This window comes from Streptomyces sp. NPDC002032, from assembly GCF_042890765.1.
In the GTDB taxonomy this organism is placed as follows: domain Bacteria; phylum Actinomycetota; class Actinomycetes; order Streptomycetales; family Streptomycetaceae; genus Streptomyces.
In genome coordinates this window covers 147617-228491 of record NZ_JBIASM010000011.1, presented here as the reverse complement: position 1 = coordinate 228491, position 80875 = coordinate 147617, and the positions used below count along the sequence as shown (strand labels likewise).

Below are 80875 nucleotides of genomic sequence, written 5' to 3'. Positions count from 1 at the left end.
CCCCTCAACTCCCTCTTGTCGCCCCCCCCCGCCGGCTTTATACCTATGTCCGGCGCCCCCGCTCTGGCTCCGCCGGGGGGGCCGGGGGGGGCGCCGGCCCCCCCCCGGCCCCCCCCCGGCCCCCTGGAGCTACTTGTCCTCGTCCTCCATCTCCTCCGTGGAGCGGAAGTAGATGACGACGCCGACGCCCGGCTTGCGGCTCTCCTCGTCGCCCTCGAGCGGGTCGCCGTGGATGATGTCCTTCTGCATGATGTTCACCTCCCCTCCGGGTGTGAGGACGGCTCGGCCCGCGCGGGCGCCGCAGGCAGCCCGCGACCGAGAAATCTGAGGGACCGCCGGATCACGGCCAGGTGGTCGGCCCCGTCGTAGCCGTCGTGGCCCGAGTCCAGCCACATCAGCTCGTGGGCCACACCTCCGGCGCGCAGCACGTCCAGGTACGCCTCGACCTGTTCCGGCGGGCACTTGGCGTCCCGCCGGGCGGCGATCACCAGCAGCGGGGAGCGGATGGCGGCCGCGTACGAGGACGGGGAGGCGTGGGCGTAGGCCTCGGGCACCTCGTCGGGAGTGCCGCCGAACAGGGCGGTGTCCAGCGCCTGGAGGGCGGGCGTGGAGTGGCGGAAGGCCGTGACGCAGTCGGCGAGCGGCTTGACGGCGACCCCGGCGTTCCACAGCCCGGGGTGGGTGCCCATGGCCAGCAGCGTCAGGTAACCGCCCCACGAGGTACCGCACAGGCCGACGGCGCCCTCGCAGCCGATGCCCCGGTCGAGCAGTTCGGCCCGGGCCCGCACCAGGTCGGCGACCTGGGTGTGGCCGACGCCCTCGGAGTAGGCGGAGCGCCAGCGCGGCCCGTAGCCGGTGGAGCCCCGGTAGTTGACGCGGGCCACGGCGTAGCCCGAGCCGACGAGGGCCTGCACCATCGGGTCGTAGGCGTCGCGGTCGTGGTCGGCCGGGCCGCCGTGGACGAGGAAGACCAGCGGGTACGGGGCGGGGCGGTCGGCGGGTGTGGTGACGAGGGTGTGCACCGGGCCGTCGGGGCCGGGCGTCCACAGGTCCCGGCGGCGGCCGAAGCGGGGAAGGCGCCACCGGCTCTGCCCGGGCAGCGGTGCCCCCGACAGGGACAGCGCGCGCGGTACGTTCACCGCGTCGGTCCAGATGAAGTACACGTCACCGTCGGCGGCCGGGGAGGCGTCCAGGATGCTGCCCTCGGGGGTGGGCACCGGGGTCAGCTCGTGGCGGTCCAGGTCGGCGGTGAACAGCCGGCTGCGGCCGTGCCGGTCCTGCCGCAGGAGGACCCGCGCTCCCCCGGGGCCCGGGTACCAGCGGGCGGTCGTCTCGGTGTCGAACGAGCACCAGGGCAGCAGCTCCAGGCCGCGGCCCGGGGCCCAGGTCCCGAGGTGGTAGCGGCCGGCCCGCTCCCGCATGACCAGCAGCAGGGGGTGCGCGGACGCCGCCGCCGGGCCAGGTGACGGTGTCGACGTCGGCGGCGGTGTCGGCAGCGGCAGCGGCAGCGGCAGCGGCAGCGGCAGCGGCAGCGGGGCGAAGCCGAGCGCCCAGGTGGGTTCCGCGGTGCCGGAGAGCACCGCGACGGTGGTCCCGTCCGGGCTCAGCAGCGTGACGGCGCGGGCGGAGTGCGCAGGTCCGGACACCGCCAGCAGGCTGCCGTCCGGCGCCAGGCCGCACAGCGTGCCGGAGTCCTTCGTGCGCAGGACGGGCGTGGCCGTGCCGCCGCGCCGCCCCGTGTGGACGCTGAGCCCCCCGGGGCCGCGGATGCCGACGGCCACCTCGCCCCCCGCCGCCAGCGCCAGCCCGGCGGGCCGCCCGTACGGCACCCCGGACAGCGCCGGGCGGTCGGGGCCGCCGTCGAAGTCCTGGGTGCGCCAGCCGCCGCTGCCGCCGCGGTCCTCGTCGAACCACCAGACGGCCTCGTCCTCGTCGATGGCGCAGAGCAGGGTGCCGTGCGGACGGTCCGTCAGCTGCCGTCCGGCGCCGGTGGAGCGGTCCCAGGTGAAGATCTCGCAGCGGCCGTCGGCGTCGCCTGTGTACACCATCCGGTCGGGGCTGCGGGGGCTGGTCACCGGCAGCACCGGCCGGTAGACGCCGTAGGTGCGCACGGCCGCCTTCGGCGGGGCCGGCGTCACGGCGTCTCCCCCGCCAGCAGCCGCGCCCTCGCGGTCGCGTACAGCGCCAGCCCGGCGAACGCGCCCGCGCAGCCCAGTGCCACCGCGCGGCCCCCGTACGCCGCCACCAGGACTCCCGCCGTCACGGGCGCGAGTACCGCGATGCCCTGTCCGGCGGTGCCGAGCACCGTCCCCATGCGGGCCAGCAGCCGGTCGGGGGTGACCAGCATCGCCCGGGTCTGCAGCACGACGACCACGGACGGCACGATCAGCGACACCCCGCCGAGCAGCAGCCCGTAGGCCCAGGTCCGGGACGCGAACGCGAGTCCGGCCGCCGTCGCCGCCATGGCCCACGACGCGGCCGTGACGATCCGCGCCCCCGGAACCCGCCGCACCAGCCACGGTGCGCCGAGTGCGCCGAGCAGGCCGCCGACGCCGGCCAGGGTGAGGACGAGCCCGATCGAGGAGGGGCTGGCACCGCGGTCGTGGGAGGTGACCACCGCGTGGAAGTAGAGGGCGCCGAGCAGCGCGTTGATCCCGGCGGTCCACACCATCACGAAGCGGAGGAAGGGATCCGCGCACACGAAGCGCAGTCCTTCGGCGAGTTCGCGGGTGAACGAGGGGGCGGGACCTTCGCGTTCGGGCGTCAGGTCGGTGCGGATCGCCCTGGTCAGCACCGCCACCAGCAGGAACGACAGTGCGTCCGCGAGCAGCGGGACCCAGCGCGCCAGCTGGTACAGCACGCCGCCGAGCATCGGCCCGACGATCTGTACGGCCTGGTCCCGCGCCTGGAGGTGTCCGATCGCCCGGGTGTACTCCCGGGGCGGCACCAGGCGGCGGATCGTCCCGGAGGCCGCGGCCCCGTACGTGGCGCCGGCCGCCTGCTCGACGACGGCGGCGACGAGGACGTGGACGAGGACGACGTGGCCGAGGGCCACGGTCACGAACACCGATCCCATGGCGGCGGCCGCGAGCAGGGCCGCCCCGTACATCATGGGCTTGCGCGGCCACCGGTCGGCGTACACGCCCGCCACCGGCGAGACCACCAGACCGCTGACCAGGCCCACCGAGGCGACGAGTCCGGTGAGGCCGGCCGGGTACCCGGCGCCCAGCAGGATCAGCGGGAGGAAGAGGGCGGAGGCGCAGGTCCCGAGACCGTCGACGGCGCCCGCGGTCCAGAAGAGCGTGAAATCCCGTCTTCGGAACGGAGCGGAGGACGAGGACGAGGGCGGATCTTCGGGTAATAAAGGGCCGGAGTGTTTTAATTTCTCATCGGCCTCACCCATCAGGAATTCCGCCCGGGGATTGTGGCCGATGCCGACGGTAAGGCTGACGCACCCACAATGCCCCCTTTGACAAGTGGACTTACGGCCGCTGAGGGAGCGATCGTATCGAACGGAGACACCCCTCACAACACCCGCGTTCGAGCGGAATTCTCGATCAAGGAATGGGTTTTTCCGGCACGCCGGAGAAGTGGATGAAGTCGAGGGCCCGCGGCCCTGATGCCCGGACGACCGCCCGGACGCCCGTCCGGACGCCCGGTAAAAGGTGACGTGTTCTGTCACCTTTGGCGTGCACCCTGGATGACATGACCAACGAGGACATGACCACCGCACCCGTCCGGCCCGAGAACCCGGAGCGTCCGCTCGCCGGACGGATCGCGCTCGTGGCCGGGGCCACCCGCGGCGCCGGGCGCGCCCAGGCCGTCGAGCTCGGCAGGGCCGGGGCCACCGTGTACGTCACCGGGCGCACGACCCGTACCCGGGTCAGCGAGGTGGGCCGGACCACCGAGACCATCGAGGAGAGCGCCGAACTCGTCACCGCGGCGGGCGGAACCGGCATCGCCGTGCCCACGGACCACCTCGACGAGTCCCAGGTGCGCGCGCTCGTCGAGCGCGTCGACCGGGACCACGGGCGGCTCGACATCCTCGTCAACGACCTGTGGGGCGGCGAACACCTGCTGGCACGCTCGGTGTTCGGGAAGAAGAGCTGGGAGACGCCGCTCGCCGACGGCCTGCGCATCCTGGAACTCGGCGCCCGCTCCCACGTGATCACCGCGGCACTGCTGCTGCCGCTGCTGATCCGCTCGGACGCGCCGCTGTACGTGGAGGTCACGGACGGCACCGCGCACTCCAACCGCCGTTACCGGGAGAACATGTACTACGACCTCGCGAAGAACGCCCCGATCCGGCTGGCGTTCGGGCTGGGCCAGGAGCTGGCCGAGTACGGGGGCACGGCGGTCGCGGTGTCGCCGGGCTTCCTGCGCTCGGAGCAGATGCTCGCCCACTTCGGAGTCACGGAGGACAACTGGCGCGACGCGATCGCCCGGGAGCCGTCCTTCGCGATCGCCGAGTCCCCGTGGTTCCTGGCCCGCACGGTCGCGGCGCTGGCGGCCGACCCCGACCGCGCCGGGCGCTGGAACGGCAGGTCCACCTCCAGTGCGGAGCTCGCCCGGGCGTACGGGGTGCGGGACGTGGACGGCAGCCTGCCCGATGCCTGGGCGTACTTCGAGGACGTCGTGTACGGCGGACGGGAAGGATCCCCCGAGGACTACCGCTGACGCGCGGGAGAAGCTCCGGCGGGGACGGCCCACGGCCTACCGCGGGACCGCGCCGTAGAGGGCGGCCAGCTCCGCCGCGCGCTCGCGGAAGCGGGCGCGCAGCGGAGCCGGGGCCAGTACCTCGACGTCCGCACCGAGCGCGGCGAGCTGCTCGAAGGCGACCTCTTCGGATTCCGCGGGCAGGTCGAGGGTGACCAGGCCGGCGGCGTCCGGAGCGCTGGCGGAGGCCAGGGCGTCCGGGACGGCCGCCCCGTCGAGGACGGCGGGCAGCCTGCTCAGTCCGCGTGCGCTCACGCGGACCGTGACGGTGGTGCGCAGCAGCGCACGGGCGAAGGCGGCCGAACGGGTCTCCCAGTGCCGGGCCAGGTCGAAGACCGGGTCGCGTACGAACGGCCGCGCCGCGCCGGGCGCGGGGGCCAGGGCGGTGACGCGGTCGACGCGGTAGGTGCGCCAGCCGCCGTCGGGGTCCCGGCCGTCGGGGTCCCGGCCGTCGGGCGTGCGGGTGACGGCGTACCAGGTGCCGGCCTTCAGGACGAGCCCGTACGGTTCCACCACCCGGGTCACCGTGGCGGGCGGTGCGCCCGCACGGCCCGGGCGGGCGTAGGACAGCTCGACGGCCCGGTCGGCCCACACCGCGCGGGCCAGTTCCGGCAGGAGCGGCGGGGAGGGGGGTTCGCTGAACCAGGACGGCGCGTCGAGGTGGAAGCGGCGCGCCGAGGATTCGGCGGCCTCGCGCACGGAGGGAAGCAGGGTGGCGGCCAGCTTCAGCCGGGCCGTTCCGGCCGCGTCCGACAGCCCCAGGTCCCGCAGGGCCGTCGGCAGCCCCGACAGGAACAGGGTCTCCGCCTCGCTCGGGTGCAGGGTGGTCAGCCGGGTCCGGTGGCCGGGGGCCAGGAAGTAGCCGCCGGCCCGGCCGCGCTCGGAGCGGACCGGGACCCCCGCCTCTTGCAGGGCCTGGGCGTCGCGGATGACCGTCCGCTCGGAAACCTCCAGCTCACGGGCGAGGGCGGCGGCGGTCAGACCGGGGGCCGACTGGAGCAGGAGGGCCATACGGATGAGGCGGGCGGCACGCATGGACCAAGGATCACCGATCCGGCGGACGCCCCGGTCCGCCGGGGCCGCCGGGTCCGATGGGGCCGCGGGCGGCGGGGGCGGCGGAGCGCCGAGGGGCCCCGGCCGGGCGGCCGGGACCCCTCGCTCGGCCAGGTGACGTCCAGAGCGCCTGGGGCACCTGTCCTCGTCCGCACACTCCTGTCGGCACGGCGTGATCATGAGCGTAGTGGTCCGGCGCGCAGAACACCCGCGATCGGCGGCCACGGGGGGAACCGGGGTGCGGGCGAGGTGGAGTCGCTGACCGGGCCGGATGCCGGTTACCTGGATGACGTGAGGCTCCTCCCCGGGCCGCGACGGCGGCCGGGGAGGGCTGCGTCCGGCCACGGGCGGCGGATCGTCGCCGGTGACCGGTCCGCCTCCGCACCCGGCGCCGGCCGGCCGCCCCCGGCAGCGTCTCCCCCGGTACGAAAGGGAACCCCTCATGCGCGGAGCAGTGATCCACGCCCCCGGCGACGTGCGCTTCCAGACCCTGGACGATCCGAAGATCCTCCGGCCGACCGACGCGATCATCCGGACGGCCGTCACCTGTGTGTGCGGCTCCGACCTGTGGCCGTACCGCGGCGCCGAGCCGATCGGGAATCCCCGCCCGATCGGGCACGAGTACGTCGGCTTCGTGGAGGAGGTCGGCAGCGACGTCACCTCCGTCCGGCCGGGCCAGTTCGTGGTCGGCTCCTTCGCCACCTCCGACAACACCTGCGCGAACTGCAAAAACGGCTTCCAGTCCAACTGCCTGCACCGCGAGTTCATGAGCACCTGCCAGGCCGACTACGTGCGCATCCCCAACGCCCAGGGCACCCTCGTCGCCACCGACGAGGTGCCGGACGAGGAGCTGTGGCCCGGTCTGCTGGCCGTCTCCGACGTGATGGGGACCGGCTGGTGGGCCGCCGAAGCGGCCGAGGTGAGGCCCGGCTCGACCGCCGTGGTCGTCGGCGACGGCGCCGTGGGCCTGTGCGCCGTGATCGCGGCGAAGGAAAGCGGGGCGGAGCGGATCATCGCGATGAGCCGCCACGAGCCCCGGCAGAACCTCGCGCGGGAGTTCGGTGCCACCGACGTCATCGCCGAGCGCGGTGCGGAGGGCGTGGCCCGGATCAAGGAGCTGACCGGCGGCATCGGCGCCGACAGCGTGCTGGAGTGCGTCGGCACCGGCGAGGCCATGGCGCAGGCCCTGCACTCGGCGCGGCCCGGCGGCAGCGTCGGCTTCGTCGGGGTCCCGCACGGGGTCGCCATCGACGGGCAGGAGCTGTTCTTCTCCCACGTCGGGCTGCGCGGCGGCCCCGCGCCGGTACGCCGGTACCTGCCCGACCTGATCGAGCTGGTCCTGTCGGGCCGGATCGACCCGGGCAAGGTCTTCGACCTCACCCTGCCCCTGGACCAAGTCGCCGAGGGCTACCGGGCCATGGACGAACGCCGCGCCATCAAGGCCCTGTTGCGGCCCTGACACGGCCCGCCGGCCGGGCAGGGAACGGGAGGGCGCGCGCTCCCCGCGTACGCGGGGGGCATCCGAAAAAGTCGGGGCGCATGTTCGGAGGAACCGGGGGCAGACAGATTTCCGGAGGTAATAACTATGGTTCCCCTGCTTCTCGTTCTTCTGCTGGTACTGCTTCTGTTCGGTGCCGGATTCGCCCTCAAGATTCTCTGGTGGGTGGCGATCGCGGTACTGGTGCTGTGGCTCGTCGGGTTCGTGGCCCGGCCGAAGGGGGGCAGCGGCCGCTGGTATCGCTGGTAGCCCCACCAGGGCAGAAAAGGCAGTTCAGGGGCCCGCACCCGGTCAGGGTGCGGGCCCCGGCCGCTGCCCGCGCTCCCCTCCCCCGGCGCCCCGACGGCTTCACCCGATGGTGACCGTGTACGCCGGGATTTACGGGGCATGCGAGTTTCCGGCGGGGCCGCGACCGGCCCCGCATCGGTTCCGAAAGCAAAGGATCCGTACCCTCAATCAAAGGAGTGGTTCTCATGTCCGCGAACATCTGGGGCTATCACGAGACGTCCGGCCGACTGGCCGGTACCGATCTGACGGGCTACAAGGTCGAGGCCACGGACGGCTCCATCGGCAAGGTCGACAAGCACTCCGACGAGGTCGGCTCCGCCTACATCGTCGTGGACACCGGTGTGTGGATCTTCGGCAAGGAGGTCCTCCTTCCCGCCGGGACGGTCAAGCACATCGACCCCGCCGAGGAGAAGATCTACGTCGACCGCACCAAGGAGCAGATCAAGAACGCTCCCGAGTTCCACCGGGACAAGCACCTCGGCGACGCCGGGTACAACGAGGAACTGGGCACGTACTACGGCACGGGCGCCCCGTTCGGCGGCCGTCCCGCCTGAGGGCCTGCCGCCCCGCACACGCCCGAGGGGGTGGAACCGGATTTTCCGGGTCCACCCCCTCGGGCGTGCCGCCGTGTCCGCCGGCCTCGCGGTCGTTCGTCAGTACGCACCGAACGACCAGAAGACGCCCACTTCGTCGTCGGTGACGGCGATCAGGCCCAGGTCGCCGAAGAGGTCGAGGCCGTTGACGTACGCGGAGGTGAGGAATCCACGGGACTCGGTCCCCTGGAGCCCCGCCGCGAGGAAGTCCGGGGCCGGATCGTGGGCGGCGGCGAGCGTGTTGGTCCAGTAGCGGGCGGTGGGGCCGTACCGGTCGAGGAGGGTGCGGGCGTCCGCCAGCACGGCGTCGCGGTCGGGGCGGGAGCGCACGGGGGCGGGCTCCGATTGCCATTCCTCGGCCATGACGGCGAGCGCGGCCGCCGCCGCCCGCTCCTCCAGGAGGTGGAGCCGGTCGGCGAGCTCCGGAGCGTCCGGTGGGTCGAAGGGGTACGCGGGCCACGTGCGGCGGACCGGATCGGTGCGGTCCGCGTCCAGCCCGAGCCAGCCCCGCGGGTCGGGGACCGACCGGTGCAGCACCGCGAGGACGTCGTGCGCCCAGTCGCGGTGCCGCCGGGGGCCGGTGGCCGCGAAGGTGTACGTATCGCCGAGCAGCCGCAGCGCCGCCGCCTCCCAGCGGCTGCGGCCGTACGCGTCCGGCAGGTCGGGGCCGGGCAGGTGGGCGGGCTGGGGCATGGCGCCACTGTAGGCCGTCTCCCCCGCCGGCCGCCGTCCTGCGGGACGCCGGGCGATGTGCGGCATGTCCTGGTTTCAGGTCCGGGGGGTTGGCGGGCGTTCCTCGGGACAGACGCACGACGTGCTGAAGATTCGTATCACCCTCCTCGTGGGTTATCTGGCCGCGGGCCTGCTCGTCCTCGCCGCCGTGACGGTCTCGCCCTGGTGGTGGGCGGCGGCCGCGCCGCTGGCGCTGCTGGCCGCCGTGGCCACGTACGACCTCGTACAGCGACGGCATTCCGTCCTGCGCAACTACCCGCTGCTCGGGCACCTGCGGTTCGCGCTGGAGGGGCTGCGGCCGGAGCTCCAGCAGTACTTCATCGAGCGGAACTTCGACGGCCGCCCCTTCGACCGCGACACCCGCAGCATCGTCTACGAGCGGGCCAAGGGGACCGACGCGGAGGAGCCCTTCGGCACCGAGCGTGACCTGTACCTGTCCGGCAGCGAGTACCTCGTGCCCTCCATGGCGCCCCGGCCGGTGCCCACCGACCCTCCGCGGGTCAGGATCGGCGGCCCGGACTGCACGCAGCCCTACGACATGGCCCTGCTGAACGTCTCCGCCATGAGCTTCGGCTCGCTGTCGGCCAATGCCGTGCTCGCCCTCAACACCGGAGCCGAGAGGGGCGGCTTCGCCCACGACACGGGCGAGGGCGGGCTCTCCGAGTACCACCTGCGGCCCGGCGGGGACCTGGTCTGGGAGATCGGCACCGGCTACTTCGGCTGCCGTACGAAGGACGGCGACTTCGACCCCGCCCAGTTCGCCGAGAAGGCCGCCCACGAGCAGGTCAAGTGCGTCTCCCTCAAGCTCAGCCAGGGGGCCAAGCCCGGTATCGGCGGGGTGCTGCCCGGCGCCAAGGTGACGGCCGAGATCGCGAAGGTCCGCGGGGTGCCCGAGGGCCGGACCGTCCTGTCACCGCCCTACCACACCGCGTTCACGACACCGCGCGAGCTGGTCCGCTTCCTGGCGCGGCTGCGCGAGCTGGCGGGCGGCAAGCCCGTCGGCTTCAAGCTGTGCGTCGGCTCCCGCCGCGAGTTCCTCGCCGTCTGCAAGGCCATGCTGGAGGAGGGCACCACACCCGACTTCATCATCGTCGACGGCGCGGAGGGCGGGACCGGGGCCGCGCCCCTGGAATTCGCCGACAACGTCGGGATGCCGCTCACCGAAGGCCTGATGACCGTCCACAACGCCCTCGTCGGAGCGGGTCTGCGCGAGCGCATCCGGATCGGCGCGAGCGGAAAGGTCGCCACCGGCGGGGACCTCGTGAAGCGGCTGCTCCAGGGAGCCGACTACACCAATGCCGCCCGGGCGATGATGTTCGCGGTCGGGTGCATCCAGGCCCAGCGCTGCCACACGAACACCTGCCCGGTCGGTGTCGCCACCCAGGACCCGCGGCGCGCCCGCGCCCTGGACGTCGGGGACAAGGCGCAGCGCGTCCAGCGGTTCCAGGCGGCCACCGTCAAGAGCGCCCTGCAGATCATGGCGGCCATGGGCGTCGAGGACCAGGCCCAGCTGCGCCCGGAGATGCTGCTCCAGCGCGTCGACCCGCACACCGTGCGCTCGTACGCGCAGTTGTACGCGTGGCTCGGGCCCGGGGAGCTCCTCGACGGGGACGCGCCCGCGGACTGGGCCGCCGACTGGCGGGCCGCCGACCCGGACGGCTTCGCCCGCTCCCGCACGAACCGCGTCGTGAGCCCCGCGGGCCCTGTGAACGCCGCGACTCCCCCGAGCCCCGTGAGCGCCACCCGATCTGCCCGCCCCATCAGCTCCACCAGCCCCATAACCCCCACCCCGGAACCGGAGGACACCCCGTGACGCGCACCGTCGCCCGCGTGATCGTCGACGCCCTGAAGGACCTGGGCGTCCAGCAAGTGTTCGGAGTCGTCGGAGACGCGCTCAATCCGCTCACCGACGCCATCCGCACCACCGACGGCCTGGACTGGATCGGCTGCCGCCACGAGGAGGTGGCCGCCTTCGCGGCGGGGGCGCAGTCCCAGCTGTCCGGAACGCTCGGCGTGTGCATGGGCACGGTCGGGCCGGGCTCCGTCCACCTCCTCAACGGCCTGTACGACGCGGCGAAGAGCCACGCCCCGGTCCTCGCCATCTGTGGCCAGGTGCCCCTGGCCGAAGTGGGCAGCGACTACTTCCAGGAGGTCGACAACGATCTGCTGTTCCGGGACGTGGCCGTCTACCGTGCCACGGTCACCTCCCCCGAGCAGATGCCCCGGATGCTGGAATCCGCCGTGCGCGCGGCGATCAGCCAGGGCGGCGTCGCCGTGCTGACCGTGCCCGGCGACCTCGGTGACCAGGAGCTCAGCGAGGACCGGCCCGTCCGGTTCGGGCTCGGGCACCACGCGGTCACCCGGCCGGACGACCCCGCCATCGCCGAGGCCGCGGCCCTCCTGGACTCCGCGTCCAAGTGCACGCTGCTGGTGGGGTGCGGGGCCCGCGAGGCGAAGGCCGAGGTGTTCCGGCTCGCCGAAGTGCTCGCCGCGCCGATGGTGCTGACGCTCAAGGCGAAGGAGGGCTTCGAGGGGGACAACCCCTTCGAGGTCGGCCAGACCGGCCTGATCGGCAACCCGGCCGCCGCCCACGCGCTCGACGCCTGCGACACGCTGGTGATGCTGGGCACCGACTTTCCGTACCGCGAGTGGTATCCGTCCGGCTGCAAGGTGATCCAGATCGACGCGCGGGAGGAGCACCTGGGCCGGCGGGTACCGGTGGACGTGGGTCTGACCGGGGACGTCGGGGCCACCCTGCGGGCGCTGCTCCCCCGGCTGGAGGCGGCCACCGACCGCGCGCACCTGGATGACGCCCGCAAGCGGTTCGAGCGCTGGCAGGCCGGTCAGCAGCGGCTGGCCGACCCGGCTCACGACCGCCGCCCGGCCGGGAAGCTGCGGGCGGCCCTGGACAACCGGGACCACGACATCCGTCCGGAGGCGCTCGCCGCGGCCGTGGACGCGCTCGCCGCGGACGACGCGGTCTTCACCTCGGACACCGGCATGGCCACCGTCTGGCTGTCCCGCTTCGTTTCCATGCGCGGTAGCCGGAGGCTGATCGGCTCCTACAACCTCGGTTCGATGGCCAGTGCCATGCCGCAGGCGATCGGGGCGCAGCTCTGGGCGCCGGACCGCCAGACGATCGCCTTCTGCGGGGACGGCGGCCTGAGCATGCTGCTCGGGGACCTGATGACCATCAAGACGTACCGGCTGCCCGTGAAGCTGGTGGTCTTCGACAACCGTCGGCTGGGCATGGTCAAGCTCGAACAGGAGCAGGCCGGCCTGGAGGAGTTCGGGACGGAGCTCGACAACCCGGACTTCGCCGCCGTGGCGCGCGCACTGGGTATCACCGGCATCCGCGTCACCGACCCGGCCGAGCTGCACGCCGGGGTGCGGCAGGCCCTGGAGACGCCGGGGCCGGTCGTGCTGGACGTCCTGACGAACCCCGAGGAGGTGGCGGTGCCGGGCAAGCCGACGGTGGCCCAGGGCTGGGGGTACGCGATGGCCAAGGTCAAGGAGCTCCTGCCGGGCCACGAGGGCTGAGCCCGCGCGGGGGTGTTCGGGGCGCCGTCAACACCGCGCCCCGGCGGTGACCTGTCGAACACCCGCCCCCGGCGGGCGGCCCGCCGCAGGCTGCGCCAGGTACGGCCCCGCGCGTCTGACCGCGTCGGCGGCGGTCCCCTCCCCGGCACACCCCGGAGGCATCCGCGTCGGTCCTGCGGGCGGACCGCGCGGCAGGCCCGGATCCGGATCGGGAGGAGGGCGGCTCCGGTTCCCGCCGGGGGTCCGCCACCCGCTCGGCCACGCCGGCGCCGACCCGGACGCCAGCCCCGTCAGCGGGCACCTATCCTCGTCCTCGGAAGAGGCGGGCAGGTGCCCGCTGGAGGGGCCCTGACCAGGCCCGGATCAGAGGGGGCGGCAGTGGGGCAGGCTGACGAGCGGGGGGAGCGCATCGACGTCGAGGGCAGCGACCGGATCACCGTCGTCCGCCCGTACGGAGAGATGGACATCTCCCGCGCCCCGAGCCTCCAGCAGGCCCTCCGCCGGGCCCTCGGACGGGGCGTCGACGTCGTCGTGGACCTCCAGCACCTGACCTTCTGCGACTCCTCCGGCCTGAGCGCCCTCCTGACCGCCCGCACCGAAGCCGCCGCCGAAGGCCGCACCCTCTACCTCGCGGCCCCCACCCACCAGGTCGTCCAACTGCTGAAGGTCACCGGCGCCGACACGGTCTTCAGCATCGACCCCGCCCCGCCCATCCCCTGACACCGAAGCCCCCGCGCCCCCCTGCTGCCGCCGGGAAAGGCGGAGGCCGGGCCCGGGGTGGCGGGCCCGGCCGGGGGGGGCGCGGGGGCATCGGTCAGACGCGGTCGGCGGCGATCAGGACGTACTGGAACGAGCCGTCCTTGTAGGAGTTGATGAACGCCTCTTCGATGCCGGTGACCAGGGAGGACGTGGCGCGGAGCTCCCAGTACGGGAGGGTCTCGGGGGTCAGGTCGATGACCGCCTGCGGGACGAGGCGGTTGTCGGCCATCGCCCGCATGTACTCCCGGCGGGAGTGGATGTTGCACTCGAAGTGCGCGTTGATCTGCGAGACCCACTTCGAGGGCTGGCCGTAGCGGGGGTTCCAGCAGCCGGTGATGGTCACGTAGCGGCCGCCGACCTCCAGGACGCGGGAGTGCTCGGCGAAGAGGTCGTGCAGGTCGACGTACATGCTCGACTCGTTGTTCCACGAGGCGGCGGCCGAGCCCGTTTCGAAGGGGGTGCTCAGCATGTTGCAGACGCGGGCGCGGACCGAGTCCCCGATGCCCAGTTCGCCGGCGCGCCCGTTCGCGAACTCGGCCTGCTTGGCCGAGAGGGTGACGCCCTCCACCTTGCAGCCGAAGCGCTGGTGCGCCATCACCATCGAGCCGCCGCGGCCGCAGCCGGCGTCCACGAGGGTGTCGCCCGGGCCGATGTCGCCGAGGTGGTTCAGGAGGACCTCGGCCTGCGCCGACTCCAGGCGGTGGAGCTCGGCGATCAGCCGCTCCGGGTAGCCGCTGTCGGCGGGGTTCCCGAGGGCCGCGTGGTCGACGTCGCCGATCCCGTAGTGGTGGTGGTAGAGGCCGTCCACATCGCCGAGGCGCAGGTTCACCGGCCGGGCCTCGTGGTCCCAGTACCGGGCGATGTCGCCCTGGTAGGGAGTGGCCGGGGCGGGGATGAACGCGGAGGCCGCGTGGTTCATGGTCAGTTCGGTGCTGGTCACAGATGGATCCGTCCTTACCAGAAGTCGGGCAGGCTATAGCGGTAGGTGTTGGTCTGGTGCCAGTAGTGGTTGCCGTCGACCCACACGGCCACGCCCCGCAGGAAGCGCAGCACGTTCGGGACGGGGCAGGCGGCGGCGAGTTCGGCGGCCGCGGCCTCGAAGGCGTGCATGAGGTCGTTGTGGACCTCGACCGCCTTCAGGTAGGCGTCGCGAACGGAGCGGTTCTCGCGTTCGGCGATCACCACGGGGAGGTTCAGGTGACGGCCGGGGCTGTCGAGCTCCTTGGTGTAGGAGTACAGGTCGTTGACGATGGTGGTGGCGTTCCCGGCGAGCGCGATGACCCGCTGCATGGCGGGCTGGGCGTGCAGGTCCGCCGGGAGTTCGTAGCCGCCGACCGTGTCGGTGATGGTGGGGCAGGGGCGGAAGTTGTTGAACTGCCGCATCGCCAGGTACTCCCACACCTCCGGGACGTGGTCCGTCTCGGCCCAGGCCGCCTCGGCGAGGTACCCCAGGTGCAGCCGGGCCATGTCGTGCCGGTAGCGGTCGGCCTGGGAGGGGGTGGCCTCCTGGAGGAAGTACTCCATGGCCGAGCGGTAGGCGCGCCGGGGGGCGTCCGCGTGCAGGGACCGTTCCCAGAGCGGGTGGTACTCCGCCGTCGTGTGGAGGGGGTCGAGGGCGGTGTGGGCCAGCAGCAGCCGTCCGCCGAGTCCGGCCGGCGATCCGCCGTGGTCCTCGCAGTAGACGTCGTCGAGGGCGTTCTCGGCGGCCATCAACCGGGTGGCGATCATCAGGTGGTCGACGGTGGGGGCGTCCGGATGGCAGGCGACCATGTAGCGGCCCAGGGAGAACCCGTCGAACTGGTCCTCCCAGTCCGGAGGGAACAGCTCGACCTCGTCCACCGCCCACGCCTTGATCCGGTGGCTGATCTCCTCCACCCGTACGGGATCCGGCTCCGGCACGGGGTGGTGGTAGAGCCCGGGGACGGGGTTGCCCGGCGTCGCGGCGGGCGGCGCGGCGGCGGGCCGCGACGGCGGCTGCGCGCCCCGGGCGAACCGCAGCCCGGCCGTGCCCAGGCCGCTGGGGCCGCTCAGGAGCCGCTCCAGGGCAGGAGCGGAGGTTCGCGCCGGGCCGGCGCCCTCGTGGACGGCTCCCTCCGCGACCGGGCCGGCGTCCGGGGGCGGTGCGGGCCGGGCGGTGGGGACGGTTCCCGTGGACGGGAGGGTGTACGTGTAGGCGGGTGCGGCGGGGGTGGCGGGTGCCGGTGGGAGGTCGTCCGGGGCGCTGCGGACGGCGTCGAGGGCCTCGGTGCCGCGGCCGTGACCGTGGGCCCCGAAGCGCGCCGCGGCGGCGGGCAGGCTCGATTGCAGGGGGGAAGGCCCGGGGTCGGGCATCCGTTGCTCCTTGGTGGGGTGGTGGGACGGTCCGGTCCTCGTGTCGCGCCCCGGTGGCCGGTCGCGTCGGGGCCGCCGGGTCGTTTCTTCCGGTGCGTACCGGCCGGGCCCGCGTCGTACGGCGCCGTGCGGGGGACGGCGGAGGGGCTCCCGGTCACCCTCGGACGCCCCCGGCTGTCTCGATGACGCCGGGCGGCGCGGGCCGGGCACGGTGCGGAAGGGGCACCCCCCAGGGGGTGTCCCGGGCACGCCCTAGTCGCGCCTGCGGGCGATCTGTACGTTCTCCAGCACGCCGAGCGCGTCGGGCACGAGGACGGCGGCGGAGAAGTAGGTGGTGACCAGGTAGGAGATGATCGACCGCTCGTCGATGCCCATGAAGCGCACCGACAGGCCCGGCTCGTACTCCTCCGGCAGGCCGGTCTGGCGCAGGCCGATGACCCCCTGGTTGTCCTCGCCGGTGCGCATCACGAGGATGGAGGTGGTGTTCTCCTTGGTGATGGGGATCTTGCCGCACGGCAGGATCGGCACCCCGCGCCAGGCCGGGACCTGCTGTCCGCCGAGGTCGACGTGGTCCGGGTAGAGGCCCCGGGCGTTGAACTCGCGCCCCATGGCCGCGATCGCCTTCGGGTGGGCGAGGAAGAACTTGGATCCGCGGCGGCGGCAGAGCAGTTCGTCGAGGTCGTCCGGGGTGGGCGGGCCGGAGTGGGTCTGGATGCGCTGCTTGAAGGCGGCGTTGTGAAGCAGGCCGAACTCGCGGTTGTTGATGAGCTCGTACTCCTGGCGCTCCCGCAACGCCTCGATGGTCAGCCGGAGTTGCTCCTCGGTCTGGTTCATCGGGTCGTTGTAGAGGTCGCCGACGCGCGAGTGCACGCGCAGTACGGTCTGGGCGAGGGAGAGTTCGTACTCGCGCGGGTTGGCCTCGTAGTCGACGAAGGTGCCGGGCAGCTCCGCCTCCCCGGTGTGGCCGGCCGACATGGCGATCTCGGCCTCGCCGTGACGGTTCTGCCGTTGCAGCGGGAGCGTGCTGAAGTGGCGGACGTGGGCCTGGAGCCCCGGCGCGGAGGACAGCACGGATTCGAAGTCGGCGCGGGAGAGGGTGAGCAGGGTGCCCGAGGTCTCGGAGGTGGCGGTGAACTCCCAGGTGGAGCCCGCGTCCAGGAGGGCGCCCTCCCCGAAGTGGTCCCCGTCGGCGAGTACGGCGAGGGCGATCTCGTCGCCGTAGTTGCCGACGGAGGTCTGGCTGATCCGGCCGTGGGCGATCAGGTGGATGCGGTCGGCGGGAGCGCCGCGCTGGACCAGGACCTCGCCGGCACGGAAGTCGTGCTGGACGCACCGGCCGGCGAGGGCGGCGAGGACGTCCACGTCGTCGAAGTCGCGGAGCAGGGCGAGTTCGCCGAGCTCGCGGGGGATCACCCGGACCTGGGCGCCGTCCTGGACGAATTCGATGCGGCCGTCGCCGACGGTGTAGGTCAGCCGCCGGTTCACCCGGTAGGTACCGCCCTTGGTCTCCACCCACGGGAGCACCCGCAGCAGCCACCGGGAGGTGATCTCCTGCATCTGCGGGGCGGACTTGGTCGTCGTGGCGAGGTTGCGGGCCGCCGCCGTGCCCAGGCTGGTCTGCCGGGCCTGGTCCGTCGGCTCCAACTGCGCCCCGGGGCTGGTGTCCACGGTCATCGGGCGGGCTCTCCTTCGTACGGGCGGTGGCCGGCGCGTGCGCTCGTCACCGGGAAAGAAGAAAACAAAGAGGTCGGATAATCCGGGCAATCCCTCCAGATCCAGGAGCACAGTACGGCCGGCGCGGACGATCTTCTCCGGAGATCAGGTGTCATTACCTCGATGCGGTGACCTTGTCCCGCACGGTGTTTGCTTCTTGATCCAGCGACATTTCAGCCAGCTCGAACACCCTGTCCCGTCGGCCGGGGCTGCCGCGTCACACGGCCGGGGCGCCTGGTGTGCGCAGGGTCCGCCGGACGGCGTCGCGGAGCCAGTGGTGTCCCGCGTCGGCGGCGTGGCGGGGGTGCCACGCCATGCCGATGGTCAGCGGCGGCAGCGGCAGCGGGATGTCGAGGAGGCGCAGGCCGAGCTGGGTGGCGACTTCGGTCAGCGGGGAGGGGCCGCCGGCGCCGGGCCCGGTGGGGATGAGGCAGACGACGTCGCTGCGGGCGGCGAGGGCCAGTGCCGCCAGGTAGCCGGGAAGGACGACCGCGACCCTCCTGACGAGGCCGTGCTCGGCGAGGGCGGTGTCCAGCGGGCCGGTGAAGCGGCCGCGGCGGCTCACCACGACGTGTTCGGCGGCGGCGAGCCGGCCGGGGGTCAGCGTCCCTTCCGCGAGGGGGTGGCCGGACCGGACCGCAGCCGCCATCCGCAGGGTGAGCAGTTCCTCGACCCGGGTCTCGGGGTCGACGTGGTCGATGGACCCGACCTCCAGGTCGACGCGGCCGTCGCGCAGGGCCGGTCCCGCTTCCAGCTCCTCGGCCCGGAACCGCAGCGACACCCCCGGCGCCTCCCTGCGGGCCAGCTCCAGCAGCCCGGGGGCCAGCGCCGCGCCCACCAGGTCGGCCGTCTGGAGGGCGAAGGTGGCGCGCAGCGTGGCCGGATCCACACCGGTGCCGGGAGAGAGCAGCGTCCCGAGGCTGCGCACCACCGCGGCGGCTTCCTCGCGCAGGCTCTGGGCCCGGGGGGTCGGGACCATCGCCTGGCCGGCACGCACCAGCAAGGGGTCCTGGAGGACACGGCGCAGCCGGGCGAGGGTCCGGCTCATGGCGGCGGGGGACGTGCGCAGGCGGGCGGCGGCGCGGGTGACGCTCTGCTCGGCCAGCAGGGCGTCCAACGCGACGGCGAGATTGGCGTCGATGACCGGCTCTGAACTGCTGCTCACAGGGGTTATTCCATTTCAGGCAAGGATCCAGTGCTGAAGTTCCCATTGTGGCAATAACGGGAGTTCCACAGGATGAGGGGCGTACCGATCCACCAGAACACACGAGGTTTTCATGATCGTCATCACTGCTCCCACCGGGAACATCGGCAGTCGGCTCCTGCCCCTGCTCCTGGAGTCCGCCCACGGCGAGGCACTGCGCGTGGTCGTCCGCGACCCGGCCCGGCTCCCGGCCCCGGTGCGCGAGCGCGTCGAGGTCGTCCTCGGCTCGCACGGCGACCCGGAGGTCGTCGACCGGGCCTTCGAGGGCGCCGACGCCGTCTTCTGGCTCGTCCCCCCGGACTCCTCCCGGCCCCCGGAGGAGGGCTACCGCGGCTTCACCCGGCCCGCCGCCGAGGCGCTCGGCGCGCACCGCGTCGGCCATGTCGTCGGCGTCTCCGCGCTCGGCCGCGGCACCGCGCTCGCCGACCGGGCGGGTGTCGTCACCGCGTCCCTCGCCATGGACGACCTCATCGCCGGCACCGGCGTCGCCTACCGGGCCCTGGCCAGCGGGTCGTTCTTCGAGAACCTCCTGGACGAGGCCGGCTCGATCCGCGAGCACGGCGTCTTCACCGACGTCGTCGACGCGGGCCGCAAGGCCCCCTTCGTCGCCGCCGCCGACATCGCGGCCGTCGCCGCCGGTCTGCTGCTGGAGCGCTCCTGGACCGGCGTCGGCAGTGTGCCGGTCCTCGGGCCCCGGGACCTCTCCCCCGACGACGTGGCCCGCATCATCGGCGAGCAGCTCGGCCGCCCGGTCCGCTACGAGCGTCAGCCGCTCGACGCGCTGTACACCACCCTCGTCGGATACGGCCTCGACGAAGCCTTCGTCCAGGGCGTCGTCGACATGAAGCGGGCCAAGGACGAGGGCCTGGACGCGGGCGTCGTCCGCTCCCCCGGCCACCCCTGCCCCACCACCTTCGAGCAGTGGTGCGCCCAGACCCTCAAGGCCGCGGTCCTCTCCTGACCGCCGGCTCCCGCCCGCCCCCTCACCACCACCACCACCACCACCCGAAAGGCTCCCGTCATGCCCGACGAGAAGACCACACCGCCGGTCACCGCTTTCATGCTCATCAAGACCACTCCCGAATGGCTGGCCATGAGCCCGCACGAGCGGGTCGACGCCTTCGCCACCCAGGTCGTTCCCGCGATCAAGGCCAGGACCACCGGCGTCCGGTCCCGCTTCTTCGACACCGAGTTCTACTCGACCCGCGTCACCGACGTCTGGATGTGGGAGGCGGACGACCACGGCGCCTACCAGCTCCTCATCGACGTGCTGCGCGAAACCCCCTTCTGGGACCGCTACTTCGAGATCGTCGACCTTCTCGTCGGCACCGAAAACGGCTACGCCCGCACCTACGGCCTCGACCCCGTGACCACCCTCTCCACCTGACACCCCGGGCAGGTGTCCGCGCCGCGCCGGACCGCCGCCGGGAGGGTCAAGATCCGCCGCGTCACGGGTCTGTCCCAGAGCGGCCCCGCGTGTCACAGGAACGTACGAGGGGGCGGCCGGGCGGAACGGTTCACCGGGCCGCAGGGCTCTCGGTGATCAGAAGCGCCCGCCCGGACCGGCCCCGTACCGGGCACCCGGCGCTGCCGACCGATCGTGAGGAAGAAATCGATGCGCGTGCACAAGCTGTCCTTCGCCGCCCTGGCCGTTGCCGCGGGCCTGTCGTTGACGGCCTGTCAGAACGGCGCTGACGGTGCGGCGCCGAGCGCTCCGTCGGCCGCGGCCACCGCCTCGTCCCCGTCCGCCCCGGCGCCGTCCGCCCCGGCCTCCTCCGGCGGCGGTTCCGGTTCCGCCGGTACGGACCAGGGCGGTGGCAAGGCCACCGGCGGTGCGGGATCCGGCGGGAAGGGCACGGCCGCCGGTACGGGCGGCGGCAGCGGCAAGGCCGACAAGTGCCGCACCGACGACCTGACGATCACGGCAATGGACGGCACCGTCGGCGGCGACGCCGAGGGAACCGTCGCGGTGACGCTGAAGAACCACGGCAGCGGGGACTGCGTGCTCGCCGAGTACGCGGGCGTCGACCTGAAGACCGCCTCCGGTTCGCTGTCCGCGCAGCGCACCGGCGAGAAGGCCGGTTCCAGCACGCTGAAGAAGGCCACGTCGGTGTCCTTCGGCATCACCTATCCGCTCAACACCTCCGGCGGCTCCGGCGTCCGCGTCACGGGTCTGGTCGTGACGCCGCCCGGCGAGACGAAGTCCGTCACCCTCGCCTGGCCGGGCGCCGCCACGCTGCCCGTCACGGAGGGCTCCGGCTCCCCGGTGAAGGTCGGCCCGATCGGCAGCGCCGGCCAGGGCGGCTGACCCGCCCGCACGCCGCCCGGTGCCCGACGGGATCACCGGGAACCGCCGTGCACCCGGGCACGTGAGGCGCGGCCGCGCCTCGGGCCGATGACGACAACGACGGCGACGGCGACGGCCACGACGCGTCAGCCGCCTTCCCCGGCCGCCGCCCGTACGGAGGTGAGCCCGCGCACCCCGGGCACGGCGAGCAGGACCACCGTCGCGACCAGGATCCCCAGGCAGCAGGTCCACATCATGGCGGTCGAGCCCGCCCGGTCCGCCGTACCGCCCGCCAGTACGTAGGCGAGGGGGACCAGGGCCGTCTCGCCGAGCATCGTCAGTGAGGTCACCCGCCCGATGAGGGCCTGCGGTACGTGCTGCTGCTTGGCGGTCTCGAAGAAAACCACGGCCAGTTCCAGGCTGGCGCCGCTGACCAGCATCGCGGCGAGCAGGCTGATCAGGTCGGCGCCGTAGGCGAGGGCAGCCAGCGGCAGCGGCCAGACCAGCTGGACGAGCACGCAGGCGAGCATCACCCGGCGCGGTTTCCACTGGAGGGCGATCAGGGAGCCCAGCACCATGCCGGCGGAGAACGCCGAGACCGCCCAGCCCCAGTGCTGCGCCCCGTCCGGGCGGCCGGACAGGACGAGGGGGCCGAGCAGTTGGTATCCGGCCATCCACAGCGGCACCGCGAGCGCCCCGGAGAGGGCGTAGCCCCACATCCACGGCCGGCTGCGGAAGGCGGTCCAGCCCTCGCGGGCGCCCGCGTAGAAGCCGCCCGTCCGCCCGGGCCCCCCGGGCCCCCCGGGCCCCCCGGTGCGCAGGCCTGCCAGGACGAGGGCGCAGACGACGAAGGCGCCCGCGGCGGTGAGCAGGACGGGGCCGAAGCCGAAGGCGGCGCCGAGCAGGGATCCGAGGCCGGGCACGGCGATCCGGGCGAGGTTGAGCACGAGGCGCAGCGCGGCGTTGGCGCTCTGCAGGGCCGGGGCGGGTACGAGCTGGACGATGAGTCCCTGGAAGGCGGGCTGTACGGCGGCGGCCGTGGCGCCGGTGACGGCGGCGGCCGACAGGAACATCCACAGGGCGGGATCCGGCGGGCCGGCCAGGAGGACGGCGCCCATCAGCCCCTGGACCACGGCGAGCAGCGCGTTCCCGGCGACGACGAGGGTGCGCCGCGAGAGCCGGTCGGCGAGGACGCCGCCCAGGGGCAGGAGCAGGGTCTGAGTGGTCACGGTGCAGCCGAGGACCAGGCCGACGGAGAAGCCGTCGCCGCCGGCGCTCAGCACGGCGAAGGCGAGCACCACGTTGACCAGGCTGGTTCCGGCGGTGGAGATGCCGCGGCCGGTCACGTAGCGGATGTAGGGCGTGCGCCAGGCCGTGCCGGTTGCCTCGGCGGTTTCGGCGGTCGTCATCGGGCTCCTGCGGTGCGGGTACGGGGGCTGGGGGCGGGGCGGCGCGGCGGGCCGTGGCCGGGTGTTACCCGGCGGCCGGGCCGGGGTGGTCGGGGCGGGGGACGGCGTGGCGGGTGCCGTTGTGCAGGCCGGGGGCGATCAGTTTGACGACGGAGAAGTCCTCGCTGGTGGTGAGGTCCACGGCCAGGGGTTCGTGTCCCCCGGCCTCGGCCAGCCGGGCGCAGGCCCAGCGCAGTTCGACGCCGACGTCGTCGAACTGCGGCGCCGACGCGGCGGGCAGTTCGTGGTGGGCGCGGGCCGCGGGGTCGCGCCGGGGCCGTGCGGTGGCACCGCGCCGTACGTGCGCGTAGACGGCGGTGACGTCGTCGCGGGTCCCGTTGATGAGGGTGAGGCGGCTCTGCACCGCCTCCGTGATGGCCCGGGCCAGGGCGACGCCGGGTGAGGAGTGGGCGCCGGATCCGGCGGTGAGCAGGGCGAAGTCCTCGCTCCAGACGAAGGCCGCGAAACACGGGAGCCCCCAGCGGTTGGGGACGTACGCCAGGTCCAGGAAGGCCCCGCAGCGGCTGATGCGTTCGATCAGGCCGGTGCACAGGGGGTCGTCGACGGTCTCGGCGCGGAAGGTGACCCGGGGGTCCCCGGGGGCGGCGGTCAGGGAGCTGAGGGCGTCGCGTTCCATCACCTCGTACGCGGCGTGCAGCGCGGCTTCCTCGAAGGTGTTGCCCGAGGCCAGGCCGTTGCTGGTGACCCTGAGCCCCGGGGGCTGCCAGCGGCCCGGCAGCGAGCTGCGCAGCCGGACGGCGTCGCGCGGGACGGGCACGGGGGCGCCGCTGAGGGTGCCGGTGGCGGTGACCCAGTCCAGCGGGGTTCCGTCGTGCAGCAGGCTGCCCTCGTGCTGGTCCAGCAGGCCCAGTGCGTAGGGCGGCCGCAGGGCGCGGGCGGGGGTCCGGCGGTGGACCGGGGGCGGCCCGGCGAACTCGGCGTGCCACATCTCGATCGCCTCCATGGCGGCCGAGACGCGGGCCAGGAGCGGGGTGTGTCCCTTGCCCTGGGCCACGGACAGGCTGCGCGAGAGGGGGCGGACCGCGACGGCGACGGGGATGCCGATGACGTCCAGGCCGGTGACGTCGGCGATCCGGGTGATCCCGTACTCGGGCAGGCGGCGGCGGATCAGGTCCCAGGTGTCGGCGGGCGGGCGGACCCGGTGGGTGCCGGCGGTGAAGACCTTGCGCCCCGTCGGGGCGGTCGGGGGAAGGGCGTTCACGAGGCCGCTCCCTTCGGCGGGAGGCTCTGCCGGCTTTCCTGGTGCCGCCTCAGGAAGAACGGCCGCAAAGCTTCCTCAGCCTCGTGTGCGGACGTGAATCCGCGGTCCCGGGCCGCCGCGTCGAGTACTTCCGTACTGCAATCCGCCTGCAAGTGCCAGGTATGCGCGAGCTGGGCGCGGAGTACCGCATTCTTCAGCTGGTCGGTGTTCTTGGAATATCCCGAACCGGCAACTGCCTGGTTCGTCGCGAGACTTGCGGCGATTTCGGCGTGATGGACCGCCGGGTCCGGAAGGAGCAGGCGCGCGGTGACGGGGTTCTGGAGGTCGGCCGTCAGACGGGCCGAGCGAATGAGCAGGGTCAGGGCGGTTTCCCGTTCGCCGAGTGCTTCCCGTTCCCGTTCCGGAACCCACGCGTGGATCCGGTCCGCCGTCAGGGACCGGGCGTCCAGGCCCTGTCCGGCGGCGGCGCGCAGGGCCTCGTCCTCCAGCAGGCGCGCGGGCGTACCCGGCGGGCGGCCGGAGACGGTGGCCAGTACATGAGTGCGCCAGCGCGTGCGCTGGTCCGTGCCGAAGAGCCGCTGGTAGTCGAAGCGGGCGGCGACGCTCACCAGACCTCCGGCCGTGCGCTCGCCGGTGAAGCGGTTCTGCCAGCGGTGCAGGTAGGCGGTTTCCCAGTCGCCGGTCCAGATGCCCGCCGTGGCCGCCGGCCGCGGGTGGGATCCGCGCAGCTCACGTACGCGGCTCAGCGCTTCGCGGGCGTCCTGCCGTTTGAGCGAGACCTCCTCGGGGCGCTCGCGGGCCAGCCGGCCGACCCGTTCGGCCGCCGCCGCCAGGCCGCCGTCCTCCAGGGGGGAGCCGCCCGGCGCACCCAGTTCGCGCCCGACGGCCCGCCAGGACCGCCGCGGGTAGGGGAGCGCGCGCGCCGTCTCCAGGAGCGCCGTCGCCTGCGGGGCGTCGACCAGTCCCTCCCGGACGGCCAGGCGCAGGGCGTGCCGCATGTTGACGAGGGCCTCGCTGAGCGCGCTGCCGTCCGGGCGCTCGGTGTGGGAGACGGCCACCTCGTCGTCGGCGTCGATCTCACCGGTGCGGTACATCTCGAATACGCAGCCCACTCCGCGCATTCCGTAGGAATGCAGTTCGGCCGCCCGCAAAGCGCCCATACTCGCCGCGCCGACCACGACCGTGCCGTTCTTCATGGCGTGCAGTATTTCCTTGTGCCGAATCGGTTCATACCCATGGAAGAGCCCGTCGATAATGAGGACGAAATCTTCCGGCCGCACACCACAGGAAAACAGATCGCCATGGCGAATCGGTGGGTGCACAATACAGTCATCAATTTCCCTCAGGATTTCCTTTGTTTCGAGGGTGGGCCCAGCGAAAACGTGAATGGTCATCCGGGTGTCCCGCCTCCGCTCCTCCGGTGGGTTGGCCGCCCGGCCGGGCGACAGCGACCGGGGCAGCCTAGCCGGGGGAGGCAGCGGAAAGATACGGGCAAAATATCAGGACAAGCATGTCATTTTGTATGAAACAGTACATGTGTGGCATGGCACTTCAGACCGGCGATCCGGACATACGGAGGAGCCCGCGAGGGGAACATGTGAAGAGCGCGAACCGCCTTTGTTCCATTCTCTTGCACCCGCCTCACACCAGGGTTCGACCGATCATCTCCGCGGATGTCCGAAAGGAGCTCCCAAAAGATTTGGCCATTGACCGCGCGGACATCCCGTTGTTACGTTCGAAGCGTCGAGCCACCCGGCGGGCGCGCTCAACCGCGGCCCGGGAGGGGGCATCCCGATGCGAAGTGACACGTTATACCGATCTGCTTCGCGACATATATCGAGGGAGGAAACGTCATGAACACCGAGAACGCCATCGAGGCGTCGGAAGACCTGTTCGACGAGGCCGTACCGACGACGATCGCGCACGAGTCGGCGTCCTACACCGACGAGTGACGGACGGTGCGGTGGCCCCCCGGGACCACCGCACCCCTGCGCGTGCCCGGCCCGCAGCGGCGCGCCGGGCACGCCCCCGCAGTCCTTCCGGAACCGGGCCGACCGTCGGAGAAGTGGAAGAAGGGGCCGTGCAGCAGCCACTCGCAGAGACAGACTTCGAAACCGTCGACGCGCCGTCGGACGACGCGGTCCTGGGCCCGCTGGGCTACCCGCCCGGCACCGGCGTCGCCGCGGAACTGGTCCGTACGATCGGCGACTCCTGGGGCCGGCGGCCCCTCCACCGGACCGGCGTGGCCGACATCTCCGGCCTGCTGGGCATCGAGGACATCGACGAGCTCATCGACTCGCGCACCCTGCGCGTCTCCCAGCTCTGGGTGTGCAGCATGGGCCGCAACCTGCCCCCCTCCACGTACATGAGCGTGGGCGAGCAGCCCAGGACGCGCAGCGTCGGCAGCACCGCCGACGTACGGCGGATCATGACGCTCGCCTCCGAGGGCTCCCCCGACCCCGTCAAGGTCGCCCAGCACCTGGCCGCCGGGGCTTCCCTGACGCTCAATCAGGTGGACCAGTACGTCCCCGCGCTGCGCGCGATGTGCCGGCGGTTCGAGGACGAGACGCACCTGCGCTGCGGGGTGATCCTCTTCGTGACCCCGCCGAGCTCCCAGGCCTTCTCGCTGCACGCGGACCCGCACGACATCATCGTCATGCAGACGCACGGCACCAAGCACTGGGAGATCCACCCCTCCCTGTGGGAGCGGGAGAACGACCCCGACGCGGGCGTGCGCACCCTCACCATGCGCCCCGGTGACATGCTCTACGTGCCCGAAGGCACCCCGCACATGGCCAGGACCTCCGGGGACGGCGGCCTCTCCATCCACCAGACCGTCCAGTTCAACGTCCCGCGGTACGACGCCGTCGCCCGCCGCCTGCTGGAGCGGAGCTTCGAGCGGTTCTGCGAGGAAACCGGCCTGACGGGCCCGATCCCCCTGCCCCGGGACGGCGCCGCGGAGATGGCGGAGCGGATCGGGCCCGCCCTCGCGCGGTTCGCGGCCGCCCTCGCGGACACCGACGTACGGGACCTGCTCGACCGGCACCTGGAATCCGCCCGGCCGCCGGCCCGTACCCTCGCGACCGGCCGGTTCTCGGCCATCGCCGCCGCCGACGGCATCACCGCGGCCAGCGAGCTGCGCCGCACCACGCCGCTGCGGGTGCGCGGCGGGGAACAGCGGGTGCACACCGTCTTCGGGCGCCGCGAACTGCGGACCCCGCTCCACACCGAGAAGGCCCTCATGGCACTGGCGTCGACGGAGGGGGCCTTCACCCCCGGCACGCTCGGGGCGGCCGGCCTGGACACGGCCTCGCTGGTCCTGCTGTGCCGGCGCCTCGCGCGCGAGGGCGCCCTCACCTTCGCCTGATCCCCTCCCGTCCCGTTCCCTTCCGTTCCGTCCGCGGAGGACCGCCATGGAAGCCCCCCTCGCACACGCGGAACCCGTCGCGGGCGATGCCATCGGCCACCTGCTGCGCCGCTGCTGGGCCGCCCGCGCGGAGCCCGGCGCGGTCTTCGAGGTCATCGAGCGCTCCGACGGCTTCGTCGGGGTCTGCGACGCCGCCGAATACTTCGCCCCCTTCGAGGACTGGCCCGAACGGGAGCGCCTGCTGACCGCCCGCGCGCGGGGAGCCGTACTGGACATCGGCTGCGGGGCCGGCCGGCACGCCCTGCACCTGCTCAAGGAGGGCCTGGACGTCACCGCCGTCGACTCCTCCCCCGGCGCGGTGGCGGTGTGCCGGGAACGGGCGCTGCCGGCCCTGCTCGGCTCGGCCGAGCACCTCCCCTGCGCCGAGGGCGCGTTCGACACCCTGCTCGCGCTCGGGGCCAACCTCGGCCTGCTCGGCGGCCGGGCCCGGGCGGCGAGCACCCTCGCCGAGTTCGCCCGGGTGGCGGCCCCCGGGGCGCGGCTCCTGGCCACCGGGCGCGACCCGTACGCCTCCACGGACCGGGTGCACACCGACTACCACGAGGCGAACCGGCGGGCCGGACGGATGGCCGGCCAGCTGCGCATCCGCATCCGCTCGGGCGCCCTCGCCGGCCCCTACTTCGACTACCTCTACTGCTCCCTGCCCGAACTCGAAGAACTCCTCGCGCCCTCCGGCTGGGCCCTGAGCGAGGCCTTCGAAAGCCCCGGCGGCGGCTACGGCGTGGTCCTCGCCCTCACGCGCCGACCCGGCCGGCGGCCCCCGCCCATCCCGATGGAGAGGCCATGAAGGACGGCTACTACCTGTCTGCCTACCTCAACCCGGTCGGCCTGCAACGCGTACTGAACGTGACCTACCGCCACGATGCGAACCTCTCCCTCTGGCAGAAGGAGGGCACGCGGGTGAGTCTGCTGGCGCACTGGGAGGTCGAGCGGATCAGCGGCCAGAAGCAGCACCGCACCCCCTTCCTCGACCAGGACCACCTCGAAGGGTTCGTGGACGCCCGGCTCGCCGAACACGGTCTGTCCCGGGCCGACATGGTGGAGATCTGGGGCACGCCCGGTCTGGACACCGTCGACGACTACCACCTCGGCGCCGAGCATCCCGCGCTCGCCTACCACAGCCTCGCGCACCTCTACAGCGCCGTCCTCCTGGACAGCGATGTCTTCCACGAGGAGACCGTCCTCGGGTTCGCCGTCGACCGAGGCCCCGACTTCGTCGTCGAGCGCGCGATCACGGACAAGTGGTTCACCGGCTGCGTCGTGCGAGGCGGGGAGATGAGCGTCTTCCCGGTCCAGTCGCCGGGCCCCCTCTACGGGGCCGCCAAGGACCGCTTCCACCTGCGCGAGGGCACGCTCATGGCGCTGGCCGGGGCGACCAAGGCCCACGGCAGCTGCGACCGGGAGGCCGTCCTCGGGCAGTACGCCTTCGACGACATCACCTCCATGACGGTCCCGGCCGCCGCGCTCGACGACATCGCCCGCCAGGTCGCCGACACCCTCGTGCGCGATCCGCGGTTCACGGACGAGGAGTCCTTCGCCGGGGCCGTGATGAAGGAGGTCCAGGCGATCTCCGTGCGGATCATGGAGCGCAACGTCGAGGAGGCGCTGGCCCGTTATGGGCTCACCCCGGCCGACACGATCCTGGCCCTGGCCGGGGGGTACGCGCTCAACTGCCCCACCAACAGCCACCTGATGGACAGGTACGGCTTCCGGCGTCTCCTGGCCCCGCCCTGCGTCGGGGACGACGGGCAGTCCATCGGCATGGCCCTGGCCGCGTTCCACAAGAAGAGCCCGGGCGGGCGCTTCGACTTCCGCTTCCCCACCCCCTACCTCGGCGGGGCGGACACCGCCCTGGACGAGGTCCTGGCCGCGCACGCCCCGTTCGTGGCCTCGGCCGGTGAAGCCGGCCCGGCCACGGCCGTACGGGACCTGCGCGCGGGTCCCGTGGTCTGGTTCCACGGCCGCTCCGAGATCGGCCCGCGCGCGCTCGGCAACCGCAGCCTGCTGGCCGATCCCACCACGTACGCGGCCAAGGAGGAGCTCAACCGGCTCAAGGAGCGGCAGTGGTGGCGCCCGGTCGCCCCGGTGGTGCTGGAGGAGCACCTGGCGGACTGGTTCGAGAACAGCCGGCCGTCCCCGTACATGCTGGAGACCTTCACCATCCGCGGGGCCGTGCGGGACCGGATCCCGGCCGTCGCCCACCTCGACCACTCGGCCCGCGTCCAGTCGGTGACGGCGGAGCAGAATCCGCCCCTCCACGCCCTGCTGACCGCCTTCCACGAGGCCACCGGGGTGCCGATGCTGTGCAACACCTCGCTGAACGACCGGGGGGAGCCGATCGTCGAGAAGCTCGCGGAGGCCTTCAACTTCTGTCTGCGCAAGGGCGTCCGGGTCGGCTGGTTCAACGGGGTCCGCGTCGAGTTCACCGGATTCGCCGGCTACGGCGTCCCGGGCCCCCTCCCCCGTGATCACGAGCGCTTCACCGCCGTGCCGGCCCGGCGGGAGCGGGCCATCCGCGCCGACCTCAACCCGCACGGGCTGTCCGACCTGGTCCTGTACCGCTATCTGCACGACAACCTGATGATGGACCGCCTGGACATCCGGGAGGCGGAGGGGGCCCGGGCGGTGGCCGAGGAGGTGGCGGCCCAACTGGCCGAGAAGCCGTGGCTGGTGGAGTACTCGGAGCGGCGGATGCGCGAGCGCGGCGAGAAGTTCGCCTCCCTGGGGGCCGCCTACAGCTTCTGACGGGACGGGTCGGGGCGGCCGCTGCGGGCGTAGCGGGCCGGGCTGGTGCCGAGTACGCGCGTGAAGTGGCGGGTGAGGTGGGACTGGTCGTAGAAGCCCGCCGCGCCGGCCACGGTGCGCGCCGGCATGCCCGTCAGCAGGAGCTTGCGGGCCAGGTCGACGCGGCGGCTGGTCAGGTACTGGTGGGGGGCCATGCCGAACGCGCCGCTGAAGACCCGGACCAGGTGCGCCGGGTGCGCGTGCAGTGCCGACGAGGCCTCCTGGAGGCTCACGCCGTCGACGTACCTCTCGTCGAGGAGGTCGCGCAGGCGGTGGGCCGTGCCCGTGTCGCGGACCCGGCCGCGTTCCCCGACGCTTCGCCGGAGGTGGTCGCGCAGGCGTTCCGACACCAGTGCCAGCCTGCTCTCCGCTTCGAGCTCGTCACCCGGTTGTTCGAGGGCGCCGTGCAGCTGGTGGATCCGTTGGCGCAGTCCCATGTCGTCCAGGACGGGGTTGTCCACCGCCAGGCCGACGAGATCGGACCCCAACTGCGTCGCGTCCAGGTAGACGACCCTTTTGCGGAAGCCTCCGTCGGTGACGGAGCGTCCGTTGTGCGGGACGTGCGGGGGGAGGAGGGTGACCGTCCGGTCCAGGGCTCCGTGCTCGTGCCGGTCCAGTTCGTACCGGACCATGCCGTCGTCGACGATCAGCAGGGTCCAGGAGTCGTGCGCGTGCATGGGGTAGACGTGGTCGGTCATGCGCGCGTGGAAGACCTCGTCGACTCCGGCCAGGGACGGACGCCAGGCGCGGATCTGCGGCGGATCAGCCATGCAAAGATCGTACAAGACTCGCTGCGGGTCACCGGTGTTGAATCCGGTATATGGAATCCGTGACTGAATTCGTGCGTTTCGAGACGAAGATCGCCGTCGTATTGCGCGACGACCTCGAAACCTGGCAGCGCCTCAACATGACCGCTTTTCTGGTGAGTGGAATCGGCCGCAAGGTCCCGGAGGTCATCGGTGAGCCCTACGCGGACGCCGACGGCACCGACTACCTGCCCATGTTCCGCCAGCCCGTCCTGGTCTTCGAGGCGGGCGGGCAGGCCCTGACCGCCTCCCACCAGCGGGCCGTCGCCCGGGGGCTGCCCCTGTCGGTCTTCACCGCCGACCTCTTCGCGACCGGCAACGACCGGGACAACCGCGCCGCCGTCCGGGCCGTGCCCCGGGACCGGCTGGACCTCGTCGGGATGGCCGTGTACGGGCCGCGCAATGTGGTGGACAAAATCGTCAAGGGTTCCCGCATGCACCCGTGACGCCGGTCCGGGAGCGTGCGACGGACAAAAGAATTCCGGTTCTCCGGCGGCTTCCCGGTCCTTTCTCAGGCGGTTGTCGCGGGGGGTGCCAGCGGGGCGCCGCAGCGGCTGCAGTAGCGGGCGTCGACCTCTATCGCGTGCCGTCGGCACTGGCCGCACACCTGGTGGATCCGGCACTGCTGCGTGTCGGGTTCTGAGCCGGGAGGACGGCCGATGCTCATCCCGGCGCGCCTGCGGTGCGCGGTGAGGTAGACCAGGCCGTCGGGGCCGGCCCGGAGCGCGCGGGTGGCTCCGCGCGGCAGGAGCGTGAGCGAGCCGGGCACCAGGTCCCACGCCGTGCCGTCGAGGGTGAGGAATCCGCCGCCCTCGATCACGAGGAGCAGTACGTCGAGATCCGGCTCGGTGTGCGCGGCGACCTCCGCGGCGGGCGGGAGCCGCACCAGGTTGGCGTCCAGTTGGCGCCCGGCCGCGCGCAGCCGCCACAGGGCGCCGGTCTGCTCCTCCGGCGCGGCCGCGATCAGCCCCGCGAGGGTGGCATTCACGGTGTCCTGCATGCCCGCCACGCGCTCTCCCCTGCCGACCGGTCCGACCGTCCACCCGCAATGATCGCGCACCCGCGCGCGGGCACTCCCCCCGAGCCACGGACGGGCGTGTGGTCGGACAGGGGTTCGACCCGGGCCCACGGACATGCCGGGGCCGTACCGGGGACTGCTCCCCGGTACGGATGGTAGCCTCGCGGCAGGAAATGGGGAGCCCTCCCCGTTTGAGCTCCCAGGGGTGTGGCATGAACGACGACCCGACTCTCGTACTCGGCGGCGGCGGCCCCGTCGGCGGCGCCTGGATGACCGGAGTCCTGGCCGGCCTCTCCGACGTCGGACTCGACCTCACCCGGACCGGCACCGTCATCGGAACCTCCGGGGGCGCCATCTTCGGCGCCCGGCTGGCCTCGGGCGAACCCGCCGGAGAGCTCTACGCGCGCCAGCTGGCCGGTGACGACCGGGTGGAGCTGAACGTCACCCTCGCCCAGACCCTCCGGTACCTGTGGGCCGCGCGCGGGTCGCGGGACCCGGAGCGTTCCGTACGCCGACTGGGGCGAGCGGCCCTGGCCGCCCGTACCGGGCCCGAGTCCGACCTCTTCGGCCTCGTCACCAGGATGCTGCGCGGCGTCCGGGCGTGGCCCGACCGCACGCTGCGGATCACCGCCGTCGACGCCCGCGTCGGGCACCTGCACGTCTTCGACGCGTCCTCGCCCCTCACCCTCCCGCAGGCGGTCGCCGCGAGCTGCGCCGTCCCCCTCGTCCTGCCGCCCGTTCACGCCGCCGGAACCCGGTGGATCGACGGTGGTTCCCGCAGCACCGCCAACATCCACCTGGCGCGCGGCCACCGCCGGGTGCTGGCCGTGGCCCCTGTCCCGGCGGCGGTCGGGCCGCACCCCCACGCGGGGCGGCAGGCCGCCCAGCTCGTCGCCGAGGGGAGCAGCGTCACCCTCATCACCCCGGACCGGGCTTCCCGGCGCGCCATGGGCCGCGACCTGACGGCCGTGGCCCGTTGCCCCGACGCGGCCCGGGCCGGCCACGCCCAGGCCGCGTCCCTCGCCCAGACGGTGCTGGACTGGTAGCGCCCTCGGGGCCGGCGGCGCGGCCCGCGCCGCCGGGGCGGCCGGGCCGGGCCGGTCAGGGGCGGTCAGGGGCGCAGGGTCGTGTCGAGCCAGTCGAAGATGCGGCCCATGGCCAGCCGCTGGGCTCCGGTGTGGCAGTGGGCGCCCGCGCCCTCCTCGACGGTGAAGCGGGCGAGGGTCTTGGGGCAGGTGAGGTGCTCGTAGAGCCGTTCGGCCTGGCCGGCGAAGAAGAGGTCGTCCTCGGCGTCGCACACGAGGGTCGGGCAGGTGATCCGCTCGGCCACGCCGTCGGCCAGGGTGTAGTCGAGGTAGGAGGCGAGGAACTGGCGCGGGGTCCGGACGTCCATGACGTACGTACCGTGGGTCATGGCCCAGCGCATCGTCGGATTGGTCTTCATCAGTGCCTCGAAGGCGGCGTCGGCCTCCGGGGCGTGCTCGGCGCGCAGCAGGGCCTCGGCCTCGGCGCGCGGCATCCGCAGCTGCTGGGTGCTGATGTCACCGAGATCGTAGACGCCGTCGACGGCGACGACGGCGGCCAGGCGGTGTTCGAACGCGGCGGCGCGGGGCGCGAGCACGCCGCCCATGCTGAGGCCGAGCAGGGCGATGCGCTCGGGGTCGGCTTCGGGGCGTTCGGCGATCAGCCAGTCGACGACCGGCGTCACGACGGTCTCCCAGTTCGGGCGGAAGGGCAGGCCGTCGCGGAAGCGGGCGGCGGGCTGACCGGGGCCGTCGAAGGTGAGGACGTGGTAGCCGCGTTCCACTCCCGCCGCTCCGCCGAAGAAGTGCATCTCCTCGGCCGAGCCGTCGAAGCCGTTGTGCATGATGACCGTCGGGGCGGGGGCGTCACCGGGGGCCCGGTAGAAGTAGCCGTGCAGGACGGTGCCCTCGAAGGGGATCTCGACGGGCTCGACGCGCGGCTCGAACAGGCGGGCCGCCTCGCGGAAGGCGCCGACCGCGCGTTCGTACGCCGCCCCGATCCGGGGGTCGTCGGGGTTGCCGTGCAGGAAGAACTCCGCGGACCGGAAGTAGTTGCTCGCCCGCAGGTACGCGTCGCGGGCGCTGATCCGGTGACCGCCCGCCAGTGCGGTGTCGGCCTGGGCGGCGGTGCGCTCGGCGGTGGCGGACCACTGCTCGTACCAGCTGTCGTAGTCGCCCGCGGTGATCTTCTGGGCGGTGGCGATCACCTCGCCGAAGTCGGAGCCCCCGTAGGCGGCGTGGCCGATGGCCCGCAGGGTCTCGTACCAGAACTGCGGGTCGTCTTCGAAGAGCAGGGGCTTCATGGCGGGTCTCCAGGGTGAAGTGTGCTGCGTGGAACGGGCGTTGCCGGTCATCCGGCGGCACGCACAGACTCGCCCCCGGGGCTGTCCACTTTCCAGGGCCGGCCGGGGCGGGAGCTGTTCACGGCTGTCCGCAGGTGCCCATCCCTCCCCGCGCCGCGCCCGATTGTCAGTGGTGGGTGGGAGGATCGGAGCATCCAGTTCGGGAAAACGAGGGGGAGCCGTCATGGCCGGAAACCAGAACTACATCAATCACGTCGCCCTGGTATTGGACGCCAGTTCTTCCATGTCACACCTGAGCGACAAGGTCATCGAAGTCGCCGATCAGCAAATCTCCTATCTGGCGCGCCGGTCGCAGGAACTGGACCAGGAAACCCGCGTGACGGTGTACGCCTTCGCGAACAAGGTCGAGTGCGTCATCTACGACAAGGACGTGCTGCGCATGCCGTCCCTGAAGCAGATGTACCGCGCCGGCGGAAGCACGGCCCTGCTGGCCGCCACCCTGAAGTCCCAGCGCGAACTCGCGCAGACGGCCCAGCTCTACGGCGACCACAGCTTCCTGACCTTCGTGCTGACCGACGGTCAGGAGAACACGAGCCACCACTGCCCCGACGCCCCGAGCAGCAACCCCGCCGAGCTGGTGCAGGCGGTGGCCACGATGATCGAGACGCAGGCGGACAACTGGACGCTGGCCGTGCTCGTGCCGGACCAGATGGGCAAGCGCGAGGCCATGCGGTACGGCTTCCCGAAGGACAACATCGCCATCTGGGACGCCACGAGCACCCAGGGGCTGGAAGAGGCCGGGCAGGTCATCCTGAAGGCCACCGAAAACTTCATGGTCGGCCGTACCAAGGGAATCCGGGGATCGCGGAAGGTGTTCTCCGCGGGTGCGGAGGCGGTCAACGCGAAGTCCATCCAGGCGGCCGGTCTCGCTCCGGTGGATCCGTCGGAATACCAGCTCGTTCCCGTGGCCCGCGAAGCGGCCATCAAGGAATGGGTCGTCGAATCCGGGCACACCTATCGCACCGGTTGCGCGTTCTATCAGCTGAGCAAGTCGGAAAAGGTCCAGGCGCGCAAGCAGATCGCGGTACTGGAGAAGAAGACGGACCGGGTGTATTCCGGGCCCGAGGCGCGCGCCCTGCTCGGCCTGCCGGACAGCGAGGTCCGTCTCAAGCCGGACCACAACGACGACTTCACCATCTTCGTGCAGAGCACCAGCGTGAACCGCAAGCTCGTACCGAACACGCGGGTCCTGGTCATGAACTGATCCCGGGGGCCGGCCCTGCCCGCCGATCCGGTGGCGGAGGTCATCGGCGACGGCGTGGCGCCCGCGACCGCGGACCGCGTGCCGACGAAGCGGAAGTACAGTGCGTTCCTCCGCAGCGCAGAGGAGTTCCCCGTGACCGAGCGCTTTTCGTCCGCCCAGCCGTACGCCGTGGGGCTGTTCCGGATCGTCACCGGCCTGCTGTTCGCCTGCCACGGCGCCGCCTCGCTGTTCGGGGTGCTGGGCGGGGCCCGTGGCGGCGGCGCCGTGGCCGCCGGGGCCTGGCCGGGGTGGTACGCGGCGGTGATCCAGCTCGTGTGCGGCGTCCTGGTGCTGCTCGGCGCGGGCACCCGCAGCGCCGCGTTCGTCGCGTCGGGGTCGATGGCGTACGCCTACTTCTCGGTGCACCAGGGCAGGGCCCTGTGGCCGATCCAGAACGACGGCGAGGCCGCGGCGATGTACTGCTGGGCCTTCCTCCTGCTGGTGTTCACCGGTCCGGGCGCCTTCGCCCTGGACCGGGTCGTGAGCCCGGCCGCGCGCCGTCGCCGCACCGCCGCCGCCTGACGGAGCGTACGTACGTCCGCGCGCCCCGGGCCCCGACCGCGAACGCGGCGGATCACGGGGTGCGCCGGCCGGTGCGGGGGGCTTCGGGGTCCGGGGCGGTGAGCTCCGGTTCCAGGCCCTCGGTGACCGGCGTGCGGGAGCGGCCCGTGTCCGCCCGCCAGACCTCGAAGACCAGGGCCGTCGCGGTCACCAGCGCGAGGCCGAGCAGCCAGCCGCCCACGACGTCGCTGACCCAGTGGACCCCGAGCGCGACCCGGGTGTAGCCGACGCCCACCACGGAGATCAGGGCCAGGGCCCACGGCAGCGGCCGCCAGGCGCGCGGCACGAGGGGCAGCAGGACCAGCAGGAAGACGGCGCACGAGGTGGTCGCCGTCATGGCGTGGCCCGAGGGGAAGGAGAAGCCGGGCGCGTGGGCGACGGGGTCCGGCAGGCTGGGGCGGGCCCGTTCGACCATGGTCTTGACCAGCAGCCCGATCAGCCCGCTCGCCACCGCGGTCACGGCGGCCCAGGCCGCCAGCCGCCAGGCCCGGCGGGCGGCGAGCCAGATCACCAGGGCGGCCACGAGCAGCCGCATGGTCACCGGGTCCCACACGACGCCGGTCAGGAACTGCAGGACGCGCACCCAGCCGGGATGCCCCAGCGCGGTGGCGTGCAGCCGCTCGGCCGTGGCCTGGTCCAGGCGGTACAGCGGGGCCCACCTGGACACCACCAGGACCAGGGCGAGGGCGAACGGCACGGCCGCCATGGCGGTCGCGGCGACGACGAGCACCAGGCGCGCCCCGAACGCGGCGTCGGCTCCGGCGTACGCTCCCGGGAAGCGGCGGGGCGGGCGGCCGGTGCGGCCGGCGGCCTCGGTGGGTCGTGACATGGGGACGGCTCCTTTGGTCGTGCGGTCAGACTCCGGGATCGGCCGTGACCGGCTCCCGCACTCCCGCGCGTACGGCTTCCAGCTGGGCGGCGAAGGCGAGTCCGAGGAACAGCGCCATCGAGGTGAGATAGGACCAGATCAGCAACGACACGATCGCACTGAGCGGCCCGTAGACGCTGGTGAACGAGCCGCTCGCGCCGACGTACAGGCTCAGGCCCCAGGTGGCCAGGATCCAGAGCACCAGATAGACGACGGCGCCGAACGCCAGCCAGGTGTAGCCGGGCTGGCTGCGGCGCGGGGAGAGACGGAATATGGCGCTGGTGGCGAGGACGACGAGCAGGACGCCGACCGGCCAGCGCAGCAGGTCCCAGGCCCGCACGGTGCTCGGAGCGAGCGCGTAGACCTCGGCCAGGGCCCGGGTCAGGTGGCTGCCGAGCACGGTGACGATGAAGCCGAGGCCCAGCGGGAATCCGGCGAGGAACGCCATCACCAGGCCGCGGGTGTACTTGGCGAGGAACGGCCGGTCGCGTTCGTTGCCGTAGATGCGGTTCGCGCCCCGTTCGACCTGGCAGAGTCCCGTGGTGACGTTGACCAGCGAGAACGCCAGCCCCAGCCACAGGGCGGTCTGGCCCCCGGTGCCCGCGTGGCGCCGGCTCTCGCTGAGGGCGTCGTCCACCACGGGCAGGCTGGGGCCGCTGCTGAGCCCGCGGATCGTCAGTTCGGCGATGCGGCCGATGTCCTCGGTGTGCAGGACGCCGGACAGGCCGACGGCCGCGATGGCCAGCGGGACGAGGGACAGCACCGTCTGGAGGCCGAGGGCGCGGGCGTGGCTGAAGCCGTCCGCGTAGCGGAAGCGGACGAAGGAGTCGCGCGCCAGGCTCCAGCCGCCGTAGCGGCGCAGTGCGGTCCAGGCCTCGTCGGCGGACAGTTCCTCACCGTCCACGTCGTGCTGTTGCGGTACCCGCTTCGCGGTGCCCATCCCCACTCCCCTCCTCTTCGGTCCGCCCGGTCCGCAGGGTCTGCCCGGTCCGCCCGGTCCGCCCCGCCTGCTCGCGCCGTCCCCGCGGAACCGCCGGACGGGCCGGGGCGCCGGGGGCCCCCGGGAGGTACATCCGCAGGGCCCCCGGTTCGATCTCGGCGGTGAACCCGGCGCCGTCGGCCACGGCGTCCCCGTCGAGCTCGCGCGGCTGCGGCACGGCGCACCGCACGTCGACGCGGGTGGCGCTGAAGTACTCCAGTGCTCCCCCGGCCGCGGTGCGTCCCGGGGGCGTGGGGGCGCCGGGACGCAGGAGGCGCAGGGCCAGGTGTCCGGCGGTCGTGAACCAGCCGAAGGGGCCTCGGGGGTCGAACAGCACCACCTCCAGGCGTCCGCTGTCCGGCCGGGCCCCCGGCAGCAGCGGCAGGCCGCCCTGGAGGGCGCCGACGTTCCCGATGACCACCATGCGGGCCCGGCGCCGGCGCGGGCGTCCTCCGTCGATCCGGAGCGTCAGCCGCACGCCCGGGTCGCCGAGGTGGCGCACGGCGGACAGGACGTACGCGGCCCAGCCCATGCGGGATTTCAGCCGCGGCGAGGCGTCGCGGACCATGGCGGCGTCGAAACCGGCCCCGGCCATGACGGTGAACCGCGTCGGCGGGAGGCCGTCGCCCCGGATCCGGCCGACGTCGATCCCGAAGCTGTCGCCGGCCAGGGACTCGGTGAGGGCGCCGACCGGGTCCAGGGGGAGGCCGAGGTTCCGGGCCAGCAGGTTCCCGGTGCCGCAGGGGGCGAGCACCATCGCGATCCCGGTACCGGCCAGGACGTCGGCGCAGGCGCGCACCGTGCCGTCGCCTCCGCAGACCACCACGAGGGCGGGGTCACCGGCGGCGGCCCGCTCGGCCAGGTCCGCGCTGGGGCGTTCGGCGGAGGTCAGGAGCCACTGCTGATCCCGGTGGCCCCGGGCGTGCAGGGCAGCGCGCACCCGGTCGGCGAGCCGGTCCGGGCAGTTCAGGGGATGGCGCACGACGAGGACGGTGCCACCGGCGAGGGCGGGCGGAGCTTCCGGCGCGGATCGCGGCCCGGGCGCGGACCCGGACTCCGGCTCCGACCCCGGCTCCGGCTCCGTTCCGGTCCGGCGCCCGGTCAGGAAGGCCCATCCCACGATGAGCAGGGTCAGGGCGCCGTTGAGCAGCCCGCCCGCGACGTCGCTGGGGTGGTGCATGCCGCGGTACATCCGGGACATGCCGACGGCCAGCGGGATCAGCAGCAGCACTCCGGCGACGGCGTGCCTCCAGGGGCCGCGCATCCGCAGGAAGGCCAGTACGGCCAGGCCGCCGTAGAGGGCGAGCGAGGCGCCGACGTGCCCGGAGGGGAAGCTCGATGTCGGAGGCGCCCCGTCCAGCCGGGGCACGGCGGGGCGGGGACGGGCCACCAGCGCGGTCACGACCAGGAACACCGCCGACTGGGCGGCCACCGAAGCCCCCAGGAACAGCGCGTCCGCGCGGCGGGCGGCCCCGGGCAGCAGGACCAGGGCGACGACGCAGAGGAGCGCCACCCCGATGACGGCCTCGGTCCCGGCGAGTACGGAGAACCAGCCCGAGATCCCGGTCGCCGGGGCGGAGCGGTGGTCCGCCAGTGCCCGTTCCGCGCCCGGCTCCCCCGACAGCGGCCAGTGGTGGGCTGCGGGTCCGGTGACCAGCCATCCCAGGCCGGCCATCAGGGCCGCCTGTACCGGCAGGAGCAGGAGCGGCAGGGGCCGCGCGCCGCGTGCGGCTGAACCGCATCGTCTCTTCATGATGGACGTTTGGCCCGTCACGGCCGGATGATGCGCGCGCCGCCCCCTCCGGGCCGGTCAGCCGCCCGCTCCGGGCCGGTCAAAGGGGTACGGCGTCCGCTCCGACGGCCTGCCGGTACGCGACGTGACCGCCGAGGGCGCCCGACACGGCGACCGCCGTCAGGCCCGCCGCCGACCACAGGCGGCCCCGTACGGACCGGCCGCACAGACGCGCCCCCAGGGACATCGCGTAGCAGGTCACCGCCACGGCGTTGGTGGCCGCGTGGGCCAGTCCGACCCGGGCCTGCTCGGGCGGGAGGTCCGCCCAGTCGGCCCAGCCCGCGACCGCGGCCGGGGCGACGCCCACCAGTCCGACGGCCGTGAGGGTGGTGGCCGCGTGCTGCGCCCCCGGTACGGCGTCCAGCACCGCGGCCGACAGCCAGCAGCCGATCGGCACCTGGACGAGTACGGGGTGGACCGGATGGCCGAGCGGCCTGCCGCGCAGCAGTTCGCGTGCCCGGCCCAGCGGAAGGGCGCGGATCGTCCGCTGCAGGACCCGGATGGCCGGATCGGCCGCCGTGGTCCGTTCGAGACGGTCGAGGGAGGTCAGCCACCAGGACGCCGCCGTGTCCAGTGCCGACGTCTTCCGGGCCTGCGGCGAGGGGTCGAAGGCATGTGTGTTCATGCACGACGCCTACCCCGCCTCGGGCCGGTATCCCACCAGGGTGACGGCATTCGGGGGCCGTGCGCCGGCCGGCTCCGCTCGCCCACAGCTGATCCGGCCCACGGGCGGGCGGGGCCCGTTTATCATGCATTTTCACCCGATAGCTAAGGAGCCATAAGAGTGGTCAGCAGTGTCGAGACGCTGGAATTTCAGGCCGAGACCCGTCAGTTGCTCCGGTTGGTGATCCACTCGATCTACTCGAACAAGGACATCTTCCTCCGCGAGCTGATCTCGAACGCCTCCGACGCCCTGGACAAGCTGCGGCTGGAGTCGCTCACCGACCCGGACCTCGGAGCCGACACCTCGGACCTGCACATCGTGCTGGAGGCCGACAGGGACGCCCGTACGCTGACCGTCCGCGACAACGGCATCGGCATGAGCCGGGACGAGCTCGTGGAGCTGATCGGCACGATCGCCAAGTCCGGGACCGCCGGCCTGCTGCAGAAGATCAAGGAGGCCGAGGACGCCGCCGCGGCGCAGCACCTGATCGGGCAGTTCGGCGTCGGCTTCTACTCGGCGTTCATGGTGGCCGACAAGGTCACGCTGCGCACCCGGCGGGCCGGCACCGCCTCGGGAACGCAGTGGGAGTCGGACGGCGAGGGCACCTACGAGATCCAGGCCGTCGACGGCCTGCCCGTGGGAACCTCGGTGACCCTGCACCTCAAGCCCGTCGACAGCGAGGACGGACTGGCCGACTACCTGGCCGAGCGGAAGATCCGTCAGATCGTCAAGCAGTACTCGGACTTCATCAGGTGGCCGATCCGCATGGCCGTCGAGCGGACCACCGGCGGTGCCGGCACCGGCTCCGAGTCCGGCTCCGACACGGAATCCGACGCCGAGGACGTCACCACGCGCGAGGTCGAGACCCTCAACTCGATGAAGGCGCTGTGGGCCCGGCCGCGCAGCGAGGTGACCGAGGCCGAGTACAACGAGTTCTACCGGCAGATCAGCCACGACTGGCTCGATCCGGCCGAGACCATCCACATGCGCGCCGAGGGCAACTTCGAGTACGAGGCGCTGCTGTTCATCCCCTCGCAGGCCCCGTTCGACCTGTTCTCCCGCGAGAGCAAGAGCGGCGTGCAGCTGTACGTCAAGCGCGTGTTCATCATGGACGACTGCGAAGCGCTGATGCCGAACTACCTGCGCTTCGTCAAGGGGGTGGTGGACGCGCACGACCTGTCCCTGAACATCTCCCGCGAGATCCTCCAGCAGGACCGGCAGATCCGCAGCGTGCGCCGGCGCCTGGTCAAGAAGGTCCTCGGCGCGCTCAAGAGCGTACGGACGAAGGACGCCGAGCGGTACGCGAAGCTGTGGGACCAGTTCGGCCGGGTGCTGAAGGAGGGCCTGCTGGAGGACACCGACAACACCGAGGCCCTGCTGGAGCTGGTGTCGGCGGACTCCACGCACGACAAGGCGAAGAAGACCAGCCTGCGCGAGTACGTCGAGCGGATGCGGGAGGGCCAGGACGCGATCTACTACCTGACCGGCGAGACCCGCGCCATGGTGGAGAACTCCCCGCACATGGAGGCGTTCGCGGCCAAGGGGTACGAGGTCCTGATCCTCACGGACCCCGTCGACGAGGTCTGGGCCGACCAGGTCCCCGCCTTCGACGGCCACCGTCTGCAGTCCATCGCCAAGGGGCAGGTCGACCTCGGTGACGCCGCCGACGGCGACGGGGACGCCGAGGCCGAGGCGCGGCGCGACGAGGAGTTCGCCGCGCTGCTGCCCTGGCTGACCAGCTCCCTGTCCGACCAGGTCAAAGAGGTCCGGCTCTCGTCGCGGCTGACGACCTCGGCGGCGTGCATCGTCGGCGACGCCCACGACATGACTCCGACGCTGGAGAAGATGTACCGGGCGATGGGGCAGGAGATGCCGCCGGTCAAGCGGATCCTGGAGCTGAACCCGGCGCACCCGCTGATCAGCGCCCTGCGCTCGGCGCACGCGGCGAACGCCGACGATCCCGCGCTGCCGGAGATCGCCGAGCTCGTGTACGGCAGCGCCCTCCTCGCCGAGGGCGGTGACCTGCCCGACCCGGCCCGCTTCACCCGGCTGCTCACCGACCGGCTGACGCGCGGCCTGTGACGGGTGGGGTGCGGCCGCCCCGACCGCGAGGTGGCCGCACCCCCATGCGCCCGTTCACCCGATCGGGTAATGCCGAGGGGTCCGGCGCCGCGAATGGCCCATCATCGGGGCACCGGACGGGCCGGGGAGCGGATCACCTGCCTACCGTCGCAGCCTGATGCATCGGCTCACGAAGCTCGTGGAGGCGTCATGTCCCATCGGGGCCGTTGGCTGGCGGGCGCCTGCACGAGCGCGCTCGCCGTCTGCCTGCTCGTCACCGGAGGCGTGCACGCCCCGCCCCCGCACCGGGGGCCCGGTCGTGACACCGGGACCGACGTCGCGGTGGGCGCCTACCTCCACTACGGCTCCCCCGGGGTCGAGAGGATGCGGGAGCTCTCGGACTGGCTCGGGGGCGCCGAGCTGCGCGCCGGGCACACGTACCTGCCCGGCGACACCTGGGCGAACATCGAGGGGGCGCCCGATTCCCTGCGGAGCTGGGCGCGGTGGCGCAGGGCCGGGGCCGACCGGCTGTTCGTCCTGAACGTGCCGATGGTGCAGCACAACGAGTCCGGCGTGCCGGACGGCCGGGTCGCCGAGCTGCTGCGCGCCGGCGCGCGCGGGGAGTACGACCAGCACTTCCGGCGGCTGGCCGAACGCCTGGTCGGCCTCGGGGTGCCGGACACGGTGCTCGTGCTGGGCTGGGAGATGAACGGTTTCAACTACACGCACCGCTGCCGGCCCGACCCCGAGAACTGGAAGAGGTACTGGCGGCGCATCGTGGCCGCCATGCGCTCCGTGAAGGGGCAGCGGCTGCGTTTCGACTTCGCCCCCAACCGCGGGGGTGACGCCATCGCGTGGACCAAGTGCTACCCCGGCGACGACGTGGTCGACATCATCGGGACGGACAGCTACGACCAGCCGCCCGGCGACACCTTCGACGAGCAGGTCACCCAGCCCTACGGGCTCCAGCAGCAGGTCGACTTCGCCGAGGCGCACGGCAAGCGGATCTCGTACCCCGAATGGGGCCTGTTCCGCAACGGCGACAATCCGGAGTACGTGCGGCGCATGCTGGCCTGGATCGACGAGCACCGGCCGGTCTACCACAGCATCACCGACTACTGCCCGCACGGCGTGTGGCAGTGCGAGGAGAACCCGGACTCGGCCCGGGTGTTCCGGGAGTTGCTGTCTCCCGGGCACCGTGTGGGGGAGGGTGGCCCGCCGCCGGACACGGCGGACGGACGTCGCCGCGGCCGACTGGTGCCGGAGCCGGTGTGGGAGGCGCCCCGGCCCCTGCGCCGACCGTCCTAGCGGGCCCTCCGCGACAGGGCCTCCGGCGTCTTCTCGACCACGCTCAGCACCTTCGCGGTGCTGCCCTCGTCGAAGAAGTCGTCGAACTCCTCACTGCCCAGCAGGACGCGGTTGATGGCGAAGGCGGGGGTGCCCGGGCCCACCGGGTCGTCGCCCGCCTCCTGGTAGGCCGCCTGCGAGGCCGTCACGAACGCGCTGTACTTCATGGTGGACACCGCGGAGTCGAAGGACTCGCCGCGCAGGCCCGGCACCAGGGCGGCGAGGGCCAGCAGACGCTCCGTGGTGTATCCGCCGGACGCCTCGACCTCGGCCTGGTGCGCCATCAGGACGGAGTGGAACTCGGTGAACCGCTGCGCGTCCAGGGCGGCGCGCAGGGCGTTGACGGCCCGCTTCGAGCCGTCTCCGCCGAGCCGGTCGTCCTTGAAGGACGCCAAGGTGTACTCCGTGCGCGTGCGGTGCCGGAGCGTGTGCGCGCTGATCGCCCTGGCCCCGCTCGCCTCGAAGTCCGCGACGACCGGGCACCGCGGGTCCTCGAAGAGGCGGACGACCGTCTCGGCGTCCGGGTCCCCCACCGCGATCGTCGTGCCGTCGGGCATCAGCACCTCGGGAAGGTCCGTGATCGCCGCGTACGCCTGCGGTTCCGGCTCGCGCTCGGGCTCCCGGTCCGGGATCAGGCCCGGTCCGAACGCGACGGCCGCCGCCGCGATGGCTGCCCACACGGCCGTGTAGGCCACCGGTCTGATGTGTTTGGCCTGCATCGTTTCCCCTCCCCTGGCGAAGCCCACACTCTAGGGGCGCAGCGGGCGAACGCACACTCGATTGATCCGGGGGGTCACCGGGGGCTGTGGGAAGATGCCGCGATGATCAACAATGCACGCATACCGGCGGTCGTCGAGGCGGGCCGGATGGCCGCGATGGAACAACCGGTACTGGGCCTGCCGGGCGGCCTGGAGCTGCGGCCGTGGCGGCTCTCCGACGCCGGCGCCCTGCTGGCAGCCGCCCAGGACCCCGCGATCCGTCAGTGGAACCGGCTGCTGGTGGAGACGGCGCAGGACGCACGCCGGCGGATCGAGGGCATGCGCGAGCGCTGGGGGCCGAGGCGAGCGCGATCTGGGCCATCGCCCGCCCCGGCGAGGAGGCGGTGGGCCTGATCGGCTGGGGCGACATCGACCTGGCCGGCGGCAGTGCGGAGATCGTCTACTGGATCCTTCCGGCGGCGCGCGGCGGCGGTGTGGTGGTCGAGGCGACGCGGCGCGTCACCGCGTGGGCCCTGGACGAACTCGGCCTGCACCGCCTGCGCCTGTGCCACTCGGTGGCCAACCCGGCGTCCTGCCGTGTCGCCGCGAAGGCCGGCTACTCGCTCGAAGGCACCATGCGCAGCGCGCTGCTGCACGCGGACGGCTGGCACGACGAGCACCTGCACGCCCTCGTCCGGGGCGACGTCCGGGAGCGGGACCACCACGGCGCGGCCGGTCTCTGACCGCACGGTCCGGCACGGTGCCACGGTGGACGCCATGGGGCAAGGCGGCAGCGGGCCGCAGCAGGCCGGCCATCATCCGCCGGACGCCCCCTGGCGGTGGCCGAGTACGTTGACCACGCGGCCGTTCGGGTCCCGGACGAAGAACCGGCGCACTCCCCACTCCTCGTCCTGGAGGGGATGCAGGATCTCCGCCCCGCTCTCCAGCACGGCCGCGTAGGCGGCGTCCACGTCGTCGACTTCGACGCTCATGTCGGGCATGACGGGCGCGGTCTTGTCGGCCGTCATGAAGCTGATCTGCGCGGTGGGCCGGGAGGGAGAGGCCAGCGTCATGATCCAGCCGTGGTTCATGACTTCCTCGAACCCCAGCAGGCCGTAGAACGCCCGGTCCTCCTCCAAGGCCTCCGACGCGATGTTCGGTACGACCCGGCGAACGGCCATCGACGACTCCTCGTGACAGGTGCGGGCAGGACGTCCGCCGATCGTCCCACGGCAGCCGCGGGGGCGGGCTCCCGGGCGGGGCGCGCGCCGCCGCCTGCCGCGCCCGGGCGGCGGGGTCAGCCCCGGGCGGTCCAGGCGGCAGTCAGGCCGTCCAACCACGCGGGCGGCAGTTCCGCGGCGTCCCACTCCTGGCGCAGCTCCTGCGGCGCGGCGGCGAGGCGTTCCAGGACGGCGATGCTGGTGGCGGAGTGGAGGAGCGAATAGCGGCCGTGCACCGCGATGGCGCTGCCCGGCCCGAACTCCGCGAACAGGCCTTCCAGCCGGGCCCGGTGGGTTGCGGCGAACCGGGTCAGCCGGCCGGCGTACCCGGCCCGCTGGCGGAGGGTCATCGTGCCGAGGACGGCGACGAGCACCTCCTCGGTCACCTCCGGATCCAGCTCCGAGACCGTGGTGAACGACAGGTACAGGGGGGTGAGCGCCACCCGGGTCTGCTCCACCTCCACCCGCCCGGCGCGCGGCCGCTCCCCCGGCGTGCGCTGCGGTCCGTCCGGGCCCACGACCAGGAGCAGGGTCCGCTCGGCGACGTCGCCGAGCCCTTCGAGGACGTCCCCGGCGCCGTCGAGCCAGCCCGTCTCGTACTCCTCGCCCTTGTCCCCGGGCGCGGTGCGGCCGGCGGCGCTCAGCTCCTCGTGCGCGAGGGCGAGCGCGCCCGCCTCCACGAGCCCGATCAGCTCCCGTGCGTCACCGGAAGGGACCCCCGCCCGTGCGAGGAGCTGCAACAGCGTCGCCCTCGCGTTGTCGAGACTGGCCTCGTCCGGCCACTGCCGTCCCTCGTCGGCCGTGCTCATCGGTCCTCCTCATCCCTCGGGTGCTGCGGTGTGCCCGGCGCGACCGCCGCTTGCACGGTCCAACGCCCGACAGCCGGGCTGCGCTCCCGACAGCACAGCCACGTCACGGTATCCTCCCCCGCCACGGGCGCGGCCAGGACGGCCGGGACGGCGGGTGAACACCTGCCGCCGTCAGGCCGTCGGGGTGACGGTGGGGAGGTGGCCCGCGGGTGCGCCCGCGGGGCGGGGAGAGTGCGAGGGGTACGGGCCGGCGGCGGGTGGTGCGGCCGGGGGTCCGGCTTCGGCGCCCCCCCCCCCCCCCCCCCCGTGGACTCGGCCTCAGCAGCCCGACGGTGGTGCTCGCATGCCTGCCGACAGGCCGCCTACCGAGCACGCAAGCTCGGCGAGATCCCCGGGCTAGGGCCGTGACAGGGCCTCCCGGACGGCGTCGATGCCGAGGGCCAGGTCCGCGTGAAAGCTCTGGTGGAGGTCGAAGTCCCGGGTCATGTCGACGTAGTAGCCGTCCGGCAGGGTCGACTCGGCACGCGAGAGGTCGCCGTTCAGCCGGTCGAGCTGGTGGATCATCCGATGGGTGTCGCTCAGGGACTGCGTGAGGGCCTCGGCGAGCGGGCCGCCGGACCGGGGGGAGGTGTCCGCACCGGGCCGGTGCGACGCGCGCAGCGCCGCCCGCAGCGCCGCGCGCCGGAACTGGGCCAGGGCGAGGGAGGCTTCGATCCCGTCGTAGGACACCTCGTTCGTCCAGGGGTCGTCATCGGCGAGACCCGACGCCAGGAAGCCGACGCGGCGCGGGACGTCGAGGTCCTTCACCGCGTCGAACATCGGCGCGGCGAGCGCGGCGTCCTGGGCCAGTGCGACCGCGAACGCCCGGGCGTCCTCCCTGCGGAACTCGTCGTCCCTGGTGGCCCGGGTCCCGGACCTCTCGGCCTCCCGCCGGAATCGCTCCACCTGAAGGGCGAGCACCGCTCCGAGCCGTACGGCCGCCAGTTCGGCCGCGGGAAAACCGCCGAGCGCGGCCTCGCGGGCCTGTACGTCGCACCGGGCGAGGCCGGCCGCGTACGCCCGTACTCCGGACGGCGCGGGCTCGGCGAACGAGTGCGGCACGGGTACCCCGAAGGGCGGCACGGGGAGCGAGGAGCCGAGGTTCCACAGCGGCGGTACGGGGCCGCGGCGAGCGGTGGCCCCGTCCGCACCGATGGAGCCGCTCACCTCGTCCAGCCCGGCCCGCAGGTCGAGTACGGGATCCAGCGCGGCGGCCAGCTCCCCGAGCAGCGCCGCGAACCTGACGTCTGCCTCCGCGACCGCCTCGGCCGGGCCAGACCCATCGGCCTCCCCCGGCGCCTCGGCACCTCCGGCCTGCCGTGCCCCCGTCCCCACTCCGAGCAGCTTGCCGACGTGGCGCAGGGTGCGGTGCACCTTCGGCATCGACAGGCCCAGCTCGTACCCGATCGCTCCCGGAGCACAGCCGGCCAACCGGAACGCGGTGACGTTGAGCTGACGCTCGTTCAACTCTCTCAGCGGGGCGAGCGCCACCGTCGTCCGGTCCTGCACCAGGGCGTCGGTGCTGCCCTTCCCCAGGAGAGCCGGCACCGTCCCGTGCGCGGGGCGGAGCACCCCGCAGCCGCCGCCGACGGCCATCCGGCACGTCCAGGCCCGCAGCGCCTGCGTGGTGACCACGGGGGTCCTGGTGTCCTTCGCGGCCCCGGCCGCGTTCGCGCCCGACAGGTCCATCCACCGCCGGGCCACCGTCATCGAGTCCTGGGCGAGTCGCGCCGCCTCCACCAGGTCCACGCCCCGCAGCAGCGACAGAGCGACGAGCGGCCCCGCATGCGCCCGGTAGTAGTCCCCGAACCCGACCCCGCTGACGGACGCCGTATCCGTCGGATCTGTCGCCATTGACCCAACTCCTCTGCGCTGACAGTCACTTGTGGTTCCCGCCGGAGTTCAAGGTAATGGTTCGGCGCACGGAGACGGACTGCCCCCGCCCCTCTGGACCGGGCGGGGGCAGTCGCGTGGGCGATGCGCAGCGGGACGCGGGTCAGACCACCGGGCCGGGTGGCCGGCCACCCGACGCCCGAAACGTGCTGGACCACGCAGATGACCTGGCAGGCAGATGCCAGGAAACCGGTAGTCGTCACGCTCCGATGGCCAAGGAGCACGATCCGATGACAGAGGACAGCGGGGCGGTCACTGGAGCCAGGGCTTCCAGACCTGTTCGTTGCGGTCGGCCCACTTCTTCGCCGCCTGCTGCGGTGACAGCTTCTCCTCGGCGATCATGAGGGAAACCTCGTTCTGCTGGGCCTTGGTCCAGTGGAACTTCTTCAGGAAGGCGGCCGCCTTGCCGCCCGAGTCCGCGAAGCGGGTGTTCAGGAACTTCCGCAGGGGGGTGTGCGGGTAGGCGCAGGCCACCTTCTGCGGGTCGTCCGCGCAGCCCTCGGTGTACTCGGGGAGCTTGACCTCGGTCATCGGGACGCGCTCGAAGAGCCACTGGGGCTCGTACCAGTACGTCAGGAAGGGCTTGTGCTCCTTGGCGAACTGCTTGATCTGGGTGATCTGGGCGGCCTCGGAGCCGGCGAAGACCACCTCGTAGTCCAGGCCCAGGTTCTTGACGAGGGCCTTGTCGTTCGTGACGTAGGACGGGGAGCCGTCCATCAGCTGGCCCTTGCCGCGGCTCTCGGGGGTGCGCAGCTGGTCGGCGTACTTGTCGAGGTTCTTCCAGTCGGTGACGTCGGGGTGGGCCTCGGCGAAGTAGGTGGGGACGAACCAGCCGATGTGCCCGGTCACCCCGAGCTCTCCGCCGGGGGTGATGGTCTTCTTGCCCTCGACGTACCGTTTCTCCTGCTCGGGGTGGCCCCAGTCCTCCAGGATCGCGTCGACGCGGCCCTGGCTGAGGGCGTCCCAGGCGGGGACCTCGTCGACCTGGACGGTGTCCACGCGGTAGCCCAGCTCGTGTTCCAGGAGGTAGGAGGCCACGGCGGTGTTGGCCTGGGCGCCGACCCACGACTGGACGGAGAGGGTGACGGTCTTCGCTCCCCGGGCGTCGGCGTACGGGGAGGCCTGGCGGGTCATGTCGGCGGCCCCGCAGCCGGTGAGGACGGCCAGGGAGGTGGCGGCGGCGAGCGCGGCCAGGGCGTGCCGGGGGATGGTGCGCGGCATGTCAGGCCTCCTTCGCGGGCTGGGTGACGCGGTCGAGCAGCAGGCCGAGGCAGACGATCGCGGCGCCGGCCACCAGACCGGTGGCCAGGTCGCCCTGGGCGAGGCCGAGGACGACGTCGTAGCCGAGCGCGCCGCCGCCGACCAGGCCGCCGATGATCACGACGGCGAGTACGAGGACCACGGCCTGGTTGACGGCCAGCAGCAGCGCGGGCCGGGCCAGGGGCAGCTGGACCTGCCGCAGGAGCTGCGAGCGGGTCGCGCCGAGCGAGCGGGCGGACTCCACGACGGTGGGGTCGACCTCGCGCAGGCCCTGGACGGTGATCCGGACCACGGCCGGGAGCGCGTACACGACGGCGGCCGCGGCGGCGGGTGCGCGGCCGACGCCGAACAGGGCGACCACGGGGATCAGGTAGACGAACTGCGGCAGGGTCTGGCACACGTCCAGGACGGGCCGCAGCAGCCGTTCGGCGCGGGCGCTGCGGGCGGCTCCGATCCCGATGGCGAAGCCGAGCACGAGCGTGACCGCGACGGCGGCGAGCACCTGGGAGAGCGTGTCCAGGGAGGGTTCCCACACGCCGAGCACACCGATGGCGGCGAGCGCGAGGACGGCGGTCAGGGCGGTGCGCCAGGTGCCCGCGAGGAGGCCGAGGGCGCAGGCCACGAGGAGGAGCAGCCACCAGGGGGCGGCCTGGAGTCCGCTGCGCAGCGGGTCGAGGATCCAGCCGGTGAAGCGGGCGGCCCAGTCGGCGGTGCCGCCGACCACGGGGACGCCGGAGTAGAGGTGGTCGGTCATCCAGGCGACGGCGGAGTTGACCGGGGCGGCCAGGGAGACGGTCCAGGACTCGGGCCATACGGAGCTTGCGGCCATGCGGCCGGCGACGGCGGCGGCCACGGCCGCGAGGAGGGTCAGCAGGCGTCCGTACCAGCCGGCGAACACCCGGCGCAGCAGGTGCTGCCGGTGGGCGGGGACGGGGTCGGCGCCGATGCGGCGGCCGGCGGCGTCGGCGGTGCGGTCCAGCACGACGGCGAGCAGCACGATCGGGATGCCGGCGGCCAGGGCGGCGCCGACGTCGACGGAGGCGAGGGCCTGGTAGACCCGGTCGCCGAGGCCGCCCGCGCCGATCACGGAGGCGATGACGGCCATGGACAGGCCGGTCATGATGGCCTGGTTGACGCCGAGCAGGAGCCGGCGGCGGGCGAGCGGGAGGCGGGCGGTCAGCAGCCGCTGGCGTCCGGTGGCGCCGAGGGAGGCGGCGGCCTCCATGACCCCGGCGTCCGCCTCGCGCAGGCCGAGGGCGGTGAGGCGGGCCATGGGCGGGGCCGCGTAGATGACGGTGGCGAGGACGGCGGCGGGTACGCCGATGCCGAAGACCAGCACCATCGGCAGCAGGTACGCGAAGGCGGGCAGGATCTGCATGGTGTCGAGTACGGGGCGCAGGACGCGGTCGGCGCGCGGGGAGAGCCCCGCGGCGAGGCCGAGCAGGGCGCCGAGCACGACCGAGGCGGCGACGGCGACGGCCATCAGCGCGAGGGTCTGCATGGTCGGCACCCACATGCCGAGCACTCCGCAGGCGGCGAAGGCGGCGGCGCAGGTCAGGGCGAGGCGGATGCCCGCGAGGCGCCAGGCGACGAGGGCGGCCAGGGCGGTGACCCCGGTCCAGCCGGCCGCGAGGAGGAGCACGTACACGGCGCGGACGGACACCACGACGGCGTTGCTGACGTGGCCGAAGAAGTAGAGGAACAGCGGGTGGCTGTCGCGGTGGTCGATGATCCAGTCTCCGGTGCGGCCGAGCGGGCCGGACAGGTCGACGGCCAGGGCCGCGGGCCAGCTGCCGGCGCCCGGGAAGGCCACGGCGAGCGGGATCAGCAGGGCGAGCGCGATGCCCATGGGGAGGAGCAGGGCGCGGCGGGCGGACCTGCCGGGCCCGGTGGTGCGGGGGCGGTCGTGCGCGGCGGCGCCGTCCTCGGGGGTGCGCGGGCCGGTGGGCCGTCCGGAGGACTGCGGGGCGTCCGGAGGGGCGGCGGCGGAGCGGGCCGGGGGCGCGGGGCGGGTGCCGGGCGGGGTGTGGGTCGGGGTCGTGGTCACGCGCACCACCTCCGGGCGCCGGGGACGGGGACCGGGGGACGCAGGGGGCGGGTCACGCCGCCACCCCCCGTCCGGTGGCGGCCGGGAGTCCGGCCACGACGGCGAGCAGGCCCGCGTCGTCGACGACGCCCAGGCAGCGGCCGTGGTCGACCACGCGGGCGGGGCCGCCGGTGCGGGCGACGGCCTGGATGGCCTCGACCACGGTGGTGCCGGGGCTGAGCGCGGGGCCCTGTCCGGCCTCGGCGGAGGTCGCGGGACGCATCGCGGTGCGGACGGTGAGGACCTGTTCGCGCGGAACGTCACGGACGAAGTCCCGTACGTAGTCGTCGGCGGGCGAGCCGACGATCTCCTCGGGCGTGCCGAGCTGGACGATCCGGCCGTCGCGCATCAGGGCGATCCGGTCGCCCAGGCGCAGGGCCTCGGAGAGGTCGTGGGTGATGAAGACCATGGTGCGGCCCTCTTCGTGGTGGAGCCGGGTGACCTCTTCCTGCATCTCGCGGCGGATGAGGGGGTCGAGCGCGCTGAACGGTTCGTCGAACAGGAGGACTTCGGGGTCGGCGGCGAGGGCGCGGGCCAGGCCCACGCGCTGCTGCTGGCCTCCGGAGAGCTGACCGGGGCGGCGGCCCTCCAGTCCCTCGAGGCCGACCTTGGCGACGAGTTCGGCGGCCTTGTCGCGGCGGTCGCCGCGGCCGACGCCCTGGATCTCCAGTCCGTACGCGACGTTGTCGAGGACGGTGCGGTGCGGGAGCAGGCCGAAGTGCTGGAAGACCATGGCGGCCCGGTGGCGGCGCAGGGCGCGCAGCCGGGTGGCGTCCATGGCGAGGACGTCCTCGCCGTCGATGGCCAGGCTTCCGGCGGTGGGCTCGATGAGCCGGGTGAGGCAGCGTACGAGGGTGGACTTGCCGGAGCCGGACAGGCCCATCACGACGAAGACCTCGCCCTTGCGGACGTCGAAGGTGACGTCGCGGACGGCGGCGGTGCAGCCGGTGCGCTCGCGCAGTTCGGCGGCGGACAGCCGGGCGAGGTCGGCGGAGCCGGGGATCTTGGCGGCGGCCTTCTCGGGGCCGAAGACCTTCCAGAGCCCGTCGACGGCGAAGACGGGCGGCGCCGACGCGGCGCCGGCGCGGGCCGAGCCGGCGGTGTGGGCGGTCGGGGCGGTGTGGGCGGTGTGGGCGGTGTTCATCGGGCACCGCCTTCCCGGATGAGCAGTTCGGCTGCCTTCTCGCCGACCATGAGGACTCCGATCATCGGGTTGACCGCGGGCATCGTCGGGAAGACGGAGGCGTCCGCGATGCGGATGCCTTCGAGACCGCGGATCTTCAGGTCCGGGCCGACGACGGCCCCGGGGTCGTCCTGGGCGCCCATCCGGCAGGTGCCGGCCGGGTGGTAGACGGTGTGCGCGACGGAGCGGGCGTACGCGCTCAGCTCTTCGTCGCCGGTGATGTCCGGGCCCGGGCACACCTCGCGCTTGAGCCAGCCGGCGAGCGGCTCGGTCGCGGCGATCTCGCGGGCGAGCTTGATGCCGTCCACCAGGGTGCGGCCGTCGTAGTCGTCCTCGTCGGTGAAGTAGCGGAAGTCCAGGGCCGGTTTGACCTCGGGGTCCGCGCTGGTCAGGTAGAGGCGGCCGCGGCTGCGGGGCTTGGGGATGTTCGGGGTCATCGACACGCCGTGCGCCGGGCGTTCGTAGCCGATGCGCTCGGGGTTGTCGGTGAAGGGGACCTGGTAGAAGTGGAACATCAGGTCGGGACCCGGGGACTGGGGGTCGCGCCGGACGAACAGGCCCGCGTCGCTGTCCATCGCGGAGTTCTCCGGTATCGGCCCGTCGGTCTCCCAGACGATCACCGACTCGGGGTGGTCGAGCAGGTTCTCCCCGACTCCGGGCAGGTCGTGCACCGGGGGTATGCCGAGGGCTTCCAGGTCCGCGCGCGGGCCGATGCCCGAGTGGAGGAGCAGGCGCGGGGTGTCGACGGCGCCGGCGCACACCAGGACCTCGCGGCGTGCGGTGATCAGGGACTCGGTGCCGTCCGCGGCGCGGACGTGGACGCCGCGGGCCCGGGCGCCGTCGAGTTCGAGGCGGTGGGCCCAGGTCTCCAGGAAGATCCGGAGGTTGGGGCGTTCGTCCATGACGGGGTGCAGGTAGGCGACCGAGGCGGAGGAGCGCTTGTTGTCCTCGGGGTGGTAGGCGAGGTCGAAGAAGCCGGCGCCCTCGTGGAAGGGCTTGCGGTTGAATCCCTCGACGCGGGGGACGCCCAGGGCGCGCTGCGCGGCATCGACGAAGTCGCGCGCGATGGCGTTGCGGTCCTTCTCGTCGACCGCGACGATGTTGTTGAGGAGCTTGTCGAAGTACGGGTCCATGGCGGCGGCGTGCCAGCCCTCGGCTCCCGCCCGCTCCCATTCGTCCCAGTCGGACGGGAGGGGCTTGAAGGCGATGAGGGTGTTGTGCGAGGAGCAGCCGCCCAGGACGCGGGCGCGGCTGTGGCGGATGTGGGAGTTGCCGCGGGGCTGCTCGGTGGTGGGGTAGTCGTAGTCGAGCTCGCCTCCGAGCAGGCCCATCCAGCGGCGCAGCGTGAGCACGTCGGGGCGGTCGACGTCGCTGGGGCCGCCCTCGATGACGGCGACGGTGACGTCGGGGTCCTCGGTCAGGCGGGAGGCGATCACCGAGCCGGCGGTGCCGCCGCCGACGACGACGTAATCGTACGCGAACTCGTGCTCGGGCCCGCGGTCGTGCTCGTGCCCGGGTTCGTGCTCGGCGCGGGGGTGTGTGGGGGTGGTCATGGCTCTGCTCCTCCTTCAGCCCGCGAACCAGCGCACGGGGCGCGGGGCGAGGTTCTGGTACACGTGCTTGGTCTCGCGGTACTCGGCCAGGCCGGAGGGGCCCAGTTCGCGTCCGGTGCCGGACTTGCCGAAGCCGCCCCACTCGGCCTGCGGGAGGTAGGGGTGGAAGTCGTTGATCCAGACGGTGCCGTGGCGCAGCCGGCCGGCCACGCGGCGGCCGCGGCCCGGGTCGGAGGTCCAGACGGCGCCGGCGAGGCCGAACTCGGTGTCGTTGGCGAGTGCGACGGCCTCGTCCTCGGTACGGAAGGTCTCGACGGTCAGGACCGGGCCGAAGACCTCCTCGCGCACGACGCGCATCCCGCGGTGGCAGCCGTCCAGGACGGTCGGCCGGTAGAAGTAGCCCGGTCCATCGGGGCGTTCGCCCCCGGAGCGGAGCACGGCCCCCTCCTCCAGCGCGGAGGCCACGTACGCCTCGGTGCGTTCGCGCTGGGCGGCGGAGACGAGCGGTCCGCACTCCACGCCGGGGTCGGTGCCGCGGCCGAGGCGGATCCGGTCGGCGCGGCGGGCGAGTTCGGCGACGAAGCGCTCGGCGACGCTCTCCTCGACGATGAGCCGGGAGCCGGCCGAGCAGACCTGGCCGCTGTGCATGAAAGCGGCGTTGAGGGCCTGGTCGACGGCGGTGTCGAAGCCCTCGTCGGTGGCGCAGGCGTCGGCGAAGACGACGTTGGGGTTCTTGCCGCCGAGTTCGAGGGCGACCTTCTTGACGGAGTCGGCCGCCGCGCGCATCACCTTCGTACCGCTGCTGAGGCCGCCGGTAAAGGAGACGAGGTCGACGTCGGGGTGGGCGGAGAGGCGCGCGCCGACGGGGTCGCCGGGACCGGTGACCAGGTTCGCGACGCCGGCGGGCAGTCCGGCCTCCGCGAGGAGGCCGATGAGGGCCACGGTGGACAGCGGGGTGATCTCGCTGGGCTTGAGCACGAAGGTGTTGCCCGCGGCGAGGGCGGGGGCGATCTTCCAGGAGGCCTGGAGGAGGGGGTAGTTCCACGGGGTGATCAGGGCGCAGACGCCGACGGGCTCGTGGACGACGACGCTGTGCACGTCGGGGGTACCGGCGTCGACCACGCGGCCCGCGCTCTCACCGGCGACGAGGTCGGCGAAGTAGCGGAAGGCGTCGGCGACGCAGTCCACGTCCACCCGGCCCTCTTCCAGGGTCTTGCCCGCGTCGCGGCTCTCCAGCAGCCCGATGCGTTCGCGGTCGCGCTGGAGCAGGTCGGCGGTGCGGCGCAGCAGCGCGGCCCGTTCCAGGACGGGGGTCCGGGGCCATTCGCCGCCTTCGAAGGCCGCACGGGCGGCGCTGACGGCCGCGTCGGTGTCCGCGGTGCCGCCCTCGGCCACGACGGCGAGGACCGTCGCGTCCGCGGGGTCGAGTACCTCTCGGGTGGCTCCGGATATCGCGGAACGCCAGGTTCCGGCGATGTGGATGGTCTGCTGCTCGGACACGACGCGCTGTACCTCCGATCGGGCACCGCGGCTGACCCCGCGGTGGTGGTGCTCGTGCCCGCTTGCCCGGTCGTTCGGAAGCCATGTCCCCTCCGTAACGGGAAGTGACAGGAGTCACTCTGCGTTGCACGGATTCCATACGCGGGTAAATCGGGGCATTTTTATGCCCCGGCCCCCTGCGCGGGGATGCGGGGCCTACGTCGCCGGACTGCCGGCGCCGGATCATCGAGCGGTGAGGACGCGCGCCCACGGCTCGTCGACATCGGCCAGGCCCAGCACGGCGACCACGTTGTCGAGCATGCCGGCGCCGTCGTCGCCCGGCAGCCGCCGGACGGTGTCGACCTGCTTGGCATGGCACCGGCGCACGGCCTCGGCCACCAGCTGCTCGCCGACGGCACGGTTCACGTGCATGAGGAAACGCAGGATGCTCCGGTCCGCGACGAGCGCGGCGTAGGCGCCGCGGGCGGCGTCCAACGCATCCTCGCGCGAGAGCCCGGCTCCGCCCGAGGCCGGCGTGTGAGCGGTGAGCGTGTCGGTCATGACGACGGACACGTGACCGACAGCGGACTTTGGCGTGACTGCTGCTGTGTCGGCGTTTGCATCGCTTGGGCCGGCGTCCTCGGAACGGGACGCGGATGCCGCGCGAGCTGATGCCGCACACGAGCGCCGTGCCTCGCGCGGCCTACGCCTTTCGCCGCTCCCACTGCTCTCTCGTGATCACGTACCGCACGCCCCCGTGCTCGGAACCCTCGACCGCCATCATTTCGTCCGGTGTGGGGATGCTCTCCGCGAGCGTCATCCCGAGCTTCTCCATGACGATGCGCGAAGAGCGGTTCACGGTCATCGTGTCGGCCCAGACCATGCGCATGCCGAGCTCGGCGAACCCCTTCGCCAGCAGCGCCTGCGACGCCTCTGTGGCATAGCCCCGGCCCCAGGCCGCCTGGCGCAGGCGGTAGCCGAGTTCGGCCTCCTCGCGCGGTCCTCTGCGCAGCGGACGCAGGCAGAACCAGCCGACGAACGCGCCGCCATCCTTCTCGTACGCCGCGAACAGGCCCAGGTCGTGGTCCCAGCGCTCGTAGCCGGAGAGGATGCTGGGGATGACGAGATCGCGGACCGCCTCCGGCGGAGTCGGAGCGCCGCCGGTCAGATAGCGCATCACCGCCGGGTCGCTGTCCAGCTCGATGAGCAAGTCCGCGTCGGTGGCGGCGAAGGGGCGCAGGGTCAAGCGCTCGGACTCAAGGTAGGTGGCCACGTGACGATCATGGCCGAGACGGGGCGGACGGTTCCACGGAGTTTTCGGGCCGCGCCTGTCACCGGGTGGGGTGCTGGTGAAACAGCGCCACGGCACGGCTGCCTTCACGTCACGGTCGAGGAACTGCCCCTGTCGCTCCCGCGTCGTATATCGAGTGCCGTACTCCCGGTCCTGGTGATACAAGGTCTGCGTGACTGAACATCTCTCCTTCCCCACCCTGCTGCGGATGATTGACGAGCGATCCGCCGCGTTCCGCGCCGCCGTCGCCGCGGCCCCCAGCCTCGACTCCGACGTCCCGTCCTGTCCGGGCTGGACGTTGTACGACCTGGCGAACCACCTCAGCGAGGGGGACCGCTTCTGGGCCCACATCGTGCTGAACACCGCGCCGGGCGACGAGCGGCCGAGCAAGGACGGGCTGGCGGCGCCCAGGGAGCGCGAGGCCCTCATACCCTGGCTGGCCGACGCGACGGAGCAGCTGATTACCGCTCTGCGCGAAGCCGGTTCGGACCGCAGCTGCTGGGCCTGGTGGGAGCCGCTGGCCTCGCCCCACACGGTGGCTGCCGTCGCCCGCCGCCGCGTCGCGGAGTCGCTGATCCACACCTACGACGCCCAGCTGGCCTCCGGTACCCCGCAGGAGCTGCCGGCGACTGAGGCGGTCGACGCCATCGAGGAGTTCCTCGCCACTGTCTGCACCGTTACGATCCCGTGGCCCGGCGAGCCCGCCACCATGGACTACCACGCAATTGGGGCCGGCTCTTGGCGCCAGACGGTGGACGCCGCCGGTTCCCGCTTCACCCGCCTCACTGCGGCGGAGGCCGCCGAGAGCAAGCCCACCGCCGCCATCTACGGCACGGCGAGCGAGATGGCCCTTCTCATGTACATGCGCATCCCGAACGGCTCGCTGCGGATGGAGGGCAACGCTGACCTGCTCCAGCAGCTGCAGGACTCGTAGGCTCCGCCTGAGGTCGACTGATGGTGCGGTGTGCCCCCTCAACGTTGCCCCTCAAGAGCGAGCGGTTTCCAAGTGGCCGCAATGACTGCGAGTTGGGCAGTTCTGCGCAGCGACGCAGCTCCTGGTAGATGGGATCTCGACCAAGATCACCCGTGTCCGCCAGGGGCTTCGCGTGCTTGTCCACCCGTCCTCCATCGATCTGTCCACTCGCACTCTGCGATTCCTGGCCGAGCAACTCACCGCCCGGCGGAGGGATCGACACGCGGTGGCGGCGGCTTCCCGCCGCACGTCAGGCCCGTGTCGGCCTTGGCCCACCTGCGGTGCGGTGACACGTACGCCCAGCTCGCGGCCGGGTTCGGCATCGGAATCGCGACCGTCTTCCGCTACATGCGCGAGGCCGTCGACATCCTGGCCGCACTCGCCCCGTCCTTGGCCGAGGCGATCAAGACGGTCCGGGCGAAGGCGTTCCTCATTCTCGAAGGCTCCAGCTCGGTCGCCTGATGGCCGACCTCCAGCAGGAAGAGTTCCAGGCCACGTCAGTGTCCCGCTCGATACGTCCCTCCAGTGCGGTCCGCAGAAACGGGTCGCCTCCGTAGACCTCGTCACCGGCCACCCAGGACGCGCGGACGCCGGCGTCCGGAGCGCGGCCGATCATGCGGGCGGCGAGCGCGAGTTTCGTGACGAAGCCGCGGATGTCGTCGCGGTTCCACCCGGGCGAACCGCCCCGCGATGCGGCTCATCAACACCTCAATCAGGTCCTGCCAACGGTCAGGATCTACGCTGTGACCTGCGGCCATCGTCTGATCTTCTGTCTTCGCACACCGATGATCACCGGTGGCCGCTGCGTCCCCGGACCAGCACCGACCAGCACACCGTCGGAACAACCCCCGGTCGGAGTACACCGGTGCACGGACACGGTCGGCTCCCCGAGCCTGAGGGTCCTCGCCCGGGTGCCGTTCCGCTGCCGGCGTCGGAACAGGCTCTAGCGGCGCGTCAGTCCGTTGCGGGTGGCCCAGGCGTCGATTGCCGCGGCCAGTTCCTCGGGGCGGTCCTCCGGCGAGTGGTGGCCGGCTCGGCCGTGGTGGGAGACCTCCAGGGCGGCGATGTTCCGCTCGCACCAGGCCACCGTCGCCGGGTCGGTCATCGCGCCCGGGCCCGGTTCGAACGCGGCCAGCAGTTTCGGGACCTCGGCGCCGGCGGCCAGCCAGGCGTCGTAGCGCTCGATGCGGGCCACGACATCGGCCGGTTCCCCGTCCAGCGGCATCATGCGTGTCCAGGCCAGTACGGGGCGGCGGCTGTGCGGGGTCGGGAAGGGGCGCCGGTAGGCGTCGAGGTCGGCCGGGGCCAGCGGGGTGGCGAGGGTGCCGGGGAGCCCCTCGATGAACAGGGACTTCTCCAGGACCATCTCCTCCCCCACCCCGGGGGTGCGCAGGAGGGTGAACAACTCCCGCCCCGCGGGAGGGAAATCGTCCCCGGCCAACGGCTTGACGATGGTCTCCGTGAAGGCGAGGCCGCGCACGGTGCCCGGCAGGCGGGCCGCCCGGTCGAAGGCGAGCGCGCCGCCCCAGTCGTGCCCGACGAGGACGGCCTCGGTCAGGCCCAGCGCGTCGAACCAGGCGTCGAGGTAGCGGGCGTGGTCGTCGAAGGAGTAGGCCAGGTCGGGTTTGCCCGAATCGCCCATCCCGATGAGGTCGGGGGCCAGCAGGCGCCGGCCGGGGGCGGCCACCCCGGGCAGGACGTTGCGCCACAGGTGGGAGGAGGTGGGGTTGCCGTGGAGGAAGACGAAGGGCAGTCCGTCGGGGTCGCCGGACTCGCGGTAGTGGAGGGTGGAGTCGAGGACGGGCACGACGGGCACGTGGAATCACTTCGCTTTCGATACGGGGGTGCGGGGGTGCGGGGGTGCGCAGGAAAGGCTTGCGGGCTGAGGTGATCGAGGGGGGCCGGCGGGCCGAGGGGCCGGGCCGGGTCATTTCTTCTTGACGCCCTCGTTCCAGATCAGCTTGGCGATGTTCGGCTTCACCTCGGTGGTGATGACCCCCATGGCCGTACGGACGTACCGCCGCTCACCCAGCTCGCGCAGCATGCTCGCCGCGAGGTCGGTGCGGGCGGTGAAGACGCCGTCGGCGCTCGTCTCGGCGGTGTGGTAGTCCGTGACGGCCGGGTGCTCGAAGAGGCCCGAGGGGCGGACGAGGGTCCAGTCGAGTCCGGTCCGGCGGATCACGTCCTCCATGCGGCGCATGTCCTCGTGGAGGGTGCGGCCGAGCCGCCGGTTGACCAGCGGGTCGAGCACGTGGTTGAAGAAGTGGGCTCCGGTGGGGCGCCAGTGCGGGTCGGCGATGCTGGAACTGACCACGAGCAGCCGCCCGATGCCGTGGCGGGCCATGGCCGTGGTGATGGCGGTGGCGCTCGCCGAGTACGTGCTGATGCGCTCCTTGGCGAAGCGCGCGCCCAGCGCGGAGAGGACGGCGTCCGTCCCCTCGACGGCCTCGTCGACGGCCACCGGGTCGGTGGCGTCGGCCGCGGCCACGGTGAGGCCGGGCCGCGGGGCCAGGGAGCCGGGGCGGCGGGTCACCGCGACGACCTGGTGACCGGCGGCGAGGGCCTGGTCGGTGAGGTGGCGGCCGGTCGGTCCGTTGGCGCCGAAGACTGCGATGCGCATGAGGTCGGGTCATCCCTTCGTGTGGTTGCCGGAACGCCCTTGACTGTGTCGGCCCCGGAACGCAGGCTCAACGCTGATGAATATCGCCGCGCCCGCCCCCGCCGCCCCCGCGCCCGCCCGCACCCGAGGCCGCCCCCGCGGCAATCCGCCGATCCGCGAGTCGATCGTCCCGGTGGCCCACGCCCTGTTCCTGGAGCACGGCTACCGGAGCACGACGCTGCGCGCGGTGGCCACGGCCGCCGGGGTCGATCCGGCGCTGATCGCGTACCACTTCGGCTCCAAGAAGGGCCTGTTCGCGGACGTGATGCAGTTCCACTGCGCCACCGCGCTGACGGTGGACGAGGTCCTCGGCGGCGATCCGGCCACCCTCCCGGAGCGCCTGGTCGACGCGGTGACGGGCCTGTGGGAGGACACCGGCTTCCGCCGGCTCTCCACCCAGGGCGAGGAGGCCGCCGAGGTGCTCCGCGAGTACCTCGAACACGAGCTGCTGGGGCGGCTCGTTGAATTTCTCGGCGGCCGGGACGCGACCGCCCGCGCCACCGCCGTGGTGACGGTCCTCGGCGGCCTCATCTACACCCGCTACCTCAACCCCCTCCCCACCCCCGCCGCCCTCTCCCCGTCCGAGGCCCGCCGCATCCTCGTCCCGCCCCTGCGCGCGGCCCTGGCCCCCACGGCCGCCGCCCGCGCGAGCCGTCGCGGCGGCCCGGTCTCCGGCCGGGGCTCCGTGCGGCCCTGACCGCCGGACGCCGCCCCCACGGCGTCACGGCGTCACGGCGTCACGTCACCCCGCGCGGCCGGCGGCGCCGTCGAGTGCGGCGTCGAGCGCCAGGGCGGCGGTGACGAGGGCGAGGTGGGTGAACGCCTGCGGGAAGTTGCCCAGTTGTTCGCCGGTGGGCCCGATCTCCTCGGCGAACAGGCCGACGTGGTTGGCGTACGTCAGCATCTTGTCCAAGGCGTAGCGGGCCTGGTCGAGCCGTCCCGCCCGGGCCAGGGCGTGCACGTAGAGGAAGCTGCAGAAGGAGAACGTGCCCTCGGTGCCCTGCAGGCCGTCGGGAGAGGCCTCGGGGTCGTAGCGGTAGACGAGGCTGTCCGAGACGAGTTCGGCGTCCATGGCGTCCAGAGTGGAGAGCCAGCGCGGGTCCTTGGGGGCGATGAAGCCGACGAGCGGCATCAGCAGCAGGGAGGCGTCCAGGACGGTGCTGTCGTAGTGCTGGACGAACGCCCGCCGCTCCGCGCTCCATCCGCGGGTCATGATCTGTTCCATGATGGCGTCGCGCTCGGCGGTCCAGCGGGGCAGGTCCGCCGGGCGGGCGTTGGCCACGGCCTGCCGGATGCCGCGGTCGAAGGCGACCCAGCACATGAGGCGGCTGTAGGTGAAGTGCTTCCGGCCGCCGCGGGTCTCCCAGATGCCCTCGTCGGGGCGGTCCCAGTGGTCGCTGAGCCAGTCGAGGAGCCCGGCGGCGCGTTTCCAGGCGTCGTAGCCGACGACGTCGCTGGTGCGGCCCGACTGGGCGAGGGCGTAGACCGCCTCGCCGTAGATGTCCAGCTGGAGCTGGTCCGCGGCGCCGTTGCCGGCCCGCACCGGGGCCGAGCGGCGCCACCCCTCCAGGTGGTCGAGGACCTCTTCGGTCAGGTACGGGTCCCCGTCGACGCGGTACATGATCTGGAGGGGTTCGCCGCCCGGGGCGCCGCCGTCGCGCAGCCGTTGCTGGAGCCAGCCGCGGAAGGCGTCGGCCTCGTCGGTGAAGCCGAGGTCCCGCATGGCGCGCACCGACAGCGAGGCGTCGCGCACCCAGGTGTAGCGGTAGTCCCAGTTGCGCTCGCCGCCCTCCTGCTCGGGCAGGCCCATGGTGGCCGCGGCGACCGGGCCGCCCGAGGGCGCGTAGGTGAGCAGTTTGAGGGTGATGGCGGACCGGTTGACCATCTGCTGCCAGCGGCCGCGGTAGCTGCAGCGGCCGATCCAGCCCTGCCAGAAGCGGCGTGTCGCGGTGAACCGCTCGGCCATGGCGGCCGGTTCGGCCGGCGCGGGCGGCGCGCCCCCCGCGCCGGCGACCGTCAGCAGGACGGCCGCCTTCTGGCCCGCGTCGAGGGTGACCGTCGCGCGCACGTCGTGGCCGTCGGCCACCAGCCGTACCGCGCCCACGGACTGGAGGTACGCGGTCACGTCCGGCCCCTCGAAGCGGGCGGCGGACGCGTCCTCCAGGGTGAGCGCGTGCGGCGCCCTGCCGTAGTCGAAGCGGGGCCGGCACCGCAGCGTGAAGCGCACGGTGCCCCGTACCACGCGCATGTAGCGCACCACTTCGTGCCGGTCGGTGGCGGTGGGCTCCCCGGGGACGGGCATCAAGTCGACGACCTCGCCCACGCCCTCGGGGGTGAGGAACCGGGTGAGGAGGACGGCGGTGTCGGCCAGGTAGAGCTGGCGGGTGGTCACGCCGCCCTCCGGTCCCGTCCCTTCGCCGGCCGGGCCGGGCGCGTCCGCGGTGATGGCGAAGTAGCCGCCGCGCTCGTGGTCGAGGAGGGCCGCGAAGACGCTGGGCGAGTCGAAGCGGGGGGAGCAGAACCAGTCCAGGACTCCCTCGGAGGAGACGAGCGCGCAGGTCTGCAGGTCCCCGATCAGTCCGTGCTCGGCGATCGGCGGGTAGGGACGCATCGGGCCTCCGCGCAGTGCGTCAGACGAGTTCCGGTGTGAAGGGGTACATCTCGTCCTGCCCGGGGCGGACCACGCCGTAGCTGCTCTCCGGTACGGCGTTCCACGCGCCGGGCAGGTCACCGAGGGGTTCGGAGACGACGAGGCGGGTCTCCTCGGAGATGTCCCGCAGGAACGCGACGTCGGGGTGGAGCCTGCGCAGGGCGTCCACCCGGCTGCTGTAGAACAGCGACCGCGAGTCGTGCCGGGTGGAGTAGCGGAAGGCCCACAGGCTCACGCCGTCGGTCACGGCGAGGGTCATCTGGAGCGGGAACTCGACGCCGTGCTCGCGGCCCACGCGCTCGACGGTGCCCGCCATGCGGGCCACGGCGGCCGGCGGGTCCTGGTCCAGGCCGTAGGTGAGGGCGAGGTGGAACATCACCTCGGAGTCCGTCGTCCCCTCGATGTGGACGAAGAGCTCGGGGTCGACCAGGAGGCAGAGGTCGCGGCGCATGAGGTGGAACCCGTCGATGGCGCCGTTGTGCATGAACATCCAACGGCCGTGCCGGAAGGGATGGCAGTTGGACTGCTGCACGGCCGTCCCGGTCGACGCCCGGATGTGGGCGAAGAACAGCGGGGAGCTGACGTGGTCCGCCATCTCGCGCAGGTTGCGGTTGTTCCAGGCCGGGCCGACGTCGCGCAGAAGGGCCGGGGTTGTGTTGCCCTGCGAGTACCAGCCGATGCCGAAGCCGTCTCCGTTCGTCGTCTCCACGCCCAGCTTGGAGTGCAGGCTCTGGTCGATCAGCGAATGGGCGGGTTTGTAGAGGATGGTGTCGAGCAACATGTCCGTCCCCGAGTAGGCGAGCCATCGGCACATGGGTACTCCCCTGCTTCCTGCGTTCCCCCGCTGCTGCCGCTACCGCGCGACTCCCTCCCGTTCCTCCCATTTTGGCAGCCCCTGGCGGCCATCGCCACGCAGGCCGAACGCGGGCCGTGGCGCGCCTGCCCGCCGATCCTCTACAGTCACCCCCGTCGTCTACACACGAGTAGACCATAGGCCCAACCGTAGGGACGGACGCATTGAGCACCATCGGCATCGGGCAGGCAGCGGTCCTCGGGATCGTCGAAGGGGTCACCGAATTCCTGCCGGTCTCCTCCACCGGCCATCTGAAGATCACCGAGGGGCTGATGGGGATCCCCGTGGGCGACAAGGCAGTCGTCGCCTTCACCGCGGTCATCCAGGTCGGAGCCATCGCCGCGGTCCTGGTCTACTTCTCCAAGGACATCGCCCGGATCCTGAGGGCGTGGGGGCGGGGCATCGCCAACCGCGAGGAGCGCTACCACCACGACTACAAGTTCGCCTGGTGGGTCATCTACGCCACCATCCCGATCGTGGTCGTGGGGCTCGCCGCCAAACCGCTCATCGAGAGCACACTGGCCTCCCTGTGGGTGGTGGCCGGTTCCCTCATCGTCGGCAGCGGACTCATGTGGGCGGCCGACCAGATGGGCCGTCACAAGCGCGGCGAGGACGACACCGGCCTCAAGGACGCCATGCTGGTGGGCTGTTCGCAGATCCTGGCCCTGCTCTTCCCCGGCTTCTCCCGCTCCGGCGCCACGATCTCGACCGGCCTCATCCTCGACCTCGAACGCGTCGCCGCCACCCGCCTCTCCTTCTTCCTCGGCATCCCCGCCCTGACCGGGGCGGGCCTGTACGAACTCAAGGACGCGGTCGGCGCCGGCGTGGACCTCCTCCCGCTGGCCGTCGGCACGGTGGTGTCCTTCGCCGTCGCCTACGCATCGATCGCCTGGCTGCTCAAGTTCGTCGCCAAGCACTCCTTCAACGCCTTCGTCATCTACCGGATCGCCGTCGGCGTCCTGCTCTTCGGCCTCCTCGGAACCGGGGTCCTCGCCGCCTGAGCGCGGCGCCGCGCCGGGCGGCCGGGCGGACGTGCGGCCGCCCGGCCGTTCACCCCGCCCTCACCCCGCGATCGTCTACAGTGCGGTAGACCGGCTGCCGCGTCGCAGTCGCCCGGGCGCCCGCCCGGCGGTTCCCCGCCCGGCTCCTCCGAGAGGCTCCACCGCATGACCGTTGACGCACCCCACGTGGCCCGGCGCGAGGACGCCTCGGCCCGGTGGCCGGAGCACGGCACGCCGCGACCGCTCCCGGCCCGCGCGTGACGCGCGCCCGGGCCACCCGCCTGGCCGGATGGACGGCGCCGGCCGCGGCGGTCCTCTTCGCCCTGCTGGCCCTGTGGGTCGTACGGGATCCGGCCTATCCGCCGGCCGTCGACACGGGACTGCACCGCTGGTCCGTGGACCACCGCCCCGGCGCGGTCACGGCGGCGGCCCGCGCGCTCACGTACACGGGCACCGGCATCGTCCCGTACGCCCTCGTCGTCCTGGCGGGGCTGTACGCGGGGCGCACGGCCCGGCAGCGCGCCTGGACGGCCGCCGCCCTGCTGCTGTGTCTCGGCGCGGGCCAGGCGCTGAGGTACGCGGTGATGGCGCTCATCGCCCGTCCGCGCCCACCGGTCGAGGACTGGGCGACGCACGCCTCGGGCTGGTCCTTCCCCTCCGGCCACGCCACCACCGCCGCGATGACCGCCGGGCTGCTGGTCGCGGCGCTGTTCCTGCGCGGGTCCGGGGTGTCCCGGACGGCATGCGTGCTGATCGGGCTGTGGGGGGCGGCCGTCGGCGCCACCCGTGTCCATCTCGGCGTCCACTGGTTCACCGACGTCCTCGGGGGCTGGCTCTTCGCCACCGCATGGCTCGCCGTCCTGGCGTACGCCTACCTGCGGCGGACGGCCGGCCGGCCCCCCGCCCCCGCCTGACGTACGGCGCCGCCCCACGACTCCCCCGCACCGCGACCACCGATGGGACCGTACCGATGCCCCTGGCCCAGCTCGCCGCAGCGCCCTCGGCGCACCTCGCCGTGAACCTGCTCGACGCCCAGTCCCTGCTCGCGGCGTTCGGGACGATCGGCGTCGCGGTCATCCTGTTCGCCGAGACAGGCCTGCTCATCGGGTTCTTCCTGCCCGGCGACTCCCTGCTGTTCACCGCCGGCCTGCTGTGCGCGGGGTCGGCCGCCAACCCCGGGCACCTGTCCCTGCCCTGGGTCCTCGGCGCCGCCGCGGCCGGCGCCCTGGCCGGCGCGCAGACCGGCTACCTGATCGGCCGCAAGGCGGGGCCTGCGTTCCTGACCCGGACGAAGTCCCGCAGGATCGGCGAGGGCGCCGCCCGGGCCGGGGAGATCCTCGAACGCTACGGGTACGCGAAGGCCATCGTCCTGGCCCGCTTCCTGCCCATCGTGCGGACCGTGCTCAATCCGCTCGCCGGGATCCTCGGCGTCCCGGCCCGCACGTTCACGCTCTGGCAGGTGCTGGGCGGCCTGCTGTGGAGCGTCGGCCTCGTGCTGGCCGGTTACGCGCTCGGCGCGTCCGTTCCCAACATCGACCACTACCTGCTGCCGATCATCGCGGCCATCGTCGTCGTGTCCCTGATCCCGGTCGGCCTGGAGCTGCTGCGCTCCCGGCGGGCCGGCCGCGCCGACGGGAGCGCCTGAGCGCCGGTGCGGACCGTCCGGCGGGGCTTCAGCCCGCGTCCTCGTACGTGGCCACCTTCCGGGAGACGGCGTCCTGGAGCGGTCTCATGCGGTCCACGAGCTGCTGGAAATCGGCGGTCCGGCCGTCGGACCACTGGCCCATGGCGACGACCATGACGCGGCCGTGGCCCGTGAAGGCCTGCACCAGTCCGCTGTCCGCGGGCAGGGCCGGGAGGCCGGATCCGCGGGGCGGGCCCTGGACGGCGACCTGGTAGTCGTCGAAGGCCATCCCCAGTTCGGTCACGATGCGCACCGTGTCACCGGGGTCCTTCAGCGTGAAGACGGCGAGGTTGAACTGGTTGTTCCGGTCGTCCTTGTAGAGGGCTATCTGCTCGCCGACACAGCCCGCTCCGTCCTCGATCATCGCGGCCAGCCGGGGGCCGACGCCCTCCGGCTCCGTGCACGACTCCATCACGGTCGATCCCAGCCGGGTGAAGGCGGTCCCGGAGTCGCCCCCGACCCCGGCCGGGAACAGATCGGCGAGCGGCACCATCGGCCGCGTGCCGGCGGCCGCGGCGGCGGCGCCCCGGGCGGGCGCCGCGGGAGCTTCCCGGGCGGGTCCGGACACGGCCGGACGGGCGGTCGCGGCGCCGCCGTCGTCGGACGAGCCGGCGGCTCCGGTGTACTTCAGCACGCCGAAGGCGGCGCCCGCCGCGACCAGCGCCAGGGCCAGGTTCAGCGGCCACACCCGCCGGGGCGCGGCCGGGGGCGCGGCCGGGGGCGCCGCCACGGGCGCGTCCGGCAGAGCGGATCGTTCCGCTTCGAACCGGCGGACGAGGTCGTTCCACTCGTCGTCCGGGGTGTTCCCGCCCGTGGGCGTTTCGTTGTTGTCCGTCACCCACGCACCCTAGTGATCTCTTCGCCCCGATTGAATAGCCGCAGGTCACAGCCTTATTACTCTCTAGGCGGGGCGATGGAGCCCACCCCTTCGGATCTCGCGCGGCCCGCCGTCTTCCCGGCCGGGTCCCACCGGTGCGAACCTGTGCGTGCCGCTCGGCCGAGCGTGGGCGCCCGCGCGTTCCCCCGCCCCGTGCGCCGCCCTGCCGAACCGTCACCGAGGGAGTGTGCTCCGCATGCGGACCCGATCACCCAATGAACCGCGCGCACGAGTGGCTTGGGGGACGACCCTCGTCCTGATCGCGGTCACGGCGCTCCTCGGGGCCGTGCCCGGGACCGCCGCGGCGGCGGCGGCTGCCCCGCCCGTGCCCGTGCTGTCGTGGGCCCCCTGCGCCGACGACCAGGGGGACGGCTTCGAGTGCGCGACCGCCCTGGTGCCGCTGGACTACCGCCGGCCGGCCGGGCCCACGATCCCGCTCGCCGTCACCCGCAAACCCGCGGCCGACCCGGCCCACCGCACCGGTGTCCTGCTGCTGCACCCCGGCGGCCCCGGCAACTCCGGCGTGGACTTCGCCCGTGACAGCTACGAGGCGCTCCCCGCCTCCCTGCGCGACGGCTTCGACGTCGTCGGGTACGACATGCGCGGCGTACGGCGCAGCGGGCAGGTGGAGTGCTGGAACGACCAGGAGTACGGCGCCGCCGTCGACTCCGCGCGCGGCGTGCCCGGCCCCGGCGCCCTGCACACCGCGATCCGGCAGGGCCTCGACTTCGCCAACGCCTGCGCCCGGCGGGCCGGTGACCTCGTCCCGTACATCGGAACCGGCTCGAACGCCAAGGACATCGACCTGCTGCGCCAGGCCCTGGGCGAGGAGACGCTCACCTTCTACGGACGTTCCTTCGGCAGCTACGTCGGCACGGTCTACGCCGCCCAGTTCCCCCGGCGCGTGCGGGCCATGGTCCTGGACGGCGCCTACGACCCGCGGCGCTACGCCGACGTGCCGTACGCCTACGACGGCGCGCAGTTCACCGCCCTGGACTCGGCGGTCGGCCGCTTCCTGGACTGGTGCGCGCAGAACGCCACCGCCTGCGGGTTCGGTGACGGCGAGCCGCGGCAGGCCTTCGAGGACCTCAAGCGCTCCCTGGACGCGGACCCGGTGATCACGGCGAGCGGACGCCCCGCCACCGGGTACACCCTCGCGTACCGCCTGATGTTCAACATCAACTCGGGCCAGGAGGTCTGGCCCTACCTGGGCGAAGGCCTGCGGGCGGCCCAGGCGCACCAGGCCTCGTGGCTGCTGTCGCCGCCCTCCCCCGCCTCCTTCGACTTCCTCAACGTCAACCTGGCCGTCGAGTGCGCCGACCGCGTCTACCCGCCCGGCCGGGCGCTCCTGGGCGCGCTGGTCGGCGCGCACGTCGCCTCGGCGCCGCTGCTGGGGCCCGCCATCGGTCTCGGGCCGCCCACCTACGACCACAACCACGCGACCACCTGTGCCCAGTGGCAGGCGGACAGGCCGAGCCGCTTCGAGGGCTCCTACCGGGCGGCCGGTGCCGCCCCGATCCTGGTCCTCGGCACGACCGGCGACCCGGACACCCCGTACCAGGACGCCGTGGCCCTCGCCGGGACGCTGGACAGCGGACGGCTGCTGACCTTCCGGGCCGAAGGGCACACCGGCTACAACCGGAGCGCGTGCGTCAGCGCCCTCGTGAACGCGTACCTGTCCACGCTGGCGCTGCCCGCGCGCGGCACCGTCTGCGCGGACGAGACTCCCCCGGGTTCGCCCGCCCGCCGCGCCACGGGCTTCGAGGCCGACGAGACGCGCGATGTGATCCCGGTCCTGCGCTGAGCGCGCCGCCGGGCGGGGACCGCGGCCGGCCCCCGCCCGGCGGGCCGGTCAGCCGCCCAGGAAGGACAGCCGGACCTGGCGGCGCGGGTTGTCGCGGTTGGTGTCCACCAGGGTGACGGACTGCCAGGTGCCGAGCTCCAGCACCCCGTCGATGACGGGCAGCGTCGCGTGGGGCGGGACGATCGCGGGCAGGACGTGGTCGCGCCCGTGACCGGGGGAGCCGTGCCGGTGCCGCCAGCGGTCGTCGGCGGGCAGCAGCGACCGCAGGGCGGTCAGCAGGTCCTCGTCACTGCCCGCTCCCGTCTCGATGACGGCGAGGCCCGCCGTGGCGTGCGGGGTGAAGAGGTTGAGCAGTCCGCTCCGGCCGCGCGCCACCTCCCCGAGGAAGGCGGCGCAGGCGGCCGTCAGGTCGTGGACGGTCTCCCGGTCCCCGGTCGTGACGTCGATGGTGCGGGAAACGAAGGTGTCAGCCATGACCCCATCCTCACCCCTCGCCGCGGCCGGACCGTGGATTCGCGGGTCAGGCGAAGCGTCCGCTGGGGACGGGGCCCGAGGAGTTGATCCGGTCCCGGGGCCCGTCGGCCCACCGTGCGGCCGCCCGGGCGGCGAACGCGGCCAGGGCCTCGTCCGGGTCGGCGGGGGTCTGCCCGTCGCCCTCCGGCGGGGCCGGATCGGCCGCGAGGATCGCCTCGGCGAGTTCCTCGGCCGTACGCCCGTCGGGCTCCCCCTGCTGCGCCTGGCCGTCCTCGGACCACCGCAGACCGGGCTCCCAGGGGGCGACGACGCGCTGCACGAGCAGGGTGGAGACGTCGGCCGTCGCGGCGGGCGCCTCGGTCCAGCAGGTGGCGTGCTCGAAGAGCAGTTCGCCCGCCGCCCGTTCGGTCAGCGCGGCCACCGACTCGGGGTCGCACCCGTTGAGGTCGTACGCGACCACCAGCACGTCCGGGGTGCCGGGGCGGTACGGGGCGGCCGGGACGCCGAACAGCCGGGACGCGGCCAGACCGAGCGCCCGGCTGCCGCGGTCCGGCAGCAGGCCGATGGACGCGGGCTCGCGGCCGGCCGCCGCCAGGGCCGTGCGCAGCCGCTCCAGGCCGTGCCGGCAGGAGTCGAAGTCGTCCTGGAGGTAGCCCCAGCGGCCGTTCATGCCCTGGTCGAAGCCGTGCGGGGAGAGGGTCGTCAGCAGGCCGCCGGTCAGTACGTAGTGCCAGCCGCGCAGGTCCCGCGGGCCGGTCGGCGGCAGGGCCGCGGCGCGCTCCAGCATCCGCCCGACCCGGCGCGCCGGGCCCGTCCAGACGCCCTCGGGCGCCGAGAGGGCGTCGAAGACCTCGCGTGCGGTGTCGGTCCGGCCGCTCATCAGGGCGTTGTAGACCGTCAGGTAGCGGTCCGGCCAGTCGGCCAGCAGGGCGTCGTGCGTGCGCAGCAGGTCCAGCGCCTCGGCGTGCCGCTCGACGCGTTCCAGGGAGGTGATCAGTTCCAGGAGCACCCGCCGGGGGGTGAACCGGGCGTCGGAACGCGGCGTGGACTTGCGGCGGAACAGGCCCTTGCGTTCCGGCGCGGCCTGCGGTTCCAGGGTCAGGGCCAGGGCCTCCCGCAGCGCGGGGACGGCGAGGGCGGGCAGGCCGCGCTCGACGCAGGCGTAGCCGTACGCGTAGAGCCGCCCCACCTCCCCGGGCCGGGCCGCCAGCGCCGTCGAGGCGTCGGAGAGGTCCGTGAAACCGGCGCCGCGGGCCAACTGGGCCACCAGCGGGGCGATCTCGGCGGATCCGGTCCCTTCGGCGGCGGACCGCAGGATCCGCATCGACCCCTGGGGGTCGCCGGATTCGAAGAGTTCCCAGGCCTTGGCCAGTTCGGTGGTCATGAGTCTCCGGTGATCGAGGGGTGTGTCGGTGCTCCGGATCATCACCGGCGCTCCGGGCTACGGACAAACGGGTTTCGGCACGGGATCCGGCGCGGCGGGGGCGGCCTGATGGGTTCCGGCGGGCGGGATCCGGCGGGCGGCCGGCTCATGGGCGGGAGGGTGGGGGTCGTGCGGGTGGCGCAGGGTGCGCCGGCGGGCGGGGGCATCGCGGCGGGCCTGGTTCAGCAGGCGGAAGCGGTCGTCCAGCCGGTCGGCCAGGGCGTGCACGCCGAGCGCCCGGACCCGGGTCGCGGCGAGTTCCGGGGCGAGCGGGATGCCGTCCAGGGGGCGGCAGATGCGCGCGACGTCCTGCGCGTTCTCCTCGGTCACCGCGAACCCGGGCGCCCGGCGGCGGCCCGTTCGGCGAACAGCCGTGCCGCGTCGGGCCCGGAGAGCGGCGCGACCGGTTCAGCACCTCCCGGCGACGGCAAGAGGCTCCTGGCCGGTGGCCAGGACCCGTATCCCGGGGGCGTCGCGCAGCAGCCGGGAGAGGGACGGGTCCTCCTCCCGGTCCGCCCCCGCCGGTTGTGCGGCCGCCGCGAGGGCCAGCCGGGTCTTGGCGTACGCCGCCGCGGCGCGGTCCCCAGTTCTTCGGCGAAGCGTTCGCGGACCTGCCCGTACACCGTCAGCGCCTCGCTCTGCCGGCGCGCGCCGTAGAGCGCCCGCATCTGCGCGGCGAGCGCCGCCAGCTGGTCAGCGTCCAGCGCGTGATCGCCCCGTTCCAGGCGGGCTTCCGCGAGTTCCTCGTGGGCGGTGCCCCGCCGCGCGGACGAAGCCCGCGTCGGCCACGTCGGCGTAGGCGGGCCCGCGCCACAGTCCGAGCGCCCGCGTGAGCAGCTCCGCCCTGGCCGCGGTGGGGCGGGGTAACTGGACCGGGAGCGGCTGAGCGGGGGCGGCGGGCGGAGTCGGGGAAAAGCGCGTGCTCCGGCCGGTGTGGCCGCGTTATGGTCGTCCGCATGAACGTCAACGGCCCCCGCACCACCGCGACCGCGCGAGCGACCAGCTCGCCGGTTGCCGCCGCCTGACGTTCCCCCTCACCGGCGACCGGAAACGGTCCGTCGGTAGTGCCGTGGCGGCTTCGCCCCCGGCCGGACGACTGAACGGTCCCGTTCTCCGGCGCCTCCCCCGCTGTGACGCGAAGGAGCCGTCCCATGAAGACCGAAGACCTGGTCCGCACGTTCACCGAGTACTACGAGGAGCGCGGCCACCACCGCATCTGCGGCTCGACGCTGCTGCCGCCGCCCGGCGATCCCGTGCTGTTCACCACCTCCGGCATGCACCCGCTCACCCCGTACCTGGAGGGCCGCCCCCATCCGCTGGGCCGGCGGCTCGTCAACCGGCAGCGCTGTCTGCGCACCACGGACCTGGAGGAGGTCGGCGACGCCACCCACCTGACCGTGTTCGAGATGCTCGGCACCTGGTCGCTGGGCGACTACGACGGTCCGCGCAGCCTCGAATGGGGCTACGGGCTGCTCACCGAGGGGCTGGGGATCGATCCCGGCCTGCTGCACGCCACCGTCCACGCCGGGGACGGCCGCACCCCGCCGGACACCGCCTCCGTCCGGCTGTGGGAGGACCTCGGCGTGCCGGTCGAGCCCACCGTGGAGGACAACTGGTGGTCCAACGGGCCCGTCGGGCCGTGCGGGCCGGACTCGGAGATCTTCCTGTGGAGCGGCGACGGCCCGCCCCGCTCGACGCCCACCCGCGACGAGCGGTGGGTGGAGGTGTGGAACCACGTGACGATGAGCCACCGCCGGCTCGACGACGGCACCCTCGTGCCCCTGCCCCGGCGCAACGTCGACACCGGCCTCGGCCTGGAGCGGCTCGCCTCCCTGCTCCAGGGCAGCCCGTCGGTGTTCGAGTCCGATGTGTTCGAGCCCTGGCTCCGTCTCGTGCCGCCCCTGTGGCCGCTGGAGGGGCGCTCGCTGCGGCTGGTCTGCGACCACCTGCGCTCGGCCGTCGTGGTGCTCGGCGACGGGGTGCGTCCCTCCAACACGGGACGGGGGTACGTGCTGCGGCGTCTGGTGCGCCGGGTGCTCACCGTGCTCTGGCGGGACGACCCCTCCCGCAGCCTCGGGGACCTGCCGCGGGAGCCGGTCCGGCACACGCTGGACCGCTTCCGCCAGGACGTGCCGCCGGGCGAGGTGCTGGGGTCGCTGCTGGACGAGGAACGGCGGTTCCGCCGGCTGCTGGAGCAGGGCCGGCACGTGCTCGCCCGTCCCCGGTTCCGGGGCCGGCTCGACGAGGAGGACTTCCGCTACCTCCACGACACCCACGGGCTGCCGCGCGAGCTGGTGACGAGCCTGCGGGAGGAATGAGGCCCCGGATATCGCGTGCGGCGGCGGCCCGCGGACGGGCAGAATCGCCCCATGGGGGACATGAGCGGATTCCGGGACGCGGTCGGCCGCTGGGCGGCCGACGGGACCGAGGGGGCCGACGGGCCCGCCGGTGCGCGGGCCCGCGGGCTGGCCGTGGGGCTGGGGCTGCGGACCGCGCTGCTGCTGGAGGGGCCGAGCGACCTCGCGGCCGTCGAGGCGCTGGCGGCGCTGCGCGGCCGTGACCTGGCCGCCGAGGGGGTGTGCGTCGTGGCGATGGGCGGGGCGATGAGCATCGCCCGCTACGCCGCCCTCCTCGGGCCGCCGGGTCTCGGCCTGCGGCTGGGGGGACTGTGCGACGAGCGCGAGCGGCCCTTCTACGACCGCGGGCTGCACCGGGCGCGGGCACCGCTCGGGGGTTTCTTCGTGTGCGTGGCGGACCTGGAGGACGAGCTCATCCGCGCGCTGGGCACGGCGCGGGTCGAGGAGGTCGTCGGGGACGGGGGCGACGGGCGTGCCTGGCAGACCTTCCTGCGGCAGCCCGCACAGCACGGCCGGCCCCGCCGGGAGCAGTTGCGGCGCTTCCTCGGCACGAAGAAGGGCCGCAAGATCCGCTACGGTCGGCTGCTGGTGGAGGCCCTCGAACCCGGGCGGGTCCCGGCGCCGCTGGACGGGCTGCTGACGAGCCTGTGACCGGAGTCGGGCGGGCCGGGAGTCGGGGGTGACCGGGGCGAGGGCCCTTCGTTGGTCAGCGCATGACGGTCAAGAAGATGACGACGCTCGCCCTCGCCCTCGCGGCCGGTGCCGCTGCCCTCTCGCTCGCCCCGCCCGCCGTCGCGGACGGCCCGGACCCCCTGGAGCAGCCGCTCGCGGGGTCGGCCCGCGTCGCCGACAAGGTGGTGAGCAGGCCGGACGTCGCCGTGGACGAGGTGGTCGGCGCGGTCGGCAAGGTCGCGCGCACCGGGGAGCTCTCCAACGGCTGAGCGGGGCGGCGCCGGCCCGGCTCAGGTCAGGCCCCACGACCAGGTGCCGTCGGCGGTGACCAGGCAGGCGAGGACCACGAGGTCGGCCACGCCGAGGGCGATGCCGAGACGGGCGCGGCCGGGCCTGGCCGTCTTCCGCCACAGGGCGAGGACGCCGAGGGCCACGGCGATCGGTCCGAGCAGCAGGTTCATCACCAGCAGTCCGACGAGGCCGAGGACGAAGGCGGTGACCGCCATCGCGTCCGCGTCCCGGACGCGCGAACGGCTACGGGTACGGGTATGGGTACGTGCCGGGGACTTCCCAGCGGTGCGCGTGGTCATCGCAGCCCCTCCCGGCTCCGGCCGGCGCGGTGGCGGGACAGCCGTTCGCGCGCGGCGAAGAGCATCAGCCACAGGGCGATCGCGCAGCCGCCGATCACGCTGACCGGCACCGGCACGTGGGCCACGGCTCCGAGGACGACGCCCAGGACGAGCAGTGCGCCTACAAGGAAGAGCACGGGGTTCCTCCCGTCTTCAGGGAACGGTTCCTCCCCCGGCTACCCGTCCCCGGCCGCCTCACGCCGACGGCCGGGAACGGGATACTCGTTGGCGCCGGGGGCGGTTGGCGACGAGCATGGGCCCATGAGTGATCAACCCGCACGATGGACGCAGGCGACGGTGTACCCCGACATGTGGGCGGACCCGGACGACGACCCGCGCGAATCCGGTGGACCCGGTCCGGAGGGGGAACGCGCCACGCTGGACGACTTCCTGACGGGTTACCGCACGACCCTGCTGATGAAGTGCGAGGGCCTGGACGCGGAGCAGTTGGCCCGCCGTTCGGTGCCGCCGTCGACGATGTCGCTGCTGGGGCTGCTCCGGCACCTCGCCGAGGTGGAGCGGGACTGGCGCAACTGGATCGGCGACGCGGACCCGTTGCCGAAGCTGTACGGGGCCAGGGACGCGGACTTCCACGGAGCCGTCGCCGAACGGGCCGTGGTGGACGCCGCGTACGCCGATCTGGAGCGGGAGCAGGCCGCCACCGACGCCGCGCTGGCCGGGCATGGGGACCTGGGCGAGCGCGTGGGTGAGGACGGGATCGCGGTCCGCGAGCTGATGGTGCACCGGATCGACGAGTACGCCCGGCACTGCGGGCACGCGGACCTTTTGCGCGAGTGCGTCGACGGGCGGGTGGGGCAGTGACGCGCACCCCGGAGCGCCCGTCCCCCGGGGAGCCCGCCGCGGCGCGCTCCCTGGACGGCCTCGTCTTCGTCCCCGTCGCCGATCAGGCGCCCGGCCAGGTCGGCCGCCGGACCCGGTTCGCGTACCACGAACAGGACGGCCTGGTCTGGGCCGAGTACCACGGCGGCGACGTGATCAGGGGCCATCTGGTCGGCACCCGGGCGGGCGACACCGTCGACTTCCGCTACGTACAGCTCCGTCTCGACGGTACGACCGCCTCCGGGCACTGCGTCTCCCTGGTGCGCGAACTGCCCGACGGGCGGCTGCGCATGGAGGAGACCTGGACGTGGGAGTCCCGGGAGGGCAGCGGAACCAGCGTGGTGGAACAGCCGCTGGACTGAGGCCGTGGGCGGGGTCAGGTGGGGTCGATCCACACGTGGCCGGTGGAGGCCGAGCAGACGTCCCAGCGCTCTCCGCTCCGGCTCAGTTCCAGGACGACTTCGATGCGGTCGCCCTCGCGCGGGGTGAGGTCCACGTTGACCTGGGCCTGCCCGCCGCTCTCGATGGAGGACACGATGTGGTGCTCGAAGGCCGGCGCGAGGGCGTGCAGGGTGGTGGCGGGATCCGGCTGTCCGGCCGGGCAGCTGCCGCCCGGTCCGGTGGCCGGGGCCGGGCCGCCGAGGCCCACCATGGCGAGGTAGTCGTCCACCGCCCGGTGCAGCGGGCTCGGCTCCCAGACGTCGCCGGCCGCGAACACCACCCCGATGACGATCCCCGCCAGGCCCAGCGGCAGTCCCACCGCGAGGCCCACCAGCCCCGCTCCACGTCCACGCCGCACGACTCCGCCCTCCGGCCGGGCCGCGGGCAGGGCCCGGGCCGGCGCATCTCCGATTGCCCGGAAGGACGCCGTGGCGCGGCCCTCCGTTCCCGGCGCGTCGGAAGATCCTCGGCGGCGGCGCGCGGGTGTCCCCGGGGGGGTCACAGCCGGGTGGCCTCGTGGACCCGGTCGAGGTGGATGAGGACGTCGTGGGCGCGGCCGACGGTGAGGCTGGGGAGCGGGTCGCTGCGGAAGGTCGAACTGGCGCGCGCAGACGCCGCGCCCCCCGGAGCGACCGGGGCGCCCGGGGTCGGGCCCGGGCCGAGAGCGGCGCGATCGGCGCCGGGGCGGTACTGGTCCGCCCGGACGCCGGAGGCACCGGTCTCACCGGCGCGCTGACCCGGTGGTGCGGCCCCGCCGCCGCGGCGCTGCTCGCGCCGGAGCCCGGCCGGGGGCGAATGCCCCCGGCCGGGCTCCGGGAACCGCGGACGAGCGGATCCGATCGCGGTCAGAGCCGCTCGTCGTGCAGGTCCTCTTCACGCAGCAGGCCCTCGTCACGGCCGCGCGACGGCGCCGTCCGCGCCTGTCCGGGCGCCTGCTCCCGGGCCGGGCCCGGCTTGCCCGGCGTCGGGCGCGCCGGGTCACCGGGACGGTGGTGCCCCTGCTCCTCGCGGCCCTTGTCCGGCTCCTGGCGCTTGTCCTGCTTACCGCCCATGACGGCTGCTCCTTCTACGTAGGTACGGAATCCTTGCGGACCCCTCATCAACACGCTGACACGATTGACTACAGATCGCATCATTTCGACCACGGAACGTGAGGGAGGGGGCGCGACGCCCACGGCGGCCAGGTGGCACCGCGTACGGGCCGGCGTACGCTCGGCAGGGGGATCGCGGTCCGCAGCGACGCGGCCCCGCCCGGACGAGATCGCGGGAGGACCGATGTCCCCGCTCGGTGACCTGATCGAGATCGACGCCGCGACCGTGCTGGTCCTCGGACAGGAACTGGACCTCGTACACGGCCGGCCGGACGTCGCCAACACCCTCGCGCACCGCACCGGGGACACCCTGGTACTGGTCGACACCGGGGTCACGCCCGCCTTCCGGGACGCCCTGCGCGAGGCCGCCGACCGGGTGGGGCCCTGGTCCCGGGCGCTGGTGCTGACCACGCACGGCCATCCCGACCACGTCGGCAACAACGACCTCGCCGACGAGCTGGGGGTGCCCGTGGAGCACTACGTCCCCGCCCTCGACGTCGACCAGCTGCGGGACCCGGTGGCGTACTGGCTGCGCGCCCTGCGCCGGATCGCCTGGGCGGCGGGGCTGCCCGCGCCGCCCGACGTGCTCGCGCGCGAACTGGTCTCGCTCTTCCGGCCGATGCGGCCCTTCGGTGCGACGACCCGGACCTACGAGGAGCGAGCGCCGGAGCTGATCCGGATCGGATCGGTCCGCTTCGTTGGCTGGACCTTCGCCGAGGGGGCGGTCCGCGTCCTGCGCAGCCAGGGGCACTGCGCCGGGCACGTCATCGTGCACCTGCGGGACTGCGGGGTGCTGCACCTGTCCGACGAGGGGAACGGGGCCTGCGGCGCGATGGCCGACGCCGACCAGCTGAAGATCCAGACCGTACTCGGCGCCGTCGCCCGCCTCTTCGAGGAGGGCGCGGCCGAGCACCTCACCGACGGGCACACCTTCGCCGTGCGCCACCGCGACGAGGCGGTGTCCTTCCTGGACGGGCTGCTGGAGCAGACCACCGCCCTCCATGGCATCGCGCTCCGCCTGACCGGGGAGAGCGGCGGGCGGATCCGGCCGAGCGCGTTCACCGCCGGGTACGCGGAGGCCGTCACGGAACTGGGCATCGGCGGCGCCAACCCGAACGCGATGTTCCTGGCCATGATGGCGGTCAACCAGCTCGGTGAGCTCGGGCTGCGACCGGAGTCCGACGAAGCCGACGCGCCCTGGTCCCGGCCCGCGCTCCACGACCCGCCGCAGGTGTGACGGGCCAGGGCGGGGGCGGCTCAGGGCGAAGTACCGGAGTGCGCAAGGCCCTTCGGGGGACGGCGCCCGTCCCGCCGCCTCCGCTTCCGTCCCCTCCGGGTCCTCGCTGCCGAGCGCCGCGAGCCACGGGCGGTGCGAGTGCTCCGCCGGCTCGGGGCATCGCGATGCCCCCGGTCAGCCCGGCGGGGGCGCCCGGTCCGGCCGGGAGGGCGCCGCCGGGCCGCGTTCCGTGGTCTTCGCCCGGCCGGCCGGTGCGGGACATCCCCCACGGGAGCCCGCCGCGCGGCGCCCCTCACGCTCGTCCTCGAACGGGCCCCGGGCGGCGGCCCCGGCCCCATGGTCCGCGCCCGATGGTGCGCACCCGCTTCCTCGCGGCGCCCGGCCCGGCCCCGGCACCGGCTCGCTCCCGACCGGCGCGGGCCCGCCCGTACGGGAGGCCGGCTCCGAGCCCCCCACCCCCGTGGGGGAGCTCCGATCCGGTCCGCACCCGCGCCCGCGGCGGCGTCGCCGTCCGCACCGCGCCGATCACCACGCTAGGGCCGCACAGACCGCCGGGCCCAGGGCGGCGGACGCCGGCAAGGGGACCGTGCGCGCCACGAACAGCGCGCCCGGGCACCGGAACCGACCGATGACCTGGCCGTTCCCGGCCGTTCGGGCTGGACTATGCTCGCCCGCTGTGGTCTCGCACGCACACCGGGGGACGACCTCCTCCGCCCTCGCCCGCCTCAGCGTCAACGCCGCACGTCTGCTCGGCATCCCCGCGCAGGGCTACGCACACCTGCTGGGCCTGGCCCCCGAGCACCTGGGCGACGACCGATGCCGCACCCCCGCGGCCACGAGCATCCGCATCGCGGAACTGTCGGCCGTCCACGTTCCGTGGACCGAGCTGTCCCGGGCACTGGCGAGCCAGTCGGACATCGGCAGCCTCGGGGTGTGGGACTACCTGTTCACCTCCGCACCCACCCCGCTGGAAGGGATCCGGGACGCCTCGGCCTACTTCGCCGCCGTCGCCGACACCGCGACGGACAACCTCCGCGTCGAGGAGCACGGCGAGGGCGGCGAGGGCGGCGAGGGCGACGGCCTGATCACCATCAGCCACGTCAACGAGGCCGACCTGAGCTACGAGGCGGCCTGCGCCATCCGCGCCTACGCACTCGGCCTCTACCAGCGCCGCCTCGGCGAAGCCGCCCGGCGCCGGCTGGTGCCCCTGCGGGTCACCCTGGCCGCCGAGGCACCCCGCGACCACCGCGCCCTGATCGAGCTGTACGGCACCCGCGCCATCGAGTTCGAGGCTCCGTACAGCTCGGTCACCTTCCGCGTCGACGACTTGACCACCCCCACGCCGCACGCCCAGCCCGGCCTGTCGGGCGTGCTGCGGCGGCACGCCGAACAGACGCTCGCGACCGCGGTCCCGCTGCACGACTGGCTGGACGTCTTCCGCAGCGGCCTGGTCCGCGCCCACGACGAGGCGGCCCCGACGCTGTCCGAGGTGGCGCGGCGCATGGCCCTGAGCCCCCGCACCCTCCAGCGGCGCCTCGACGAGCACGGCACCACCTGGAGCGGCGAGCTCGACGGCGTCCGCCGGGACCACGTCACCCGGCTGCTGCACCAGACGGGGCTGAGCATCGACGCGATCGCCGTGCGCAGCGGATACGCCGACGCCCGCGCCCTGCGCCGGGCGGTCCACCGCTGGCACGGAACCACACCCGCCGCCCTGCGCCGGGCCGGCTCCGCGACCCGAGATGACGAGTCGCAAAAGGGTGACTAGTATGCATATAAGGCGGTCGTAAACCGCGGGAACCGCGTACACCGCCCTCTGCCTGCGGTAGCGCGCACGGCGTGAGGAAATGCGTTCCAGCCCTGAAGGTCCGTGGCTCGGCGAGCCGCGTTGACGGCGGATACGCACTCAACACATTCATCACCCCCCGGACAGTTCTCCGTTCCATCTTTCCGAGAGGAGGCAGAGCGCTTCGTGCCGCATTCGAGGCACCACCACGAGAAGGGTTTCGAAACCATGCAAGCACTGAGAGTGAAGCGGCTCTTCGCGGTCTCCGCGATCGGCGTCCTGATGGCCGGTGGCGCCGCGCTCGGCGCGGCGGGTACGGCCTCGGCAGCGATGCCCACCCACTCCGTCACCTACGTCACCCACGGGGGCGGCGGCTGGGACGACGACAACGGCTACAACAACGGCTGGTACGACAACGACGACGACTGGGGCGGAGGGTACGACGGCGGCTACGGCGGCTGCTGACACCGCCGACAGCCCGGAATCGCTGTGCGGCCCGGCAACCGGCCGCACAGCGCCGGGCCCCGGGGCGCCCCCCTCGCGCGCGCGGGGACCCCCCCCGGGAATCCGGGGGTATTCTCCCCCCGCCCGGG

The 80875-nt window shown here is 73.4% G+C and carries 75 protein-coding genes and 3 pseudogenes; 36 read left to right on the top strand and 42 right to left on the bottom strand.

Features of this window, described 5'->3' with window-relative positions; genetic code table 11:
- Nucleotides 1-254: 254 nt before the first annotated feature.
- Both ACFYYT_RS25370 and ACFYYT_RS25365 read right to left on the bottom strand, forming a co-directional pair.
- Nucleotides 255-2138: a prolyl oligopeptidase family serine peptidase gene (locus ACFYYT_RS25370; protein ID WP_351826066.1), complete on the bottom strand. Its 1884-nt coding sequence runs from the start codon at nt 2136-2138 to the stop codon at nt 255-257.
- Nucleotides 2135-3403, bottom strand: a complete 1269-nt coding sequence (locus ACFYYT_RS25365) for an MFS transporter (RefSeq protein WP_351826065.1) — start codon at nt 3401-3403, stop codon at nt 2135-2137. Before ACFYYT_RS25365 ends, ACFYYT_RS25370 begins: the two co-directional genes overlap by 4 nt.
- Before the next feature lie 302 nt (nt 3404-3705).
- On the opposite strand from ACFYYT_RS25365, the gene ACFYYT_RS25360 reads away from it, so the two are divergent.
- Nucleotides 3706-4677 carry an SDR family oxidoreductase gene (locus ACFYYT_RS25360; protein ID WP_351826064.1) on the top strand — a complete coding sequence of 324 codons (972 nt, stop codon included), beginning with the start codon at nt 3706-3708 and terminating at the stop codon, nt 4675-4677.
- Between the two features lie 36 nt (nt 4678-4713).
- On the opposite strand, the gene ACFYYT_RS25355 is transcribed toward ACFYYT_RS25360, so the two are convergent.
- Entirely contained in the window at nt 4714-5751 is a 1038-nt protein-coding gene (locus tag ACFYYT_RS25355) for a WYL domain-containing protein (RefSeq protein WP_351826063.1), read from the bottom strand.
- Nucleotides 5752-6211: 460 nt separating this feature from the next.
- On the opposite strand from ACFYYT_RS25355, the gene ACFYYT_RS25350 reads away from it, so the two are divergent.
- The 3 genes from ACFYYT_RS25350 (at nt 6212) to ACFYYT_RS25340 (ending at nt 8109) form a co-directional block, all read left to right on the top strand.
- Complete coding sequence (locus tag ACFYYT_RS25350; protein ID WP_351826062.1) at nt 6212-7228, top strand: zinc-dependent alcohol dehydrogenase family protein; 1017 nt, start codon at nt 6212-6214, stop codon at nt 7226-7228.
- A 126-nt stretch (nt 7229-7354) separates the two neighbouring features.
- The gene (locus tag ACFYYT_RS25345) at nt 7355-7516 is read left to right on the top strand and encodes a hydrophobic protein (protein ID WP_283453945.1); all 162 of its coding nucleotides are present in this window, start codon (nt 7355-7357) and stop codon (nt 7514-7516) included.
- 224 nt (nt 7517-7740) lie between these two features.
- Complete coding sequence (locus ACFYYT_RS25340; RefSeq protein WP_351826061.1) at nt 7741-8109, top strand: PRC-barrel domain-containing protein; 369 nt, start codon at nt 7741-7743, stop codon at nt 8107-8109.
- A gap of 99 nt (nt 8110-8208) precedes the next feature.
- Here the strand turns inward: ACFYYT_RS25340 and ACFYYT_RS25335 are convergent, their stop codons facing one another.
- Nucleotides 8209-8841, bottom strand: a complete 633-nt coding sequence (locus ACFYYT_RS25335; RefSeq protein WP_351826060.1) for a hypothetical protein — start codon at nt 8839-8841, stop codon at nt 8209-8211.
- A gap of 121 nt (nt 8842-8962) precedes the next feature.
- On the opposite strand from ACFYYT_RS25335, the gene ACFYYT_RS25330 reads away from it, so the two are divergent.
- From ACFYYT_RS25330 to ACFYYT_RS25320, 3 genes are all read left to right on the top strand, one after another.
- Entirely contained in the window at nt 8963-10693 is a 1731-nt protein-coding gene (locus ACFYYT_RS25330; protein ID WP_351826059.1) for an FMN-binding glutamate synthase family protein, read from the top strand.
- Nucleotides 10690-12420: a thiamine pyrophosphate-dependent enzyme gene (locus tag ACFYYT_RS25325; protein ID WP_351826058.1), complete on the top strand. Its 1731-nt coding sequence runs from the start codon at nt 10690-10692 to the stop codon at nt 12418-12420. Before ACFYYT_RS25330 ends, ACFYYT_RS25325 begins: the two co-directional genes overlap by 4 nt.
- A gap of 378 nt (nt 12421-12798) precedes the next feature.
- Nucleotides 12799-13140 carry an STAS domain-containing protein gene (locus ACFYYT_RS25320; protein ID WP_351826057.1) on the top strand — a complete coding sequence of 114 codons (342 nt, stop codon included), beginning with the start codon at nt 12799-12801 and terminating at the stop codon, nt 13138-13140.
- A 94-nt stretch (nt 13141-13234) separates the two neighbouring features.
- On the opposite strand, the gene ACFYYT_RS25315 is transcribed toward ACFYYT_RS25320, so the two are convergent.
- The 4 genes from ACFYYT_RS25315 to ACFYYT_RS25300 form a co-directional block, all read right to left on the bottom strand.
- Complete coding sequence (locus ACFYYT_RS25315; protein WP_351826056.1) at nt 13235-14119, bottom strand: geranyl diphosphate 2-C-methyltransferase; 885 nt, start codon at nt 14117-14119, stop codon at nt 13235-13237.
- Between the two features lie 14 nt (nt 14120-14133).
- The gene (locus tag ACFYYT_RS25310) at nt 14134-15510 is read right to left on the bottom strand and encodes a family 2 encapsulin nanocompartment cargo protein terpene cyclase (RefSeq protein WP_351826055.1); all 1377 of its coding nucleotides are present in this window, start codon (nt 15508-15510) and stop codon (nt 14134-14136) included.
- Nucleotides 15511-15762: 252 nt separating this feature from the next.
- Nucleotides 15763-17184: a family 2B encapsulin nanocompartment shell protein gene (locus ACFYYT_RS25305; protein WP_351826054.1), complete on the bottom strand. Its 1422-nt coding sequence runs from the start codon at nt 17182-17184 to the stop codon at nt 15763-15765.
- A gap of 256 nt (nt 17185-17440) precedes the next feature.
- A complete protein-coding gene (locus tag ACFYYT_RS25300) occupies nt 17441-18397 on the bottom strand; it encodes a LysR family transcriptional regulator (protein WP_351826068.1) in 957 nt (318 codons plus the stop codon).
- Between the two features lie 103 nt (nt 18398-18500).
- Between ACFYYT_RS25300 and ACFYYT_RS25295 the strand changes: the two genes are divergently transcribed.
- The 3 genes from ACFYYT_RS25295 (at nt 18501) to ACFYYT_RS25285 (ending at nt 20735) form a co-directional block, all read left to right on the top strand.
- The gene (locus tag ACFYYT_RS25295) at nt 18501-19388 is read left to right on the top strand and encodes an NAD(P)H-binding protein (protein WP_351826053.1); all 888 of its coding nucleotides are present in this window, start codon (nt 18501-18503) and stop codon (nt 19386-19388) included.
- A gap of 60 nt (nt 19389-19448) precedes the next feature.
- Nucleotides 19449-19814 carry a darcynin family protein gene (locus ACFYYT_RS25290; RefSeq protein ID WP_351826052.1) on the top strand — a complete coding sequence of 122 codons (366 nt, stop codon included), beginning with the start codon at nt 19449-19451 and terminating at the stop codon, nt 19812-19814.
- Between the two features lie 228 nt (nt 19815-20042).
- Nucleotides 20043-20735: a DUF4232 domain-containing protein gene (locus ACFYYT_RS25285; protein ID WP_351826051.1), complete on the top strand. Its 693-nt coding sequence runs from the start codon at nt 20043-20045 to the stop codon at nt 20733-20735.
- A 125-nt stretch (nt 20736-20860) separates the two neighbouring features.
- On the opposite strand, the gene ACFYYT_RS25280 is transcribed toward ACFYYT_RS25285, so the two are convergent.
- The 3 genes from ACFYYT_RS25280 to ACFYYT_RS25270 all read right to left on the bottom strand — a co-directional run bounded on the left by ACFYYT_RS25280 (nt 20861) and on the right by ACFYYT_RS25270 (nt 24778).
- Nucleotides 20861-22123, bottom strand: a complete 1263-nt coding sequence (locus tag ACFYYT_RS25280; protein WP_351826050.1) for an MFS transporter — start codon at nt 22121-22123, stop codon at nt 20861-20863.
- Between the two features lie 64 nt (nt 22124-22187).
- Nucleotides 22188-23384, bottom strand: coding sequence for a YcaO-like family protein (locus ACFYYT_RS25275; RefSeq protein WP_351826049.1), 1197 nt, complete (start codon nt 23382-23384; stop codon nt 22188-22190).
- Nucleotides 23381-24778: a TfuA-like protein gene (locus ACFYYT_RS25270; protein ID WP_351826048.1), complete on the bottom strand. Its 1398-nt coding sequence runs from the start codon at nt 24776-24778 to the stop codon at nt 23381-23383. Before ACFYYT_RS25270 ends, ACFYYT_RS25275 begins: the two co-directional genes overlap by 4 nt.
- A gap of 686 nt (nt 24779-25464) precedes the next feature.
- Between ACFYYT_RS25270 and ACFYYT_RS25265 the strand changes: the two genes are divergently transcribed.
- From ACFYYT_RS25265 to ACFYYT_RS25255, 3 genes are read left to right on the top strand one after another with little or no spacing between them, the layout of a single operon-like run.
- Nucleotides 25465-26751: a JmjC domain-containing protein gene (locus tag ACFYYT_RS25265; protein ID WP_351826047.1), complete on the top strand. Its 1287-nt coding sequence runs from the start codon at nt 25465-25467 to the stop codon at nt 26749-26751.
- Between the two features lie 46 nt (nt 26752-26797).
- Nucleotides 26798-27598 (top strand): class I SAM-dependent methyltransferase, encoded by an 801-nt coding sequence (locus tag ACFYYT_RS25260; RefSeq protein ID WP_351826046.1) that lies wholly within the window; start codon nt 26798-26800, stop codon nt 27596-27598.
- Complete coding sequence (locus ACFYYT_RS25255; protein WP_351826045.1) at nt 27595-29556, top strand: carbamoyltransferase C-terminal domain-containing protein; 1962 nt, start codon at nt 27595-27597, stop codon at nt 29554-29556. Before ACFYYT_RS25260 ends, ACFYYT_RS25255 begins: the two co-directional genes overlap by 4 nt.
- On the opposite strand, the gene ACFYYT_RS25250 is transcribed toward ACFYYT_RS25255, so the two are convergent.
- Nucleotides 29544-30365 (bottom strand): AraC family transcriptional regulator, encoded by an 822-nt coding sequence (locus tag ACFYYT_RS25250; RefSeq protein WP_351826044.1) that lies wholly within the window; start codon nt 30363-30365, stop codon nt 29544-29546. The genes ACFYYT_RS25255 and ACFYYT_RS25250 overlap by 13 nt on opposite strands.
- 59 nt (nt 30366-30424) lie before the next feature.
- Here ACFYYT_RS25250 and ACFYYT_RS25245 point away from each other — a divergent pair, with 59 nt between their 5' ends.
- Entirely contained in the window at nt 30425-30847 is a 423-nt protein-coding gene (locus ACFYYT_RS25245) for a DUF2000 domain-containing protein (RefSeq protein WP_351826043.1), read from the top strand.
- A gap of 65 nt (nt 30848-30912) precedes the next feature.
- Here the strand turns inward: ACFYYT_RS25245 and ACFYYT_RS25240 are convergent, their stop codons facing one another.
- Nucleotides 30913-31401, bottom strand: a complete 489-nt coding sequence (locus ACFYYT_RS25240) for a hypothetical protein (RefSeq protein WP_351826067.1) — start codon at nt 31399-31401, stop codon at nt 30913-30915.
- 230 nt (nt 31402-31631) lie between these two features.
- On the opposite strand from ACFYYT_RS25240, the gene ACFYYT_RS25235 reads away from it, so the two are divergent.
- The gene (locus tag ACFYYT_RS25235) at nt 31632-32465 is read left to right on the top strand and encodes a patatin-like phospholipase family protein (protein ID WP_351826042.1); all 834 of its coding nucleotides are present in this window, start codon (nt 31632-31634) and stop codon (nt 32463-32465) included.
- 65 nt (nt 32466-32530) lie between these two features.
- Here the strand turns inward: ACFYYT_RS25235 and ACFYYT_RS25230 are convergent, their stop codons facing one another.
- Nucleotides 32531-33745 carry an alpha/beta fold hydrolase gene (locus ACFYYT_RS25230; RefSeq protein ID WP_351826041.1) on the bottom strand — a complete coding sequence of 405 codons (1215 nt, stop codon included), beginning with the start codon at nt 33743-33745 and terminating at the stop codon, nt 32531-32533.
- Between the two features lie 223 nt (nt 33746-33968).
- On the opposite strand from ACFYYT_RS25230, the gene ACFYYT_RS25225 reads away from it, so the two are divergent.
- A complete protein-coding gene (locus tag ACFYYT_RS25225) occupies nt 33969-35009 on the top strand; it encodes a vWA domain-containing protein (RefSeq protein ID WP_351826040.1) in 1041 nt (346 codons plus the stop codon).
- A 132-nt stretch (nt 35010-35141) separates the two neighbouring features.
- Complete coding sequence (locus ACFYYT_RS25220; protein ID WP_351826039.1) at nt 35142-35570, top strand: DoxX family protein; 429 nt, start codon at nt 35142-35144, stop codon at nt 35568-35570.
- A 52-nt stretch (nt 35571-35622) separates the two neighbouring features.
- Here ACFYYT_RS25220 and ACFYYT_RS25215 read toward each other — a convergent pair whose 3' ends face one another.
- The 4 genes from ACFYYT_RS25215 to ACFYYT_RS25200 all read right to left on the bottom strand — a co-directional run bounded on the left by ACFYYT_RS25215 (nt 35623) and on the right by ACFYYT_RS25200 (nt 39873).
- Entirely contained in the window at nt 35623-36438 is an 816-nt protein-coding gene (locus ACFYYT_RS25215; protein ID WP_351826038.1) for a phosphatase PAP2 family protein, read from the bottom strand.
- 25 nt (nt 36439-36463) lie between these two features.
- The gene (locus ACFYYT_RS25210; protein WP_351826037.1) at nt 36464-37417 is read right to left on the bottom strand and encodes a YihY/virulence factor BrkB family protein; all 954 of its coding nucleotides are present in this window, start codon (nt 37415-37417) and stop codon (nt 36464-36466) included.
- The gene (locus ACFYYT_RS25205) at nt 37371-39131 is read right to left on the bottom strand and encodes a diacylglycerol kinase family protein (RefSeq protein WP_351826036.1); all 1761 of its coding nucleotides are present in this window, start codon (nt 39129-39131) and stop codon (nt 37371-37373) included. Before ACFYYT_RS25205 ends, ACFYYT_RS25210 begins: the two co-directional genes overlap by 47 nt.
- 157 nt (nt 39132-39288) lie before the next feature.
- Complete coding sequence (locus ACFYYT_RS25200) at nt 39289-39873, bottom strand: DUF2231 domain-containing protein (RefSeq protein WP_351826035.1); 585 nt, start codon at nt 39871-39873, stop codon at nt 39289-39291.
- 159 nt (nt 39874-40032) lie between these two features.
- Between ACFYYT_RS25200 and htpG the strand changes: the two genes are divergently transcribed.
- Both htpG and ACFYYT_RS25190 read left to right on the top strand, forming a co-directional pair.
- The gene (gene htpG, locus ACFYYT_RS25195; protein WP_351826034.1) at nt 40033-41994 is read left to right on the top strand and encodes a molecular chaperone HtpG; all 1962 of its coding nucleotides are present in this window, start codon (nt 40033-40035) and stop codon (nt 41992-41994) included.
- Between the two features lie 189 nt (nt 41995-42183).
- Entirely contained in the window at nt 42184-43281 is a 1098-nt protein-coding gene (locus ACFYYT_RS25190) for a glycosyl hydrolase (RefSeq protein WP_351826033.1), read from the top strand.
- Here the strand turns inward: ACFYYT_RS25190 and ACFYYT_RS25185 are convergent.
- Entirely contained in the window at nt 43278-44039 is a 762-nt protein-coding gene (locus tag ACFYYT_RS25185; protein WP_351826032.1) for a thioredoxin domain-containing protein, read from the bottom strand. The genes ACFYYT_RS25190 and ACFYYT_RS25185 overlap by 4 nt on opposite strands.
- A gap of 102 nt (nt 44040-44141) precedes the next feature.
- Here ACFYYT_RS25185 and ACFYYT_RS25180 point away from each other — a divergent pair, with 102 nt between their 5' ends.
- Complete coding sequence (locus tag ACFYYT_RS25180) at nt 44142-44432, top strand: hypothetical protein (RefSeq protein ID WP_351826031.1); 291 nt, start codon at nt 44142-44144, stop codon at nt 44430-44432.
- Nucleotides 44423-44761, top strand: coding sequence for a GNAT family protein (locus ACFYYT_RS25175; protein WP_351826030.1), 339 nt, complete (start codon nt 44423-44425; stop codon nt 44759-44761). Before ACFYYT_RS25180 ends, ACFYYT_RS25175 begins: the two co-directional genes overlap by 10 nt.
- A 72-nt stretch (nt 44762-44833) precedes the next feature.
- Here ACFYYT_RS25175 and ACFYYT_RS25170 read toward each other — a convergent pair whose 3' ends face one another.
- The 10 genes from ACFYYT_RS25170 to ACFYYT_RS25125 all read right to left on the bottom strand — a co-directional run bounded on the left by ACFYYT_RS25170 (nt 44834) and on the right by ACFYYT_RS25125 (nt 56813).
- Entirely contained in the window at nt 44834-45199 is a 366-nt protein-coding gene (locus ACFYYT_RS25170) for a VOC family protein (RefSeq protein WP_351826029.1), read from the bottom strand.
- A 116-nt stretch (nt 45200-45315) separates the two neighbouring features.
- On the bottom strand, nt 45316-46047 hold the full coding sequence (locus tag ACFYYT_RS25165; protein ID WP_351826028.1) for a hypothetical protein: 732 nt from the start codon (nt 46045-46047) through the stop codon (nt 45316-45318).
- A gap of 396 nt (nt 46048-46443) precedes the next feature.
- Nucleotides 46444-47940 (bottom strand): hypothetical protein, encoded by a 1497-nt coding sequence (locus ACFYYT_RS25160; protein WP_351830362.1) that lies wholly within the window; start codon nt 47938-47940, stop codon nt 46444-46446.
- A 291-nt stretch (nt 47941-48231) separates the two neighbouring features.
- Nucleotides 48232-49200 (bottom strand): ABC transporter substrate-binding protein, encoded by a 969-nt coding sequence (locus tag ACFYYT_RS25155; RefSeq protein ID WP_351830359.1) that lies wholly within the window; start codon nt 49198-49200, stop codon nt 48232-48234.
- A gap of 1 nt (nt 49201) precedes the next feature.
- Nucleotides 49202-51088: an ABC transporter permease gene (locus ACFYYT_RS25150; protein ID WP_388609345.1), complete on the bottom strand. Its 1887-nt coding sequence runs from the start codon at nt 51086-51088 to the stop codon at nt 49202-49204.
- 250 nt (nt 51089-51338) lie between these two features.
- Nucleotides 51339-52469, bottom strand: a complete 1131-nt coding sequence (locus ACFYYT_RS25145) for a glycine betaine/L-proline ABC transporter ATP-binding protein (RefSeq protein ID WP_351830356.1) — start codon at nt 52467-52469, stop codon at nt 51339-51341.
- Complete coding sequence (locus tag ACFYYT_RS25140; protein ID WP_351830355.1) at nt 52466-54061, bottom strand: GMC family oxidoreductase N-terminal domain-containing protein; 1596 nt, start codon at nt 54059-54061, stop codon at nt 52466-52468. Before ACFYYT_RS25140 ends, ACFYYT_RS25145 begins: the two co-directional genes overlap by 4 nt.
- Nucleotides 54062-54076: 15 nt before the next feature.
- Nucleotides 54077-55561 (bottom strand): aldehyde dehydrogenase family protein, encoded by a 1485-nt coding sequence (locus ACFYYT_RS25135; protein WP_351830352.1) that lies wholly within the window; start codon nt 55559-55561, stop codon nt 54077-54079.
- A 222-nt stretch (nt 55562-55783) separates the two neighbouring features.
- Entirely contained in the window at nt 55784-56113 is a 330-nt protein-coding gene (locus tag ACFYYT_RS25130) for a hypothetical protein (protein ID WP_388609314.1), read from the bottom strand.
- A gap of 130 nt (nt 56114-56243) precedes the next feature.
- Entirely contained in the window at nt 56244-56813 is a 570-nt protein-coding gene (locus ACFYYT_RS25125; RefSeq protein ID WP_351830347.1) for a GNAT family N-acetyltransferase, read from the bottom strand.
- Between the two features lie 190 nt (nt 56814-57003).
- On the opposite strand from ACFYYT_RS25125, the gene ACFYYT_RS25120 reads away from it, so the two are divergent.
- Both ACFYYT_RS25120 and ACFYYT_RS25115 read left to right on the top strand, forming a co-directional pair.
- Nucleotides 57004-57765 (top strand): maleylpyruvate isomerase family mycothiol-dependent enzyme, encoded by a 762-nt coding sequence (locus ACFYYT_RS25120; protein ID WP_351830345.1) that lies wholly within the window; start codon nt 57004-57006, stop codon nt 57763-57765.
- 172 nt (nt 57766-57937) lie between these two features.
- Nucleotides 57938-58251 (top strand): annotated as a pseudogene (locus ACFYYT_RS25115) (transposase family protein); the annotation flags it as partial.
- Nucleotides 58252-58318: 67 nt separating this feature from the next.
- On the opposite strand, the pseudogene ACFYYT_RS25110 reads toward ACFYYT_RS25115, so the two are convergent.
- The 3 genes and pseudogenes from ACFYYT_RS25110 to ACFYYT_RS25100 all read right to left on the bottom strand — a co-directional run.
- A pseudogene (locus ACFYYT_RS25110) lies at nt 58319-58450 on the bottom strand (IS701 family transposase); the annotation flags it as partial.
- A 297-nt stretch (nt 58451-58747) separates the two neighbouring features.
- Complete coding sequence (locus ACFYYT_RS25105) at nt 58748-59620, bottom strand: haloalkane dehalogenase (RefSeq protein ID WP_351830343.1); 873 nt, start codon at nt 59618-59620, stop codon at nt 58748-58750.
- 111 nt (nt 59621-59731) lie between these two features.
- Nucleotides 59732-60424: an NAD(P)H-binding protein gene (locus tag ACFYYT_RS25100; protein ID WP_351830341.1), complete on the bottom strand. Its 693-nt coding sequence runs from the start codon at nt 60422-60424 to the stop codon at nt 59732-59734.
- Nucleotides 60425-60500: 76 nt separating this feature from the next.
- Between ACFYYT_RS25100 and ACFYYT_RS25095 the strand changes: the two genes are divergently transcribed.
- On the top strand, nt 60501-61160 hold the full coding sequence (locus ACFYYT_RS25095) for a TetR family transcriptional regulator (protein WP_362863877.1): 660 nt from the start codon (nt 60501-60503) through the stop codon (nt 61158-61160).
- Nucleotides 61161-61205: 45 nt separating this feature from the next.
- On the opposite strand, the gene ACFYYT_RS25090 is transcribed toward ACFYYT_RS25095, so the two are convergent.
- Both ACFYYT_RS25090 and ACFYYT_RS25085 read right to left on the bottom strand, forming a co-directional pair.
- Nucleotides 61206-63074 (bottom strand): glycoside hydrolase family 15 protein, encoded by a 1869-nt coding sequence (locus ACFYYT_RS25090; protein ID WP_351831502.1) that lies wholly within the window; start codon nt 63072-63074, stop codon nt 61206-61208.
- A gap of 19 nt (nt 63075-63093) precedes the next feature.
- Nucleotides 63094-63927, bottom strand: coding sequence for a class II glutamine amidotransferase (locus tag ACFYYT_RS25085; protein ID WP_351831505.1), 834 nt, complete (start codon nt 63925-63927; stop codon nt 63094-63096).
- Nucleotides 63928-64130: 203 nt separating this feature from the next.
- On the opposite strand from ACFYYT_RS25085, the gene ACFYYT_RS25080 reads away from it, so the two are divergent.
- The 3 genes from ACFYYT_RS25080 to ACFYYT_RS25070 all read left to right on the top strand — a co-directional run bounded on the left by ACFYYT_RS25080 (nt 64131) and on the right by ACFYYT_RS25070 (nt 66612).
- Nucleotides 64131-64967 (top strand): undecaprenyl-diphosphate phosphatase, encoded by an 837-nt coding sequence (locus ACFYYT_RS25080; RefSeq protein ID WP_351831508.1) that lies wholly within the window; start codon nt 64131-64133, stop codon nt 64965-64967.
- 215 nt (nt 64968-65182) lie between these two features.
- The gene (locus tag ACFYYT_RS25075; protein ID WP_351831510.1) at nt 65183-65881 is read left to right on the top strand and encodes a phosphatase PAP2 family protein; all 699 of its coding nucleotides are present in this window, start codon (nt 65183-65185) and stop codon (nt 65879-65881) included.
- 56 nt (nt 65882-65937) lie between these two features.
- The gene (locus ACFYYT_RS25070) at nt 65938-66612 is read left to right on the top strand and encodes a DedA family protein (protein ID WP_351831513.1); all 675 of its coding nucleotides are present in this window, start codon (nt 65938-65940) and stop codon (nt 66610-66612) included.
- Between the two features lie 28 nt (nt 66613-66640).
- On the opposite strand, the gene ACFYYT_RS25065 is transcribed toward ACFYYT_RS25070, so the two are convergent.
- Nucleotides 66641-67489 (bottom strand): hypothetical protein, encoded by an 849-nt coding sequence (locus ACFYYT_RS25065; protein WP_388609306.1) that lies wholly within the window; start codon nt 67487-67489, stop codon nt 66641-66643.
- Between the two features lie 235 nt (nt 67490-67724).
- Here ACFYYT_RS25065 and ACFYYT_RS25060 point away from each other — a divergent pair, with 235 nt between their 5' ends.
- Nucleotides 67725-69332 (top strand): alpha/beta hydrolase, encoded by a 1608-nt coding sequence (locus ACFYYT_RS25060; protein WP_351826357.1) that lies wholly within the window; start codon nt 67725-67727, stop codon nt 69330-69332.
- Nucleotides 69333-69380: 48 nt separating this feature from the next.
- On the opposite strand, the gene ACFYYT_RS25055 is transcribed toward ACFYYT_RS25060, so the two are convergent.
- From ACFYYT_RS25055 to ACFYYT_RS25045, 3 genes and pseudogenes are all read right to left on the bottom strand, one after another.
- Nucleotides 69381-69806, bottom strand: a complete 426-nt coding sequence (locus tag ACFYYT_RS25055; protein WP_351826356.1) for a YjbQ family protein — start codon at nt 69804-69806, stop codon at nt 69381-69383.
- 46 nt (nt 69807-69852) lie between these two features.
- Entirely contained in the window at nt 69853-71190 is a 1338-nt protein-coding gene (locus tag ACFYYT_RS25050) for a hypothetical protein (RefSeq protein WP_351826355.1), read from the bottom strand.
- A 177-nt stretch (nt 71191-71367) separates the two neighbouring features.
- Nucleotides 71368-72078 (bottom strand): annotated as a pseudogene (locus ACFYYT_RS25045) (BTAD domain-containing putative transcriptional regulator); the annotation flags it as partial.
- 302 nt (nt 72079-72380) lie between these two features.
- Between ACFYYT_RS25045 and ACFYYT_RS25040 the strand changes: the two are divergent.
- The 3 genes from ACFYYT_RS25040 to ACFYYT_RS25030 all read left to right on the top strand — a co-directional run bounded on the left by ACFYYT_RS25040 (nt 72381) and on the right by ACFYYT_RS25030 (nt 74527).
- Nucleotides 72381-73547 carry an alanine--tRNA ligase-related protein gene (locus tag ACFYYT_RS25040; protein WP_351826354.1) on the top strand — a complete coding sequence of 389 codons (1167 nt, stop codon included), beginning with the start codon at nt 72381-72383 and terminating at the stop codon, nt 73545-73547.
- Between the two features lie 51 nt (nt 73548-73598).
- Nucleotides 73599-74237, top strand: coding sequence for a TOPRIM nucleotidyl transferase/hydrolase domain-containing protein (locus ACFYYT_RS25035; protein WP_351826353.1), 639 nt, complete (start codon nt 73599-73601; stop codon nt 74235-74237).
- A 62-nt stretch (nt 74238-74299) separates the two neighbouring features.
- Nucleotides 74300-74527 (top strand): hypothetical protein, encoded by a 228-nt coding sequence (locus ACFYYT_RS25030; RefSeq protein WP_351826352.1) that lies wholly within the window; start codon nt 74300-74302, stop codon nt 74525-74527.
- Between the two features lie 21 nt (nt 74528-74548).
- Here the strand turns inward: ACFYYT_RS25030 and ACFYYT_RS25025 are convergent, their stop codons facing one another.
- Together ACFYYT_RS25025 and ACFYYT_RS25020 are read right to left on the bottom strand one after the other, a co-directional pair.
- On the bottom strand, nt 74549-74848 hold the full coding sequence (locus ACFYYT_RS25025) for a DUF4190 domain-containing protein (protein ID WP_351826351.1): 300 nt from the start codon (nt 74846-74848) through the stop codon (nt 74549-74551).
- Nucleotides 74845-75024: a hypothetical protein gene (locus ACFYYT_RS25020; protein ID WP_351826350.1), complete on the bottom strand. Its 180-nt coding sequence runs from the start codon at nt 75022-75024 to the stop codon at nt 74845-74847. The genes ACFYYT_RS25025 and ACFYYT_RS25020 overlap by 4 nt, the downstream gene beginning before the upstream one ends.
- A gap of 124 nt (nt 75025-75148) precedes the next feature.
- On the opposite strand from ACFYYT_RS25020, the gene ACFYYT_RS25015 reads away from it, so the two are divergent.
- Together ACFYYT_RS25015 and ACFYYT_RS25010 are read left to right on the top strand one after the other, a co-directional pair.
- Nucleotides 75149-75709, top strand: coding sequence for a DinB family protein (locus tag ACFYYT_RS25015; protein ID WP_351826349.1), 561 nt, complete (start codon nt 75149-75151; stop codon nt 75707-75709).
- Complete coding sequence (locus ACFYYT_RS25010) at nt 75706-76089, top strand: hypothetical protein (protein ID WP_351826348.1); 384 nt, start codon at nt 75706-75708, stop codon at nt 76087-76089. Before ACFYYT_RS25015 ends, ACFYYT_RS25010 begins: the two co-directional genes overlap by 4 nt.
- A 14-nt stretch (nt 76090-76103) precedes the next feature.
- On the opposite strand, the gene ACFYYT_RS25005 is transcribed toward ACFYYT_RS25010, so the two are convergent.
- Nucleotides 76104-76526, bottom strand: coding sequence for a hypothetical protein (locus ACFYYT_RS25005; RefSeq protein WP_351826347.1), 423 nt, complete (start codon nt 76524-76526; stop codon nt 76104-76106).
- Between the two features lie 487 nt (nt 76527-77013).
- The gene (locus ACFYYT_RS25000; protein WP_351826346.1) at nt 77014-77220 is read right to left on the bottom strand and encodes a hypothetical protein; all 207 of its coding nucleotides are present in this window, start codon (nt 77218-77220) and stop codon (nt 77014-77016) included.
- Nucleotides 77221-77443: 223 nt separating this feature from the next.
- Between ACFYYT_RS25000 and ACFYYT_RS24995 the strand changes: the two genes are divergently transcribed.
- The 3 genes from ACFYYT_RS24995 (at nt 77444) to ACFYYT_RS24985 (ending at nt 80747) form a co-directional block, all read left to right on the top strand.
- A complete protein-coding gene (locus ACFYYT_RS24995) occupies nt 77444-78496 on the top strand; it encodes an MBL fold metallo-hydrolase (protein ID WP_351826345.1) in 1053 nt (350 codons plus the stop codon).
- Between the two features lie 676 nt (nt 78497-79172).
- Nucleotides 79173-80264: a helix-turn-helix domain-containing protein gene (locus tag ACFYYT_RS24990; RefSeq protein ID WP_351826344.1), complete on the top strand. Its 1092-nt coding sequence runs from the start codon at nt 79173-79175 to the stop codon at nt 80262-80264.
- A gap of 246 nt (nt 80265-80510) precedes the next feature.
- Nucleotides 80511-80747 (top strand): hypothetical protein, encoded by a 237-nt coding sequence (locus ACFYYT_RS24985; protein ID WP_351826343.1) that lies wholly within the window; start codon nt 80511-80513, stop codon nt 80745-80747.
- The last annotated feature ends 128 nt before the right edge of the window (nt 80748-80875 follow it).

What these genes read in the sequence shown, in the direction of transcription:
- ACFYYT_RS25365 (WP_351826065.1), bottom strand. Translation starts at nt 3,403, where the DNA reads ATGGGTGAGGCCGATGAGAAATTAAAACACTCCGGCCCTTTATTACCC.
- ACFYYT_RS25360 (WP_351826064.1), top strand. Translation starts at nt 3,706, where the DNA reads ATGACCAACGAGGACATGACCACCGCACCCGTCCGGCCCGAGAACCCG.
- ACFYYT_RS25355 (WP_351826063.1), bottom strand. Translation starts at nt 5,751, where the DNA reads ATGCGTGCCGCCCGCCTCATCCGTATGGCCCTCCTGCTCCAGTCGGCC.
- ACFYYT_RS25350 (WP_351826062.1), top strand. Translation starts at nt 6,212, where the DNA reads ATGCGCGGAGCAGTGATCCACGCCCCCGGCGACGTGCGCTTCCAGACC.
- ACFYYT_RS25345 (WP_283453945.1), top strand. Translation starts at nt 7,355, where the DNA reads ATGGTTCCCCTGCTTCTCGTTCTTCTGCTGGTACTGCTTCTGTTCGGT.
- ACFYYT_RS25340 (WP_351826061.1), top strand. Translation starts at nt 7,741, where the DNA reads ATGTCCGCGAACATCTGGGGCTATCACGAGACGTCCGGCCGACTGGCC.
- ACFYYT_RS25335 (WP_351826060.1), bottom strand. Translation starts at nt 8,841, where the DNA reads ATGCCCCAGCCCGCCCACCTGCCCGGCCCCGACCTGCCGGACGCGTAC.
- ACFYYT_RS25310 (WP_351826055.1), bottom strand. Translation starts at nt 15,510, where the DNA reads ATGCCCGACCCCGGGCCTTCCCCCCTGCAATCGAGCCTGCCCGCCGCC.
- ACFYYT_RS25305 (WP_351826054.1), bottom strand. Translation starts at nt 17,184, where the DNA reads ATGACCGTGGACACCAGCCCCGGGGCGCAGTTGGAGCCGACGGACCAG.
- ACFYYT_RS25295 (WP_351826053.1), top strand. Translation starts at nt 18,501, where the DNA reads ATGATCGTCATCACTGCTCCCACCGGGAACATCGGCAGTCGGCTCCTG.
- ACFYYT_RS25290 (WP_351826052.1), top strand. Translation starts at nt 19,449, where the DNA reads ATGCCCGACGAGAAGACCACACCGCCGGTCACCGCTTTCATGCTCATC.
- ACFYYT_RS25285 (WP_351826051.1), top strand. Translation starts at nt 20,043, where the DNA reads ATGCGCGTGCACAAGCTGTCCTTCGCCGCCCTGGCCGTTGCCGCGGGC.
- ACFYYT_RS25280 (WP_351826050.1), bottom strand. Translation starts at nt 22,123, where the DNA reads ATGACGACCGCCGAAACCGCCGAGGCAACCGGCACGGCCTGGCGCACG.
- ACFYYT_RS25270 (WP_351826048.1), bottom strand. Translation starts at nt 24,778, where the DNA reads ATGACCATTCACGTTTTCGCTGGGCCCACCCTCGAAACAAAGGAAATC.
- ACFYYT_RS25260 (WP_351826046.1), top strand. Translation starts at nt 26,798, where the DNA reads ATGGAAGCCCCCCTCGCACACGCGGAACCCGTCGCGGGCGATGCCATC.
- ACFYYT_RS25255 (WP_351826045.1), top strand. Translation starts at nt 27,595, where the DNA reads ATGAAGGACGGCTACTACCTGTCTGCCTACCTCAACCCGGTCGGCCTG.
- ACFYYT_RS25250 (WP_351826044.1), bottom strand. Translation starts at nt 30,365, where the DNA reads ATGGCTGATCCGCCGCAGATCCGCGCCTGGCGTCCGTCCCTGGCCGGA.
- ACFYYT_RS25240 (WP_351826067.1), bottom strand. Translation starts at nt 31,401, where the DNA reads ATGCAGGACACCGTGAATGCCACCCTCGCGGGGCTGATCGCGGCCGCG.
- ACFYYT_RS25235 (WP_351826042.1), top strand. Translation starts at nt 31,632, where the DNA reads ATGAACGACGACCCGACTCTCGTACTCGGCGGCGGCGGCCCCGTCGGC.
- ACFYYT_RS25230 (WP_351826041.1), bottom strand. Translation starts at nt 33,745, where the DNA reads ATGAAGCCCCTGCTCTTCGAAGACGACCCGCAGTTCTGGTACGAGACC.
- ACFYYT_RS25225 (WP_351826040.1), top strand. Translation starts at nt 33,969, where the DNA reads ATGGCCGGAAACCAGAACTACATCAATCACGTCGCCCTGGTATTGGAC.
- ACFYYT_RS25215 (WP_351826038.1), bottom strand. Translation starts at nt 36,438, where the DNA reads ATGTCACGACCCACCGAGGCCGCCGGCCGCACCGGCCGCCCGCCCCGC.
- ACFYYT_RS25210 (WP_351826037.1), bottom strand. Translation starts at nt 37,417, where the DNA reads ATGGGCACCGCGAAGCGGGTACCGCAACAGCACGACGTGGACGGTGAG.
- ACFYYT_RS25205 (WP_351826036.1), bottom strand. Translation starts at nt 39,131, where the DNA reads ATGGCCGGCCTGGGATGGCTGGTCACCGGACCCGCAGCCCACCACTGG.
- ACFYYT_RS25200 (WP_351826035.1), bottom strand. Translation starts at nt 39,873, where the DNA reads ATGAACACACATGCCTTCGACCCCTCGCCGCAGGCCCGGAAGACGTCG.
- ACFYYT_RS25190 (WP_351826033.1), top strand. Translation starts at nt 42,184, where the DNA reads ATGTCCCATCGGGGCCGTTGGCTGGCGGGCGCCTGCACGAGCGCGCTC.
- ACFYYT_RS25185 (WP_351826032.1), bottom strand. Translation starts at nt 44,039, where the DNA reads ATGCAGGCCAAACACATCAGACCGGTGGCCTACACGGCCGTGTGGGCA.
- ACFYYT_RS25180 (WP_351826031.1), top strand. Translation starts at nt 44,142, where the DNA reads ATGATCAACAATGCACGCATACCGGCGGTCGTCGAGGCGGGCCGGATG.
- ACFYYT_RS25170 (WP_351826029.1), bottom strand. Translation starts at nt 45,199, where the DNA reads ATGGCCGTTCGCCGGGTCGTACCGAACATCGCGTCGGAGGCCTTGGAG.
- ACFYYT_RS25165 (WP_351826028.1), bottom strand. Translation starts at nt 46,047, where the DNA reads ATGAGCACGGCCGACGAGGGACGGCAGTGGCCGGACGAGGCCAGTCTC.
- ACFYYT_RS25160 (WP_351830362.1), bottom strand. Translation starts at nt 47,940, where the DNA reads ATGGCGACAGATCCGACGGATACGGCGTCCGTCAGCGGGGTCGGGTTC.
- ACFYYT_RS25155 (WP_351830359.1), bottom strand. Translation starts at nt 49,200, where the DNA reads ATGCCGCGCACCATCCCCCGGCACGCCCTGGCCGCGCTCGCCGCCGCC.
- ACFYYT_RS25150 (WP_388609345.1), bottom strand. Translation starts at nt 51,088, where the DNA reads ATGGGCATCGCGCTCGCCCTGCTGATCCCGCTCGCCGTGGCCTTCCCG.
- ACFYYT_RS25145 (WP_351830356.1), bottom strand. Translation starts at nt 52,469, where the DNA reads ATGAACACCGCCCACACCGCCCACACCGCCCCGACCGCCCACACCGCC.
- ACFYYT_RS25140 (WP_351830355.1), bottom strand. Translation starts at nt 54,061, where the DNA reads ATGACCACCCCCACACACCCCCGCGCCGAGCACGAACCCGGGCACGAG.
- ACFYYT_RS25100 (WP_351830341.1), bottom strand. Translation starts at nt 60,424, where the DNA reads ATGCGCATCGCAGTCTTCGGCGCCAACGGACCGACCGGCCGCCACCTC.
- ACFYYT_RS25095 (WP_362863877.1), top strand. Translation starts at nt 60,501, where the DNA reads ATGAATATCGCCGCGCCCGCCCCCGCCGCCCCCGCGCCCGCCCGCACC.
- ACFYYT_RS25090 (WP_351831502.1), bottom strand. Translation starts at nt 63,074, where the DNA reads ATGCGTCCCTACCCGCCGATCGCCGAGCACGGACTGATCGGGGACCTG.
- ACFYYT_RS25085 (WP_351831505.1), bottom strand. Translation starts at nt 63,927, where the DNA reads ATGTGCCGATGGCTCGCCTACTCGGGGACGGACATGTTGCTCGACACC.
- ACFYYT_RS25070 (WP_351831513.1), top strand. Translation starts at nt 65,938, where the DNA reads ATGCCCCTGGCCCAGCTCGCCGCAGCGCCCTCGGCGCACCTCGCCGTG.
- ACFYYT_RS25060 (WP_351826357.1), top strand. Translation starts at nt 67,725, where the DNA reads ATGCGGACCCGATCACCCAATGAACCGCGCGCACGAGTGGCTTGGGGG.
- ACFYYT_RS25055 (WP_351826356.1), bottom strand. Translation starts at nt 69,806, where the DNA reads ATGGCTGACACCTTCGTTTCCCGCACCATCGACGTCACGACCGGGGAC.
- ACFYYT_RS25050 (WP_351826355.1), bottom strand. Translation starts at nt 71,190, where the DNA reads ATGACCACCGAACTGGCCAAGGCCTGGGAACTCTTCGAATCCGGCGAC.
- ACFYYT_RS25040 (WP_351826354.1), top strand. Translation starts at nt 72,381, where the DNA reads ATGAAGACCGAAGACCTGGTCCGCACGTTCACCGAGTACTACGAGGAG.
- ACFYYT_RS25035 (WP_351826353.1), top strand. Translation starts at nt 73,599, where the DNA reads ATGGGGGACATGAGCGGATTCCGGGACGCGGTCGGCCGCTGGGCGGCC.
- ACFYYT_RS25030 (WP_351826352.1), top strand. Translation starts at nt 74,300, where the DNA reads ATGACGGTCAAGAAGATGACGACGCTCGCCCTCGCCCTCGCGGCCGGT.
- ACFYYT_RS25025 (WP_351826351.1), bottom strand. Translation starts at nt 74,848, where the DNA reads ATGACCACGCGCACCGCTGGGAAGTCCCCGGCACGTACCCATACCCGT.
- ACFYYT_RS25015 (WP_351826349.1), top strand. Translation starts at nt 75,149, where the DNA reads ATGAGTGATCAACCCGCACGATGGACGCAGGCGACGGTGTACCCCGAC.
- ACFYYT_RS25000 (WP_351826346.1), bottom strand. Translation starts at nt 77,220, where the DNA reads ATGGGCGGTAAGCAGGACAAGCGCCAGGAGCCGGACAAGGGCCGCGAG.
- ACFYYT_RS24995 (WP_351826345.1), top strand. Translation starts at nt 77,444, where the DNA reads ATGTCCCCGCTCGGTGACCTGATCGAGATCGACGCCGCGACCGTGCTG.
- ACFYYT_RS24985 (WP_351826343.1), top strand. Translation starts at nt 80,511, where the DNA reads ATGCAAGCACTGAGAGTGAAGCGGCTCTTCGCGGTCTCCGCGATCGGC.